General features: G+C 48.5%; 62 protein-coding genes (1 of these 62 cut by a window edge). 20 read left to right on the top strand and 42 right to left on the bottom strand.

Annotated elements, in window-relative coordinates:
- The 3 genes in view from QUW60_RS05625 to QUW60_RS05635 are tightly spaced (at most 15 nt apart) and all read right to left on the bottom strand, a layout consistent with a single transcriptional unit that may run on beyond the window.
- Window positions 1-2340, bottom strand: partial view of a DUF6079 family protein gene (locus tag QUW60_RS05625; protein WP_289559060.1) — the 5' portion only. The gene continues 1095 nt to the left of window position 1, outside the view; 2340 of the gene's 3435 nt are visible here — the first part of the coding sequence; the start codon lies at window positions 2338-2340; the stop codon falls past the left edge of the window.
- Between the two features lie 15 nt (window positions 2341-2355).
- Window positions 2356-4896 carry a phosphoadenosine phosphosulfate reductase domain-containing protein gene (locus tag QUW60_RS05630; RefSeq protein ID WP_289559062.1) on the bottom strand — a complete coding sequence of 847 codons (2541 nt, stop codon included), beginning with the start codon at window positions 4894-4896 and terminating at the stop codon, window positions 2356-2358.
- 6 nt (window positions 4897-4902) lie between these two features.
- Window positions 4903-5121 (bottom strand): helix-turn-helix transcriptional regulator, encoded by a 219-nt coding sequence (locus QUW60_RS05635; RefSeq protein WP_289559064.1) that lies wholly within the window; start codon window positions 5119-5121, stop codon window positions 4903-4905.
- 412 nt (window positions 5122-5533) lie between these two features.
- On the opposite strand from QUW60_RS05635, the gene QUW60_RS05640 reads away from it, so the two are divergent.
- On the top strand, window positions 5534-6043 hold the full coding sequence (locus tag QUW60_RS05640; RefSeq protein ID WP_289559149.1) for a very short patch repair endonuclease: 510 nt from the start codon (window positions 5534-5536) through the stop codon (window positions 6041-6043).
- A 10-nt stretch (window positions 6044-6053) separates the two neighbouring features.
- On the opposite strand, the gene QUW60_RS05645 is transcribed toward QUW60_RS05640, so the two are convergent.
- From QUW60_RS05645 to QUW60_RS05695, 11 genes are all read right to left on the bottom strand, one after another.
- Window positions 6054-6707, bottom strand: coding sequence for a hypothetical protein (locus QUW60_RS05645; RefSeq protein ID WP_289559151.1), 654 nt, complete (start codon window positions 6705-6707; stop codon window positions 6054-6056).
- Window positions 6707-7606, bottom strand: coding sequence for a relaxase/mobilization nuclease domain-containing protein (locus QUW60_RS05650; RefSeq protein WP_289559066.1), 900 nt, complete (start codon window positions 7604-7606; stop codon window positions 6707-6709). The genes QUW60_RS05645 and QUW60_RS05650 overlap by 1 nt, the downstream gene beginning before the upstream one ends.
- Window positions 7590-7964 (bottom strand): MobC family plasmid mobilization relaxosome protein, encoded by a 375-nt coding sequence (locus QUW60_RS05655; protein ID WP_289559068.1) that lies wholly within the window; start codon window positions 7962-7964, stop codon window positions 7590-7592. The genes QUW60_RS05650 and QUW60_RS05655 overlap by 17 nt, the downstream gene beginning before the upstream one ends.
- Before the next feature lie 95 nt (window positions 7965-8059).
- On the bottom strand, window positions 8060-9877 hold the full coding sequence (locus tag QUW60_RS05660) for a DUF3987 domain-containing protein (protein ID WP_289559070.1): 1818 nt from the start codon (window positions 9875-9877) through the stop codon (window positions 8060-8062).
- A complete protein-coding gene (locus tag QUW60_RS05665) occupies window positions 9828-10424 on the bottom strand; it encodes a BT4734/BF3469 family protein (RefSeq protein WP_204461789.1) in 597 nt (198 codons plus the stop codon). The genes QUW60_RS05660 and QUW60_RS05665 overlap by 50 nt, the downstream gene beginning before the upstream one ends.
- A 1-nt stretch (window position 10425) precedes the next feature.
- The gene (gene mads1, locus QUW60_RS05670; RefSeq protein WP_182101426.1) at window positions 10426-10779 is read right to left on the bottom strand and encodes a methylation-associated defense system helix-turn-helix domain-containing protein MAD1; all 354 of its coding nucleotides are present in this window, start codon (window positions 10777-10779) and stop codon (window positions 10426-10428) included.
- A gap of 314 nt (window positions 10780-11093) precedes the next feature.
- Window positions 11094-12356, bottom strand: a complete 1263-nt coding sequence (locus QUW60_RS05675) for a site-specific integrase (RefSeq protein ID WP_204461790.1) — start codon at window positions 12354-12356, stop codon at window positions 11094-11096.
- Entirely contained in the window at window positions 12353-12898 is a 546-nt protein-coding gene (locus tag QUW60_RS05680) for a helix-turn-helix domain-containing protein (protein WP_289559076.1), read from the bottom strand. Before QUW60_RS05680 ends, QUW60_RS05675 begins: the two co-directional genes overlap by 4 nt.
- A gap of 203 nt (window positions 12899-13101) precedes the next feature.
- Entirely contained in the window at window positions 13102-15021 is a 1920-nt protein-coding gene (gene dnaK / locus QUW60_RS05685) for a molecular chaperone DnaK (protein WP_258337023.1), read from the bottom strand.
- 164 nt (window positions 15022-15185) lie between these two features.
- Window positions 15186-16214, bottom strand: a complete 1029-nt coding sequence (locus QUW60_RS05690; RefSeq protein WP_289559079.1) for a PspC domain-containing protein — start codon at window positions 16212-16214, stop codon at window positions 15186-15188.
- Window positions 16211-16555 (bottom strand): PadR family transcriptional regulator, encoded by a 345-nt coding sequence (locus QUW60_RS05695; protein WP_258337025.1) that lies wholly within the window; start codon window positions 16553-16555, stop codon window positions 16211-16213. The genes QUW60_RS05690 and QUW60_RS05695 overlap by 4 nt, the downstream gene beginning before the upstream one ends.
- 331 nt (window positions 16556-16886) lie before the next feature.
- Here QUW60_RS05695 and QUW60_RS05700 point away from each other — a divergent pair, with 331 nt between their 5' ends.
- On the top strand, window positions 16887-17384 hold the full coding sequence (locus QUW60_RS05700; protein WP_258337026.1) for a GNAT family N-acetyltransferase: 498 nt from the start codon (window positions 16887-16889) through the stop codon (window positions 17382-17384).
- A gap of 65 nt (window positions 17385-17449) precedes the next feature.
- Here the strand turns inward: QUW60_RS05700 and QUW60_RS05705 are convergent, their stop codons facing one another.
- Window positions 17450-18973 carry a DUF4301 family protein gene (locus QUW60_RS05705; protein ID WP_289559083.1) on the bottom strand — a complete coding sequence of 508 codons (1524 nt, stop codon included), beginning with the start codon at window positions 18971-18973 and terminating at the stop codon, window positions 17450-17452.
- 138 nt (window positions 18974-19111) lie between these two features.
- Between QUW60_RS05705 and QUW60_RS05710 the strand changes: the two genes are divergently transcribed.
- The 7 genes from QUW60_RS05710 (at window position 19112) to QUW60_RS05740 (ending at window position 29950) form a co-directional block, all read left to right on the top strand.
- Entirely contained in the window at window positions 19112-21325 is a 2214-nt protein-coding gene (locus QUW60_RS05710) for a RelA/SpoT family protein (protein WP_258337028.1), read from the top strand.
- Between the two features lie 52 nt (window positions 21326-21377).
- Complete coding sequence (locus QUW60_RS05715; RefSeq protein ID WP_258337029.1) at window positions 21378-21773, top strand: DUF1573 domain-containing protein; 396 nt, start codon at window positions 21378-21380, stop codon at window positions 21771-21773.
- 124 nt (window positions 21774-21897) lie between these two features.
- Window positions 21898-23886, top strand: coding sequence for an OPT family oligopeptide transporter (locus tag QUW60_RS05720; protein ID WP_289559086.1), 1989 nt, complete (start codon window positions 21898-21900; stop codon window positions 23884-23886).
- 14 nt (window positions 23887-23900) lie between these two features.
- Complete coding sequence (locus QUW60_RS05725) at window positions 23901-24746, top strand: alpha/beta hydrolase (RefSeq protein WP_289559088.1); 846 nt, start codon at window positions 23901-23903, stop codon at window positions 24744-24746.
- Window positions 24747-24983: 237 nt separating this feature from the next.
- Window positions 24984-28235, top strand: a complete 3252-nt coding sequence (locus tag QUW60_RS05730) for a TonB-dependent receptor plug domain-containing protein (protein ID WP_289559090.1) — start codon at window positions 24984-24986, stop codon at window positions 28233-28235.
- A 102-nt stretch (window positions 28236-28337) separates the two neighbouring features.
- Entirely contained in the window at window positions 28338-29132 is a 795-nt protein-coding gene (locus tag QUW60_RS05735) for a glycerophosphodiester phosphodiesterase (protein WP_289559092.1), read from the top strand.
- 254 nt (window positions 29133-29386) lie between these two features.
- A complete protein-coding gene (locus QUW60_RS05740) occupies window positions 29387-29950 on the top strand; it encodes a 30S ribosomal protein S16 (protein WP_258337032.1) in 564 nt (187 codons plus the stop codon).
- 83 nt (window positions 29951-30033) lie between these two features.
- Here QUW60_RS05740 and QUW60_RS05745 read toward each other — a convergent pair whose 3' ends face one another.
- The 5 genes from QUW60_RS05745 to QUW60_RS05765 form a co-directional block, all read right to left on the bottom strand.
- Window positions 30034-31158, bottom strand: coding sequence for a porin (locus QUW60_RS05745; RefSeq protein ID WP_289559094.1), 1125 nt, complete (start codon window positions 31156-31158; stop codon window positions 30034-30036).
- Window positions 31155-32351 (bottom strand): electron transfer flavoprotein subunit alpha, encoded by a 1197-nt coding sequence (locus QUW60_RS05750; RefSeq protein ID WP_289559096.1) that lies wholly within the window; start codon window positions 32349-32351, stop codon window positions 31155-31157. The genes QUW60_RS05745 and QUW60_RS05750 overlap by 4 nt, the downstream gene beginning before the upstream one ends.
- A 293-nt stretch (window positions 32352-32644) precedes the next feature.
- Entirely contained in the window at window positions 32645-33412 is a 768-nt protein-coding gene (locus QUW60_RS05755) for an electron transfer flavoprotein subunit beta/FixA family protein (protein ID WP_289559097.1), read from the bottom strand.
- 67 nt (window positions 33413-33479) lie between these two features.
- Window positions 33480-34709 (bottom strand): NAD(P)/FAD-dependent oxidoreductase, encoded by a 1230-nt coding sequence (locus QUW60_RS05760; protein ID WP_289559098.1) that lies wholly within the window; start codon window positions 34707-34709, stop codon window positions 33480-33482.
- Window positions 34710-36026, bottom strand: coding sequence for a DUF5690 family protein (locus tag QUW60_RS05765; RefSeq protein WP_289559100.1), 1317 nt, complete (start codon window positions 36024-36026; stop codon window positions 34710-34712).
- Window positions 36027-36234: 208 nt separating this feature from the next.
- Here QUW60_RS05765 and QUW60_RS05770 point away from each other — a divergent pair, with 208 nt between their 5' ends.
- Window positions 36235-37125: a hypothetical protein gene (locus tag QUW60_RS05770; protein ID WP_289559102.1), complete on the top strand. Its 891-nt coding sequence runs from the start codon at window positions 36235-36237 to the stop codon at window positions 37123-37125.
- Between the two features lie 13 nt (window positions 37126-37138).
- Complete coding sequence (locus QUW60_RS05775) at window positions 37139-37606, top strand: GNAT family N-acetyltransferase (RefSeq protein WP_289559104.1); 468 nt, start codon at window positions 37139-37141, stop codon at window positions 37604-37606.
- 3 nt (window positions 37607-37609) lie between these two features.
- On the opposite strand, the gene QUW60_RS05780 is transcribed toward QUW60_RS05775, so the two are convergent.
- Window positions 37610-41665, bottom strand: coding sequence for a hybrid sensor histidine kinase/response regulator transcription factor (locus tag QUW60_RS05780; protein ID WP_289559106.1), 4056 nt, complete (start codon window positions 41663-41665; stop codon window positions 37610-37612).
- A gap of 299 nt (window positions 41666-41964) precedes the next feature.
- Here QUW60_RS05780 and QUW60_RS05785 point away from each other — a divergent pair, with 299 nt between their 5' ends.
- Together QUW60_RS05785 and QUW60_RS05790 are read left to right on the top strand one after the other, a co-directional pair.
- Entirely contained in the window at window positions 41965-44478 is a 2514-nt protein-coding gene (locus QUW60_RS05785) for a DUF4962 domain-containing protein (RefSeq protein ID WP_289559108.1), read from the top strand.
- A gap of 158 nt (window positions 44479-44636) precedes the next feature.
- Complete coding sequence (locus QUW60_RS05790; protein ID WP_289559110.1) at window positions 44637-47171, top strand: DUF4962 domain-containing protein; 2535 nt, start codon at window positions 44637-44639, stop codon at window positions 47169-47171.
- 482 nt (window positions 47172-47653) lie between these two features.
- Here the strand turns inward: QUW60_RS05790 and QUW60_RS05795 are convergent, their stop codons facing one another.
- From QUW60_RS05795 to QUW60_RS05885, 19 genes are all read right to left on the bottom strand, one after another.
- Entirely contained in the window at window positions 47654-50089 is a 2436-nt protein-coding gene (locus QUW60_RS05795) for a DUF4962 domain-containing protein (protein ID WP_258337043.1), read from the bottom strand.
- A gap of 133 nt (window positions 50090-50222) precedes the next feature.
- Window positions 50223-52769, bottom strand: coding sequence for a DUF4962 domain-containing protein (locus QUW60_RS05800; protein ID WP_289559112.1), 2547 nt, complete (start codon window positions 52767-52769; stop codon window positions 50223-50225).
- 149 nt (window positions 52770-52918) lie between these two features.
- The gene (locus QUW60_RS05805; RefSeq protein ID WP_289559114.1) at window positions 52919-54538 is read right to left on the bottom strand and encodes a DUF6562 domain-containing protein; all 1620 of its coding nucleotides are present in this window, start codon (window positions 54536-54538) and stop codon (window positions 52919-52921) included.
- Between the two features lie 193 nt (window positions 54539-54731).
- The gene (locus tag QUW60_RS05810) at window positions 54732-56357 is read right to left on the bottom strand and encodes a DUF6562 domain-containing protein (protein ID WP_289559116.1); all 1626 of its coding nucleotides are present in this window, start codon (window positions 56355-56357) and stop codon (window positions 54732-54734) included.
- A 56-nt stretch (window positions 56358-56413) separates the two neighbouring features.
- Window positions 56414-57970 carry a DUF6562 domain-containing protein gene (locus tag QUW60_RS05815; protein WP_289559118.1) on the bottom strand — a complete coding sequence of 519 codons (1557 nt, stop codon included), beginning with the start codon at window positions 57968-57970 and terminating at the stop codon, window positions 56414-56416.
- 186 nt (window positions 57971-58156) lie between these two features.
- Window positions 58157-59722, bottom strand: a complete 1566-nt coding sequence (locus tag QUW60_RS05820; RefSeq protein ID WP_289559120.1) for a DUF6562 domain-containing protein — start codon at window positions 59720-59722, stop codon at window positions 58157-58159.
- Between the two features lie 22 nt (window positions 59723-59744).
- Window positions 59745-60809: a DUF6562 domain-containing protein gene (locus QUW60_RS05825; RefSeq protein WP_289559122.1), complete on the bottom strand. Its 1065-nt coding sequence runs from the start codon at window positions 60807-60809 to the stop codon at window positions 59745-59747.
- A gap of 31 nt (window positions 60810-60840) precedes the next feature.
- On the bottom strand, window positions 60841-61602 hold the full coding sequence (locus tag QUW60_RS05830) for a DUF3575 domain-containing protein (RefSeq protein ID WP_375337937.1): 762 nt from the start codon (window positions 61600-61602) through the stop codon (window positions 60841-60843).
- 41 nt (window positions 61603-61643) lie between these two features.
- On the bottom strand, window positions 61644-63011 hold the full coding sequence (locus tag QUW60_RS05835) for a sulfatase family protein (RefSeq protein ID WP_289559123.1): 1368 nt from the start codon (window positions 63009-63011) through the stop codon (window positions 61644-61646).
- Window positions 63012-63016: 5 nt separating this feature from the next.
- Complete coding sequence (locus QUW60_RS05840; RefSeq protein ID WP_289559125.1) at window positions 63017-64738, bottom strand: RagB/SusD family nutrient uptake outer membrane protein; 1722 nt, start codon at window positions 64736-64738, stop codon at window positions 63017-63019.
- A gap of 12 nt (window positions 64739-64750) precedes the next feature.
- Window positions 64751-67918 carry a SusC/RagA family TonB-linked outer membrane protein gene (locus tag QUW60_RS05845; RefSeq protein ID WP_258337052.1) on the bottom strand — a complete coding sequence of 1056 codons (3168 nt, stop codon included), beginning with the start codon at window positions 67916-67918 and terminating at the stop codon, window positions 64751-64753.
- Window positions 67919-68024: 106 nt separating this feature from the next.
- Window positions 68025-69296: a DUF4995 domain-containing protein gene (locus tag QUW60_RS05850; RefSeq protein ID WP_258337053.1), complete on the bottom strand. Its 1272-nt coding sequence runs from the start codon at window positions 69294-69296 to the stop codon at window positions 68025-68027.
- Window positions 69297-69515: 219 nt separating this feature from the next.
- Window positions 69516-69932, bottom strand: coding sequence for an amino acid-binding protein (locus QUW60_RS05855; RefSeq protein WP_289559128.1), 417 nt, complete (start codon window positions 69930-69932; stop codon window positions 69516-69518).
- Between the two features lie 18 nt (window positions 69933-69950).
- On the bottom strand, window positions 69951-71252 hold the full coding sequence (locus tag QUW60_RS05860; RefSeq protein WP_258337055.1) for a phenylacetate--CoA ligase family protein: 1302 nt from the start codon (window positions 71250-71252) through the stop codon (window positions 69951-69953).
- A 62-nt stretch (window positions 71253-71314) separates the two neighbouring features.
- Window positions 71315-72640, bottom strand: a complete 1326-nt coding sequence (locus QUW60_RS05865; protein WP_258337056.1) for an aminotransferase class I/II-fold pyridoxal phosphate-dependent enzyme — start codon at window positions 72638-72640, stop codon at window positions 71315-71317.
- Window positions 72641-72644: 4 nt separating this feature from the next.
- Entirely contained in the window at window positions 72645-73232 is a 588-nt protein-coding gene (locus QUW60_RS05870) for an indolepyruvate oxidoreductase subunit beta (RefSeq protein WP_258337057.1), read from the bottom strand.
- Window positions 73229-74848 (bottom strand): thiamine pyrophosphate-dependent enzyme, encoded by a 1620-nt coding sequence (locus QUW60_RS05875; RefSeq protein WP_289559131.1) that lies wholly within the window; start codon window positions 74846-74848, stop codon window positions 73229-73231. Before QUW60_RS05875 ends, QUW60_RS05870 begins: the two co-directional genes overlap by 4 nt.
- Window positions 74849-75045: 197 nt before the next feature.
- Window positions 75046-75795 (bottom strand): amidohydrolase, encoded by a 750-nt coding sequence (locus QUW60_RS05880; RefSeq protein WP_289559133.1) that lies wholly within the window; start codon window positions 75793-75795, stop codon window positions 75046-75048.
- A 12-nt stretch (window positions 75796-75807) separates the two neighbouring features.
- The gene (locus QUW60_RS05885; protein ID WP_289559135.1) at window positions 75808-76161 is read right to left on the bottom strand and encodes a hypothetical protein; all 354 of its coding nucleotides are present in this window, start codon (window positions 76159-76161) and stop codon (window positions 75808-75810) included.
- 77 nt (window positions 76162-76238) lie between these two features.
- On the opposite strand from QUW60_RS05885, the gene lysS reads away from it, so the two are divergent.
- The 4 genes from lysS to QUW60_RS05905 all read left to right on the top strand — a co-directional run bounded on the left by lysS (window position 76239) and on the right by QUW60_RS05905 (window position 81145).
- Window positions 76239-77966, top strand: a complete 1728-nt coding sequence (lysS, locus tag QUW60_RS05890) for a lysine--tRNA ligase (RefSeq protein WP_258337061.1) — start codon at window positions 76239-76241, stop codon at window positions 77964-77966.
- Entirely contained in the window at window positions 77963-78958 is a 996-nt protein-coding gene (locus tag QUW60_RS05895) for an NAD(P)H-dependent glycerol-3-phosphate dehydrogenase (protein ID WP_258337062.1), read from the top strand. Before lysS ends, QUW60_RS05895 begins: the two co-directional genes overlap by 4 nt.
- Window positions 78959-78969: 11 nt before the next feature.
- Window positions 78970-80319, top strand: coding sequence for a glucose-6-phosphate isomerase (locus QUW60_RS05900; protein ID WP_258337063.1), 1350 nt, complete (start codon window positions 78970-78972; stop codon window positions 80317-80319).
- A 97-nt stretch (window positions 80320-80416) separates the two neighbouring features.
- Complete coding sequence (locus QUW60_RS05905) at window positions 80417-81145, top strand: inorganic diphosphatase (RefSeq protein WP_289559138.1); 729 nt, start codon at window positions 80417-80419, stop codon at window positions 81143-81145.
- A 124-nt stretch (window positions 81146-81269) separates the two neighbouring features.
- On the opposite strand, the gene QUW60_RS05910 is transcribed toward QUW60_RS05905, so the two are convergent.
- On the bottom strand, window positions 81270-82475 hold the full coding sequence (locus tag QUW60_RS05910) for an ROK family transcriptional regulator (protein WP_258337065.1): 1206 nt from the start codon (window positions 82473-82475) through the stop codon (window positions 81270-81272).
- A 201-nt stretch (window positions 82476-82676) separates the two neighbouring features.
- Here QUW60_RS05910 and nagB point away from each other — a divergent pair, with 201 nt between their 5' ends.
- The 3 genes from nagB (at window position 82677) to QUW60_RS05925 (ending at window position 88215) form a co-directional block, all read left to right on the top strand.
- Window positions 82677-83468, top strand: a complete 792-nt coding sequence (gene nagB / locus QUW60_RS05915; RefSeq protein ID WP_289559140.1) for a glucosamine-6-phosphate deaminase — start codon at window positions 82677-82679, stop codon at window positions 83466-83468.
- Window positions 83469-83510: 42 nt separating this feature from the next.
- Window positions 83511-85496: a glucosamine-6-phosphate deaminase gene (locus QUW60_RS05920; RefSeq protein WP_258337067.1), complete on the top strand. Its 1986-nt coding sequence runs from the start codon at window positions 83511-83513 to the stop codon at window positions 85494-85496.
- Between the two features lie 91 nt (window positions 85497-85587).
- Window positions 85588-88215, top strand: a complete 2628-nt coding sequence (locus tag QUW60_RS05925; RefSeq protein WP_289559143.1) for a transglutaminase domain-containing protein — start codon at window positions 85588-85590, stop codon at window positions 88213-88215.
- Here the strand turns inward: QUW60_RS05925 and QUW60_RS05930 are convergent.
- Window positions 88199-88951: a copper homeostasis protein CutC gene (locus tag QUW60_RS05930; protein WP_289559145.1), complete on the bottom strand. Its 753-nt coding sequence runs from the start codon at window positions 88949-88951 to the stop codon at window positions 88199-88201. The two genes, QUW60_RS05925 and QUW60_RS05930, sit on opposite strands and share 17 nt — an antisense overlap.
- Window positions 88952-89121: the final 170 nt, after the last annotated feature.

The following is an 89121-nucleotide window of genomic DNA, read 5'->3' on the forward strand; positions in this document are numbered from 1 at the left end:
AAAAAGATATTTTAGCGGCGAGGCACTGCTACTGTGCGACGTTAGCTGATCACGGTTTTGTGCTTGTAGTATTTGCTGGATAACTTTCGGACAGTTGCCGTCTTTATAAAATGTCATGGGAGGCACTACCCCTTTTGGGAAACGCATTGTCTCAAATCCCCTGTTATAAATCTTGGCGCTGAGTTTATTGTTAAGAAGGTCAGGAAGTTGATCAATAGTGCCTTCGCGATAAGACTCACCATTAAAATAGACATTATAGGTATTGTGTCGAAGTTGTGTAATCCACTTGGAAACAAAAGCATGAGCCGCTTTCTCAAATTCCTTAGCCTCAGATTCATTGAAATGGCTACGAGCAACTTTAGATGTGGCCACGGCATCAATGAATTTGTTATAAGACTGTGTTGAGAATGTTTCTTCAGCCAGCACAATAACCAGATTTTCAAATTCTTTTGAGAAATTGTTGAGCAGTGTCGATTTTTTTTCACGGTTTTCTTCATAAAGGGCGAGGAAGAACGCGATATGCATATAGTTGGGCTTGTCAGATGTAAATTTATTCAGCCTACTGCGAAGAAGTTGCTCGCTATCCTCGCATGAGAAGAACTGGACGGCAGTTTCTCGCTTAACAGAAACACCTATTTGGAACAACCCACCGAGGTCTTCTTTACTGATAGTGTCATAATCAAGAACAGAAATAGACGTCTTATAGGCCGACTGTTCGTCCTGGCGGTGTTTGTTCATCTCATTCTGATTGTAGGAAGTGCCGCGAATTTTGAACTCGCCAAAGATATCGCGGACCACAATTTTGTTCTCATCGAGATAGTTCAGGATGTCGATAACTTTACCGTGAGCACGATCGCCGGCAAACACGCAACGGAGCACGTTGTCGTTTGGGGTCATCAGCTCGATTGACTTCTTGAACTTGGGCGATAGTGCGTTAAGCAGCAAAATTACTTTAAAGACTCGCAAATAGTCTTCACCCTGAGCACGTACTTTGTCTTCAAATGAGTTGAACAGACCTGTGAACGCTACACTAGCGGGATCTGCATCAAATGTGGGATAAAAGAAATCCCACAGGGTATCAGCTGTCATCAGCATATCCACATTGTAACAGTTTTCGTTATTGAGGAATGCTTCGAAGCCGGAGTCGCCATCGTGCATAAACTTAATGACGCTTCGATTTGAAGAACCTATAAAGTTCGATACTTCCGAGCAAAGGAAGGCTGTATAAGGATGCATTGGGAGGAGTTCCTTGATATGGCTTACCTGTTCGGCATTGCCATGTGTTAAGAAGTCAAGCACTTCTCCGATTTTTGGAAGTACAGTATTTTTGAACGCCTTAAACTGCTCATTCGATTCGACATCTGGAATAGTAAAGCTGTGACGCATAATCAAATATGTACTCAGACTATCCATTTTATAATCAATTTCATCGAATCGATCACTCATCTTCGTGATGTCCTTCGCCTTATTGTCGGTGCTTTGTGACTCTACGCGGTGCGAGATAAGGAACAGAAATACGTTGTGATGCTGTGATTTCTCTGCAATATTTTGGAGAAGGTTGATTCGGTCGCTTTTCAATGTATCCATTACAGATGTAAATTCATCCCAAAAAATGATGAGCCCGTTAGCAATACAGCGCTTCTCTATTTCCTGTTCAACTTCAGCGAGCCATTCTGCAATCGCCGTTTGCTCAAAAACAGAGCCAATGGTTTCACGGATGGCATTTTCAATGGTAATATACATTCCTGGATTGTAGTTCTTAAGGAATGTAATAGCTTCATCAGCGGTATTAATGTTGTCGGCAAGGTCTTTAGCGTTGGGGATGACTTCTTCCTCAAAAATGCGTCGATGCCCCTCAATCCAGTTTATGGCGGCTGTAAAATCAGAATTGACTACGAAGTCTGGCGCAACAGCCTTGACAGCTTTTGACACTTCGCGCTGTAGCGACAGTGTGAAGCGTGGAATGTCATATGCTTGTTGAACGCCCTTAAGTGTTACGGCGAAGTAGCGTTTATTTTGGCGAAGGTTTCTTACTTGGGATTTAAGCGCCGGATCATTTATATTTTCTATATATGTCTTGATTGAATCATAGTCATCACAAAGCAGGTGCTTGACCACTGCACTTGCGTGACTTTTACCGGTGCCGAAAGTACCGCGTACCCAGATGCTTCTTCTTTTACTTATCTCGCTACTAGTAATTGCGGTGAGCGAGCGTTGGAGCATCTCATTGAACTGAGCCGTTGGGATGAATGATTGCCACGAAGAAGTTCCTTCTTCCAATATGTCATATACCGGAAGGAAGTCCTGCAAGTGGATGAAGTCTGAATATTTTGTTGCCATGAATTTACGGGTCTATTATTTCAACATAAGTTTAATGATATCTTCTGAAGTCAGATCATCACGGAGGATAATATTGTCAAGCCCCATCTTCAGTTCGGCACGGAGTACCTGATTTTGCTCCTGTTCCAGTGAACGAAGGGTTGCCTCAAAATCTTCACGCTCTATGCCGAACTGACAGACGATACCTTCTGTCTGGTTAGGATTGTAGAACTCCGATACGGTTAGCAAATAACGATCGTTTTTCTCAGCGTAACGGTACAACGAGTATGCTGTGGTTACGAGTGAGATATCGTTGTGCGATTTACGGATTACGCCCGGTTTGCGGTCAATCGTAGTAGGTACAGCAACAGCGGATCCCAACGGACTTTCTTTGAACGTATTCAACAGAGAGTTCAATGGATTTTTTAATGTACGATCCTTCAAATCAGGATAAGAGTCTTGAATCATAATTTCAAGCTCATGTTTTGTGACGTTACGACCGTAAGGTATGGTTGAACTAAACCATTTAGCAATCTCAGAGTTTTCAGTGAGATTAACCCAGATGATTTCCCATACAGTTTCGGCATGGTCTGCAAAGGCGTTAGCCATTATTTTGCCAATCGGAGAAATAGATTTATCTGATAAATTGAGAATCCCTGCTTCACGAATCCAGTTAGTGAAAGGAGGAATCTGATAACGTGGATTTAGACCATGGTTATCGTTGTCAAAAAACGTTTCATATGTGGCAAAATATTTTTTTAGCCACGTTTCACGAAGTCCCATGCCGTCGTTGTAACGGTTAATGCCGGATTTAATTGATTGCATTTTATTAGTTTTTTCTCCGCTCGAGATGCTGACCGAACTTGCGGAAAGGCAACCTTTGCCATCAAACTCGATACATTTCAAGCAATGTATACATTTGTTTTTATTAATTTTAACTGTGGGAACAACAGAGAGAGCCCCGGTCGGGCACTCAACTTCGCAAACTTCGCAGTGAATGCAATAAGTAGCTTTATAGAGAACCCTTTTTATGTGGCTTATAAATACCACATCGTTCTCCGTCCCATTTACTTCGACGATTGAAATATTTTGTGAGCCATAAGTTATTTTAAAATTGACTAATCTTTTCTTCTTATAGTTGAGAGTTCCTGAAAAAATATTGTTCTCAAAGTCCCCTTGAATTTCGCCCAATACTCCAAACCAAGTTAAAATATCTTCTCTTGGGTTGGAAATAGTTGCTTTGAAGTCTTGTCCTTCTTCAATGAATGATATGTCCGAGTGGCATTCAACAGTACGACCACCAGCTCTTTCTTTCCATTTGCCTAGCTTGATGTAATTGTCAATGCCATGTACTTTAGACTTTTCTAATGACAAGCGAATGCTGTCAATAAAGGGTTGAATAGAATTCGGATATACTTTTGATGCTATATTCTCGCTCCATTTTGACGAATAAGGACAAATAACACAGCCAACTCTTGAAAACCCTAAACGATATGCTGCGTTAAAAGGAAGTCCTTTAAGGAGAATGTACAAATACGTTTCTGTAACATTCCATGATATAATTGGGCTAACATTGATGATATTGTTATGTTTCACATTTTTGCCAATTCTGCTTCTGTTAGCTCTGTTAACGCTTTCTTCGTTACGAACCCCGTCAAAAAGCATCGCAGAAGGCTGCTTGTCTTCACCGCAGATTTCTTTCAAAAGACGAGCTAGTGGAGCAGACTTCATAATGCTACAACACCAGCGTAAAACACGGCTTGGTGCTCCCATCCTATCCCAATATGACATCAACTCCTGGTGGTTCTTAGAGACGTGGAAACGTAAATCGGGATACTTTTCATGATAAAAAGTCTTCACCTCATCGTACAGTTCTAGTGACGGAGGCAATTCATAACCAGTGTCAGAATAGATAACGACCAAATCTTCGCTGGGAATTACTCTTGTAACAAGGTCTAGAACCACTTGCGAATCCTTACCTCCAGAGAAGGAGCAAACAAAGATGTCTATTTTACTCTTTAGCAAGGCTGATTTCCCAAGTTTCTCTATGTCTTGAATAGGCATAACATCAAAACTATCACAAGACTCTTTTACCACAGCGTGTTCTATTTTAGTCTTTTTCGATAGTGTTGAAGCCAATTCTTGAAAATCCAAATCTGGATTGACCTCTTTTGCCTTTTCCGCAGCCTTATATTTGCGATACTCCCCATTGATAAATTCCATCGCTTCGTGTTCGATAAGAAAAATGGGATCCTCATTGGCTTTATTCAGAGCCTGCATATTGACTGGCTCTATATTGAGCTGAGGATTGACAACAAAAGTAATAGTATGTGATTCAAATAGATCTCCTCCATTAGCTTCAAGTACCATTTCACCTTTGTAAAAATAGCGGCGATCACAGGCCCACAGAAGTGGTTCTTCACAATGAGGGTACCTCCAACCTATTCGATCGAGTCCAAGAAAGTCGAGTTCTTCCCAAAATACGGGACGTGGACAAACACTTAGAGCCTCGCCGGACGGTGGTGCCATCGTTAGGCGAACTCCATTATTTTCTTTATCCCATATAACCTTAAACATACGTAATTACTTAGTTGGACATAATAATTCTCTCACATCCACATCAAGGATGTGAGCTATTTCTTGAAGTTGTGTAACTGACGGCTGAATTTTATTATTACACCATCGCGATATTGTGGTTTCATTTTTACCAACAGCGACACTAAGCTGTTTAGCTGAAATTTGTTTTTCTGCTAATACAGCTTTTATTCGGTTTATCGGTATAGGCTTATCTTCTGTTTTCATTGCATTACAACTTCTTGTAATAAAGTGCAAAGATAGTATAAATATCTGAAAGAGCCAAAGAAGAACCGACAAAACAAAGATATAACACTCAAATCCCTCTATATTAAACTTTCAACACAGCATATTTTACTTTAAGTGTATCATATATATACGCTTAATATAAAATAAGACATCCTCTATATACATCAATAAGCTTGCAAAGAAAAAATTATGTCTATCTATGACACTCATATCCACAATACATACCACAACCTCTATTGTTTTTTTGAAGGCTAGATTCCATATATAGCCACCCTTATATTTTGAATCCAATGGAATTCTGAACATTACTTTTCTACCGTATAACATACAAACTATTGAACATCAAGCTCTAATATATACTACAATTGAAAATGAAAACTCTACGGACAAACTGACGGAAAAACAACATCATTGTTACAAAGCTACCATCCGTTCCAAGAACACAAAACCCAAATTATTGCTGAGGAAAGTTCCTTTTTGCCGAGGCTTCCGCTATCGGCTAAACCATCCACGTCTGCCTGGTCATCCAGATTTGGTGCTGCGTAAATACCGCACGGTCATCTTTGTGAACGGTTGTTTCTGGCATGGCTATGAGAATTGCAAATACTTTCGCCTGCCTAAGACTAACATCGACTTTTGGCAAAAGAAAATTGAACGGAATAAGGAACGTGATAAAAAGGAGCAATGCCAACTCGCTGCTATGGGTTGGCATGGCATCACTATATGGGAATGTCAGCTGAAACCTAAAATCCGGATGCAGACATTGGAATCACTGGCATACACCTTAAATCACATTTATCTTGAAGACCGTAAAGTCAAGACATACGAAATACCAGAAAGCGTCAATAATCTTATGGCGGCAGAACCCAAACCTTCATACGGGAAAACAAAACATCCATAGGATTATCAGATTATTCCGTACTTTTTTTCACTTTTGTGCTAGTTCTTTCCATCAGATACTGATGCTGTTCCTTTACCGCCCGATACATGGAATAATATGCGAATGCTTCCTCCTTATATTTCATGCTGCTGAATGAAGCCGCCACAGCCCATACAAAAATAGCAATGACAACAATTATCACATAACGGAGTTTGAAGTGATAACCACGTAAAAACAATCCATTGACATTGGGTGGTATGATAGCCAGCGGACACCTCAATTCATTAACTCTGGCAAGTATCTCATCCTGCCGTTCAAGAATTCTCTCCGTATTGGCTTCTATCTTCAAGCGATTCGTGTTGTAATCGCAAACATGAACATAGAGATAGTCTATCAGACTAAACTTCTGTTTGAGCAAATTTATCAGTTTGGGTATCCACTTAGAAAAAGGAACTTTGTCCGGCTGCTCTTTCCTCACAGATTTCTTTAATATCGACAAAGCATCGTTCCAGCAGTTACAGAAACTTTTTGCCACACTGTTGTAAACCGTCCGTTCGTCAACGGCTGATTGGGTAATCTGTACATGATTTTGGGAAGTATCATTCAGCTTATTGACGGTTTCCTTCAATTCATTCACACTTTGACGCAAATTTGCGAGATTTGCGGCTATAACATCTTCTTTCATCATCTTCCACGTTTAAGGGGTTTATAAAAAGGTTCATTCTTTGGGCTGTTCTTGTCTTTTTCATCACGCCATCCAAGGCTGTTGCTTGTTCCTCCACCAGCACTGGAAATGATGGCCTGATGAGGTTGAAGCAACAGTTCCTCCGTTAAGCAACCCAATGTCGTGCAAAGGCTGTTAAAGCTCAAGTCACGGTCAAGCGTGGAACCTGCCAAACTGATACCGTCTTGACTGAAAGAAACACCATGCACTTTGTCTGACGCTTGACTTCGGTTAAAACGGATGTCTATATTCCGAACTTTCAATGCAAACAAAAAGTCTTTCCATGAATGGGATTCTGCCAATGCATCCAAAGTTGCGGAACGGAGATTGAGTTTCCATAATTGGTGAGGCCGCAACCTGTTTTTATTTCTCGCCTTACTGTTCTTCGGTGCAAGGTAAAGGCCATATTCTTCCGTCAGCGCACGGCATACTTTCGTGCTGCGTATTCTTTCGTTACTGTCGGAAATGAGGTTGCCGTTGTTGTCTATCCGGTTAAACACCATATGGCAATGGGGATGCTTGGTGTCATGGTGACGGGTTATGATATATTGCGTGTTGCGAATCCCCATCCGCTCCATCCATTTCCGGGCAATCTCCACCATGAGCGCATCTCCTTTCTCATCGTTGGGGAAACGAGCCGCATCTTGTGGTGAGAAGGCCAAAGAAACGTGCTTGACGGGACTTTTCACTTTTGGGCGCATGGATGCTTGTATCTGGAAAGAGTCCGCAATAGTCTTATTACTGACAGTGCAAACACCCTCATGTGCCAACAGCGTAGCACTCTTCTTCTTGTTCTTTTGGTCATTGGCATAGTTCACGATGCCTCCGAAGTCCACTCTCGTTTTAATGTTCGCTATCATGACTATCGTTTTTTATCTGTGCAATAATTCTGCTGATTTCAGTAATGATGGTAATACAATGCTGCCTGACTACTTCCAATCCATGAATGTGCATCTGATGGGCAATCTGATTGACATTATTGGCTATGCCGAACAAGTCACGGATGGCAGAAGCCATTTCCGGGCTGATACGTTGGGTTACCTCACAACCCATTGCCGCCTGATGGCAAAATTCATTGACAGACAGTCCGGCTTGTTCCGCCTTTGACTGAATATAAATGTAGTCGCTTTCATTGAACATGATGCGAAAACATCTCGTGCGCTTCTGGTAACTCGCCAGCTTCGGGCGACCTCCGGGCTTTTTATTTTCTGTATTCATACTGTTTGTTGATATTGATTTTTTGAGTATTTTGAGTGGGCAGTTGTGCCGCTTGCCTCATAGGTTTTAGTGACACTAAAACACAAACTGGCCACTCAAAAAATCTTCCGATATTTACCTTGTTCAATCCGACGCAATTTGCCACTTCTGATGAAGGCTTCTATCCACTTGGCAGCCGTACTGCCGTTCTCACCTAAAGCTAAAACAGCCGCATCGTAATCCTTCTTCGTGAAGGTTTCAGGCAATATATTATAAAGGGTGTTCCTCCGTGTGGCAACACCTGTTTCCTGTAAAGCGGAAGAAGTCTGTTTGTTCTGATTTCCTGACAGATTCCGATAGATAAAGACAGCATGATAGAGCAATGTATCGCAAATATTCATGGCAACAAAATAGTCGGACTCTTGGCAAACCAGTTGGATAATACCATTAGAATCCGCTTGCACATTGTACACGTTCTCCAAATGGCGGACAGCGGTCAGCACCATCATGATGCGGTAAGCAATCAGTCCCATCCGTCTGACTATGCCCTGCATCCGGTTGTCCACTTCGTCACAACATTCTTCATTCACACGGCTAAGATATTCTATGAACTGTTCCTGCAAAGCAGAGGGAAGGGAAAATGCATAGCTGCCATGATTCACGAACTCTTCATGCAGATGACAGAAACGGTCGCCCAATATACGGAACATGGTATTTTTGGATTGGGAAATATCACTTGTGGCAAACACATTTCTGATACCACGCTTAAAACGGATGATGTAAAAACAGAATCGGCTCATCAGTCCGTTCTCCGCATCGGGTATCAACCGCCTTACCTGTTCGGGCGTTCCGGCCAACGCTACAGACACCCTCGGATTGCTGACTTCGCAATACTCCCTATCCTTGCGTCGGCTCAGACTGACCAGCTCATGGTGGAACGCCTTGCGCAGCACATCGGAATAGTTGCCGTAATCCGACTTCAATGTCTGGCTTAACGTGTCACCTTCAGATTCGAACAACAGCCCGACACCGTCATTATCGCCCAATATCTTCAACAAGGAACTTGCGCTGCTATTGGCCGGGATGATAAGCATACGCATAGGCGGCTCGGTCGGCATAGTTACACCGTCCGACTTCTTGCTTTTAATATAGGCGTTCATTGCTTCTTTGTATTCCTGCTCCATCCGTTGCGAAAGCTCATGCAGATTACGGTTAATGGGAGCCACTAACTCACGGCATAAAGTCAACGCTCCTTTGCCCATTCCGGCATCAGCCACAACAAACAAGTAAAGATTGGGGTAAACAATACGCTCATCATATACACCACAGACATTATGGAAGCAAACCGACAGACATATTATCGCTCCTATCAGAATGGTATCGCGGTCGTCCTCCGAAATGGAGTTACCGACAACTTCACATAAAAAAGGCGGCAGTTGCTCGAACACACATTCGGGAAATGCAGGAAGTTCATCTGCCGATTTTATCCATTTGCCCGTTTTGCCATTTTGGTTATTTGGTAAAATGGATAAATCCTGCTCCCCTACCGAACTTAGCGGAATACCTGCCTGTCCAGCCAAATGAAAAAACGAACGGATTGTTATACCTTGTCCTTTGGCTTGCAGGCAACGGGTATATTGCTTGTCTGTTTCTTCCCTTTGATAGTCTGGATGGAAGCGGCTGATACGATGGTAATATTCTCTTCCGTTCTCACCGAATCCGTCAATTAAGGCAAAGCTCAATTCCACCCAATCCTTATATTCTGGTGCGATGTCAACGGCACGTTGTTCTATTTCGCAAATGATACGTTCTATTTCTTCCTCTTTATTATTAGAGGTGGAATTTGGAGCCGGAAGTAATTTAGGAGATGTTGGAACCCTATTCTCAAAAGGGACATTCTCCCAATCTTGGGCGGAAAATATTTTCTTTGACATACTCGTTGTATTTAGGGTTTATATATGCTTGTGGGTCGTAAGGCAGGAAACAGGCGCGCGCCACATCGCTCCCCGACATATCCACCTTTGGCAATCCGGTAGCACGGATGCAGTTGGCAACAGCCTTGAAAAAGCGTGAATGTTCCCATCCTTTCAAATCCACAGGTATAATCCACTTCAATCCATTTCCCGAAGGACTGGTGAACAGCAGTTCCGTATCAAAATATTCGTGATTGAGAATCTGCCGCTTCACTTCCTCCATATTCTCTACATGGTCAAAATCCAGGCACATCAGTCCTGAGTGCGTTATCAGTTCCTTTTCATTCCGCTTGCGGAAAAGACCGGAGAAAGTGCAATAGTCAAAGTGAGAAGCCTTATATTTTTTGACATCCGCAGGAGAAGTCATTGAGCGCAGAGTTCCCGTTTGTGGCTGGGCATAATGGCCAACCACATATCGGTACACATCCACAACGCCTATTGCCCTTAACGGCTCAATGTTCTGAATGGGCTTGCGAAAGAATGAAAAACAATAATCCGTATATTCCATATTATCTGATAATCTTTTTGGATTTGACAAATTGTTCGGCTTCCAGCATGAGGTCGTCCTGTGTCTTGTGGACTTTACTCTTTAACCAATCATCTATTTCCGATTGTAAAAAAGCCAATGCTTTATTTATCTTATGTACAGGTATCTGTTTGGCTGACACCCATCCATAAACCGTTTGCTTGGCTGGATGTGACGGCAGATAGGCACAAAGCTCATCTATATCCATCCATTTAGGTGAATCACTTGCCTGCTTATGCTGCAATGCTTTTACGGTGGACTGCAATTCTTCAACAGTCTTAATCAGGTAGGACAATGCATTTGGCATTTCCTCCAATGAATTTACGGTATAACTCATATTCTCACGTTTTTAAGTTTATGCCGCAAAACTATATGGATGCTTACGGGTGCTAAATAGGTGCCGGACTATCACCACTCTGCCCCTTTGTTACCACATGCAGATTTAAGTTTCATTAAGACACCTGCTCTTATGAAAGGTAACTGATGGAATAAAAACATGAGCGGAATTAGAAAAACAATAGGACTTCGGGGATATAACAAAGAAAACCCCTCAAAAAGCATGGTGCTTCATGAGGGGCAAATGGGTGGTAAATAGAGAATTCCTTTACATAAGTAACTGATGCTCAATGGTGGAAATTAGCACCGCGACCTTTATACGGGCAGGTTATCTATATGTAATGTATTGGCAGCTTTCTCCTTTGCTGCATCCACAATATGAGTATAAATTTGAGTTGTTTTGACATTGGTATGTCCCATTAAAGACTTTATCGTATAAATATCTACGCCGTTTTCAAGGAGCAACGAGGCGAAACTATGACGTCCGCAATGAAAAGTTACGTGCTTCTTTATGCCTGATGCCTCTATCCATTCTTTCAATGGATGGGATATCCAAGAAATATCTGTCAGACCCTCAAACACCAGGCGTTCATCATCATCCGGGCGTTCACCACACAGTTGCAACGCCTGTGCAGTAACGGGCTTACAATCGAGCTTCTTTGTCTTTTGCTGTACAACCACGGCCTGCCACGTTCCTTTGCTTGTCTGCTGAATCTGTTTCCACTTCAACGGCTTTATGTCACTGTGGCGTAAGCCGGTCAGGATTGAGAACAGGAACGCACGTTTCAGCACATCATCCTTGCAGGGCGTATCTACCAGCATCTGCACCTCGTTCATGCTGAGTGCGACACGGGGCTTTTCAATCTGACTAATGCCTTTCACCTTTGCACTGATGTCAACGGTTAGGTATTCATCAATGAATGCTTGTTTCAGTCCGGCCTTGACGATAGAGAAATAAGTGGATGCCGTATTCTGTGAGATTGTGCCTTTCTTGTTACCTCCCATTGGGGCACGGAGCAGGAACATCTTGATGTCCTCAAGTAATTTTACGGAGATGGATTTGAACGGAATGGGATTCCCTTGCGAATAGATTTTCAGCAATTCGCCCACACGCATCCAATTGACGATAATCGAATTTGAACTGTTGGGATGGCGTTTGCTAATGATACCGTTGAAATATTTGATGAAGTCCTGTTCACTACGCTCATTCTGCGCTGCAAGTTCATTCTCCTTATCTGTATAGAGAATGGCACTATCGTACTCATGCTGACGCAACTTCCGGACATTATCGGCATAGATACAGGCCTCTTGGTCGATTGTGGAACGGCATTGAATGATTCCGTTCAAATCACGCTTTGGCTTGTAGTTGAAGCTGCCATCCGGCAAGATGCGTGCGATAGATGACTTGTCCCAAATAGGCGTGGATATAGTCCGGTTGATTGACTCTACCACTCGGCTTGCTCTGTTTGAGCCGTGTTTGTACACAGGATATGATTCGATAATCAGATACCACTCTTCCTTGTATCTCGACCTTCTGAGCTTAACGGTCACTTTAGTGTTAGGCAATGCTTTCTTCATAATGACTTGTATAATTTATCTATTTCTGTTTTTGGCACATAAACATAGTTACCGATTTGACGTGTTGGGATAGAATTACGGCGAATATGCGTAAGTACAGTACCCTCATTGACGTGAAACTTTTGGGCTATTTGTCCGATTGTATAACAGTCCTTGGGGTCAAAAGACAATGCTTCCTTTTTCTTATTCCTTTGCCTAGGTTTCTTCTTGAAGTGCTCATCCATATACTGACGACTTAAACGTGTTTGGCGTTGGCCGAAATTGTGTGACGGAAGAAGTCCTTGCCTGATCATACGATAAAGAGCATCTTTACTGATGCCATAAATCAATACGGCTTCCTTGACGGTCAGATAACCTTTACTCGACGGTATTTGTCTGATTAAAGCCTGACGAATTGCCTCTTTTTCCTTTGCGATTTGCCTTTTCTTGTACGCTTTTTTAGAACAGGCTGAACAACAATACTTTGACATCAACGTAGGAGGAGTGAAGATTTTACCGCACTCTTCACATACTCTTTGGATTTTGTAATTACCTCTTGGCATATCTTTCTCTTTATAAATAGTTTATGTATATTTAAGTTGTACCTTTTCGCCAAATAAGACGTGATGCAAATATGTCGCAAATAAGAGATAAAAAAGGGCGTAAAAAAGGCATAGAAACCAAGAACCCCATAAACGCAAAAAGCGTGCAACTCGTTGAGCTGCACGCTTTTGCTTATTGTTTGTTATTTGTTTACTTATCGGAATCATTTGACTTCCTCAAAATCCGCATCCTGCACATTGTCATTATTCTTGCTTGAACTCTGACCGCTGTTTGCCTGTCCGGCGTTAGGACCAGCCTGGGCGCCGCCCTGAGCTCCTGTCTGCGCATACATTTCAGCGCTTGCTGCCTGGAATGCAGTTTGCAGTTCTGCGCTTGCTGCATCGATGGCAGCCAGATCCTGAGCCTTATGAGCGTCTTTCAGTTTCTGCAGAGCAGCCTCAATAGGAGCTTTCTTGTCGGCAGGAATCTTGTCGCCAAGATCCTTCAACTGATTTTCTGTCGTGAAAATCAAGCTGTCGGCCTGATTCAGCTTGTCGATACGTTCCTTTTCTTTCTTGTCGGCTTCAGCATTTGCTTCAGCCTCTGCTTTCATACGGTCTATTTCTTCCTTGCTCAAGCCAGATGAAGCTTCGATACGGATAGCCTGTTCCTTGCCTGTAGCCTTATCCTTTGCAGACACTTTCAGGATACCGTTGGCATCGATATCGAATGTAACCTCAATCTGAGGAACACCACGGCGAGCCGGAGCAATACCTGTCAGATTAAACTGACCGATAGACTTGTTCTGAGCTGCCATCGGACGTTCACCCTGCAATACATGGATGGTAACTTCTGTCTGGTTGTCGGCTGCTGTAGAGAAGACTTCACTCTTCTTGCACGGAATGGTTGTATTGGCATCAATCAGCTTGGTCATTACACCGCCCATGGTTTCGATACCCAAAGTCAGCGGAGTTACATCCAGCAGTACGATGTTTCCTACACCTGCTTCCTTATTCAACACAGCACCTTGGATAGCTGCACCTACGGCTACCACTTCATCCGGATTCACACCCTTGGAAGGAACTTTGCCGAAGAAGTCCTGAACCAGTTGCTGAACAGCCGGAATACGTGAAGAACCACCTACGAGGATTACTTCATCAATGTCCGAATTGCTCAAGCCCGCATCACTCATCGCTTTCTTACACGGTTCCAGACAAGCCTGAATCAGGTCGTGGGCAAGCTGCTCGAATTTGGCACGGGTCAAAGTCTTAACCAAGTGCTTGGGCACACCGCCTACCGGCATGATATACGGCAGGTTGATTTCGGTAGAAGTAGAAGAAGACAATTCAATCTTTGCCTTTTCTGCGGCTTCCTTCAAACGCTGCATAGCCATCGGGTCTGTAGTCAGGTCAGCGCCTTCATCGTTCTTGAACTCCTGAACCAGCCAGTTGATGATAGCCTGGTCGAAGTCATCACCGCCCAGATGAGTATCACCGTTGGTAGCCAGCACTTCGAACACGCCGCCGCCAAACTCAAGGATTGAAATATCGAACGTACCGCCACCAAGGTCGAACACAGCCACCTTCATATCCTTGTTAGCCTTGTCCACACCGTATGCCAAAGCAGCTGCTGTCGGCTCGTTTACAATACGTTTCACATCCAGACCTGCAATCTGTCCCGCTTCCTTGGTTGCCTGACGCTGAGAATCAGAGAAGTATGCCGGCACAGTAATTACGGCTTCTGTAACCTCCTGGCCCAAATAGTCTTCAGCCGTCTTTTTCATTTTCTGGAGAATCATTGCCGAGATTTCCTGCGGAGTATACAGACGACCGTCGATATCCACACGCGGCGTATTGTTGTCACCTCTCACCACTGAGTAAGGCACGCGAGAGATTTCTTTCTGAACCTGATCGTAAGTTTCACCCATGAAACGTTTGATTGAATATACCGTACGTTTCGGGTTTGTAATGGCCTGACGCTTGGCCGGGTCACCGACTTTACGTTCGCCGCCGTCAACGAAACCTACAACAGAAGGAGTGGTACGTTTGCCTTCACTGTTGGCGATTACCACCGGTTCGTTACCTTCGAAAACTGCTACACATGAATTTGTAGTCCCTAAGTCAATACCAATAATCTTTCCCATAATTGTATCTATTTTATTTGTTTGCTAGTTAAATTGATTCTGCAATGCCGAAGCATTACGCTCTTCATATGACAAATGCCGTGCCAAAAAAAGATCAGTCCGTGCCGAATAAAATTTTCGGACACGGACTGACAAAATGTCTGTTATTCTGACAGAAATCACGCCTATAACATGACACTGCCTAAGAAAGGGGAATCAAAAAAGACAATTGTCCCTACAATGACAGCCACAAGCCATACTAATATAAGGATAAGTTTCGCCACGGTTGACATCGGCTTCCAGTTTCCGAACACCTGCATGAGCACCTGCACCAGTCCTGCAATAGGAATACCTACAACCAACAGGCCGCATACGGCCATCACTCCCGACGTTACCGGAAATGCACTTACCATATTCCAGTCGATGACCGGAGAAAATTCATAAAACAAGGAAGGTACACTCACCAATATGCCCGCTGCAGCAAGCAGAAGGGCAAAAGCCACAATCAGCACAACGAACAGCACGGGAAAGCAGCAGACGGCCAGCAGGATAAGACAAAGTTTCAGGACAAAGCCGAACACGGTTACCAGCACATCTCCTATTTTGTGCAGTAATGACCGGTCTTCCGGACTGGAATCCTTTTTTTCAAATCCTCCGGTCACCGTACGGCCGATATTTTCCATATTGACGGGCTCCCCCCGCATCTGCAGTTTTTCCGTAGCCGTCCGCGCGAGAGGGATAATAATCCATGCCGCCAGATAAACCAAAAGCAGCCACTGGAAAAAACATCCGGCCACAATCAGAAGCAGGCGCAAAGGAACCACATCCCATCCGAGATAGGCAGCAATGCCCGAAGCGACACCTCCCAGCACCTTGTCGTCCGGATTGCGGAACAAGTGGCGGACCACCTTCTCATCCTTGTCCGGTTTCTCTTCTGCAACGTCCTCTTCCGCATCATTCAACTCCTCGGGCTTACCCATGCGGGCGATTATGGCTTCCACATTCTCAACCGTAACCACACGGCTTCCTCCGCTCACACATTCGTCAAAGAGTTCCGCAATGCGGTTTTCCATGTCGCGCACAATTTCCTCCCCTTCCGGATTCTTGCGGAAATGGTAACGGAGGTTATTCAGATAACTGTCGAGAAGGGTATAGGCATCTTCATCTATATTATATACGGTCCCCCCTAAATTTACTGTCAAAGTCTTTTTCATTGCTGTTCGATTTTAATATTGTTCCTTAAATGATTCACCGTATCGGAAAGTTCGTCCCAAGCATTTTCCAATCCTTGCAAGAACTCCACTCCGCCGTCCGTCAGGCTGTAATACTTTCGGGGAGGCCCTTGCGTGGATTCCACCCACTCGTACGAAAGCAACCCGTCGTTCTTCAACCTTGTAAGCAAGGGATAAAGCGTCCCCTCCACCACAATCAACTTGGCTTCCTTCAGCCTCTGGATGATATCGGAAGCATACGAAGCCTCTCTGTGCAGGAGCAGCAGGATGCAATATTCGAGCATCCCTTTGCGCATCTGCGATTTCACATTGTCTACATTCATAAACTGAAACTATTTTGTATGGCACAAATATACGTATAAACAAGATACCTTGCATTACATAGTACTATTATTTAAATCAAATTAACAAGACTCTTCCATATGCGAGCCAGGCAAGAAACATCAGGCACCCTGACAAATCTGTATCTCCAGCCTGAAGACGGGTATCTTCAGGCTAAAGACATACATCTCCAGCCTAGAGATGCAAATCTTCAGGCTGGAGATAAAGAACCGGAGGGAGAATCCGGCAGAATTGTCTGCAAAACAGGCGAAAAGAAAAATAGGCTGACAAAAAAATCCGTATCTTTACGGACGCATTAAAATACAAATGAACATGTTTACGATAAGAAAAGCAGATACGGCCGACATCGGCCTCATCAACAAACTGGCATGGCAGGTGTTTCCCGCCACATATAAGGACATCTTGACGAAAGAACAGAGTGACTACATGATGGAATGGATGTACTCGCCCGAAAGCTTGCGCAAACAGATGGAGGAAGAAGGACACATCTATTACATAGCCTATGAAGAATGCGAGCCGGCAGGATACGTATCTATCCAGCCGGAAGGAAAAGACCTCTATCACTTGCAGAAAATCTACGTGCTCCCCTATTTCCAGAAGTACGGCTTGGGAAAACAACTGTTCAGACAGGCGATAGCGGCCATCAAGGAGCTGCATCCCGGACCATGCCGGATGGAACTGAACGTAAACCGCAACAATCCGTCGCTGGGGTTTTATGAGCACATGGGCATGAAAAAAGTGCGCGAAGGCGATTTCCCCATCGGAAACGGATATTACATGAACGACTACATCATGGGAATCGATATCTGACCACACCTGCAAAAAACAAGAAGGCCGCCGACAGGCAGCCTTCCTTTATCTTGTTTGAAACCATATCACTGATGCTGTTCGCGCAACAGGTCGTTTACGGTCTTGACCGGATTGAATGTGCTCAGCGGCACCTCCACGAACACCGTATTCCAGTCGCTCATCGAACCGTTCCACAGACCCGGAAGTTCGAGCGCCTTCAAGTCTTTTCCGTTCTTCGACTTATAGGAAATGAATCCGGTGCTCTTGTCCACATGCTCCAGCAAATTGAACTTGTTTCCCTTATAGTCGCGCACAGCGCAGACCAGATCAACCGGATTGAAATGGGTTCCCTTCTCAAACATCGCCTTCTTTTCAGGATCCTTCATGTCGATCTGCGAACTTTCGAGAATCTGCAAGGAAACGGTTCCGTCAGCATTGTATGCAAGGAACGGACCGCCACCCGGTTCTCCCACATTCTTCACCATACCGCACACACGCATCGGGCGGTTCAGCTTCTTGCGGAGATAAATCACAAGATCGGCATCTTCCATGTCTTTGATGTCCGCTTTCCGGCAATACAGCTGCTGCTGAACGAAACGTATCATCTCTTCCAGCTGGTCATGACGGTAGTGTCCGCTGTCCAGCAGTTCGAGGTAAGCAAATGCCTGCTTCTGAAGAGTGACCAGTACGCCTGCAATCAGTTTCTTGTACAGCACGGTATCATCCTTCAGACGGTCGGGAACAACATTGTCGATATTCTTGATGAACACCACATCCGCATCCAGGTCATTCAAATTCTCTATCAACGCGCCATGACCGCCCGGACGGAACAGCAGCTTGCCGTCCTTGTCACGGAACGGCTTGTTGTCCATATCTGCGGCAACGGTATCCGTGCTCGGCTTCTGCTCCGAAAAGCTGACGTCATACTTCACGCCGAATTTAGCTTCATAGGCTGCCACCTTGGCTTCAACCAGTTTGGCGAAAAGGGCACGGTGCTCTGCAGATACAGTGAAGTGAACGTTCACCTGCCCGGTCTTTCCCGCCGCATACAGCGCGCCTTCAACCAGATGTTCTTCAAGCGGAGTACGCACGCCGTCGGCATAACGGTGGAATTTGAGCAGGCCTTTCGGCAAAGATCCGTAATTAAGCCCCGCCGCTTCAAGAAGATTGGAAACAACAGCCTTGTATTGCTTTTCTCCCAACAGCGCATCAATATTCTTGCCCGTATTGTCCATACATGCAGCGTTCAGGTCGTTGTAGAAAGCGAAATTGTGGATATGGTCGAAGAATTTCTTTTCAAAATCAGTGGTCGGAACATCGTAGTCTGCTCCTAGAAACTCAAACATATTCTTGAACATACGGCTCGCAGCTCCCGAAGCCGGAACAAACTTGACTATTTTCTTATCCCCTTCCTTGTATGAATCCCAAGCCGCAAGATATTCTTTCTGCTTTTCAGCATCCGGCACCACAATGCCTCCATTCTCTACAGAAGCCGCGGCATACAGTTTAAGATAAGGGAAACCTTTTTCAAAGCAAGCCAACTGTTCGGCAATCTTTTCTTCGGAAATCCCTTTCCGGAGCAACAAATCTTTGTCTTCTTGTGTCAACATAATGAAATATTATTTAGGTTATGAAAGTTTCGGAACAATTGATGCTCAAAAATATAAAAAATACCGAAAGATAGCATCAAAAACGGAGAAAAAAAGTAACTTTACACGCAAACTAAAAAGATTTAAAAACCAAGGCCTATGGAGAAAAATGATTTTTTCACTCCCGAGGAACACAAACAGCTGATTGCCTTATACAGAAAACTGCTTTCTTTATCGAAAGACACTTTGCTGAAGGATGACTGCCGGAAACTGAAAGCTCATCTGATAAAAGACATGTCGGCGGGAACAATCCCGCGCAACGTGTTTGGCATGAACCCGATCATCGAAGATATCCAGACCGCCGTAATCGTGGCGGAAGAAATAGGAATGCGCAGAGCTTCGATCCTGGGAATCATGCTGCACGAATCGGTGGAATATAACCTGTGTACCCTCGATACTATAAAAGAAGAATACGGAGAAGATGTGGCAGGAATCATACGGGGGCTGGTAAAAATCAACGAACTTTATGACAAAAGCCCGACCATCGAATCGGAAAACTTCAGGAATCTCCTGCTGTCGTTCGCAGAAGACATGCGGGTTATCCTGATAATCATAGCCGACCGCGTCAACCTGATGAGGCAGATCAAAGACAGCCCCAATGAGGAAGCGCGGCTCAAGGTGGCCAACGAAGCTGCATACCTTTATGCTCCGCTCGCACACAAACTGGGACTGTATAAGCTGAAGTCGGAACTGGAAGACCTGTCGCTGAAATATACGCAACACGATGTGTACTACCACATAAAGGAGAAACTGAACGCTACAAAGGAAACGCGCGACCGCTATATCGCAGCTTTCATCGAACCGATACGGAAAAAGCTGGAAGCAGCAGGACTGAAATTCCATATGAAAGGACGGACCAAATCCATACACTCCATCTATCAGAAGATGAAACGCCAGGGATGTCCCTTCGAAGGAGTCTATGACTTGTTTGCCATCCGCATAATCCTCGACTCTCCGCTCGAGAAAGAGAAACAGGAATGCTGGCAGGCTTATTCGATCGTGACGGACATGTATCTACCCAACCCCAAACGGCTACGCGACTGGCTTTCCGTGCCTAAAAGCAACGGATACGAATCGCTTCATATCACGGTGATGGGACCGGAAGGAAAATGGGTGGAAGTGCAGATACGCACGGAACGGATGGACGAAATAGCGGAAAAAGGACTCGCAGCCCACTGGAGATACAAAGGAATCAAAGGCGAAACAGGGCTGGACGAATGGCTGAACTCTATCCGCGAAACGCTGGAAAGTGCAGACAACGACCTCGATGCAATGGACCAGTTCAAGCTGGACCTGTATAAAGATGAGGTGTTCGTATTCAGCCCGAAAGGCGATCTCTACAAACTGCCGAAAGGAGCGACTGTGCTCGACTTCGCCTTTTCAATCCATTCAAACGTAGGATGCAAGTGTATCGGAGCCAAAGTGAACGGAAAGAACGTGCAGCTCCGCCAGAAACTGAACAGCGGCGACCAGGTGGAAATCATGACATCGAACACCCAGACTCCGAAACGCGACTGGCTGAACATCGTAACGACATCGAAAGCAAGAAACAAAATCAGACAGGCGCTGAAGGAAATTGCCGCCCGACAGAGCGCGTTTGCCAAAGAAATGCTGGAACGGAAGTTCAAGAACCGAAAGATAGAATACGATGAAGCCATCTTGATGCGCCTCATCCGGAAACTGGGCTTCAAGACAGTAACAGACTTCTACCAAAGCATATCCGACGAATCGGCAGACATCAATGCGATTATCGACAGATATGTGGAAATGCAGAAACGGGAAAACGAACTGCACGATGAAATAACTTACCGGAGTGCGGAAGCCTACAACATGCCCTCACCGACCGAACCGAAAGATTATTACAAAGAGGACGTACTGGTCATCGACCAGAACCTGAAAGGGCTCGACTTCACTCTCGCCAAATGCTGCCATCCGATTTATGGCGACGACGTGTTCGGCTTTATCAGCATCAGCGGAGGCATCAAAATACACCGCAATGACTGCCCGAACGCAAAGGAACTGAAATCCCGCTTTCCCTACCGCATCGTCAAGGCTCGCTGGGCAGGGAAAAGCCAAGGCAAGCAATACCCCATCACGCTCCGCATCATCGGACATGATGACATCGGCATCATCACAAACATCACCTCCATCATCAACAAGGAGGACAACATCCTGCTGCGGTCAATCAGCATTGACTCGCACGACGGGCTGTTTTCAGGCATGCTGACGGTAACGGTAGACGACAACGCAAAACTCGAAGCCTTGATAAAAAAAATAAAAACAGTGAAAGGAGTCATGCAGGTTAACCGATAAATGGTAACTTTGCAGGCAGAATGAATTATCAATACAATAAAGAATATACATCATGAAAAAAGCTGCTCTATTTGCTGTTCTGCTGGTAATGAACGTATTCTTTGTTCTGGCACAAGGAACAGCGCAGATTACTTTTGAAAAGACATCGCACAATTTCGGCTCTTTCCCGGAAAGCAGCCCTAAAGTAACCTGCACTTTCAAATTCAAAAATACAGGCAATGGTCCGCTGGTCATCCACCAGGCCATCGCTTCCTGCGGATGCACGGTACCGCAGTATCCGAAAGAACCGATCAAGCCGGGCGAAAGCGGAGAAGTGACCGTCACTTACAACGGAGCCGGAAAGTTTCCGGGACATTTCCGCAAAACCATTACCCTGCGCACCAATTCCGAAAACGAAATCACGCGTCTGGTCATTGAAGGCGACATGACATCGGCAAAAGCAAAATAAGCAGGCTTTCCGCCACATCAAAAGATCCTTTTCCGCTTTTTGTCTTTCAGAATGAAAAACGGAAAAGGATTTTTTATTACTTTTGGACACGGAAAACATCAACAGAAATAACACATAAGAATCCATGAAAGAAGAAAATGAAAAACCGGCGGGATTGCCTGAAAACGCATTCCGTCCTTTGAAACCGGGTGAAAAGTACGAACCTCTGATGTCGCCCGGAAAAACTTATCCGGAGGTTAATCTATGGTCCGTATCCTGGGGAATTGTCATGGCAGTCATCTTCTCGGCCGCCGCAGCCTATCTGGGCTTGAAAGTCGGACAAGTGTTCGAAGCCGCTATCCCTATCGCCATCATAGCGGTAGGCATCTCCAGCGCAACCAAACGCAAAGGCGCACTTGGCGAAAACGTGATGATACAGTCCATCGGCGCCTGTTCGGGAGTCATTGTAGCGGGAGCCATCTTTACACTCCCCGCACTTTATATCCTTCAGGAGAAATACCCGGAGATGACGGTAAACTTCATGCAGATGTTCATCAGTTCGCTTTTAGGCGGCATTTTAGGTATTCTTTTTCTCATTCCGTTCCGGAAATATTTCGTAAAGGAGAAGCATGGAGAATATCCCTTCCCTGAAGCCACAGCCAGCACGCAGGTGCTTGTGTCCGGAGCCAAAGGAGGCGATCAGGCAAAGCCGCTGCTGATGGCCGGCCTGGTGGGCGGCCTGTATGACTTCATCGTCGGAACATTCGGCTGGTGGAACGAAAACTTCACGAGCCGCATCTGCGGGCTTGGAGAAACCGTTGCCGACAAGTTCAAACTGGTATTCAAAATCAACACGGGAGCAGCCGTGCTCGGACTGGGATATATCGTAGGACTGAAATACGCAGCCATCATCTGCGCCGGCTCTGTTGCAGTATGGTGGATCATCGTTCCGGGGATTTCATTGCTTTGGGGCGACCAAGTTCTGAACGCATGGAACCCGAGCATATCCATGGCTGTAAAAGACATGTCACCCGAAATGATCTTCAGCGAATACGCCAAAAGCATAGGCATCGGAGGCATCGCAATGGCAGGCATCATCGGTATCGTACGTTCGTGGGGCATCATCAAAAGCGCGGTAGGGCTGGCTGCCAGCGAAATGAAAGGAAAGAAGTCGGAAGACAATGTAGAACGTACACAAAAGGATCTGTCCATGAAGATCATTGCTTTCGGATCTATCTTCACGCTCCTGCTTACACTGGCATTCTTCTATTTTGACGTAATGGAAGGCAATGTGCTGCATACCATCGTGGCCATCATACTGGTTGCAGGCATTTCTTTCTTATTCACAACAGTGGCCGCCAACGCCATCGCCATCGTAGGAACAAACCCCGTTTCGGGAATGACACTGATGACACTGATTCTGGCATCAGTCATTATGGTAGCCGTAGGCCTTAAAGGAGCAGGAGGCATGGTTGCCGCACTGGTAATGGGTGGTGTGGTATGCACGGCTCTGTCAATGGCCGGCGGTTTCATCACCGACCTGAAAATCGGCTACTGGCTGGGAAGCACCCCGAAGAAACAGGAAACATGGAAATTTCTCGGCACACTGGTATCTGCTGCCACGGTCGGCGGAGTCATTATGGTATTGAACGATTCATACGGATTCACAAGCGGGCAGCTGGCTGCACCACAAGCCAATGCCATGGCAGCAGTCATTGACCCCTTGATGAACGGAGTGAGCGCACCATGGCTTCTCTACGGAATCGGCGCACTGCTGGCTTTGGTACTGACATTCTGCAAAGTGCCGGCACTGGCTTTCGCCCTGGGCATGTTCATTCCGCTGGAACTGAATCTTCCGCTGCTGGTAGGCGGTGCCATCAACTGGTATGTAACAAGCCGGAGCAAAGACAGCTCGATAAACAATGCACGTCAGGAAAAAGGCACGCTGCTGGCATCCGGATTCATCGCTGGAGGTGCTCTTATGGGAGTAGTGAGCGCAGTCATGCGCTACTGCGATGTCAACTTCATCAACGAAGAATGGCTGGCTAATCCGATGAGCCAAATGGTATCACTCATCGTTTACATTCTGTTAATCGCCTACATGATCAAGGCAAGCATGAAAATCAAATCATAAAATCTCTTAGCGCCATGAAAACAATGTTATTAATGAGTCTGCTTATCCTCTCCGGCGCCATGTTCGCACAAAGGCCGATAGAAATAAACGTCTGGCCCAACGGAGCACCGAACGATAACGGGATAAAAGAAGAAAAGGATGGCAGCACCGACCATCCAAGTTATACGAACAAAGCAATCCTCTATGTCTATCCGGCTCAAAAAGGCAACGGACAAGCTGTGCTGGCATGCCCCGGAGGAGGATATACTCACCTCGCCATGGCACACGAAGGAAAAGATATGGCCGACTGGTTCAACGCACAGGGCATCACATATGCCGTATTGCGCTACCGTATGCCCAACGGACACAATGAAGTTCCGTTGAGCGATGTCCACGAGGCCATCCGCATCCTAAGGCGGCACGGCGACGAATGGAACATCAAAACACTGGGAGTCATGGGCTCTTCCGCCGGAGGACATCTGGCAAGTACAGCCGCTACGCACTTCGACACGGAGACAAGACCCGACTTCCAGATTCTGTTCTATCCGGTCATCACCATGGATCCAAGCTACACGCACATGGGCTCTCACGACAACCTGCTGGGAAAGAATCCGGCAAAGGAACTTGAAAAGAAATATTCGAACGAGCTTCAGGTTACGCCACAAACGCCTCCGGCATTCATCATACACAGTTCGGACGATGGAGCCGTGCCTGTAGCCAACAGCGTGAACTACTACATGGCACTGGTGAAGAACGGTGTCCCGGCATCACTCCACACCTATCCCATAGGAGGACATGGATGGGGATTCCGCGACAGCTTCACCTACAAACGCCAATGGACGGGCGAGCTGGAGAAATGGCTGCGGGAAATCAACAAATAAACATATAAACAAATGCCCGTTCCGGCAGAAACAAGGGGGGGGTGTGTCGTAACAAACGATGCACCCCCGTTTTGGACATTATATTCTGTTTTCCCTGCCGACTTGCCCTTTCCTAGACAAGGGGCAACAACTTTCCAAAGGTCTCTTATCCCCTTTTAAATGAAACGAAACACTTCTGTCGCAACTTTGTAGTACGGTTTGGATACTTTTGCAGCACGAACCAACACAAAGTAAATTATGTTTAAGAGAAAACCGTATTTTGCGACATTACTCATGCTGCTGATGAGTATCTGTTCCGTTTTCGCCCAAGTCACGACTTCGGGCATGAACGGATTGATTTCGGATGAACAGAAACAGCCTCTGATTGGGGCCAGTGTACAAACCGTACACGTGCCTTCGGGTACCACTTACGGAACCATCACCAACGCAGACGGACGCTTCAGTCTACAAGGTATGCGTACAGGAGGTCCCTATATTGTTGAGATTTCTTATATCGGTTACAAGACGGCACGCTACGAAGGCATCAATCTTTCACTTGGAGATAACTATGTATTGAACGTACAGATGCACGAAGATTCCGACATGCTGGACGAGGTAGTAGTGGTAGCCACCAAATCCAAGTTCTCCGGAACAAAGACCGGTGCATCCACCAATATCAGCAACCGACAGATTAATGCTCTTCCCTCAGTAAGCCGTTCATTGTCGGACATGACAAAACTTTCACCGTATGCCGGCACCAACAACTCATTCGGAGGCCATGACGGTCGCATGAACAACATTACCATTGACGGTGCAAACTTCAACAACAACTTCGGGCTTTCTTCTTCACCGATGCCGGGTGGAGGAAGCCCGATTTCATTGGACGCGATCGAAGAGTTGCAGGTAAACATCGCTCCGTTCGATGTGCGCCAGGCAAACTTTACCGGAGCCGGCATCAACGCCATTACAAAAAGTGGCACAAACACATTCAAAGGAACGGCTTATGCCTATTTTCGCAATGAAAACATGAGGGGCAACCGAATTGACGGAGAAGACCTCGGTGAACGCCAGCAAGAGGCTCACCGTACTTACGGATTCACTTTGGGCGGTCCGATTGTAAAGAACAAACTGTTCTTCTTTGTCAACGGCGAATTTGAGCAGGAGCCGAGACCGATATTCAAATGGAGGGTTTCGGAAGACGGAGTGGGGAGCGATGCCGACCTGATTACACGTGTCACCGCAGCCGACATGGAAGCGTTTGCTTCGATTCTCCGTGAGAAATACAATTATGAACCGGGATCTTACACAGACTATGACGCAGGTACATTCACGAACAAGCTTCTGGCACGTATCGACTGGAACATCAATACAAACAACAAACTGACCGTACGATACAACTACACGAAGAACAAATATACGAACCCGACCAGCCAAAGCATGCCGAACAAGACAACCCACGGACACTACAGTTCTTATTCGCTTCCGTTTCGCAACAGCTGCTACGACATGAACAACCTGGTACACTCACTTACAGCCGAACTGAACAGCAACTTCGGAGGAAAAATGTCAAATCAGATACTTGCCACATTCACTAAAATTTCTGATGTGCGCGGTTCTGACTCCACACCCTTCCCGATGGTCGATATTCTGAAAGACGGGGATATGTTCATGACTGCCGGGTACGAACTGTTCACTTACAACAATGCTGTATCAAACAATATCTGGACCATTACTGATAACTTCACTCTCAACCTCGACAAACATGCCATTACCGCCGGTGTGGCCTACGAACACCAGTATGTCGGCAACTCGTTCATGAGCTACGGTCTGGGATATTATCGCTATAACAGTCTGGATGACTTCAGAGACGATGCCGCCCCTTCTTTGTATGCACTGACCTACGGGTATGGAGGTGAAGATAAACCGACCGCAGAACTGAGTTTCGGACAGTATTCCGCTTACATCCAGGACATGTGGAGTGCAAATGAGAACTTGAAGGTGACCGCCGGCCTCCGCATCGATATCCCCACTTATCTGAACGATTTGCAACGGAACACTGTGGTTTATGACATGAACTTTTTAAACAGCCAGAAGATTGATACCAGCAAATGGCCGGGCACCAAAGTGTTGTTCTCGCCGCGCGTCGGATTCAACTGGGACGTATTCGGAGACAGCCGTTTGAAACTTCGCGGAGGCACAGGCCTGTTTACCGGACGTATGCCGTTTGTATTTTTCACCAACATGCCGACCAACAGCGGCATGCTGCAGAATACTGTGACAATCAGCGACCCGAATCTTCTGGCGAAGCTTGCAGGAGGTGTGCGTGACAGATACGAAGTCATGAAACTGCTTCCTGAAGAATTTCCGCAAACGCCTGTACAAAGAGCCCCGGGCACAGTAGCCGGAATCGACCCCGACTTCAAGCTTCCGCAAGTATGGAAAAGCACGCTGGCTGCAGATATCAAGCTGCCGCTTCCATTCAACGCCAACCTCACACTGGAAGGCATCTATGCAAAGAACCTGAATGCTGTGCTCCAGCAGAATATCAACGTGATCGGATTGGACGACCCGAAGATGAAACGTTTTGAAGGACCCGACAGCCGTTATATGTATCCCGGACAGACAGAGAGCCGGCTCTATCCTGACATGGACGGTGCGTATATGCTCACCAACACCAATAAAGGATACAGCTACAATCTGAACGCAACATTGAACCTCAATCCGGTTGAAAACCTGAACATGAAGCTTGCGTACACTTATACCGGTTCAAAAGAAATTTCCGGCAATCCGGGAGCGCAGCCCTATGAATTGTGGCAGAATACACCGACTGTGAACGGCGGCAACCACCTTGCACTCACCAACTCACAGTACCTCACTCCCCACCGTGTGATGGCAGCACTTTCTTACCGCATTCCGTACGCAAACCATTTCGCCACATCAATCAGCCTGTTCTATACCGGATACAATCCCGGAAACTATTCATATACCTACAACGGCGACATGAACCAGGACGGTATCAACAACGACCTGATTTATATTCCAAAGAGCAAGAATGAACTGACGTTTGTTGACAAGAACGGATTCACGGCAGCAGAACAAGCAGACGCATTCTGGAAATATGTAAACCAAGACACTTATCTGAGCAAACATAAGGGAGAATATGCCGAAGCTTATTCGGCACGTTACCCTTGGATCAACCAGGTAGACCTCAAAATTACACAGGACTTTTCCATCAAAGCCGGAAAAACGACCAACACCCTACAGGTTTCACTCGACATCTTCAACATCGGAAACTTGCTGAAAGATACCTGGGGAATCACAAAAGTACCGGTAAACAGCGGACGCATTCTAAAATATGAAGGCGTAACGGCAAACAATGTTCCTACATACTCTATGTATTATACGACAGAAAACGGGAAAAACGTGTTGCCCACCAACACCTTCTCTTATCTGAAAGACAGTTCAGACTGCTGGCAGATTCAAATCGGCGTCCGCTATCTGTTCAACTGATCCCAGAAAACACCATCTCAAATAAGGAGTTAAACTTCCGAATGCCATTCCTTCGGAAGTTTAACTCCACTTTTCCGTAACAATTCCAAACATGCAATGACAATGAAAAGATTATTCTTCTTCCTCTATGCGATCGCCGCACTAGCTTTCATACCAGGATGCACCCGGCAAAAAGAACAGAAACAAATTCCTCTGATCAGCGGACACAGGGGCGCAAACATGATTGCCCCTGAAAACACGATGGCCTCGGCAGACTCCTGCATCAAATATGGAATAGACTATATGGAATGTGACGTTTGCATCAGCAAAGACAGCGTTTTCTATATCCTCCATGATTCGACCCTTGACCGGACTACAAACGGGACCGGAAACATCAGCGAATGGATGTCAGCCGACATTGACACGCTGGATGCAGGCTCATGGTTCAGCCCTGAATTTGCAGGACAGCATGTGCCCCGCTTCGCCGACCTGCTCCGCAAGGCTAAATCCGGAGGACTGAAAATCACGGTAGACTACAGGTCGGGAGACCTGAAGAAACTTCTCAGCCTAATACAGGAAGAAGGAATGACAGAAAATTGCTGCTTCACATTCAGCGATGAGAACGACGCAAAAATGTTCCGCCGGCTGGCTCCCGAAATCAAGACACTTCAGGCATACGTAAAAGATCCGGCAGATCTGGACAGAGTGATGAAAGAACTCAAGCCCGACATCATCGTTTCTTGGATTGACTTGCTGACACCCGAGTTCGTTGAAAAATGCCACAGACTCAATCTCAAAGTCCTTGCCCTTATCCTGGGACATGAAGACAAAACAGCGGAAAACCGGAAAGCAGCAGATATGGGAGTGGATATCATAGCGACGGACCAGCCCGAAAAACTTAAGCATGCTTACCAATGAACCGGCATCTCACCCCAAACGCCACAGAGTAGCCCAAAGGGAACCATTACGAACGCCGTCCCCCTCGGCAGCGACAGCTGCACCATACAAACCAATTAGGAACAGTTGCTTATCCTTAAACACGGAAAAGCTGAAAAAGAACCGAAAAAAACATCCAACTATTTGCAGGACAAATAAAAAGTCGTACCTTTGCGCCGCCAATACGGGTTATTGGCACAATTCAAATCATTAACTAATTAAATTACAGTTTTAAAATGGCAACTAAAATCAGATTGCAAAGAAGAGGACGCAAAGGTTATGCGTTTTACTCAATCGTCGCTGCAGATTCAAGAGCACCACGTGATGGTAGATTTATTGAAAAGATCGGTACTTACAATCCGAACACCAATCCTGCCACAGTAGATTTGAATTTCGACCGCGCATTGTACTGGGTTATGGTAGGTGCACAGCCTACTGATACTGTACGTAACATCCTTTCCCGCGAAGGTGTTTACATGAAGAAGCACTTGATGGGTGGTGTTGCTAAAGGCGCATTCGATGAAGCTGAAGCTGAAAAACGTTTCAATGCTTGGAAAGAAAACAAGCAGTCTGGTCTGGAAGCTTTGAAGGCTAAACTTGACGAACAGAAGAAAGCTGCCGCTAAGGAACGCCTGGAAGCTGAAAAGAAGGTGAACGAAGAAATTGCAAAGAAAGTAGCTGAAAAGAAGGCTGCCGCTGCTGCTGCCAAGGCTGAAGCTGAAGCCGCTGCAAATGCAGAAGCTGCTGCATCTGAAGAAGCTCCTGCCGCAGAAGCAACAGAAGCTCCTGCTGAAGCATAAAGCTTTCTTGACTGATCAACCTGAAGGAAGAGGCTGTTTCATGAAACATGAAGCGGCCTCTTCTTTTTTCCGACAAGCTGCTATCAGAATATATATTGCAGACGGGCCTGCGCCAGAAAGAAATTTTTCTGATAGAAGGCGTTGCAATGCCTGCCTACCCACACATAGCTTCCGTTTACTTTTACACCAAAATAGTTGTTCAGATAAAAGTTCACGCCTACCGACAGATCTTTTTCCTCCCCGCCTGTTATGCCGGAACGCCAATCATTCATATCCGTATAATTGAACCGCGCAACAAGCTCTATAGCACGCGGAGTAAGCGGACGGCCGGGTATCCCGTACATCGAATCATAAGCAAACCCCTTTCCTTTCAACAGGAATCCTCCCTGAACATACCCTCCATGCGAACGGTAGGCCTGCCTGCCGCCTGTACGGTTCATCCGGTCAAAAAAGTATTCAGCCTGCAACATGAAACGCGGAGCCGTACACAAAAGCTCTGCCAGACCTTTCACCTCAGTTCCCATATCAGAAACCTCGGCTTCGAGCAAAGAGGCAGGAAACATCGATGTTATCCCGGCACTGCTTCTGCTGCCTGAAGGCGGTTCCGAAGCATGGGCTTCTTTCGAACGGAACGAAAACGCGCCTCCCAGATGAATCAGCCGATGATCCGCCTTCTGTTTCCGCCAAACGGCACGGGATGTAGACACAAAGGCATTTTTCTGTCCCTCGCCGATTTTATTGATGTCATTATGCGTATAGATGCCGGCAGCCAGATACCAGTTGTCATTATAAAAATGATAAGTGGCTCCCAGTTTCCGGCTGTCTGTGAAGGCCAGCACCGAGGCGGCAGACTGATGGAAGCGCATATCTGCTGTGCTGATGAGCATATCCATCGAAAACGGCTCATATCCGTTGCCGAGCGCAAGCACCCCGTGGGCAAAGTGATAATTCAGCAGCATATCTTTTATGGCAAGCTTGCCGCCTCCCAGTCCGATATCCGTTTTCATCTCAAAATCGCCGTAAACCGCTTTAAATCCAACCCGAAAGTCTTCCAGACGATAATATCCCTGCACGTCTTCCTTGCCGTATCCTGACACCGCAACGTCAAGCAATGCTCGCGAACGGAACTTCACTTCCAACTGATCCTGCGCATGCAGCACCGCACATGCACCCGACAAAAAACAAATAAGCGCAAACAGTCTTCTCATAAGGATACGCTCGCCAATTCCGAAAGTGCCTCCTCTGCCGATACAGACCAGCCATAATCAGCGATATTGAAGATAGGTGCCGTGCGGTCCGGATTTATGGCAACTATCTTTTTCGCCCCGGAAAGCCCTGCCGTATGCTGGATCTGTCCGCTTATCCCAATAGCTATATACAGATCCGGAGAAATGGTATGCCCCGTCTGCCCCACCTGCAAATGCGCATCAATCAGCCCCATTTCTACAGCCGCACGCGAACCGGCCACAACAGCGCCGATCTGTTCGGCCCATTGCCGAATCCGGACAACGGTTTCCTTGTTTTTCACGCCGCGGCCAACTCCGATAACAATACGGCTATTCTCTAATGTATCGCCGCATACATTCGCCGCCATCTCGTCCATCAGACAAATCCGATGGTCCGGTTCAAAGTCTGAAAGGTCGTGACAGACAATCTCTCCCTTCCTCGATCTGTCCGGTTCTGCTGCTTTCATCACGCCCGGACGAACTGAAGCCATCTGCGGACGACAATTAGGGGTGACGATGGCAGCCATCAGGTTTCCTCCGAAAGCAGGGCGTATCTGATGCAGCAGTCCGCTTTCCGGATCAATTTCCAACTGCGTACAGTCGGCTGTCAGCCCGGTATGAAGCATCGAAGCGACACGCGCAGCGAGTCCCCTTCCCCGCTCCGTCGCTCCGACAAGCAGAATGTCCGGATTGTATCGGCCAGCCAAAGCAACCACAACCCGCGCATAGTTTTCTTCTATAAATGAAGCCAGCGAAGAATGTTCCAGCACATGTACACGATCGGCTCCATAAGCAATCAGCTCATCAGCCAGCACAGCCACACCGCTTCCGGGCAACACAGCCTCCACACTGCAACGAAGCTTTTCTGACAATGCAACGGCTTCCCCAAGCAGCTCTTTCGTGACAGAAGCAAGCATTCCGCCTTCCGTTTCGGCAAGAACCCAGATTCCTTCCGACTTTTTCGGAGAAAAAGAGGCAGAATCCGGAGTATCAATCTGCAAAGCCTCAGCCAGGCATGTCTGCACACAAGTTCCGCACAAGCGGCATGTATAAGGGTCAATCTCCGGATATTCAACCAGACGGATGGCATTGAATGCACATGAATCAGCACAAAGCCCGCAACCGGTACAACGGTCTTTCAGAACTCGAAGCGCAAACGAAGTTTTATTGTTCATAACATATTGTTTTAAATGAATGCCTGCAACGTACCATTCCTGCCGGTCCAAAAAGAAAAACCAGACTATTGCCGGCAAAGCATCCGGAATAAAGGCTTGAAAAGTTCATCCTCAGCTTAGAGAAGTATATCTTTAGCTTAAAGACATGTATCTTCAGACTGGAGATACAGATTTTCATGAATCACCGCGCATTTCTGCCCGTATTCCGCACTTTCCTCCAAGCCTCAGCCCACATTTTCCGACTGGCCGCTTGCAGGCACCCGCATTTTCCAATTAAAAAATTAAACGATTATTCATATTTCACTTATGATAGCCAAACGAAGTTCTTCTGCGTTTGCAAGCCAGCGAAGCGACTTGCCCTGGCAAGGAACAAAAGTAGAAACAACCTTGGTAGGCGAAGCATGTAATCCGACTGCAGACGAATCCAGATTCAGATCAGTTTCATCCCAGCGAACAATCTCCTGCTTCCAGGCATACCGCCATCCCGACAATGTGGGGCAAGCCAGCATTCCATTCTCACGGCTTACCATTACGGCGCATGGCAATTCCGTTTCCAGATGCTGGATTACCGTTCCCGCTCTTCTGCACGCGCGAAGATGATTTTCAGAGATTCCCTCCAATGCCACCAAAGAAGTGACCTGCGGGATATCCAACTGCCCGGCCACTTCCGGCCCCACCTGAGCCGTATCTCCGTCAACAGCCATACGGCCGAAGAACAACAGGTCAAAATCTCCTACTTTCCGGACTGCAGCGGCCAGCACGGTGCTGGTACACCACGTATCACTCCCTGCAAAAGCAGGAGAAGAAAGCAGTATCGCGCGGTCTGCCCCGCGCTGAAGTGCCTCGCGCAGCACATCTTCAGCAGAAGCCGGCCCCATACTTACAGCCACGACTTCCGCTCCGGTATCACGTTTCAGGTCGAGCGCAGCCTGCAATGCGTACAAATCATCGGGATTGGTCTGAGTCAGCGCAGACGAACGTTTCAACGTATGAGTTACGGCATCTATCTCGACCTTTGTAGACCGAGGCACCTGCTTCAAGAATACAATATAGCGTTTCATAAATAAAGTTTCAATTATGTTTTTCCGTTTGGTCTTTTTACATGAAAATAGATGGCAAAGGTTCCGCTTATCCTCCTTTCTTATTGGAACGGGCATCAGCGCAACGCCGCTGGAAATCAGCAGAAAAAGGGTCAACAGCACCGAAACGGTCCGGAGCGAAGAGCGCAGGGTCCACAAACGGGCTATCTCCCAGAATCAGTTCTGCTGCCAGGCGTCCCATCCCTCCTCCTGCAGCCACGCCGCCTCCGCAACAGCCGGCCACGGCAAACAGCCCATCATAAGAAGCCACCGGACCGACGATGAACATTGCGTCAGGAACGTAGCACGAAGGTCCTGCTATATAATGTGCAATCGGCAAGTCATCGATATCATGCAGATAAGGCTTCAGCAGCGGCGCACATTCATCCAGCACAGTCCATTCCGCCTTCCGGTTAAAGTCGAAGTCTTCCAGCTTATCGGTTAACGCAGACGGATCGAACGGCTGGCAGCAACTCTCACGCAGTCCGATAATCAGCGCACCGACATCCGAACGGGTGAAAGCACGCGCGTCAGGAATTACCGTAAACGGATGTCCTGCCGGGAAACGGCTGGAGTCGATGGCAGTGATCCAGAAATGGCTGCGCACCGGAGTAAAAGGAAGGCCCACATGCAAAGGCCTCATCAGCAGATTCGCCCATGCTCCGGCCGCATTCACCACCACCGGAGCAAAGACCGCTTCACCGTCTGCCAGCCTGACCCCGCAAACTTTTCCGTTTCCGGCCATAATCTCCTTCACTCTGCAATTCGGCCGCAACGTCACGCCCATCCTTGCAGCCGCCCGGGCGTAACCGGAACAGAGCAAGGCCGAATCGATAAACGCATCAGTAGGCATATATAAAGCTACATCCACCGCCTCGACATCCATCCACGGAAGAAGTTCTTTGGTTCGTTCACGCCCGATGCGTTCGTTCGGAATGCCGAAACGTGTAGCTGCTTCTTCCAATGCTTCCAGGCCTTTCAGCGAAGCTTCCGACGAAGCCACCGTGATGCTTCCGCACTGCTGAAGTCCGAGCGGCTCGCCCAACAGTTCCTCCATCTCGCTTATGCAGTCATAAGTTTCCTGCACCAGTTCCATCAGGGCAGGTTTCGTGCGCGCCCTTGTCAGCAGGCAGGCCGCACGCGAGGAAGCCTGCGAAGCGATTTCATTCCCATCAAGCAGCAAGATGTTTCCGGCCTTGCGCTTAGCCAATTGGTAAGCCGTGGCACAGCCCAGCAGTCCCCCACCGACGATTATCACATCATAGTTTTTTTCCATCATTCAATTTGTGTTATAATTTGCATTCAGACAAGTATCATTCTCCAGTTCTTTCGTTCTGAAAGTCCTGTTGTATTTTTTGTAGATCAATACGGCAACCGCAATGAACAGCACCGTGCAGACAGCCCCCACCGCACAGGCTATGTGATTGAAAAGAGCGAACCACTCAATGTCGATGTTAAAAAGCTCTTTGGCTGAAAGCAGCGCCACCGTACCCATATAGCCTATGAAGTCGATCATGGCGATAAAGAACCCCACATTCCCCTTTATCCGGAAACAGGCGATGAAACGGTCGAAAAAGACAGTCTGAAAAGTCAGGTAGGCAATATAGAGCGAAAGGCTTTCCACAAACAGCCAGACAACAGGCTTCAAATCAAGCGTTTCATAATGGTAAGACACATAAGTCATCGTAAGACACCCTGCCACAACCAGCGTCATCATCCATAACAGCGCATTGATATTGCTCCGGAAGAAGATGAACAGCGTAAAGATGCCAAGAATAATCATGGTGACAATCGTGTCAATACGGGCGAACATCCACGACGACTGGTTGCTCACGTCAAGAATATTCACCAAAAAGTCTTCTTTGATATCGCGCAGCATCAGCAGCATGAAGTTCCCTACGAATATCAGAGAAAGAATCGGAGCATATTTCCTGAACAGTGCCCGGCGTCCTTTTCCGTCAAGAGTGACACGTTCGTTACGCAAGGCGATGTCTTCGGCAGTAGGCTGTGGAAGACGTTTCAGCATATAGCCCATAAAAACCAGCAGAGGCAAGGCAAAGCCACCGATAAGGGCGGGCATCCAGAACTGGTCCACATGCAGTTCATTCATGGCAAACAGGCCGAAACTTTTTGCTACTCCCGAGCTGAACACCATGCTTACCCCCAGCAGGCTCGCCAGGATGTCGGTCACCTTGCGCCCTTCGATAAAGCTGAATATCACTCCCCACATGCACCCCAGCGAAAGTCCGTTGACAAACATGGCAGCCACATTATACGGAGCGTCCAGCAATCCAAAGCCCACAAGCGCCGCCTCGGCCAGCACAGCCGACCCGACAAAGAACCGGAAACGGTTTTCCTTCTTCAGTTCCGAAATAATCTTGATCCTGAAAAACTTGGCTATCACATAACCCAGAATCTGAATAGTAGTCACCGCCACCTTGTAGTCGCTTCCCAAAAAAGTCAGCCCTTCAAATGAAGCGGCAGTGTAAGGCTTGCGCAAAGCGTAAACCAACGAATAAGAGAGCAGCGCTGCTCCTCCTGCCCAAAGAACCAGCAGGACATCCGACATTCTCCTGTTTGCTGTAATCTGTTTCATTTTATTGATTATAAGTTGTTTTCGTTTTAACGGGAGCAAAAGTAGAACGGCCGGACATCTGAAAGAATTAATTTATAATGTATTATAACCCCGGATTGCGCCGATTTTATAATGTCATGTTTATAAAAGAATAATGTCACGGAAATGTAATATCTGAAATACCGCTGTAACAACTAAATCGTATCTTTGCGGTGCAGATATTATGACTATGGACAGACTGTTATCTCTTTATGAACGCATGAAAAAGCTCCGTGAATCGGGTGTACGGATGAAAGACATATCCGAAGAAACAGACATCGCATCAAGCGTGCTTTCGTCGCTCTACTCTTCTGTGCTTCCAATGTATGTAAACCTGATATCCAACGGAGAAGACAAGGAAAAAGCGCTGGACAAATCGTTGCAGCAGGTGAACAATGTATCAAAGCGCAAACTCCTAGGATGTCTGGATACGCTTTATGAAAAGGTGCATGCCATCGAACCGAGGCTGATAAACGGCAAAAAGAACGAACGCCCCTTCCTTGACGACATTGAAAAGGAAGCCATCAACTACCTGCCGAACGCGGGCGTATATACCGGACTGTATCTGGCCTACAGTTCGTCTTCTTTTTCCGACGGGCTCAAAGTGGAACCGTACATGATCGCTTCCATTACCGACGGCGACACAATGCCGAAAGTGTATTCACAAAACATGTCGGGCGACTATTATACGGGCATCGGCCTGTTCTCTCCGTTCCAGATCGGCTATTTGATATTCAACGAACAGAAACGGCTGCAACTGGCCTTAAAAGTGGTATATCTGCAACTTCCCATCATCGAATACCCCAACTTTCTGAAAGGCATTTATCTGACGCACGACTACAACAGGAATCCCATCGCACGACGGGTCATCTTCATCCGCCAAAGTGACGAGATTCCACTGGAAGAATTTGCCAAAATGCGCACGGAAGTGATTCCAAAAGAGAAACTGACAGACGAACAGCAGATATATTACGAATATACCTGTGAAACGGGGGACACCATCAAAAGCATGATGCTGGTTTCGCCGGAGAAAAGCCTCGAAGAACTGAAGCGTGAAAAACAAATGCTGAAACTGCTCTAACCCTAAGACACCTATGAACGCTTGTATCAGAGAAAGCAAGGCGGATGACTGCAAGGCGGTGTACGCCCTTATATGCAGCATGGAAGAAAAACGACTTCCGCTAACGGAATTTGAAAAGATTTATAACGCCCAGCAGAAAGACGCTTCCTGCCTCTGCCTGATTTACGAACAGGAAGGAAAAGCTGTCGGCTGCCTGAACCTGCGCATGGAATACCAGCTCCATCATGCCGCAAAGATAGCGGAAATCATGGAACTGTCTGTAGACGCACATGCAAGATGCCAGGGAATCGGCCAGAAACTGTATGCATATGCCTGCCGGAAAGCCAAAGAATCCGGCTGCATACAGATAGAAGTTTGCTGCAACCGGCTACGCACACGTGCGCATAAATTCTATGAAACGCAGGGGATGCACAATTTCCACTACAAATTCTCTCTGGATTTCTTATCTCCGGATGACAGCGAAAACAGGCTGGGGAAATGACAATCACCGCGATTCTTTATTCACGTATTCTGTTGGAGAGCATCCCATATACTTCTTGAAGCTGGTCGTAAAGTAAGAAGGAGTGTTGAATCCTACCATTTCACTGATTTCCGTAATGTTATAGCGTCCTTCTTCCAGCAGCCTGCACGCATGGCTGAACCGGATTTTCCGGATAAAGTCCATCGTGGAATCTCCCGTAATGGCCTTCATTTTCAGATGCAGGCTCGAACGGCTCATGTTCATCTCGGCAGCAAACTTATCCGCAGAGAAGCCCACATCATCCAGATAGTTTTCAACGATCTTCACCGCCTTTGTCAGAAACTCTTCATCCAAAGGATTCAGCGCCATTTTCTCCGGCTTAACTTCCAGTGATTTCGAATAGAATTCAACGGCCTGCCGGTATGTACGCAAGACATTGCGTATCTTTGCAATTACCACTTCCATGACGAAGGGCTTGGGAATATAGTCGTCAGCTCCTACATGCAAACCTTCCAACTGGTCCTTCACGTCCGCTTTCGCCGAAAGAATCACAACGGGAATATGGCTGGTCTTCAGGTTTCGCTTCACCTGCGAACAAAGCCTGATACCATCCATTACGGGCATCATCACATCCGTCAGTATCAGGTTAACCTCTTCGTTCTGCAAGATCTCCCAGGCCTCCTGCCCGTTTCCGGCCTTCAGCACATGAAAATAATCTTTCAATCCATCTGCAAGATAGTCTATAATATCCGCATTGTCTTCAACCAGCAGCACCGACTGCTTTCCTTTCTGCCCCCATTGCCCGTCCTCATCTTCATCTGCACCACGGGGCTGTTCGCCGGCATTCGTTTCCGGCAGACAATCTTCCATTCTCACAACAGCATCCTCCACTTTCGCCTTTTCATCTGTTTCACCTGCCAATTCATCAGCTGTGTAAGCTCCGGCTGAAACAGGAAGACAAACAGCAAACACACTTCCCTTCCCTACCGCACTTGTCAGTTCAATCGTGCCATGATGCAAATCAACCAGTTTCTTCACGAGCGACAATCCGATTCCGCTGCCTATGTTTTCATGGTTCACCTGATAAAAGCGTTCAAACACCAGATTCTGCTTTTCAGGCGGAATTCCCTGACCGGTATCGCTTACCAGCATTGACAGGTTCTTATCATCTCCCTTCAACGCAAGTGTGATGCTGCCGCCTTTAGGTGTATACTTAAACGCATTGGAAAGCAAATTATTCAGAATCAGTTCCACGTAATTTCCATCGCACATCACTTTCTTCCCTCTCATATCAGAATTCAAATGATAAGCAATCTGCTTTGACTCCGACAGACTTGTATAGGCATTAAACACTTTTTCTGCCAGAGCGTGAACATCCGTTTCGCTTACCTTAAGATGAAACACGCCCAGTTCTGCACGCCGATAATCCAGCAACTGATTCACCAGAAACAACAACCTCCCGGCATTCGCATTCACGTATTTCAGCTTTGACAGCACCCATTTGTCGGTAATCTGAGGAAGCACATCCCGCAAAGGACCTACAATCAATGTCAAAGGAGTACGCAATTCATGAGAAATGTTAATAAAGAAACGCACTTTCATTTCGTTGATTTCTCTCGCCTTCTCTTTATCCATGCGCTCCATTTCCAGTTGCAACTGCATTGTCTTCCGGATCCAGAAGTAACGGATGATAAAAGCTATCACCCCCACCACACAGACAAAAAACAACACCCTCGCCCACCATGTCTGATACCACATGGGCAGAATCTTGATTTTCAGAACGGTCGGGACATCATTCCACAAGCCGTCACGGTTAGCTGCCTTCACCATGAAGCGGTAATCTCCGGCAGGAAGATTCGAATACACAGCAAAACGGTTGGGATTCTCTACATAAATCCAGTCTTTTTCATATCCGTCCAGACGATAGGCGAAACGGTTATGCGTACCTGAGATATAGTCGGTTACAGCAAATTTCAGCATAAACGACGACTGTCCGGCAGACAACGCGATGCTCTCGGTTTCACTGATATGCTTTTTGAGCACTCCCGTATCATCGAAAGGCTTGACCGTTTTATTCGCGACCTGCAGCTCGGTGATCAACACAGCCGGAATGAAAGGGCTTTCCGTCAAGGTTTCCGGATTGAATGAAACAATTCCGTCAACACTGCCGAAATACATTCTTCCGGAAGCGGTCATGCAATAGGCACCTATATTAAACTGATTGCAAGACAGGCCGTCTACAACGGAATAGTTTCTAAAGGTTTCTTCCTTCACATCCAGACAAGCCAGCCCACGGTCTGTACTGACCCAAAGCATTCCTGCGCTGTCTTCCATTATACCTTGAATGACATTGTTGGGCAAACCATTCCTTACAGTATAATGCCTCAACACCCGGGCTCTCCCATCCAGACAATACAGCCCGTTTCTCGTGCCGATCCAAAAACAAGAATGCTTCAGATTTTCATGGATGCAATTCACCATCTCATTCCGAAGCGCACCGCCTGCTATAGAATCAGTGCTTTCAAGACGGTTGCCCGACAAAAGATAGACATTTGCCCCGTTGGTTCCTCCGACCCATAATCTTCCTTGCGAATCAAAGCACATCGCGATGCGTCCCTGATCCTTGTAAACCTCCCCCTCAACATAGCAAGTCATCCGCTCAAACTTCTGCGAATGGGGAAAGAAACGATAAATTTCTCCATTGGACGTGCCCAACCAGACCGATCCGTCGGAATCGGGGATGATGCTGTATACATTCCTTGTCTGAAGACCACTGTTCTCCATTGTGTATCTGACAATATTACCTGTCCGCCGGTTCAGCACATTCAATCCGCCGGAATGACCGCCAATATACACCAGGTCATCATCTTCGTCTATATACAGGCTTTTCACATCATCAAATTCCAGCCCGCTGTTCCGCGAGTAACAAGCATAAAGTCCGCTGTGCGCATCATAAAAATTCAGTCCTCCGGAGTTTGTCCCGATCCAAAGGTTTCCCTCCTTGTCCTCACGGATGCAGTTCACGACATTGTCACTGAGCGAATTGTGATAAGGAATATTCTTAATTACGCGAAAACGCCGGCGCAAAGGATGATAATAGTTCAATCCGCCAAAATAAGTGCCCAGCCACATGCCCCCTTGAGAGTCACAATAAATGCTCCTCACAGAAGCCTGCGACAGCGAACCTTCCCTGACCGGGTCGCTGTTATAAACGATAAACTCATCCTTCTTTTCGTCATATATATTCAACGAGTTGATGGTGCCCACCCACAAACGCGATTCCATGTCTACGGCCAAAGCCCGGATATAGTCAGAACTCAGTCCCCTATTCCCGGAGCTATAATGTTTCATCCTTTCCCCTTCAACATCCAGAAGGAACAGTCCGTTTCCTTCCGTCCCTACCCACAGCTTGTTTTTTGCCTGCTGAAATATGGAAAGAATCCGCCTGTCTTTTTTCGAATGAAACCAGTCCATTATACTCAAACTGTGCGTAAAGAAAGAATAAGCCATCAGTTCACTTCCTTGCCCGAAAAAGATTTGCTCATCATTACGCTCGACCGCAGTAGGACGCAACGGTCTTAAACAGGAAGGAACATCGGCAAAAGCCTTCTTCCGCTTATCAAACAACACAAGTCCTTCGGTTGTGTTCACCAGCAAATGCCCCTTTTCCCATTCTTCTATATGAAGCACTTCCGCATCCTTGTCCTTCAAACGGTAGCGGAAATTACAGAAGACATCCTTGTCCATATCATACAACGACAATCCCCGATGTGTGCCAACCCACAGATTGCCTCCACCATCTGTCATCACAACACGGATTATATCGCTTGAGATGCTGGTGGAATCCGAATCATCGTGCTGATATACCGTAAAATTATATCCGTCGAAACGGTTCAGTCCGTCATAAGTGGCAAACCACATATTTCCCTTCCGGTCTTGCGCTATGCTCAAAACCGTACTTTGCGACAGCCCCTGTGACAGACCGATATGCTCAAACGAAATCTGTCCGAAAGCAATCGCCGGAATAACTGAAAAATATACGCACCATAAAAAGACACGCCACTTTACTGCATTTTTCATTGTCTTATCTCTTAAGTCTGTATTTCCGATATTCACTTCAATCTCCCGACTAAAAAGCCCGTTTGCCAATGCTTTCATTTACCAGCAACTCCGGCAAGCCGCGATACTTCAACGAAAAAACAAATATAGGCAAAATTCAAATCTGAACAAACCGATTCCGCTTTCAAAATCGTTGAATTTACTTTCAATTTTGTCCAATGACTTAATTATAAGATAAAAATGAAGTATTTTTACGCAAAATAGAAAGTCGGAGAGAGCAGAGTCGCCTACTTTTGTTGAAGTAAACAAAAACAGACAATATGAAGAACAATCTGCTAACCATGAAAAATCTGGCATTGGCGGCCTGCACGCTGCTGTGCAGCACGCTTCATGCCGCAACGACACCTTTCCCTGACCGGATACACGAAAACACACGCACCACTCCCTATCCGCAGGAGTTTCACCAGCCGTTCATTAATCCGGCTCCACTGCTTGTTCCCCCCGGCGAAGAGGGGGATTCCGTGCAATTCATGCTCTCGCAAGACAAGACATTCAAAGACAGCAGCACCCAAATCTCCAAGCCGGCTGTATGGCGCATGTTCAACCCGCACCGCATACTCAAGCCGGGAACATGGCACTGGCGCTTCCGCTCGGTGAAAAAAGGAGGAGAAAAAATGCCGTGGAGTCCAACCTACTCGTTTACAATGGATGCAGACGTGCCTCAGTTCGTCACGCCTCCTTTCGAAACCTTCCTCCGCAACATACCCCAAAACCATGCACGGCTGTACTGCTTTCTGGATGCCACGGTTGAAGAAGCACGGAAGCACATGCGCCAGTCCCCCGACTTTGAACGCATGATCAGCGAAGCGAGGGATGCACTTGCAATGGATTACCGGACCGACACGGCCCCCTACAAGAAAATATCGCTAATGTATAAGCATGCAAACTACCTGCATACTGCCTATATGATGATGCAGCGTGATGTCTATGCCGAAAAAATGGTACAGAACGTCAGATGCCTGCTGCAAACAGAACCGGACGAGAATGTATTGGCGAATGACTTCAATGCCGGCGAACTGGCTTATACACTGGCCTGCACCTACGAAACATGCTACAGCCGTTTCAGCACACAGGAGAGACAGCAGATCGAAGAACTCCTCCTGTCTGTACTGAACAGGTATATCCCGCACATTATCGGAAAAGAAGAAGTGCATATTTTCGACAACCACTTCTGGCAGTTCACCTTCCGGCACTTCCTGCAAGCGGCACTGGTGCTTCATGACAAATATCCCGAAGCCAGAAACTATCTGGAATACAGCTATGAGCTTTGGACATCGCGTGCTCCGGCATCCGGATTCAACCGTGACGGAAACTGGCACAACGGCACGAGCTATTTCAGTGCCAATGCCGTTACCTTATATTATATAGCCGAACTGTTCTCGTATCTGACAAAAACAGATTTTCTACAGCATCCGTGGTACCGGAACTCCGGAATCGGAGAAGCCTACAGCTGGCTTCCCAACTCGTCTGCAGCAGGATTCGGTGACGGACACGAGAAACTGAATGCCCAGCCGCTCCGTATACGCAGCGCATACGCAGATTATCTGGCACGCAAAACCGGCGACCCGTACGCTGCATGGTACTCGTCGCTCAACCGGCGTTATCTGGACGAATACGAAACGCGCATCTATCGGCTCGCCAGCGGAAAGGAACGTCCGGACAATGAAAACCTCCCGGAAGACGCGCCCAAAGCCGTGTGGTTCAAAGACAGCGGCGAAATGATAGCCAACTCCGACCTAAACGATTTGAGCAACAATTTAAGCTTGAGCTTCCGGTCCAGCCCGTTCGGTTCGGGCAGCCACACGCACTCAAACCAGAACGCATTCAACCTGCACTTCCGCGGAATTCCCGTATATCGGGCTATAGGCCACTACATGAACTTCGCCGATTCGCATAACCTGCTGTCATACCGGAACACACGCGCATACAATACCATTCTTGCAGACAGCATCGGACAGCCTTTCACCACACGGGCATATGGCAACATCGTGCGCATGTTCAACGGTGAGCATATATCCTATGCGTTGGGAGATGCCTCAAAGGCATATTGCGGGATCAGCGAATATCCCATGTGGGAAAAGAACTTCAAGAATGCCGGACTTGAACAGTCGCCTGAAAACGGATTCGGGAAAACGCCGCTAAAGAAGTTCCGCCGGCATATCTTCCTCCTTCACCCCGATAAGGTGCTGATCTACGATGAACTGGAAGCTGACAAGGAAGTTCACTGGGACTGGCTGCTTCACAGCCGCCATCAGTTCCATATTGAAAACAACCGGCTGACCACAGTACATCCGGAAGGCAAATTCGCCTCGCTGGCAGAAATATTCAGCGAACAGCCGTGCAAGATATCGCAGACCGACCGGTATCAGGCAGATCCCAACAAAGCCATAGCCGTGCGCGGAGAAGAGTTTTATAAAGAATGGTCTATCGACGCACGGTTCTCGCCATGCAAGAAAAACCGCGTGCTGACACTCATCCAGATTACACCTGAAGGCAAGAAAACAATTCCTGCCGTACGTAAAAACAGCAACACTTTCCGTTTCGGGGACTGGACCGTGACAGCAGAACTGGATGCCGACCGCCCCGCAAGCCTGTACATCCGGAATACACGGAACAACGCGGCATTCGGATACGGCCTCAAGGAAATGAACGCTGGCGGAAAGACCTATCGGTTTAAAAAGAAAAACGCCTCTGTTCTTCACGATAACATCGGAGGAATATGGGAAACGAAAGAGATGGATGACAGACCGGCATTACTGACGGGAGCGAAATAAGGCCCAAGGATCCTCCAAACTACAGTCCCTCCAAACCTCCCCCGAAGGGGAGGCTTAAGAAAACATCAAGCTATATAAACTCCCCCTCGGGGGGGGAGTTGAGAGGCTCGGAGCTTAGTTGAAAGAGCTTAATTTTTCTAATCAATAAATATTGCAACATGAAAAAACACTTGTTACTTTTCAAGGGAATGATGATGGCCATATCATTGTTCGCATTTGCCGGAGTCAGTCCGACCACGGCACAGAAAACGACGCTGGAACGGGTACACGAGAATGTACGCGAAACAGCTTATCCGCAGTCGATGCATCAAGTTTATCTGAATCCGCCTCCATTGATTCTCCCCAAAAGCGTGCATGAGAAAGACGCTTCGTATCAGTTCGAGCTGAGCAACGACAAAACTTTCCCTGCAGGAAAAACAATCACTGCCGACGCAAAGCCCTGGCTCATGTTCAGTCCGCATAAAGTGCTTGACAAAGGTACATGGTACTGGCGCTGGCGTAAAGTAAAAGACGGGAAACAAGGCGAATGGAGCCAGCCTTATGATTTTCAGATTGCAGGCGACGAACCGAAATTCGCCACGCCGGTCTATGAAACCTTCCGGAAGAATCTGCCGAAAGGCTATCCGCGCCTGTTCTGCTTTCTGGATAACGACCTGAAGACCGCACGCGCAAACGTAGCTTCACATCCCGAATACAAGGAAATGCTGAACCGCGCGAACATGGGACTCAACTATGAACCGGCAGCCAACCCATACCCTAAAGCACGCCCGGCTCTTGCCTTCGTCACTTACCTGCATACCGCATACACGCTCACCGAAGACAAGCAGTATGCCGACAAGATGGTGGAAATCACCCGCGCCTATCTGAAATCGACCCCCGACAAGAATCTGCTCCGCGACGACTTCTTCTGCGGCGATCTGATTGAGCAGCTTCTGATGTGCTACGACGTATGCCACGACATGTTTACGGCAGACGAACTGAAACAAATCGAAACGCTTGTATTCGAAGTGGCAAAGAACCACCACAATCCGATGCGCACCGGATATGAAGAAACACACTTCTTCAACAACCACTTCTGGCAGCACGGCTTCCGGCAGACACTTGAAATCGGCCTGATGTTCTATGAACACAGCGAAAAGGCCCGCGAAATGCTGGAATACTGCTATGAACTTTGGAGCACGCGCGCTCCGGCCGGAGGATTCAACCGCGACGGAGAATGGCAGAACGGAACAGGATACTTCACTGCAAACACGAAAACGCTTTATTACGTTCCCAGCCTGCTTTCGCATATCACAGGATTTGATTTTCTGAAACACCCCTGGTATCAGAATGCCGGACAATCACTGCTCTATGCGTTTCCTGTAGGCACGATGAGTGCGGGATTCGGTGACGGAAACGAACGCCAGCCGACACCCGACCGCCAGCGTCTGGCCATAGCAGACTTCCTTGCACGGGAAATCGGAAATCCCTACGCCAAATGGTATGCTTCACACTGTACACGGGATTTAAGACGTGACTATGAAACACGCATTTACCGCATGGCCCGTGTAGCGAAAGACTATCCGTACACGAAAGATCTTCCGGCCGATCGCCCCAATGCTGTCTGGATGGAAGACATGGGCGAAGTGTATGCCCACTCGGCCATTCAGAACACCAACCGCAACGTTTTCTTGAGCTTCCGTTCAAGCCCGTTCGGATCAGGAAGCCATACACTGGCCGACCAGAACAGTTTCAACCTGCACTTCCGCGGAGTACCTGTATATCGCTCTACCGGCTATTACCTGAACTTCAAAGATGCCCACAACATACTATCCTACCGCCATACAAGAGCGCACAACAGCATTCTTGTTGACGGAATCGGACAGCCTTTTACAACCCGCGCCTACGGTAAGATTACCCGGATGCTGAACGGCGAGAACATCACTTATGCACTGGGAGATGCATCAAACGCATACTGCGGAACCAGCGAATATCCCATGTGGATAAAGAATTTTGAAGAAGCAGGACTTGCCCAAACTCCGGAATACGGCTTCGGAGAAACTCCGCTCACCAAATACCGCCGCCACATTCTGCTGCTTCATCCGGACATCGTGGTTATATACGACGAACTGGAGGCTTCGAAGCCTGTCACCTGGGACTGGCTGCTGCATAGTCCGGTACAGTTCCAGATTGACAATGCCAAACACACGATGACCACACGCTACGAAGAAAAACAGTTCAGTTCCGTGGCACAGATGTTCAGCAACCAGGCATTCGAAATGACACAAACCGACCAGTATGTGGCTCCGCCCGATCCGAAGAAGATGAAAAAAGGAGTGAAGTATCCTAACCAGTGGCACCTGACCGCCAAGTTCCAGCCTTGCGCACAAAACCGTATCCTCACCGTCATCCGCATCATGCCTGACGGCAACAAGGAAAAGGTGCTTTCGCGCAAAGGGAATGTGTTCACCTGCGAAAGATGGAAAATTGAAGCGGAACTTGATCCGGCAAAACCGGCTTCGCTCAAAATATTCAACGACCGCAACAATGCCACATTCAGTCTGGGGGACGGAGATATAGAAATAGGAAACACAACCTACAAACGTCTCGAACAAGGCTCGTCTGTTTTATTTGACAAAATCGACGGCGAATGGCTCGTGCATGAAATGTCCGATTACCAGCCCCAGTTCACTGGAGCCGGACCTGAAAAATAAGATTTCTCTATTTACATTTAATATAAGGTTTTCAATAGGAAGAAGAGGCTGTATCGTGAGATACGGCCTTTTTCATAGTTTCACTTAAAAGGCATTCGATAGGACAAATGCGGGCGACAAGCCAAACTACGGCTCCCGATCAGACTTCCATGAAACATAAAATACCGGAACACAGAGAGAAAATACAGGGAAATCCAACCTGATAAATCTCTGCGTTCCGGTACGTTTTCAGTCAAAGCCTTCACATGACAATTAGAAACTATTTTGAATTTCTCCAAAAAGTTTTTCTTGGCTTGATGTATTCGTTTTCGTGTGTGCTTTGGGCTATTTTTTGGTCTTTTCCGCTTCTGTTCTTCGTCAGATAGCCCGCTATCTTCCTCATCACACAAACGGAAATGCCTCAAAAACTCATCCCAAATCAGCACACGATAAATTCAAAACAGTTTCTTAGGGAAAGCTCTGAATTCCCTACGGATGTTCCATTACCATTTTCCCATCCAAAGAATATGCTGGTCAGTCATCTTGTTTACCGAAAGTTTTCCGTCCACAGTGTCGGAAATCACGGAAGCGCCCGACGGATCTTCGCCATAGCTGAACGAAGAACCGTTTGACAAGTTGCGGACAGAAAGCCGTGAAGCTTTCTCGGCATCCAGTTCAGCTTCTATCTTCCAGTCGCCCAGCGTAAGGCTTCCGCCTTCATCTTTCACGTCTACAGCCTTCATTCCGTCGGCCTCCACCAGCATCACGGCAAGTACGTGGCATTTGCGGCACGAATCAAAAGCCGCGGTCATAGTCCATTGGGGAGTGAAATCCTCGCCTCGCTGAGCATCCTTGTCACTGGGAGAAGCCGCATACTTGTCCGTTTGTACAAGACGGGGAACCACGCTGCCCCAGATGTGTCCCACCGAACGGAATCCCTTGTCGGGACGTTCCGTAACGAATGTCCCGTTATCGAAGTCAAACTTCACCGGACTGTGCAGCAGCCAGTCCCAACGCACCTCTTCCGACGCTTCCAGTTCATCGTACACGATTACAATATTGGGATACAGCATCAGAATGTGGCGGCGGTATTTGGTGAGCGGATTATCCCCAAAGCCATTTTCGGGCGACTGTTCCAGTCCGTATTTCTCAAACGACTCTTTCCACAAACAAATATCGCTGACTCCGCAATAAGCGTCCGAAGCATCACCCAATGCATACGCCATCCGATCGCTTTCCATCATACGCACGATGCGCCCGCGAGCCTCCGGTGTAAAGGGCTGTCCGATGCCGTTCACCAGCACCGTATTATAAGCGCGCGTATTGCGGTATGAAAGCAAATTATGCGGATCATTGAATTTCATGTAATGCCCTGCCGCATGATAGACCGCCTCGCCGCCGTAATGCAGATTGAAAGCATTTTGGCAGGAATGTGTATGATTGCCTGATCCGAAGGGACTGCTCCTGAAACTCAAGCTGACATTCCGCTTCAGATCATGCAAATCGCTGTTGGCCACCATCTCGCCGCAGTCGCGGAACCACACAGCCTTTGGCGCACTGTCGGGCAGTTCCGCACGTTCCGCCCTCGGCTTGCCGCACGCCATCCGATAAAGACGGGTTTCAAACTCCTCCTTATAGCTGTCGTTAAGCGAAGAATACCATTCGGCATAAGGATCTCCGGTTTCACGCGCCAGAAAGTCGGCAAACGCACTGCGGATACGGAGCGGCTTTTTGTTCATCTTCTCATGGCCGTCGCCGAATCCGTCACTCAGCGAACCGGGAAGCCAGGTATAAGCTATTCCCTTGCCTGCGTTCCGGTACCACGGATGCTGCAGGAAATCAACGCCTGTCACATATCCCAGAAGCGAAGGCAGATACATCAGGCTGACGGCATTCGCGCTGAAATAATTCGCTCCGTTGTGCCATGAACCGTCACGGTTGAAACCGGAAGCCGGCGCCCGCGAAGTCCAGGCTTCATACAAATATTCCAAATATTCTTCAGCTTCCGGATACTTGTCATACAATACCAAAGCTCCCTGCATAAGGCGGCGGACAGTGAATTGCCAGATATGTTCGTCATAAAAACGGTTTTCCAGCCGGCCCATCAACCGTCCGTTGCAGTACTGCCTCATCACATGCAGGATCAATGTTTCTATCCGCTTGCGCTCTTCAGCCGTAAAACGGTCACGGGCAACATCGTAAGTACAAGCCAGCAGATAAACCAGTTCGCCCGCATTAAAGTCATTTTCGACAAACTGTTCTGTCGGATCCTTAGGAAGCAGGCAGCGCACATTCTGCATCATCTTTTCAATATAAAGATCACGGCCCAGCATCCGCCATGCCGTATGCAGGTTGTCGCAGTTCTCTGACATCGCAAACACATGCTTGTAAGGCACGGTATCCGTGCGGAAATCCATCGCCAGTGCACGGCGTGCGTCGTCTACCATCGTCCAGAACTCCGGATGTGAACGCACGTTGCGCCTCGCTTCTTCCATTCCGTCTTCCAGAAAACAATAGATGCGCGGCCACTCCACAGGCAGATTCTTCCGGAACACGTCAAACGGAGGAGCAGCGAACTCCGGCACGTCTTCCCCTATTGTAAAACGGTAAACCTTGCTCCAAGGATGCTTCTTCCCGTCCTTGTCCACTGAACGGAAACGCCAGTACCATGTACCTTTTTGCAACACCCGGTGCGCGTTGAAAACGCCCCAGCGTACGGGTTCCGACAGCATGTCGTCCGTTCCGTTAAATCGTTTGCTCCGCGACAGGTTGAACTGCAACAGTTCTCCGTCCCTCATGGACGGCGGCACAAGCAGCGGAGCCGGATTAAGAAACACGTCGTCATTCTCTTGCGGATAAGGAGCTGTCCGCAAGGGGTTGTTGCCGCTGACGGCAAAAGCCACACACAAACAAAACAGTAAAAAACAATATCTTTTCATATCAATAATCAAGTCTTTCCAAACCTATCCCCAAGGAAAGGCTTACAGAAAAATATAAAATCAATAATAATAAAACCAACCGGCCTCTCCAATCCCAAGTCTTTTCAACTTCGGGAGAAACGGGCAGGAAGCCTCATCCCCTCCTGCTTGATACGGGCGACTGGTCTGTCTGTTCCACAGCCTGATACTGCCCGTCAATCTCATCATACAGTACGGAAGAATTGCGGTACTGCCGTGCATAGACTCCGCTGCCCGTCTGCACATTGTCCGAGCCATAACTATAGACTGCCGGAACGGAACCGCTCGTCACCTGCAAACGTTCGGCAGACGAAGGATCGAGGTTCACGTCTATCGTCCAGTCGCCGCAGGTGATGCGGCTGCCGTTGCGTTCAACAGGAAGAATCTCTCCCTCCGAATCTTTAATCTGCACTACGGTCAGTATGCGGCAGGCAGAGCTGTTGGCGAATGCTGCCGTCAAGTGCCACTGGTTCGCATAGCCCTCTCCCGGTGACACGACAAACTGGTCGGTTTGAGATACTTCAAACGCTGCGTCACTGAACATACGAGCCACTGCTACGCCGGTTTCCGCACGGGTAGTAAACGTATCTCCGTCGATGCCGAACTGTACCGGACTATGCAGCAGCCAGTCCCAACGCACAGGCTCTGAGGCTTCCAGCTCGTCATAAATCAGCACGATATCCGGATAAAGCATCAGCGTCTGGCGGCGGTACTTCGTGAGCGGCGTTTCGCCAAAGCCATATTCCGGTGTCTGTTCGATGCCCGCATCCGCGAAGTTCTGTATCCACATCGGATCATTCGAAATGCCTCCGTAAGCCTGCGAAGCGTCACCCAACGCGTATGCAATATGCGTACCTCCGTTTGCCCGAAGCATCATGCCGTAGGCCTCGGTCGAAAAAGCCTGTCCGATGCCGTTCACCAGAATCGTATTGTGCGCCCTCGTGTGACGGTACGACATCAGATTGTGCGCATCGCTGAAAGCCGTGTAATATCCCGAGTGATAATACACCTCTTTCCCGCCATAAAGCAGGTTGAAACTGTTCTGGTCGGCAAGCGTATGGCTTCCCGAACCGAAAGTGCTCGAACGGAAACTCAGCGTCAGGTTGTCTGCCGTATGTTCAAGATCGCTGTGCATCACCACTTCGCCTATGTCTTCGTACCACTTCATTTTCGGAGCATCTTCAGGAAACGATGTATCATAGGTGCTGTTTCTGCAAATGCGATAAATGCGGAACAGCACATCATCGCTCACATCGTTGTCCGGATCATCATCAGTGGAACATTCGTTGGCATACCATCCGGCATAACCGTCGCCCGTTTCCCTCGCGAGGAAATCTGCAAAAGCCGCATATTGTCTTCCCGAGACGTCCCAACGTTCGCTCATGTCACCAAATCCTGTATTTTTTGACGAAGGAGGGAAATTATAGACCAATGCCTGCCCCGCGTTCTGATACCACGGATGCTGAAGAAAATCGCTCTGCCCCACATGCGACAGAAGCATCGCCATATAATATAAGGTATAAAGATTGGCCGACAGATAGCCGCTTCCGTTCACCCATGCGCCGTCACGGTTGAATCCCGAAGCCGGAGCGCGTGCCGTCCAAAGCTCATAATAATATTCCATCATATAGGATGCCTCTTCCGCATAGCCTGTCTTGTCCCACAGACAAAGGGCTATCTGAAAAAGGATGCGCATGTTCTTCTGCCAGAAGTGGTTGTCGAAAATATTATTCTCCTGAGAACCGCAGTAAGACGCAAAATAATGCCGCGCTATGCGCATCAGCAAATCCTGAGCCTGCTGGATCAGACTTCCGCTCAGACGGCTATACAGCACATCGTATGGAACAAGCAGGCTGTAGGCAATGGCAGTGGAACCGAAATTGGAAACGAACAGTTCACTGTCGGTAAAGCCGTGTCCGCAAAGCAGGCTCAGTATTTCCGCCAGCTTGGATGCGTAGGTCTGGTCCTGAGTGAGCAGATAGGCCTGGTGAAGATACTCCACGTAATCGGCCATTTCCTCCATACCGTCTTCCGTCACCTGGTTCAGGTAGGTACTGTAATCCACATTCATGGCACTGTTCGCACGGCTGACAAGCCCCCGGTATTCCGAATGGGATTCCACGCGCTGCCGTGCTTCCGCCAAATCTCCGTTCAGATAGCAGTACAGGCGCGGATGCACATCCAGCCCTGCCTGCGAAATGTTTGCACGGAAGGCGGCAAAGTCGGGAGTCACAAACACGGGAGTTTCCGGCTTCACCTCAAAAGCGATAGGTTCGCTCCATGCTTCTTCCGTTCCGTTGGCGGAAACGTTACGGTAACGCCAGTACCACGTCCCGGCCTCAAGCTCGCGGTGGGGATTGAACATGCACCATTCGTCCGCTTCCGAAAGCTGGGTCGAAGCTTCCGGAAAGCCCTCATCCTGCGAAAGGGCGAACTGAAGCTTCTCGCCCGTCTTCATAGACTCCGGCACGATGAGCGGCGGAGGGTTCAGATAAAGCTCGTTCGAGAGCTTCGGGTAAGGCTGCGTGCGAGTCTTGTCGTGCCATGCTTCCGGAGTGTCCACCGCCTCGGCATCTACAGCTGATGCGGGAATCTCATCATCCGAACAGGCAGAAGTCAAACACGCGCAAGCGATTCCCAGCAGATAAATTATATGTTTCATACGTTCTTCAATTATTTGGTGATCAAGGCTGATAAAAAAGTGCCTCCGCCCTGCCCTTGCCGAACGCGGCCCGGACAAGGGGAAGGCACTTTCTGATTATGGAAACCTATTTATTTGTATGCAATCGAATGCCATTGCTGATCTTCTCGTCAGAAAGTCAGGATGGGACGGCAAGGAGAGCCAGAACTTCCTCCATTCTGATTTGTGACGGCAACTCCATCTTCATTCACAAAAGTCATACGCATAACACTATTGCTTGAAGAGCCTTCGTATGCCGTACTTGACCAATAATACTGGTTTGATCCGGCATCATTCTTCTCTACCAGAAGAATCTTGGCATTGGCATCTCCCGAACCGTAACCGGCATCAACCAGCCCTTGCAGGGCAGCTTTCACCTTGCTGTCTTCCGCAATATAGGCATTACGCAACGCTGCCAACTGACCGATTGCAGGAATGTACCATCCGCTCGTCTTTCCTTCTGGAACAGAAGCATTATAATTACCAGCATAACTATCCATTACATTCGGCAAGGCGACATACACTTTAGAACTGGTAAGGACATTCCCAATCCAGGCATTACAATTGGCAAAGCCATATATGTCATCCTCTCCCTGACCTACACCTTCTATGCTTTCAACCGTAGAGCCGGAAGCGCCCTGTTCGGCACTTGCATTGACAAAGCGGGGGGTAGGATGCAAATCACGCCATCCCATCACCCAAGCATGAATCTTTCCATCCTCGAAAGTCACACCGTCGTAGTTTTCGGGGGAATCGGCGGCCGCTTCCGTTTCTGAGGTGGCGAACACCACACCGATAACGGTCTTTTCAGCGTTCAAAGACGTCGACCATGTGCCGTCACTGTAATAATAGTCGCCCACATTCGGAGTATCCGGATCATCAAAGCTCACGTCCACCGTGATGATACCGTTCGCACGCTCCCAGTTGAGAGTGGCGTTTATCTTCCTGTTGGCGGTCAGCGTGATGTTTTCCGTAGACACATCGTGCGTATTCTCTCCCACCTTCATCGTGAGATTTCCGGGCAGACTGTTCTTGTTTCCCACAAACAGGTAGTTGTAGAACCACACGCCATTGTCCGCATCGGCTGCAGGCCCGGAATAAGAGATTGAAACAGGCGTGTCGCTTACCGTTCCGTTCACGATGTCAAAGCCGTTATAAACGTTGTAGTTGCTTACCGACACATTTCCTGCCGAAGCCACCGTTTCAGGCCTTTCGTCGGCAAAGCTGACTTTAGCCAACGGACGGGTCATCGTTCCGGCGGTCGCTCCGTTAAGAAGCGAAAGGCTGAAAGCATCACATGCGTCATTGTTGAACAGCTCATTGCCGGTCGCCTTATAGCTCACCGCAGGAAGCGACTCGGTGTTATAGTACAAGTCGGGGTATCTCCCGTCTGTTGCGGAAGCATCCTCTGCGACGTAATCCGCCCAAAACGAACACTTGAAGTCCTCGCCCTCGGGATTGATGGTGAAGAAGAAGCTTCCGTCCTGCGCCTCATCCACAAGCTTCTCCTGCCGGTCGGTGACCGTGCCGTTCTCCTGCACAATAAGAATGCAGCGGAGCTTGTGGCCTGCATATGCTTGCGGCAGTGCGCGCGAATCGTTGCCGAAGGCATCATCGGGCAGTGTCACCGACACCGTAACCGATCCGTCTGCCTGCGGTTCCTGAAGATTCTGCGGTTCCGCATCGTCCTTGCCGCACGAGGACAAAGCCAGTCCCCATGCCAGAACAGAATATAAAAACAGTTTTTTCATACAGATTTTCTTTATGTTTAACCGGATGAATGTCAGCCCTTTGTCACATTGCCGAACGGCGCCGGAAGATGACGGGTCATTTTTTTTATTTTACCCGTCATCTTAATCAATGTTTCCCATCATCTTCATTAAAATGTCCCGTCATTTTTCAGGACGTGAAAACAGGGGGTGTGGGGCATTCTATTTCAGTCCCTTAGAATGTCAGCATGGGACGGGCTGACTGACCAGGACCGCCGGTGCTGTGACCGACATAATCAGTTTCTTCAGCATTGAAAGTCACACGGTATACAGAATAGGGATCAGTATCTGTGTCCGCCGTACTTGACCAGTAATATCTGTTGGAAGTCGTATTCAAGGCACCGTTTTCTAATGCTGAAAGTGAAGCCAATACCTTGCTTTCGCCCGCATAATAAGCATTGTACAGACAAACGAGCTGTCCAACAGCAGGAAGATACCATCCGCTCGATGCAGACGGAGCCTCCAAAGCAAATGAACTGATATTATTAATAGCTACATAAGTTCCCTGCTCAGTGCCCTCTGCCAGATTTGTCAATGCATTGTTCGGCCATGCCAGCGTATTCTTGTAGCCCAAGATATCGCTTTCTCCCGTGCCAACTCCCTCTATGCCTTCAATTGCACTTTGTGAGCCATGTCCTGTTTCCACAAATCTCGGACTTCCAGACATATCCTGCGCAGCGATAACCCAACCATGAATCGTGTTATCCGCAAAAGTCACCTCCGGATAGTTTGCCACTGCATCCGAAGAAGCATCGCCGTCAGCCGTGGCGAACACCACACCAACTACGGTTTTCGTGCCGTCTAAAGAAGCAGACCAGGTTCCGTCGCTGTAATAATAGTCACCCACCTGCGGAGCGTTCGGGTTAGCGGCCTCTTCCCAATCGCCTGCAATGTCTACCGTAATGCTTACAGAGCCGTCGGACGGTGCATTTGCCCAGTCAAGGCTTCCGTTCACCTTTGTATTGGCAGTCAGGATTATGTCACTCACATTGATCTCTTTGGTCGTTCCGTCAACCGTCATTGATATGTTGCCATCGGCATCCGGCAGTTCATTCTTGTTTCCTACGAAAAGATAGTTGAAGAAGAACACGTTGTCTGTTTTCACAGGCGCTATATCGCTGCATGAAATCACGGTTTCACTCTCACCAACCACTTCATTGGTCTCGATATTGAAGCCGTTATACACTCCGTAGCCGCTCACGCTGATTGAAGAAGCTGCCGATACGGCATCCCCTTTATCGGAAATGCTCACCTTTGCGAACGGACGCTTGAGCTCCACACTCAATGCCGCCCCGTTTGCGATGGTTCCGCAATATGCGTCGCAATCATCATTGTTGAAAAGACTTCCGTCTGTGGTCACACCCGTATTGTAAGTTACTGCAGGCAGGCTCTGTGTGTTATAATACAAGTCGGCATATTTCTTTTCGTTGCCATCTCCCGTAACGGCAGCATCATCTTCAATGAAGTCTGCCCAGAACGTACATTTATAGTCGTTCGCATCCTGCGGAGTAAAGGTAAAGCTGAAGGTTTCGCCAACGGCTTCCGATTCCACCTTCTCGATGCGTTCGCTCCAAGAGCCGTCGCTATTGGTTACATAAAGGATGCACCGCAACTGATGCGCGTCGTCGGAAGCTGACGGAATATAGCGTGAAGAAGCTCTGCCGGCAACATTGTCCGGAAGCTGCACCGTAACGGTTACGGGCTGATCTGACTGAGATGCGTTTCCGCTCAAATCTTCCTGGCTGCATGAAAACAGTCCCACGCTCAAAGCCAGTGCCGGAAATAAAATACTTTTTTTCATGATGTCTGTTATTTAAAGGTTTATGATTTCTGTATGCCAACCAATATCTGTTGTTTTTAAAAAGTCAAGATGGGACGGCAGTGGCGGCCTGTTGTTGCCGATTGTGTACGGGCAACATAATTTGTTTCTCCGCTAACCGGAAAGAAGCGCATAAGTCCCAGTTCTGTCATATTAGTATGATAAGTACTTGACCAATAATAGTGGGTATTACCAGATTCAGCAGAAGTGTCCATAAGATCAGCTTCCCCATCTCCATTCAGAGCGGTCAATGCCTCAAGTACTTTGCTACTCTCTGCATTATAGGCCTCTCGCAGAGCCAGCAACTGTCCTAAAGCCGGAATGTACCAGCCACTGGTTTCAGTCAACGGAGCCTCAAGTTCATAGGCATCAACTGCATCCAATGCCGGAAGATCCACACCGCCGGCACCTGCCTTCCATGCCTGCGAATTGGCATAACCTTTTATTTCATCACAAGTTGTTGTAGAAGCAGTAATGTTAGCAACGGCAACACCTGATACATTATTTAATCTTTCGGCCGAGAAAGCAGAAGAAGCACATTCCTTCAAGCCAATAACCCAGCCGTGAATTTCACCATCCGCAAAAGTCACATCCTCGTAGTTAGCGGGCAAATCACTGTCTATTGCACTTCCATCACCTGTTGCTGCGAACACCACACCGACAACGGTCTTGTTCTCATCCAATGCAGAAGAATAACTTCCGTCGCTATAATAATAATCGCCCACTTGCGGAGCCGGAACCACCTCGCCCACGTTCGCCTCAAAGCTCAGATTATATTGCGTATTGGCATTCAGAAGCAGCCCATCGGTAGAAATGGAAGTCGCTCCTCCATCGCCAACCGTCATGGAAATGCTTTCCGGAAGCCTGGTGCTTGTTCCGTCTGCAAACAGATAATTGCAGAACCACACGCCATCACCGGCAACCGCTCCGCTATAGTCCGGGAGATTTGCTCTCGTTTCGCTTACCGTTCCGTCCGTAATGTTCATTCCGTTATTGACAGCATAACCCGTGACCGCAATGTTTCCCGACACCTCCGAAGTCTTTTCTTTAAAGTTCACCTTCGCGAACGGACGCTTCAAAACCACCGTACCGCCCGTAACCTCAGCGGCAGTAAAATGTCCTGTGAAAGCATCGCAGGCATCGTTGTTATAAAAGCTGTGTCCATCCGCCAACGTTGAAGAATAAGTTACGTCCGGAATACGCTGCGTGTCATAATACAAATCATCATAACGCCCATCGGCATTTGTGTCAGTGCCTGAAACAAAATCCGCCCAGAACGAGCATGTATACGTATCAGTAGCTGGAGTAAAAGTGAATGAGATGGTTCCTCCTGCATCAGCAAGAACCGTTTCCTGACGTACCGGTGTTTCTCCGTTACCCGACACATAAAGTATGCAACGCAACTGATGTCCGTCCGGAATAGCAGGAAGTGCACGCGACACAGCGTCACTTTCCACTTCGCTCGGCAACTGCACCGATATCGTAACGGGCCGCCCTGCCTGAGGCGCACTGCCCTGCTCCATCAAATCTTCCTGGCTGCACGAGAACAGTCCTGTTCCCAAAGCCAGTGTCGAATATAAAAGTATTCTTTTCATGGTTCGTTATTGTTTAAGGCCCCCTCAACTCCTCCCGAAGGGGAGCTTACTGAGCTTGTTCTTTAAGCCTCCACTTCGGGGGAGGTTTGGAAGGGCCTCGGGTTTGTTTTTAATTTTAATTATTTGTTTATTATGTTTTCTCTGAAGCCTCCCCTTCGGGGGAGGTTTGGAGGGCCGCTAAAGGGCTTAGAATGTCAGTATCGGACGGCAACGCTTACCGGAAGTACCTCCATGCGAATTTATAAATCCATCTGTTACAGCAGGATCAAATGTTATAGTCCGGACATAATACACGGAATTTGAAGTTCTCCCCGTACTTGACCAATAATAATTGCCCGTACCGGATTCCGTCACGATAAGGTCTGCCTTCGAATCGTCATCCGCCAAAACCTGCAGCGCATTCTTTACTGCATTGTTCTCAGCACCGTAAACAGTACGTAAAGCCGTCAACTGTCCGATTGCAGGAATATACCAGCCGGAAGTACCTGACTCTGGAAGCGGGGCATCGAAATCCTCTGCATAAGTGCTTAATTGATTCAGTGCCACATATTCAACGCCTTCGGCAAGCACATTGTCTGGCCATGCTTTGCAGTTCGCATACCCTTTGATGTCATCCTCGGCAGTTCCTACTCCTGCAACGCCAGTCAAAGCACTGCCTGCAGTGTTTGTAATGAACTGAGGTGTGCTCATCTCTTTCAGAGAAACAACCCATCCATGAACCACACCGTCCTCGAAAGTCACGCCTTCATAGTTGGCCACATCATCGGCAGCAGCGGCTCCGTCACCCTCTACTGTAGCAAATACGACACCGACCGGAGTTTTTCCGGGCACCAGATAGTTGGCCCATGTTCCGTCACTGTAATAGTAGTCACCCACTCTCGGAGCATCCGGATCGGAAAAGCCTACATCCACCGTTATACTGATACCGGCATCCGCCCAGTTAAAGTGCGCATTTACCGTCTTGTCTGCCTCCAGCACCATATTGGCCGTTTCGATACTCTTTGTAACGCCGTCTGCCGTCATGGAGATTGCTCCTCCCGGAAGAGCGGAACTTCCGGAAGTGGAGGCAAACAGGTAATTGGAGAACCATACCCGGTTAGCTCTATCCGCCACTCCACCGGCATAACTGATTGTACCCGTTCCATCCGGAGTTCCGCTTTGTATGTCAAACCTGTTGAATACTTCATAACTGACCTCTATGTTTCCTGAAACAGCAATCGCATCCTCATTGGAATAAGTAACTTTCGCAAACGGACGCTTCAAGGTGAGCACCGTTCCCTCACCGGCTGCAACATGACCATAGAAAGCATCGCACGCATCGTTGTTGAACAAGCTTCCGTCTGTCATCCGGCCGGCTACATAAGCGACTGTCGGCATACTTTGCGTATCATAGTACAGATCGGCATAACGTCCGTTCTCGTCAGGCTCGGCATCCGCTTCAATGAAATCCGCCCACACATACAGTTCAGTGCCGACAGGAACATCAGTAAAGTAGAACTTGTTGTTCACAGACTCCGACTCCACCATCTCGTAGCGGTTATCTCCGCTCACAAGAATGCAGCGAAGCTGATAGCCTTCCGGCGTTTCCGGAAATGGCGCCGATGTTCCGTCCGTCGGTGTCCCTCCTTCAGGAAGCTCCACTTCCACCGTACCGGAGTTCCCGCCAGAAGATTCCCAGTCGAGATCTTTCGTTGTGCATGACGAAAGTCCCGCACCCAGAACCAGCATCACATATAAAAATAGCTTCTTCATGGCAATCTCATTTAACAGATTATCAATTGTCCAGATCCACATCTATTTCATCATCGAAATCCGGATCAAACCCAATGCCGCCATTCGGATCCGTAGTCAGGAAAGGAGCACGAATTACAGTGTTCACTCCACGCTTGCACTGAAGGCGGAATGAATATCTGGCATATTCCACATTCGTATCTTCGGCATTCACTACCCTCAATGTCACAGGAACAGAAAAGGTTTCGTCCGGATCGATAAGAATATAGTCGAACAGCAGCGAATATTCGCCTCCTGCATTCTCCAAAGCTGTTTTTCTGAGTGAGGCATTGAAAGACATTCCGTCGAAAGCATGGCGGGTCACATCAGACAGCACATCATAACCGACCGGCATGCTTCCGTCATAATCAAGGTATACGCGGAATGCCGAGCCGCCTTCAGGATCGGTGACAGAAGCCACATTTTCCAAAGCCAGAAAATCGGCCACGTCTGTCGCCACCAGTTCAAAACGGCCTGCGGGACGCGCCAGTTCCATGCTTACCGGCACTTTCGCACCCCACTCGTCACGATAACGTGTCAGATCCAGGTCCTGACACCCGTAGAACGCATCCTCGAAACGGTTGTTTCCGACATAGCTTTTGCTTTTCGGCTTCATCACAGTGGTGAAATCAAATGTATTGTAGCAGGAATCCGTTTCCGCAATTTCATCGGTATCAAGATCCCCGTAATAATCCACCCATACCGCCAGGCGGTAGTCGCGTGCATGCAAGGGAACGGACACTCTCGTCTGAAAACGGTTAGTGAGCGGAAGATCTTCATAAACGACAACCCGTTCTGCCAAAGCAGTGCCTTCGTATGCCGCTATGGTAATTCGGTGAAGCGCATCCGGATAATTGGCCGCATTCACATACAGATTGTTTACGCTCGCATCCTCCGAATCGGGAAGGTTCAGGTCCAGCGAAATTTCCGCTTCCACAGTAACCGATGTAGGGTCAACTCCCACTTCACCGTCAGCCGTTTCTTCCGGAAATTCCGAAAGACAACCGGTCGCCAGCACGGGAAGCAATGCCATCATGCTCCACCGCGCAAGTTTGTTCTTATATGTCATAATCTTTTTCATGATACTTTATTCTTCTTTCTTAGAAACGATAAACCAATGACGCGCCAATACGGGTAATTCCCCAATAGTTATAGGACTTCTTTCCTATCTGCGCACCGTTGTCGATATTGTAATACTGATTATATTTCATATTGGCGTACCCTGCTCCAATAAGGAACTCTGCTCCCCAATGCTCGGAAAAAGGAAGCGAATAACCGTAAGTGAAGCCGGCTCCCAGCACCGGACGCTCCGTAGACTGAAAACGGTCGTCTTTCCATTTCACATTGAATGCACCGACATGAGCATGAACACCAACGAAATGTCCTTTGCCCACACCTTTCATCCACCAGCGGGCTTCGGGCTGGAAAAGCACCAGACGAACGCCGTGCTCCTGCTCAATATCCCAAAGGCTCCAGTTGAAAGGAAGCTCCAAAGACACATGCTCATGAAGCTGCACTTCGGCAGAAAGGTTCATGATCGCTCCTGCCCAATAAACCGCATTTGTCTTGACCGCCACATAACGTGAAGACGGGTCGAATGTTTGTTTCTTAACGGCCTTTCTGACTTCGCCGCCCTTCTTGCCTGTTTGAGGCTTTGTCGTTTCCACTTTCTTTTCTGCCGGACGTCCTCCCTGTGCCTGGGCACCCAGCCTTGTCTTCGTACCTTTCGGTTTATGAGGTACCTGCAATGATTCAGTCCCGTTTTCCGAGCTGCCGGCCGAAGGCAGAGATTCTGCCAGAATTGTCCCACCGAAGAAAGACATGCACAAAAGCAGACCGACTATCATATATTTCCTTTTCATAATGCTTGATTGTTTTCTATACATTCTTTTTCACTTTGTTTTCATTCCGGTATATACCGCAAATCAGGAGTCTTTCCGTTTACAGGATGATTCTTCATCCACTCTTCCAGCAAAGCACGGTGTTGCTTCACTACATCTCTGTATTTCTGCTCTACAGCCAGGTTGCGCATTTCTCCACGGTCGGATTTCATGTCGAAAAGCTGTTCGCGATAAAGCCCCATATTGTACAATACATATTTATAGTCTGCCGTACGCACCATCCATCCGACAGTTCCTCCTCCGGTTTCGGTGAAAGCCGTTTCGCTCACGATATATAGCTGTCCGGGAGCCGCTGTGTCACCTTTCTCTACTATCGGACGGATGCTCACTCCCTTCCGTCCGGCAGGAACCTTCGCTCCGCCCCAATCGCATACGCTCGGCATGAGGTCCACTCCAGCATTCACCAGCTGGGGAAGCACCTTTCCGGCATTCTTTCCTCCGGGAAGGCAGACAATGAACGGCACATTCGCCACCTCTTCATAAAGCGCCGTCTTCTGGTTCCACTGGTGCGCGCCTTGTCCGTCCCCATGATCGCTTGCGAAAATGACAACCGTATTCTTCCAAAGATTCTGACGGTCTATCTCGTCTACAATCTTTCCGATTTCCGCATCCACCGTTTCCACCAGACGACAGTAGGCATTGCGGTAACGCCGCCAGTCGTCAGGCGTATAGCTCCGTGTCGGATGGAGGCGGTATTTCAACGATTTCTCGAACGCCAGCGCGTCGGCATCGTAGGGAGCAACTGCATAATTGGCCGGAAGATTCGGACAATCCTCTATGTCAGCCGGCTCTTCAATCGCAGCGTAAGGCATTTTCTGCTTGCGCGCATACTCACAGATGTTGTGGGGATTGTCAAACGAAGCCACAAGGAAAAATGGCTTGTCCTGTTTGCGGCGCAGGAATTCCACGCACGCTTCCGCAAGTCCATAATCATTATGCTCATGCAGACGCTCGAATCCGAAGGCGTGTTCCGACGGAAGGGAATTGGTATGCACGTGCCATTTCCCGGCGTACGCGCAGTTATATCCTGCCTCGCTCATCAGCGTACCCAAGGTCTGCGTGCGCAGCGAATCGGGAAGCGGAGTGCCGTTTGCACATAATCCCACCATACCCGGCATATAGCCGGTGAACATGGACGAACGCGACGGACCGCTCAAAGGCATCGAACAATAGGCATTCTCGAAACGCACCCCATGTGCGGCAAGCCTGTCCATGTTAGGTGTCCGCAAGTCTGTATTGCCCGCGCAGCTCATAGCCGTGGCCGACTGCTGGTCCGTCATTATATAAATAATGTTCGGACGATCCTGAGCCATTGCAGCCATCGGCACAAGCGCACTGCAAAACAACGCGGATGTCAAATTCCTTTTCATGTTTTTCAGTAATTAGGGTTATTTTTATTTTCAAGCAAGGGATTAGCCTGTATCTCATCCAACGGAATCGGGAAAAGCTCATGCTTGCCAGTCTGGAAATTGTCGCCGGCTACGTAAGGCCTGTTCGTTCCTGCCGTGTTCGCATGCGTATTGTTTCCCGTCATCACCAACGCCTCTTCCAAGATGCCCCAACGAATCAAGTCATACTTGCGCATACCCTCGAAGGCCAGTTCAAAAGCGCGTTCCCAATAAAGGGCTGCACGAAAATCATCTTGTGCCGTACCTCCATTGAAGAAAGGAAGCTCCAACAAGTTAGGCTGGCAATTGCGGTATTCCTGCAATGAATTGACCTGCGTTGCCTGCGCACGCTCACGCACCCGGTTCAGCAAAGTCCATGCCGTAGAAGTTTCTCCCAATTCATTATATGCCTCTGCAGCCATCAATACCACATCAGCATAGCGCAACATGCAATAGTTGACATCGGTTATGTTCGGCTCCTTGTATCCTATCGGCATCCATTCACGGCGCCATTTGCCGGGATACCAACTGCGCACGTCCGTTACTTCCTCCTTCACATGATTGTAGACATCACTGTCCCACGTGTAATTATAAGTACATACCATTACATCGCGGCGGTTATCACCTTCTTCAAAGAAGTCCCTCCATTCAGGAACCACACGGTACATCGCATTGGCACGTCCCATAAAGTCACTTGTTTCCGTCGTATTGATTCCCGGCGCATCCACACGCGGACCGTTATAAGTACCCCAATAGCCTCTGGCACCCGTACTTCCGTCCACTGTATAGAAGGCTACTTCAAAAAGACTTTCCCTGGAATTGAGCGTTCCATAAGAGAACGTCCGGAACAATGCTTCATAGTTTCCAATCGTATGGTCGTCATCAAACCCGTTGGAAACTCCGTTATCGGTAGTATAAAGTCCGTGATAACCGTTTGCTTCAAAAGCTTCCCATTCTTCCGTAACGGCGGTAAAATACTCCTGGCGCAGATTATCTTCGGGACGCTGCAACGTTCCGTCCATCTGCAAGCTGTAACCGGCACGCTGCAAGAGCACACGCATCTTCAACGCACGCGCAGAAGCTTGTGTTGCCCTTTCGGGAGAACTGCTTGAAGTGGCCCAGTCCATACCTTCTTCCGCATCGGTCAAATCCTCTATAATCTGGTCATAAATGTCCTCGCGAGAAGTACGGGGCAAATACGCTTCCTCATAAGAATTGGTCGGAGTAGTCTTATAAGGCACATCTCCCCAATAAAGCACCAGATTGAAAGAAAACAGCGCACGCAGGAACTTGGCTTCCGCAACCAGTTCATGAAGGTTTTCATTGCTTTCATATTCGTCCATCGCCTCGATTCCGGCAATCATATAATTTGCACGCTCAAGTCCCTGATAGGTGTATGTCCACGCATTCTCCACATACCTGTTGGAGGTAGTTATCGTATAGGCGGAAATATCGCGCCTTCCACTGTCAGAGTTACCTGTACTGGCATACCACGTATCATCAGAAGCAAAGAAAGCCATAGCATAATCACCATACAATGAAGGCAATACGTTATATATACCCAATATGCCCATCTCTACATTGTCGGGATCAGAGAAGAATTCGTCTTCCGTATAATATGAGTTCGGCTTTTCCGTCAGCTTGTCTTCACAAGATACAAGCGACATACATCCAGCCATAAGCACCACTATATTTTTCAAATATTTCATAATACTGATCCATTAGAAAGTTAAATTCAATCCGAATACAAAAGAACGGTTGCGCGGATAAGCACCGAAGTCCACTCCCGGAGTCAGGTTGTTGCCTTTGGTAGAAACTTCCGGATCAAAGCCGGTATAAGGAGTCCACACGAAGAGATTGCTTCCGGTGAAGTACACTCTCGCCTTGCGCACATTCATCTTCCTTGTCCATGCCGCAGGAAATGTATATCCCAACGTGAGATTGCTCAAACGAAGATAGGAAGCGTCTTCCACCGCCCATGAATGAATCAAATAATCTCCTTGCTCCTGATCGCCGATGTAAGCCACAGACTTGCCTGCATTGAGCGCACTCAGCTCAGCCGGATCAGTCACTGTTTCTCCATCCGCATTGACGGTCATCCAGCGGTTCGAGCTGTTGGCTATGTCCAGCACGTTCTTGTTTGTGTTTCCCGTCTTCGTATTGCTCAGCTTCGTGGCATTCAGCACTTCCGCCCCGTAACTGAAGGTAAAGAACACGCTCAGGTCGAAACCTTTATAAGTGAAGTTGTTGGTTATACCTCCATAAAAGTCGGGATTAGCATTTCCGATTACGGTACGGTCATTGTCGTCCACGATCCCGTCGTTATTGATGTCCGCAAATTTCCATGAACCAGGCTGTACTTCCGAGTCAGAACGTCCCGGTATTCCATCCTTGAGCGTATAAGTCTGTGTAGCGGCATCGTAATCGAAGTCATCCACCTGATAAAGTCCCAGCGTCTTGAATCCGTAGAACTGTCCGATGGGTTTGCCCACTTCGATCTTGTGCGTATTCTGACTGTATCCGAACGCAGCTTCTTCAAGGAAGTAGCTTTCACCAGACAATGCTTCAATACGGTTCTTGTTGAATGACAAGTTGAAGTCCGTTGTCCACGTAAACCCTTTCGACTCGATATTCACAGATGAAATGCCCAGGTCAAAACCGATGTTGCGCGTTTTGCCGATGTTGCGGATCATAGTGGAATAGCCTGAAGAAGTAGGCACTTTAGAGTTCAGCAGCAGGTGCGAACTCTTGTTCAGATAAAATTCCGGGGTAATGGTCAGACGCTGTCCCCAGAATCCCATGTCTATACCGACGTTCAGCGTCTTGTTAGACTCCCACTGCAGTTCAGTGCTAGGGATTCCCGAACGGGCATATCCCGGAGAAACAGTTTCACCGCTCGGATAAGTGGCGGACTCCAGCAAATCCAATGAAGAATAACTTCCGATACGGTTGTTTCCTGCCAAACCGTAACCGGCACGCAGTTTCAAGTCAGAAAATACATCCAGCTTCTTGATAAACTCTTCTTCGCTCAAGCGCCATGCACCGGATATGGAAGGGAAGAATCCCCATTTGTGATTCCGCGCGAACTTGGAAGAACCGTCGGCACGGATTGTCGCGGTTACCAGAAAACGTTCCTTGAAGTTCCAGTTGGCACGCGAGAAGAAAGAAAGCAGCTTGTCGTCATAATTCTCTTCTGAAGTGATCGATCCCGGTGTACCCAGATTCATATCGCCTAATCCGATGTCATTGTTTGGGAAATTAGTCGCTCTCGAACGGATCCACTGCGACCAGCGGGAAACCCATTCCTGACCGAACATAAGGGTCAGACGGTTTGTCTTCGACTTGTATTCATAGTTCAGCACATTTGAAGCCTGAAAACTTCCGCTCTCCGAATACTGCACATACCCGTTGATGCTGGAACGTTTGGCTGTAGATGTAAGTTCGCCATAGAATACATCTCTCCTCAGGTTCTGATAACGTGTTCCCAACGTACTGCGTAGAAACCAGCGTTTGTTAAAGCGGAAAGTAAGTCCTCCGTTTGCCTGGAAAACGCGCGTCGTGCGGTCGTCCCTGCTCTGCGCCGCCTCAATCAGCGGATTCTGCATCGTGTTTGACGCGTCATCCTCATAAAGCGGATTCTCGCCTGCTATCAGTTCGTCTTCCGTCGAATAGATTCCGGCGATGGGAGGGTACTGGAGAATGCTCTCCATCTTGTTGAAGCGAGTATTCCCGTCAGACGTTCCCATGCCGCTTACATTTGTCTGGGAGAAGGTGACACGCCCGTTCACTGAAAGGCGCTTATCCCCCCGCTGAGAGAAGCTCAAGGAAATGTTATGGCGGTCAGTTCCGCTGTACACCATTGCACCCAATTCCTTATAGTAGGCATAATTCAAGTTGTAGTTCAGTTCACGTCCGCCTCCGGATATGTTCACACGGTAGTTCTGGCTGGTTGTGGTGCGTCCCAACGTTTCATCCTGCCAGTCGATTCCGCGATTCGCATAATTCTGATGGATCTCATGAAACGAACCGTAAGTATTCTGAAAACGGGTTATCCCCTCATCACCGTAAAGGTAAACATTCCGCTCGTAGTCAAGCAGAGCGTATTCTTCAGAAGACAACACCGGAAGCTTGCTCGCTATCTTGGACACGCCTACATAGGCATCGAAGCTGACAGACATCTTCGTGTCCTTCTTCTCACCTCCCTTGGTCGTGACCACCACAACACCGTTCGCACCGCGCGCACCGTAAATGGCGGTAGCGGAAGCATCCTTCAAAATGTCGATGGAAGCGATTTCACCCGGGTCGAGGTCTGAAATACCGTCTTCGCTCGGAAAACCGTCGATGATGTAAAGAGGCTCGTTGCTCTGCGTAATGGACATACCTCCACGCACACGGATGGAGATGCCGGCACCGGGACCGCCTTCAGCCTGCGTGACCTGCACACCAGCCACACGTCCGGCAAGGGCAGAGGCTACGTTGGATGTCGGGGTCTTCATCAGGTCGTCGCTCCTGACAGAAACGACAGAACCAGTCAAGTCCCCTCTTCGGGTTGTACCGTATCCGACAACCACCACTTCATCCAACACCTTGTTATCCTGCTTCAACTGCACATCTATTACCTTTTTCCCTTTTACCGGAACCTCCTGCGTAGCCATTCCGATATAAGAGAAAACCAGTATGTCCTTCGGTTTTGCCTGGATGGAGTACTTTCCATCAAGGTCAGTAATCGTGCCCACTTTCGGATTGCCCTTGATGCGGACAGTCGCTCCGATTGCTTCCAGTCCGTCATTGTCGAGAACCTTACCGGTCACCGTCAGCGTCTGTGCCGAAACTGCCGAGCATCCGAAAAAGCAGATCAAAAGTGCTAATAGAAACTTCACATTTTTCATAATATATCATTCTCAGTCATTTGTTACCGATAGCGAAGATAGGCAGATTTGAAAGGACAGGCTTTCAAATCTGTCTTATCTTCTTTCGATTCTGTTTTATCTTCTTTCAGTTGGATTGCTTTTTCAGGTCAACATAGCGTTTCAGACCTTCCAGATAGTAATAATCCGCATAATTCAACGGAGCGTCAATTTCAGAACCGTGCGGCAACGAACCGGTAGAATGCATAAGAATAAAGAATCCGTTCTTTCCCTTTCCAGCCAGATAAGCGTCGCTCGAAAGTGTTTTCAGAATCGATTCCGCATAGTCAAAATATTTCTGTCCATCCGGAACAAACGTGCTCAATTCCAGAAAAGCGGAAGCTATAACCGCAGCTGCCGAAGCGTCACGCGGCGTGTCTTCCTTCACCGGAGCGTCAAAATCCCAATAAGGTATCTTGTCTGCCGCCACATTGCGCTTCATAATCATATCAGCAACATTGACCGCATGACGAAGGAACAGACTGTCCCGGGTTTCCCGATAGCAGAGCGTATATCCATATACAGCCCAGCTTTGCCCTCTTGACCACGACGAATCATCATTCTTTCCCTGGTGCGTCTGCTTCTTCTCTACCGAACCGTCATTGTTGTAGCTCACCACATGCCATGATGTGAAATCAGGACGGAAATGATTCTTCATTGTAGTCTTTGCATGCTGCACAGCTATCTGCTTATATTTCGGATCGCCAGTCAACTTCCCTACATTAAAAAGCAGTTCCAGATTCATCATGTTGTCGATAATTACCGGATAGTTCCAAGGACCGAAATCCCACGAACGGATACATCCGATACGGGCATTGAAACGCGAACAGAGATTGTCGGCCGTTTCAATCAGAACCGCTTTGATCGTGTCGTTCGCATCCAAACGGAGTGCATTGCCATAACTGCAGTTCATCATGAAACCGATGTCATGATTGTCATTTACCTTGCGGATGGGATACATGCGGTTGGTATAGCGGACAGCTTCCTGTCTGATGGTGTCATTCCCCGTCAGCTCGTAAAGGTACCACAATGTGCCGGGAAAAAATCCGCTTGTCCAGTCATACAAGTTGCACGTACGCAACTTGCCTATTTCACTTGCAGGCGGGTTCGCCACCAGCGAATCCATAAACACTGTGGAGTCACATTCCATCTGTTCCACCAGAAAGTCCATATTATAACCCGTATAAAGCGTACGGGGCATTCTGTCCAGCGAATCGGTCATCAACGCAGACATTTCTTTCGCCTGATACAATGCAACATCCAGCGCATGATCAATCCACGGACTGTTTTCTTTTACTGCCTGCCGGCAAGAAACAAGTGCAAACCCAACGGCAGCACACAAGATCAATTTACTTTTCATGGCATTCTTATATTAATTATACATAAATAAAAGTCGGAAACGGTGTTTCTTCCGGTCGCAAAACTAAAGAAGAAACACCGTTTCCGGCTTTATCTGTGTTGAAAGATCTTTCACTGACGTTGAAAAGTGAAACAAAAACAAGCCGCACCAAACGGAAACAGGCGGCTGCCCTGACTGAAGCAGCCGCCTGTTTCTACCGGCAGGACAGATGAATGAAACCTACAATTCTCCCTGCACAAGAATATGGCACTGATGTGCCTCAAGCACTTCCATGCAACGTTTCAAATCGTTAGGCTTGATCACCACATGCGCTTTGCTGTCCTGGGCAAACGCATACATATATTCAATGAATATCTGCTCCTTGGCCAAATATTCCAGAATGACGGCAAGCGATCCGGGTTCGTTCTCACAACTCAAACAAACGACATCAGTCGACATTACCGCAAAATCATGAGCCCGAAGCACTTCTACAGCTTTCTCCACATCAGATACAATCAGTCGGAGAATCCCGAAATCGGCTGTTTCCGCCATACTGAACGCATGCATGTTGATTCCGTTCGCGCCCAATGTCCTTACCACTTCATTTATTCTTCCGGTCTTGTTTTCAAGAAAGACCGACAATTGCTTTATCGTCATGATTCCTCTTTTTTAATTTTACACTAATACACGCTTGTCAATGACACGCTGCGACTTTCCCTGGCTTCGGGCAATGCTGTTGGGCTCCATCAGCTTCACGTCCGCGCTGATGGACAGCACGCTTTTCAGTTTGTCATACAAAGCCTTCTTCAGGTTCAGCATAGCCCCGATGTCGTCATTGAAATAATCGCGGCGGACCTCTACCTGGACCTGCAGCGTATCCAGATTGTTTACACGGTCGACCACCAGCATATACCGCGGTTCAAATTCCTTCATGCTCAGTATCACGCTTTCCACCTGTGACGGGAACACATTGATTCCGCGGATAATCAACATATCGTCGCTCCGTCCCATAATCGGAGTCATACGCACGCTGGTGCGGCCGCAAGGACATTCGCCCGGCATAAGCGAAGTCAAGTCTTTGGTACGGTAACGGAGCAGAGGCATGCCTTCTTTTGTAAGGGTTGTGAAAACCAGTTCTCCCTGCTGTCCCGCCGGCAACGGTTCCAAAGTGACCGGATCGATGATCTCAGGATAAAAATGGTCTTCATTGATATGCGAGCCATGCTGCTCCTGACACTCGAACGACACGCCCGGCCCCATGATCTCGCTCAGGCCGTAGATATTGTATCCTTTCAGGCCCAGCCGTTCCTGTATTTCCTGACGCATGTGCTCCGTCCACGGCTCTGCGCCGAACGCGCCTATTCTCAGTCCAAGTTCTTCTTTCTTTATTCCCATACGCTCCACCACCTCAGCCAGATACAGCGCATATGAAGGCGTACAGGCAATGCCGGTTATTCTCAAGTCGCGTATCAGGCGGACATGCTTTTCAGTATTTCCCGTAGAAGCCGGTATCACCGTCGCTCCCAGATTCTCCACCCCGTAATGGGCTCCCAAGCCGCCGGTGAAGAGTCCGTATCCGTAACTGACAGAAAACGTATCGTCGCGCGTCACGCCGTATGCTGACAGGCAGCGCGACATCACCTCCGACCACACGGCAAGGTCTTTCCGCGTATAACCGACAATGGTCGGATTGCCGGTCGTTCCCGATGAAGCATGAACTCTGACCACTTCTGATTTCGGAGCGGCCATCAGTCCGTAAGGATAGTTGTCACGCAGGTCCTGCTTGGTAGTAAAAGGAAGTTTCACTATATCATCAATGCCCCGGATATCCTCGGGCATCAAATCCATTTCCTGCATCTTGTGCCGATAGAACGGCACATTATGGTAAACATATGCAACAAGTTTCTGCAACCGTTTGCCTTGCAGCTCGCGCAACTGTTCGCGCGGCATGCATTCTTTTGTAGGATTCCAAATCATCTGAAAGAGTCATTAATCGGTTAAGGCTCTCAGAGCCGACACTTTTTTCATATCACTATCCGTCATTCTTTTCCAATGGCTTTATGGTCCTCACGGAAAGCTTTCATGCGTTCTTCCAGCACAGGATAAAGCTCTTCGCGCATACGTGAAGTGCAGGCACGCACACCTTCCTGATCGCTTCCGGTTGTAGACAGGGAAATGCTGCTCACCCCATAATACATCAGTTCAAGCAGCAGCTGTCCGCCCGTCATGCCGGAATAGCCGAGCGTAAAGAAGAAACCGTCGCCCACTTCCCGTGTAACGTCACGGTCGTACACGATAGTGAAGCCGTTGTCCGTAAAAATCCGCTTCATGCGGCGGGCACGGCGTTCGTATTCGCGCACGTCCTCCACAAAATTGATTTCACCCGATACCGAACGGTTCAGCATTTCCGCCATTCCATACTGCGTGGTTGCCGTACAGCCGGAAGTGATCATATACATAATGGAAGCGATAAACGTAGGGCCGAATACGCCTGAGTCTTCATACCTCCTGGCAAGTGCAGGATACTGCCTGTCGAAAAGCTTGTCGGATATACATGCCAAAGCGATGCGCTGTCCGGCGTAGCTGAATATCTTCGAGGCGGAAAGCATCAAAATGTAATTGTCGGTATAACGGGCCACGGTCGGCACAAAAGGCGGCTGGAAAGGACGGCCATAACGGTGACGGAAGTCCATGCAGAAATAAGCCTGATCCTCCAGCACCACGACATCATACCGGGTTGCAAGCTCGCCGATAATCTCCAGTTCCTCTTCTTCCAGACAAATCCATGCCGGATTGTTGGGATTGGAATACACAACAGCGGCGATATCGCCTTTCGACAAATAGCTCTCCAGCTTCTCCCGAAGAGGCTTTCCCCGGAAATCGTGGATGTCAAAAAACTCCCACTCTACGCCCAATATGCGCAACTGCGATTTCTGGATGGGAAAGCCCGGATCAATGAAAAGCACTTTGTTCTTTCCCGGCAAGCGCTGGGTGCATGCAATGAACGCTCCGAACGAAGCTGCCACCGACCCCGTTGTAGGCACACACGCCCGCGGGGATATGTCGATATCGATAAAAGCCTTGATAAAGCGCGAAGCGGCATCCTTCAGCTCAGGCACTCCGGCCGCAGCCGGATACTGGGCGCCCAAGCCTGCATCGAGGGCTTTCTTTTCGGCTTCAATCCCCACTTTGTTTGCAGGAAGGCCGGGCGAGCCCTGATCCATGCGGATAAAAGGGATTCCCGTCAATTCTTCCAGCCGGGAAGCCACCAGCAGCACATCGCCGATGGTGGCATTCTGCAAGTCGGCTACTTTCATCTCGCGCGCCACCTGCGACACCAGTTCTTCACTGAACACCCGACTCATAAGCTCAAAGTTTTAGATTTTTCACGTATTCGTGACCGATATCAAAAGCGCGACAGTTCATGCTGACCACTTCTTCTCCTTTCGAAGCAAATATCCGCCCCACGCTTTCGCGCAAGGTGGCCGCATCAAGAATCTTCAGGAAAGAAGCTGCCGCACCCAGCAGAATCACATTGGCCGACTTCTGCATCTGGTTCTCCCGGGCAAGCTGTTCCACGTCAAGCGACACAATGTGAGGCTGGGCCTTCAGCTCTTCCGCCAACGCCTGTTCATCGGGATAGTTGGGGATATTCTTGAACGGAGCAGACGAAGTGATGATCCATCCGCTTTCGGAAAGATAAGGCAAATAGCGCAAAGCCTCCATCGGCTCCAGCGAAATGATCATGTCGGCTGTTCCGAGTGCGATCAGGTCGGAAGCGATGGGCCTGTCCGACAAACGAAGATTCGACTGCACGTCCCCGCCCCGCTGGCTCATCCCGTGCACCTCGGCCTGCTTCAGCGCCAGTCCCATACGGGTGGCGGCCTCACCGATTATGGTAGCGATAGACAAGATTCCCTGTCCTCCTACTCCAGAAAGTATAATGTCTGTTTTCATTTTTTCTCAGCTCTTTTCTTTTTCAACTTACGGTTCAATGTCTGTATACACTCGCGGCGGGGAATGATGACGGACACTCCGTCGTATTCAATTTCCTCGCGGATGACACGGGTAATCTCTTCCATGTTTTTAGGCAGCGGAACCACCACACGCACATGTCCCGGCTCTACGCCCAGCCCCAGACAAATGGCTTCGAACTTGTTGGTTCCGGCAGAATCCTGCCCTCCCGTCATAGCCGTTGTCAGATTGTCCGAGATAATCACCGTTATGTTCGCCTTGTCGTTCACGGCATCCAGCAGGCCGGTCATGCCCGAATGCGTAAAGGTGGAATCCCCGATAACCGCAATGGAAGGAAACTGGCCGGCATCGGCAGCTCCTTTCGCCATCGTGATGGACGCTCCCATATCCACGCAACTGCTCAATGCCCGGAAAGGAGGCAGAGCGCCCAGCGTATAGCAACCGATATCGCCGAAGATCTTCGCTCCGGGATACTCCGCAGCCACCCGATTCAGCGCGTCATACACGTCGCGGTGTCCGCATCCCACACACAAGGCAGGCGGACGGGGAACAACATGCTGCGCCTTCGGATAGACCTGGCCTCCCGGAATGCCCAACGCAGCCTTCACATTGTCGGGGGTCAGTTCGCCCGTCCGGGGCAGATCGCCGCTCAAGCGCCCTTTCACAACATACTGCGAAGGAAGCAGCCCCTTCAACTGTTCCTCTACGAACGGCTGACCGTCTTCAACCACCAGCATCTCCCGGCAAGAGCCTGCCAGACGTGTAAGCAGATCTGCCGGAAGAGGATACTGCGAAATCTTGATAACCGGATAGGGACATCCGTCCGGATAATTCTCCATTACATAATTATATCCTATGCCGCAAGCCACAATCCCTTTTTCAGACATGCCTTCCTTGAATGCGGCTTCATTGAAAGGCGAAGTTTCCGAAAGGTCCAGCAGGCGGGACTGCTCTGCAATCACCTCAAGATAACGGCGGCGTGCATTGCCCGGCAACAGGACCCAGTCGGAAGGCACGGATTCTTTGCCCGTGCAGGTTACGTCCAAAAACTTTTCCTTCACCTTTACAGCGGCTCTCGAATGGGCCATACGGGTTGTGATACGCATCAGCACAGGCAGCCTTTCTTCTTCCGACAGACTGTATGCGTACTCCATCATGTCATACGCCTCCTGCTGCGACGAAGGTTCAAGGACAGGAATCATCGCAAACTTGCCGTAGAAGCGCGAATCCTGTTCATTTTGCGAAGAATGCATGCTGGGGTCGTCTGCCGCCAATACCACAATTCCTCCGTTAACACCCGTAATGCCTGAATTGACAAAGGCATCGGCACACACGTTCATGCCCACATGCTTCATGCATACCAGCGCACGTTTTCCCACATACGAAACGCCCAATGCGGCCTCCATTGCCGTTTTCTCGTTCGTACACCAACTGCTGTGCAGGCCTCTCGACTTCGCCAAGGGTGAATCCTGTATATATTCGGTAATCTCGGTAGAGGGAGTTCCCGGATAAGCGTAGACACCGGAAATCCCTGCATGAATGGCTCCCAAGGCTATCGCCTGGTCGCCCAATAACAAAAGTTTATCGTTGTTTTCCATATTTTAGCTCCTCCAAACCTCCTCCGAAAGAAGGCTTCCCGAGTTAAACTTCATATTTAAATTTACTTGAAAATCCGCAATCCCCCCATTGCAGGGGCAGGCAATTCCTCACCCGGATGCAGACTATATATAATGAAATCATCCCATATTTGCTCAGAATGAAAATAAAAACGGCCTTTCATTTTGACACAGCTTCCCTACACGTCGGCATCATCCAGCACGGGGAACTTCTTGCGGAACGCCTCAAGCTGTTCCATATCGATCTCCGCCCCGGCACATTCCGCCTTTCCGTCCTCACAGGCCGCCAGCGTATGACCATACGGATCGATTACCGCACTTCCTCCGCAATAATCGCATTCGGGATCCTTTCCAACCCGGTTCACGGCAACTACATAGCACTGGTTTTCGATGGCGCGGGCGCGAAGCAAAGTTTTCCACGCATCCACCCGCGGAGCAGGCCAGCTCGCCACATAAAGGATGGCATCATAATCCTTCCGGTTGCGCGACCAGACGGGAAAGCGCAAGTCGTAGCACACCTGCAGAAGGAAGCGCACGCCCCGGAAAGCGACAATCACCCGCTCATTGCCCGGCGTATAGCGCTTATGCTCTCCGCCATAAGTGAACAGATGCTTCTTGTCGTACCATGTCACCGTCCCGTCAGGACAGACAAAATAAAAACGGTTGTAGTATTTTCCGCCATCTTCCGTGGCGATGCTTCCGGCAACGGCACAGTTTCCGGCAACCGCCTTCCGCTTCATCCATTCGAGGCTTCCATGCCCCGCCGGCTCGGCCACGCCTTCGGGCCGGGTGCAGAACCCTGTCGAAAACATTTCGGGCAGAACATACAGGTCAGCCCCCGGACAAGCGTCCATCATCTTGTCCGCCCGCTTCAGATTCTCCTCCGGATCGGCCCAGCAAATATCAGTCTGCAGTATGATTACTTTCATGCTTTTCATATTTTAGAAACGCCCAAAGGTAACAAAATAATAATTATAACCCAATATATGAAGCAAAATATTCACTTTGCCATCTTTTCTCTCCCTATTTATCACTGCATCCGGCGCAAGCCGACACCATGCGGCACCGTCTTTTCTCCTGCCGGCAGCAGAAAAGCGAAACGAGAGGAAAGATTCTTCAAACCACATTGCCGTTTGTATAAACCACGATGCGGTTTGTATAAACCACAGTGTGGTTTGCATAAACGACGATGCCGTTTGAAGTTTGCGCAAGGCCGTTCCGGTTTTTATACCGCAGAACAGACAGGCAGGGCCTGCATCCCCTCCGGTTTCTCCTTCAAAATAAAGTTTTTGCATAAAAGAAGCATACGGATAGGGATAAATTGCAAAATGTTTGTTATTTTTGTCCCGAAAATGAGTTAATATACTGACAAATGAACGTATTAGAACTGAGCGAACAGGAGATTATCAGACGCAACAGTCTGAACGAATTGAGAGCGATGGGAATCGATCCGTACCCCGCCGCCGAGTATGTAACCGACGCTTTTTCAACAGACATCAAAGCCGAGTTCAAAGACGATGCCGAACCGCGCAAGGTATCCATAGCCGGACGTATCATGTCACGCCGCGTGATGGGAAAAGCATCGTTCGTTGAACTGCAGGACTCAAAAGGACGCATCCAAGTATATATCACACGGGACGATATCTGCCCGGAAGAAAATAAAGATCTGTATAATGTGGTATTCAAACGCCTGCTGGACCTGGGCGACTTCATCGGAATCGAAGGCTTCGTGTTCCGCACCCAGACGGGAGAAATCTCCGTCCACGCCCGGAAGCTGACCGTATTGTCGAAGTCACTCCGCCCGCTTCCGATCGTGAAGTACAAGGACGGCGTGGCATACGACAAGTTTGAAGACCCCGAACTGCGGTACCGCCAGCGCTATGTCGACCTGATTGTGAACGACGGCGTAAAGGACATTTTCCTGCAGCGCGCAACAGTGATACGCACCATCCGCCGTGTGCTTGACGAGGCGGGCTATACGGAAGTGGAAACGCCCACGCTGCAGAACATAGCCGGCGGAGCAAGCGCAAAACCGTTTATCACGCATTTCAACGCCCTGGATACTGACATGTATCTGCGCATAGCCACAGAGCTTTATCTGAAACGGCTCATCGTGGGCGGATTTGAAGGCGTGTACGAAATCGGCAAGAACTTCCGCAACGAAGGCATGGACCGCAACCACAATCCGGAATTTACCTGCATGGAGCTCTACGTGCAGTACAAGGACTACAACTGGATGATGTCATTCACCGAAAAGCTGCTCGAAACGGTGTGCATCGCCGTCAACGGCAAGCCCGAACGGGAAATCGACGGAAACATCATCAGCTTCAAGGCTCCCTACCGCCGGCTGCCGATACTTGAAGCCATCAAAGAGAAGACAGGCTATGACCTCAACGGCATGGACGAAGCGCAGATACGCGAAGTGTGCCGGAAACTGAACATGGAAATCGACGACACGATGGGCAAGGGCAAGCTGATCGACGAAATATTCGGCGAATTCTGCGAAGGCACGTTCATCCAGCCGACGTTCATCACCGACTATCCCGTAGAGATGTCGCCGCTCACCAAAATGCACCGCTCGAAGCCGGGACTGACAGAACGCTTCGAACTGATGGTGAACGGAAAAGAGCTGGCCAACGCCTACTCTGAGCTGAACGACCCGATAGACCAGGAAGAACGCTTCAAGGAGCAGATGCGCCTTGCCGACAAGGGAGATGACGAAGCAATGATCATCGATCAGGACTTCTTGCGCGCACTGCAGTACGGCATGCCCCCGACAAGCGGCATCGGAATAGGAATCGACCGCCTGGTTATGCTCATGACGGGCAAGACGTTCATTCAGGAAGTGCTGTTCTTCCCGCAAATGCGCCCCGAAAAGGTGACGCCGAAAGACAATGCGGCAAAATACACGGCACTGGGAGTGCCCGAAGAATGGGTGCCGGTGATTCAGAAAGCCGGATACAACCTGGTGTCTGACATGAAAGACGTGAACCCGCAGAAGGTGCACATGGACATCTGCGGAATCAACAAGAAATACAAACTCGAACTGAAGAACCCCAGTGTGGACGAAGTAGCCAGTTGGATTAAAGGAATAGTATGAAACTGCCCGGGAAAATAGCGATTATGGGGGGAGGAAGCTGGGCCACGGCAATCGCCAAAATCATACTGACCCAAGCCGAATCGATAAACTGGTATATGCGCCGTGACGACCGTATTGAGGATTTCAAGCGTCTGGGCCATAATCCGGCTTATCTTACCAGCGTGCGCTTCAACATCAAGTGCATCAACTTTTCATCGGACATCAACAAGATCGTGAGGGAATCGGATACGCTGATATTCGTCACTCCCTCGCCCTACCTGAAAAGCCACCTCAAAAAGCTAAAGGTCAAGCTCAAGGATAAGTTCATAGTTACCGCCATCAAAGGAATCGTCCCTGACGAGAACATGATCATCTCCGACTATTTCCATCAAGTGTATGATGTGCCGGAAGAAAACATCGCCGTTCTGGCAGGGCCGTGCCACGCGGAAGAAATTGCGCTCGAACGGCTTTCCTACCTCACGGTGGGATGCAAGGACATCGAAAAGGCCAAAATGTTTGCGCGGCAGCTTGCAGGACATTACGTGAAGACATCGGTCAACACGGACGTGGCGGGAATCGAATACGCCTCGGTGCTGAAAAATGTCTATGCCATAGCGGCAGGCATCTGCAGCGGACTGAAGTACGGCGACAACTTCCAGGCCGTGCTGGTATCAAACGCCTTGCAGGAAATGAACCGATTCCTCGATACAGTGCACCCCCTGGACCGCTGCACGAACGATTCGGCGTATCTGGGCGACCTGCTGGTCACCTCCTACTCCAACTTCAGCCGCAACCGCGTGTTCGGAACAATGATCGGAAAGGGATATTCAGTGAAAAGCGCGCAGATCGAAATGGAAATGATAGCGGAAGGGTACTACGGCACAAAATGCATCAAAGAGCTCAACAAACACTTGCACGTGAACATGCCGATTGTGGATGCTGTATACAACATTCTCTATGAACGCATATCACCCATGATTGAAATAAAACTACTAACTGATTCATTCAGATAAAATTTACAGTTATGGAAAACATCAAACTGAACATCGAAAAAACTTTAGACTTCATCGCTAAAGACAAATTGGCTTCTTACGAAGAAAAAGTAAGAGCTTGTATGGAAACGCTGGAAAAAGGAACCGGACTGGGAAATGACTTCCTGGGATGGCTGCATCTGCCTTCTTCCATAACAAAAGAACATTTGGCTGACCTGAAAGCAGCCGCACAGACGCTGCGCGAAAACTGCGAAGTGGTTGTCGTGGCAGGTATCGGCGGCAGCTATCTGGGAGCACGTGCCGTCATCGAAGCGCTCTCAGACAGTTTCGCATGGCTGAAGGAAAAGAAAGCCGGAAACCCGACTATCATCTTTGCCGGACATAACATCAGCGAAGACTATCTTTATGAACTGACCACTTTCCTGAAAGACAAAAAGTTCGGCGTAATCAATATTTCCAAGTCAGGAACCACCACCGAAACGGCTCTGGCTTTCCGCCTGCTGAAAAAACAGTGCGAAGAGCAGCGCGGAAAGGAAACGGCACGCAAGGTAATCGTAGCCGTTACTGATGCAAAGAAGGGCGCAGCCCGCACTACTGCCGACAAGGAAGGATACACATCGTTCATTATCCCCGACAACGTGGGCGGACGATTCTCCGTACTGACTCCGGTAGGCCTGCTCCCGATTGCCGTGGCAGGATATGATATCGAAAAGCTGGTGGCAGGAGCCTGCGAAATGGAAAAGGTATGCGCCAACGGAAATCTGCATGAAAATCCTTCCGCACTGTATGCGGCAACCCGCAACGAACTCTACCGCGAAGGAAAGAAAATCGAGATTCTGGTGAACTTCCATCCGAAACTCCACTACTTCATGGAATGGTGGAAACAATTGTTCGGTGAATCAGAAGGAAAAGACCACAAGGGCATTTACCCGAGTTCCGTAGACTTCACCACCGACCTCCATTCAATGGGCCAGTGGATCCAGCAGGGCGAACGGAGCATTTTCGAAACAGTTGTTTCAATTGAAACTCCGAACCACGAACTACACTTCCCGAGCGATGAGGAAAACCTCGACGGACTGAACTTCCTTGCCGGCAAACGAATTGATGAAGTAAACAAAATGGCAGAACTCGGCACACAGCTGGCTCACGTGGACGGCGGTGTCCCCAATCTCCATGTAAGCGTCCCGACACTGAACGAATACTATCTCGGCGAACTGATTTATTTCTTCGAAAAGGCTTGCGGCATCAGCGGCTATCTGCTCGAAGTGAATCCGTTCAACCAGCCGGGCGTAGAAGCATACAAGAAAAATATGTTCGCCCTGCTGAACAAACCGGGCTACGAAAAAGAATCTGAAGCAATTCAAGCTCGCTTGAAGAAATAACCGGATCTGAAATGAGAGTCAAGGCACGGGCTTCACGGAATCTTTTCATCGTGAAACTCGTGCCTGATTTTTTTAATGCTAACGTAATTACTCTAAAATGTTTCAAGAAGCTATCAAGAACTATCTGAACAGACACAACTATCCCGAAATCAATCTGAAAGCCGTACTGTTCGACATGGACGGAGTATTGTTCGACTCCATGAAAAACCATGCGGCTGCCTGGCAGGAGGCCATGAAAAGATACGGAATGAACATGTCACGCGAGGAAGCCTACCTGCACGAAGGAAGAACCGGGGCGGGAACGATAAACATCGTCAGCCAGCGCGAAAGAGGACATCAGGCAACCGAACAGGAAGTAAAGGAAATCTATCAGACAAAAAGTGACATATTCAACAGTCTGCCCAAAGCTGAACCGATGTCCGGCGCATACGGACTGCTGCAAAAAATAAAGGCCGGCGGACTCATTCCGATGGTAGTGACCGGTTCAGGCCAACTGTCGCTTTTAGACAAACTGAACCACTATTACCCGGATGTATTCAAACGGGAACTGATGGTCACTGCCTTTGACGTGAAATACGGAAAGCCAAACCCTGAACCGTATCTGATGGCGCTGCAAAAGGCCGGAATAGCAGCAAACGAGGCGATTGTAGTGGAAAATGCACCGCTTGGAGTACATGCCGGCGTTGCCGCAGGCATATTCACCGTAGCGCTCAATACAGGACCGTTGCCCGACAAAGCATTGCTGGACGAAGGAGCCGACCTGCTGTTTCCTTCCATGCAGGCATTCAACGAAAGTTGGGAAACGTTTTACAATACGACCCTATAGATCAAGAACAAGACACGAAGTCACAGAGAGGACACTTTGAAAATCAACCGGCATGAAGTCCCGCATCTCTGTGCCTTTGTGCTCAAAACAGAAACCAGTCCCCGCCTGCGGCACGAAAGAAAGACTAATCCAATGCAAAAAACTTGCTTCGCGCCAACAGGGCTGAACCGATAGCATTCGCTTTCTCCTTCAGTTCAGAAAGCACAATGTCCGAATCACGATACATGAGATTCAATGTGTAACGGCGTATCGCAGAAATCACCGGAGGCAGCAAATACTCTCCCACTCTGGAAAACTCACCGCCGATAATCACCTGCTCCGGATTGAAAATGTTCATCATTTCGCCGATGTGGCGTCCCAGTTTCGCACCGATATCTTCAACAAGTTCGATGGCAAGGACATCTTCACGCTTTACGGCAGAAATCACATCGTCCAGCGTAATCTCATCGATGTTTTTCTCCATCAGCAGAATCGAGTTTTCGCCTTTGCGAAGACGCTCGATGAACTTCCGGTAAAGGGCAGAACAAGAAACTTCTGTTTCTATGCACCCCCTCTTGCCGCAGTCGCAAATCTGCTGGTTGTCGTAGCCGTAATTATGGCCAAGCTCGCCTGCAAATCCCGACATGCCCGAATAAAGCTTGCCGTTGATGATGATAGCCAGCCCCAATCCCCAATTCACATTGACGAATATAAGATTCTTGGCGCATTTATCCTCACGCATGATATATTCGCCGTATGCCATCGCACGGCTGTCGTTGTCGATGCAGACATTGATTCCGATTTTTTCGGACAAAGTTTCAGCCAAAGGCTTGTCTGTGCAGGTCAGCTTCGTGAAGCTGCATCCCGTTTCAGGATTGACCCGTCCGGTAATTCCCACACATATATTCAGAATTTTATCCGTATCCACTTCAAGACCGGAAATAAAGTCTTTCACCTCACCGCATATCCGGTCTACACACTCCATCTTGTTTTCAAGACGGAAACCAGCATTCTGCTTCACCTGCAAGACATCGCCCTTAAAATTAATAAGAGCGAAACGCAATGAATTGACTGCAACGGCAACTCCTACAAAATATCCGGACTCAGAGTTCAGCCCATACAAACTGGGATGCCTTCCACCGCTCGTTTCAAGTTTGCCGTAATCATTCACATAACCTTCCTTCAACATTTCATCAACAAACTTTGTCACGGTAGGCACGCTGAGTCCCACCGCCTTCGACAAGTCAGTTATTGTAGTACACCCTGCATAAATGAAATGAGAGATGATGCGCCGCTTGATCAGCGCGCTCTTCACCCCCTTTTGTATTTCAGCCAATAAAGTCTGTCCCATAACAATTCTTATTTTTTATAGAAACGCTTACAAAAATAAGTTTTTTATTTAATAAATCAAGCAAGAAAAATCTTTTTTTTTATTTGTCTTTCTGATTTAGCTTTGATATATTTGCATTAAGTTCAGCAAGCGAACTTTGAACTGCAAATTTTGAACAATAAAACAAACATTTATATTTAACTTTCAAAATTCTAACCTATCATGAGACTTATAATTGAACCCGACTATCAAGCCCTTTCGCAATGGGCTGCAAACTATGTAGCAAACAAAATCAACTCAGCAAATCCGACACAAGAAAAGCCATTTGTTCTGGGTCTTCCTACCGGTTCTTCGCCATTGGGTATGTATAAAGCTCTGATTGAACTGAACAAAAAAGGTGTTGTATCGTTTAAGAATGTAGTCACATTCAATATGGACGAATATGTAGGGTTGCCGGAATCTCATCCTGAAAGCTACCATTCTTTCATGTTCAACAATTTCTTCAACCACATTGATATCTGCAAAGAAAACATCCATATTCTGAATGGCAATGCTGCTGATTTGGAAGCCGAATGTGCCAACTACGAAAAAGAGATTGAGAAATTCGGCGGAATCGATTTGTTCCTTGGCGGAATAGGCCCCGACGGACACATCGCTTTCAATGAACCGGGATCTTCTCTTTCATCACGCACACGTGTAAAGACGCTGACCACCGATACGATCATCGCCAACTCACGCTTCTTTGACAACGATGTGAACAAAGTCCCCAAAACGGCTTTGACTGTGGGTGTAGGTACAGTCCTTTCTGCAAAGGAAGTGCTGATTATCTGCAACGGACACAACAAGGCACGTGCCCTGCAGCATGCAGTTGAAGGCGGAATCACTCAAATGTGGACAATCAGTGCCCTTCAGATGCACCAGCACGGCATTATCGTATGTGACGAAGCAGCTACAGACGAACTGAAAGTCGGCACATACAAATATTTCAAGGACATTGAAAAGAACAATTTGTAATTAAAAACCGAGGCTGCAAAGCCTCCACTAACACCCCTACTCATGAGAACCAATCTTAGTTCACAAATTTCATTGAACCGCGTATCTCCCCGCTACTACAGGCCGGAAAATGCGATTGAACGTTCTGTGCTGACCCGTTTGGAAAAAATTCCAACCAATATCTATGAAAGCATAGAAGAGGGAACGGAACAGATCGCCAACGAAATCGTCGCAAAAATCCAGGACCGCCAGCGAGAAGGCAAGTTCTGCACCATCGCCATCGGCACGGGAGCTTCGCTGCGTTACCTCTTCACAGCTCTTATACGCAAGCATAAGGACGAAGGAGTAAGTTTCCGCAACGTAGTGTTCTTCAACCTGTATGAATACTATCCGCTGACAGAAGAGGCCGGAAGCAGCTTCAATCATCTGAACAAGCTGTTCCTTTCGCAAATAGACATTGACCGGCAAAACGTATTCACACTTGACGGAACAATCCCTCAGGATGCAATAACCGAGCACTGCCGCCTTTATGAACAGCGCATACAAACATTTGGAGGCCTTGACATCGCAGTCATGGGCATCGGACGGGAAGGCAATATCGGAATGAATGAACCGGGCTCTTACGCCAATTCGATGACCCGTCTGATTCTGATAGACTCAACTTCACGCGCAGAAGCATCGCACAATATCGGCGTAGACAACCTGCCTCCCTGCTCCATTACAATGGGAATCGGCACGATTCTCAGCGCACGGAAAGTATATGTAATGGCATGGGGTGAAAACAAGGCTGACATCATCAGACAGACCGTTGAAGACAAGATGAGCGACACTTTGCCGGCTTCGTATCTCCAGCTGCACTCAAACGCTACGATATGCGTCGACCTGGCTGCCGCTGCCCATCTGACCCGTATTCAGCGTCCCTGGCTGGTAACAAGCTGTGAGTGGAACGACAAACTGGTGCGCAGTGCCATCGTATGGCTTTGCCTGAAGCTCAAGAAGCCCATTCTTAAGCTGACAAACAAGGACTATAACGAAAACGGACTCAGCGAACTGCTGGCTCTTTACGGTTCTGCATACAATGCCAACATCAAAGTGTTCAACGATTTGCAGCACACCATTACAGGATGGCCGGGAGGAAAGCCAAACGCAGACGATACGTACCGTCCGGAGCGCGCCAAACCGTTCCCGAAGCGTGTCATCGTATTCTCTCCGCATCCTGACGATGACGTAATCTCAATGGGAGGAACTTTAAGACGTCTGGTACAGCAGGGACACGAAGTGCATGTCGCTTACGAAACATCAGGCAACATTGCCGTAGGCGATGAAGAAGTGGTACGCTTTATGCACTTCATCAACGGATTCAACCAGCTGTTTGCCAACAGTGAGGATAAGGTTATCAGCGAAAAATATGCTGAAATCAAGAACTTCTTCGCAAACAAGAAAGAAGGCGACATGGACACACGCGACATTCTGACCATCAAAGGACTGATCCGCCGCGGCGAAGCCCGCACCGCCTGCACCTACAACAAGATTCCGTTGAGCAGATGCCATTTCCTCGACTTGCCTTTCTATGAAACCGGAAAAATCGAAAAGAATCCGATCAGCGAAAAGGACATCGAAGTCGTGCTGAATCTGCTGCGTGAAGTCAAGCCGCATCAGATTTATGTGGCCGGCGACCTTGCTGACCCGCATGGCACGCACCGCGTATGTACGGACGCCGTATTCGCTGCCATCGATGAAGAGAAGAATGCCGGAGCCGAATGGCTGAACGACTGCCGTATCTGGATGTATCGCGGCGCATGGGCCGAATGGGAAATCGAAAACATCGAAATGTGCGTCCCGCTCAGTCCTGAAGAACTGAGAGCGAAACGCAACTCCATCCTCAAGCACCAGTCGCAAATGGAAAGCGCTCCTTTCTTAGGAAACGACGAACGTCTGTTCTGGCAGAGAAGCGAAGACCGCAACCGCGGAACCGCTTCGCTCTACGACCAGCTTGGACTTGCAAGCTACGAGGCGATGGAAGCTTTTGTTGAATACAAACCCATCTGACAATACTAATTCTAACTGATAATGTCATTCCGGAATCAGGCTGTATGTTCAGCCCTTTACCGGAATGACATTTTTTATTATTTCCATCCGCATGAAAAAGAATCTTTTGCAGACTGTCTGCTTCGCATTGTGCATCAGTCTATTCTCCTGCACTTCCCGTCACTTTCTGAAAGACAAAGAATACCGGACAAGGGTGGAGAATGACTTCAAGGCCAAACAGACAGCATTGCCGTACGGCAATCTTTTCAACGTGTTCAGCCAGGAAATGAGCACAGAAGAACGCGAGGCCATGACCTTCCTTTATGCCTACATGACCCCAGGTGACATCACAGACTATCCGGGCGAATTCTATCTGAAAAACGTCAGACTTGCATTCGGTACACGGGAGTCCATGCCATGGGGGCCCAGCATTCCCGACATCGTTTTCCGGCATTTTGTACTTCCGGTGCGTATAAACAATGAAAACATGGACAATTCAAGAGAGGTGTTTCTCAAAGAACTGACACCGCGTATCAAAGGACTCTCCATGTATGATGCCGTGCTGGAGGTTAACCACTGGTGTCACGAAAAAGCCGTCTATGCACCGACCGACAGCCGAACCAGCTCTCCGCTGGCAACCATAAAGACAGCATACGGACGCTGCGGAGAAGAATCGACACTGCTCGTAGCAGCTCTCCGTTCGGTAGGCATTCCGGCACGCCAGGTCTATACGCCAAGATGGGCACATACCGACGACAACCACGCATGGGTAGAAGCATGGGTAGACGGGAAATGGTATTTCCTCGGTGCATGCGAACCTGAACCCGTATTGAACCTGGGATGGTTCAATGCTCCGGCAAGCCGCAGCATGCTGATGCACACAAAAGTATTCGGAAGCTACAACGGCCCTGAAGAAGTAATGAAACGCACCGCCAACTATACGGAAATCAACATCATCGACAATTACGGAACGAGCGCGCACACTACGGTTACGGTAAAAGACACGGAAGGCAGACCCGTACCCGATGCCAACGTGGAGTTCAAGCTATACAACTATGCCGAGTTTTATACCGTGTCGCGCCAGACCAGCGACAAGAACGGACAGGCACAGCTATCTGCCGGACTCGGCGACCTGCTGGTCTTTGCCTCGGCCGGAAACCTGTTCGGCTATCGCAAAATCTCTTTCGGAAAAGACAGGGACGTGACTGTCACGCTAAGCCACAAAGTCGGCGACCGGTTCAGCGACAGCATCCTGATCGTACCGCCGGCAGAAAAGGCCGTTTATCCCCAAACGACAGAAGAGCAAGTCGTCCGAAACGCAAGGAGAATGCAAACAGAAGACTCCATCCGCAACGCCTATGTACAGACTTTTCCGAACAGGAAGATGATTGAAGGATTCGCCAAAGACAGCGGACTGAATACAGAAGAAGCACTAAAATACATTACCGGAGCAAGAGGAAACTACGAAGAAATCATGCGGTTCCTTTCGCATGCCGCAGAAAGAAATTCGGCCACCCGTGCGTTCGACATGTTGGGCACATTGTCGGAAAAAGACTTGCGCGACACTCCGTGCAGCGTATTGGAAGACCACCTTTATGCCACGGATCCACAGGCTGACGTGACTGAAATCCTTGCGCCACGCATAGCATCCGAAATGCTGACTCCTTACCGCAGCTATCTGCAGAAGCACATCCAGGCTTCTCTTGCCGAAACATTCCGCAACGATCCGCAGCAGCTTGTCAACTGGTGCAGGGACAGCCTTACGATACGCAACGATCTGAATACGCTTTTCACCACCACATCGCCTGAAGGAGTATGGAAAAGCCGCGTCACCGATTCCGCATCAAGAAACATATTCTTCGTAGCCTCGGCCCGAAGTTTGGGCATCCCGGCCTGGATAGACGAGATTACCGGCAACGTATGTTTCAGGCAAAAAGGAGAAATACGGATTGCAGACTTTGAAGCCGCAGCCAGCAGACATCCGGAAAAAGGAAAGGTGAAGGCAGACTACAGGCAGATTCCCCGGCTTGACAATCCCAAGTATTACAGCCATTTCACCATCTCAAGATATGCAGACGGAAGATTCATCCTGCAAAACTACCCCGAAAGCACCACATGGATGTCACTGCTGAAGAACGGGACAGATGTAGAAACCGGATACTACATGATGGTGAGCGGAAGCCGGATGGCAAGCGGAAGCGTGCTGGGTGAAATCGCTTTCTTCAATGTAGAAAAGGGAAAGACTACAGCCGCCACACTGACCATGCGTGACAATCCGGAAGATATCCGCGTAATCGGAAACTTCAATTCCGAAAGCCTGTTCACTCTTCCGGAAACAGGCGAACAGACCTCCGTGCTGAAAACTACAGGCAGAGGATATTTCGTGATAGGCATATTGGGCGCAGGGGAAGAACCTACGAATCATGCGCTGAAAGACCTGGAAGCACGAAAGGATGCGCTGGAAAAATGGGGACGCACATTCGTGCTGCTCTTCCCGGACGAGTCATCATACAACAAGTTCGACAAGAAAGAGTTTCCCAATCTGCCATCCAACGTAGTATTCGGCATCGACAACGGAAAGCAGATCCAGCGCGCCATTGCAGAGAGCATGAAACTCTCCAACCCGAACCAGCTCCCGATTTTCATCGTTGCCGATACATTCAACCGGGTTGTGTTCGAATCGCACGGATATACAATCGGACTGGGCGAGCAGCTTCTCCGTGTCATCCACGGCCTGTGAGTGCTCTGATTGTATTTCTCACCCTTTCAGGGGTGGTGACGGGATGCGAATATTCATCCACACTCACCGTCCCTCCCATCGACAAAGCCGGATTGCGCAATAGCATCCGGCTTTGCCTGTTTTCGCGCGCGGAAAAATGAAACTCCTCCGCTCCCGTCCGGGTGGCAAGCTCGGCGATATTGGTTTCGTTCACCCCGCATCCGGGCATCACAATTATCCGATTGGCAGCTCTCGTCACCAGTTTCCGCAACAGATCCGCCCCCTGCAGAGCTGTCGGCTGCTGTCCGGAAGTCAGCACACGGTCTACTCCCATCTCAACCAGCTCTTCAAGAACCGACTCCGGATTCCTTACATAGTCGAACGCGCGGTGGAAAGTCACGGAAAGGCCTTCTGAAACCTTCAGCAGTTTCTGCATCGCCTCCCTGTCCACATCTCCCTCCGGAGTAAGGCAGCCGAACACAACTCCGTCCGCTCCGGCCTCACGGGCCATTCTGATATCTTCTTCCATAATGTCAAGTTCCATCGGAGAATACAGAAAATCACCTCCGCGCGGGCGGACAATCACATGCAGACGGATGTCAATCAGTTTTCTTGCCATGCGGATCTCGCCATACGAAGGGGTCGTCCCTCCTTCCGGCATCGAAGCGCACAGCTCCACTCGCTGCGCTCCGCCTTGCTGCGCCGCCACACAGCTTTCAGCCGAATTGGCACAAATTTCAAATGTATAGTTTGCCATAATTTTCCTGTAAAAAAACAAAAAGGACCTTTCAGCCACAAAAGTACACTTTTTACATGGCGAAACACAACAATATCATGCTTATTTTTACGGCAGCGCACGGCTCTTTCATTTAAAATAATCTCCATACTCCTTGTTATTCTCCGAAAAACCATTATTTTTGCGTACAG

The organism is Bacteroides gallinaceum (genome assembly GCF_030373775.1).
Lineage (GTDB): Bacteria > Bacteroidota > Bacteroidia > Bacteroidales > Bacteroidaceae > Phocaeicola > Phocaeicola excrementipullorum.

What these genes read in the sequence shown, in the direction of transcription:
- QUW60_RS05825 (WP_289559122.1), bottom strand. Translation starts at nt 60,809, where the DNA reads ATGACATATAAGAACAAACTTGCGCGGTGGAGCATGATGGCATTGCTT.
- QUW60_RS05700 (WP_258337026.1), top strand. Translation starts at nt 16,887, where the DNA reads ATGTTTACGATAAGAAAAGCAGATACGGCCGACATCGGCCTCATCAAC.
- QUW60_RS05630 (WP_289559062.1), bottom strand. Translation starts at nt 4,896, where the DNA reads ATGTTTAAGGTTATATGGGATAAAGAAAATAATGGAGTTCGCCTAACG.
- QUW60_RS05830 (WP_375337937.1), bottom strand. Translation starts at nt 61,602, where the DNA reads ATGAAAAGGAAATATATGATAGTCGGTCTGCTTTTGTGCATGTCTTTC.
- QUW60_RS05750 (WP_289559096.1), bottom strand. Translation starts at nt 32,351, where the DNA reads ATGAACAATAAAACTTCGTTTGCGCTTCGAGTTCTGAAAGACCGTTGT.
- QUW60_RS05860 (WP_258337055.1), bottom strand. Translation starts at nt 71,252, where the DNA reads ATGATTTGGAATCCTACAAAAGAATGCATGCCGCGCGAACAGTTGCGC.
- QUW60_RS05800 (WP_289559112.1), bottom strand. Translation starts at nt 52,769, where the DNA reads ATGAAACATATAATTTATCTGCTGGGAATCGCTTGCGCGTGTTTGACT.
- mads1 (WP_182101426.1), bottom strand. Translation starts at nt 10,779, where the DNA reads ATGAGTTATACCGTAAATTCATTGGAGGAAATGCCAAATGCATTGTCC.
- QUW60_RS05785 (WP_289559108.1), top strand. Translation starts at nt 41,965, where the DNA reads ATGAAGAACAATCTGCTAACCATGAAAAATCTGGCATTGGCGGCCTGC.
- QUW60_RS05650 (WP_289559066.1), bottom strand. Translation starts at nt 7,606, where the DNA reads ATGATAGCGAACATTAAAACGAGAGTGGACTTCGGAGGCATCGTGAAC.
- QUW60_RS05770 (WP_289559102.1), top strand. Translation starts at nt 36,235, where the DNA reads ATGGACAGACTGTTATCTCTTTATGAACGCATGAAAAAGCTCCGTGAA.
- QUW60_RS05850 (WP_258337053.1), bottom strand. Translation starts at nt 69,296, where the DNA reads ATGAAAAGTAAATTGATCTTGTGTGCTGCCGTTGGGTTTGCACTTGTT.
- QUW60_RS05795 (WP_258337043.1), bottom strand. Translation starts at nt 50,089, where the DNA reads ATGAAAAGATATTGTTTTTTACTGTTTTGTTTGTGTGTGGCTTTTGCC.
- QUW60_RS05880 (WP_289559133.1), bottom strand. Translation starts at nt 75,795, where the DNA reads ATGAAAGTAATCATACTGCAGACTGATATTTGCTGGGCCGATCCGGAG.
- QUW60_RS05865 (WP_258337056.1), bottom strand. Translation starts at nt 72,640, where the DNA reads ATGAGTCGGGTGTTCAGTGAAGAACTGGTGTCGCAGGTGGCGCGCGAG.
- QUW60_RS05910 (WP_258337065.1), bottom strand. Translation starts at nt 82,475, where the DNA reads ATGGGACAGACTTTATTGGCTGAAATACAAAAGGGGGTGAAGAGCGCG.
- QUW60_RS05760 (WP_289559098.1), bottom strand. Translation starts at nt 34,709, where the DNA reads ATGATGGAAAAAAACTATGATGTGATAATCGTCGGTGGGGGACTGCTG.
- QUW60_RS05885 (WP_289559135.1), bottom strand. Translation starts at nt 76,161, where the DNA reads ATGCAAAAACTTTATTTTGAAGGAGAAACCGGAGGGGATGCAGGCCCT.
- QUW60_RS05675 (WP_204461790.1), bottom strand. Translation starts at nt 12,356, where the DNA reads ATGAAGAAAGCATTGCCTAACACTAAAGTGACCGTTAAGCTCAGAAGG.
- QUW60_RS05815 (WP_289559118.1), bottom strand. Translation starts at nt 57,970, where the DNA reads ATGAAAAGAATACTTTTATATTCGACACTGGCTTTGGGAACAGGACTG.
- QUW60_RS05820 (WP_289559120.1), bottom strand. Translation starts at nt 59,722, where the DNA reads ATGAAGAAGCTATTTTTATATGTGATGCTGGTTCTGGGTGCGGGACTT.
- QUW60_RS05680 (WP_289559076.1), bottom strand. Translation starts at nt 12,898, where the DNA reads ATGCCAAGAGGTAATTACAAAATCCAAAGAGTATGTGAAGAGTGCGGT.
- QUW60_RS05715 (WP_258337029.1), top strand. Translation starts at nt 21,378, where the DNA reads ATGAAAAAAGCTGCTCTATTTGCTGTTCTGCTGGTAATGAACGTATTC.
- QUW60_RS05920 (WP_258337067.1), top strand. Translation starts at nt 83,511, where the DNA reads ATGAGAACCAATCTTAGTTCACAAATTTCATTGAACCGCGTATCTCCC.
- QUW60_RS05905 (WP_289559138.1), top strand. Translation starts at nt 80,417, where the DNA reads ATGTTTCAAGAAGCTATCAAGAACTATCTGAACAGACACAACTATCCC.
- QUW60_RS05870 (WP_258337057.1), bottom strand. Translation starts at nt 73,232, where the DNA reads ATGAAAACAGACATTATACTTTCTGGAGTAGGAGGACAGGGAATCTTG.
- QUW60_RS05690 (WP_289559079.1), bottom strand. Translation starts at nt 16,214, where the DNA reads ATGAAAAAGACTTTGACAGTAAATTTAGGGGGGACCGTATATAATATA.
- QUW60_RS05695 (WP_258337025.1), bottom strand. Translation starts at nt 16,555, where the DNA reads ATGAATGTAGACAATGTGAAATCGCAGATGCGCAAAGGGATGCTCGAA.
- QUW60_RS05835 (WP_289559123.1), bottom strand. Translation starts at nt 63,011, where the DNA reads ATGAAAAGGAATTTGACATCCGCGTTGTTTTGCAGTGCGCTTGTGCCG.
- QUW60_RS05635 (WP_289559064.1), bottom strand. Translation starts at nt 5,121, where the DNA reads ATGAAAACAGAAGATAAGCCTATACCGATAAACCGAATAAAAGCTGTA.
- QUW60_RS05645 (WP_289559151.1), bottom strand. Translation starts at nt 6,707, where the DNA reads ATGAAAGAAGATGTTATAGCCGCAAATCTCGCAAATTTGCGTCAAAGT.
- lysS (WP_258337061.1), top strand. Translation starts at nt 76,239, where the DNA reads ATGAACGTATTAGAACTGAGCGAACAGGAGATTATCAGACGCAACAGT.
- QUW60_RS05755 (WP_289559097.1), bottom strand. Translation starts at nt 33,412, where the DNA reads ATGAAACGCTATATTGTATTCTTGAAGCAGGTGCCTCGGTCTACAAAG.
- QUW60_RS05740 (WP_258337032.1), top strand. Translation starts at nt 29,387, where the DNA reads ATGGCAACTAAAATCAGATTGCAAAGAAGAGGACGCAAAGGTTATGCG.
- QUW60_RS05930 (WP_289559145.1), bottom strand. Translation starts at nt 88,951, where the DNA reads ATGGCAAACTATACATTTGAAATTTGTGCCAATTCGGCTGAAAGCTGT.
- QUW60_RS05780 (WP_289559106.1), bottom strand. Translation starts at nt 41,665, where the DNA reads ATGAAAAATGCAGTAAAGTGGCGTGTCTTTTTATGGTGCGTATATTTT.
- QUW60_RS05765 (WP_289559100.1), bottom strand. Translation starts at nt 36,026, where the DNA reads ATGAAACAGATTACAGCAAACAGGAGAATGTCGGATGTCCTGCTGGTT.
- QUW60_RS05710 (WP_258337028.1), top strand. Translation starts at nt 19,112, where the DNA reads ATGGAGAAAAATGATTTTTTCACTCCCGAGGAACACAAACAGCTGATT.
- QUW60_RS05665 (WP_204461789.1), bottom strand. Translation starts at nt 10,424, where the DNA reads ATGGAATATACGGATTATTGTTTTTCATTCTTTCGCAAGCCCATTCAG.
- QUW60_RS05655 (WP_289559068.1), bottom strand. Translation starts at nt 7,964, where the DNA reads ATGAATACAGAAAATAAAAAGCCCGGAGGTCGCCCGAAGCTGGCGAGT.
- QUW60_RS05720 (WP_289559086.1), top strand. Translation starts at nt 21,898, where the DNA reads ATGAAAGAAGAAAATGAAAAACCGGCGGGATTGCCTGAAAACGCATTC.
- QUW60_RS05845 (WP_258337052.1), bottom strand. Translation starts at nt 67,918, where the DNA reads ATGAAAAATGTGAAGTTTCTATTAGCACTTTTGATCTGCTTTTTCGGA.
- QUW60_RS05855 (WP_289559128.1), bottom strand. Translation starts at nt 69,932, where the DNA reads ATGACGATAAAGCAATTGTCGGTCTTTCTTGAAAACAAGACCGGAAGA.
- QUW60_RS05805 (WP_289559114.1), bottom strand. Translation starts at nt 54,538, where the DNA reads ATGAAAAAACTGTTTTTATATTCTGTTCTGGCATGGGGACTGGCTTTG.
- QUW60_RS05705 (WP_289559083.1), bottom strand. Translation starts at nt 18,973, where the DNA reads ATGTTGACACAAGAAGACAAAGATTTGTTGCTCCGGAAAGGGATTTCC.
- nagB (WP_289559140.1), top strand. Translation starts at nt 82,677, where the DNA reads ATGAGACTTATAATTGAACCCGACTATCAAGCCCTTTCGCAATGGGCT.
- QUW60_RS05925 (WP_289559143.1), top strand. Translation starts at nt 85,588, where the DNA reads ATGAAAAAGAATCTTTTGCAGACTGTCTGCTTCGCATTGTGCATCAGT.
- QUW60_RS05875 (WP_289559131.1), bottom strand. Translation starts at nt 74,848, where the DNA reads ATGGAAAACAACGATAAACTTTTGTTATTGGGCGACCAGGCGATAGCC.
- QUW60_RS05725 (WP_289559088.1), top strand. Translation starts at nt 23,901, where the DNA reads ATGAAAACAATGTTATTAATGAGTCTGCTTATCCTCTCCGGCGCCATG.
- QUW60_RS05775 (WP_289559104.1), top strand. Translation starts at nt 37,139, where the DNA reads ATGAACGCTTGTATCAGAGAAAGCAAGGCGGATGACTGCAAGGCGGTG.
- QUW60_RS05810 (WP_289559116.1), bottom strand. Translation starts at nt 56,357, where the DNA reads ATGAAAAAAAGTATTTTATTTCCGGCACTGGCTTTGAGCGTGGGACTG.
- QUW60_RS05840 (WP_289559125.1), bottom strand. Translation starts at nt 64,738, where the DNA reads ATGAAATATTTGAAAAATATAGTGGTGCTTATGGCTGGATGTATGTCG.
- dnaK (WP_258337023.1), bottom strand. Translation starts at nt 15,021, where the DNA reads ATGGGAAAGATTATTGGTATTGACTTAGGGACTACAAATTCATGTGTA.
- QUW60_RS05745 (WP_289559094.1), bottom strand. Translation starts at nt 31,158, where the DNA reads ATGAGAAGACTGTTTGCGCTTATTTGTTTTTTGTCGGGTGCATGTGCG.
- QUW60_RS05735 (WP_289559092.1), top strand. Translation starts at nt 28,338, where the DNA reads ATGAAAAGATTATTCTTCTTCCTCTATGCGATCGCCGCACTAGCTTTC.
- QUW60_RS05895 (WP_258337062.1), top strand. Translation starts at nt 77,963, where the DNA reads ATGAAACTGCCCGGGAAAATAGCGATTATGGGGGGAGGAAGCTGGGCC.
- QUW60_RS05790 (WP_289559110.1), top strand. Translation starts at nt 44,637, where the DNA reads ATGAAAAAACACTTGTTACTTTTCAAGGGAATGATGATGGCCATATCA.
- QUW60_RS05730 (WP_289559090.1), top strand. Translation starts at nt 24,984, where the DNA reads ATGTTTAAGAGAAAACCGTATTTTGCGACATTACTCATGCTGCTGATG.
- QUW60_RS05900 (WP_258337063.1), top strand. Translation starts at nt 78,970, where the DNA reads ATGGAAAACATCAAACTGAACATCGAAAAAACTTTAGACTTCATCGCT.
- QUW60_RS05660 (WP_289559070.1), bottom strand. Translation starts at nt 9,877, where the DNA reads ATGTCAAAGAAAATATTTTCCGCCCAAGATTGGGAGAATGTCCCTTTT.